Here is a 113,431-nt window from a genome sequence, read left to right as displayed (position 1 = left end):
GCGCTGGATCTTACGAGCGCGAGATACCAACTGCTTGTCGGTTTCCGACAGCTCGTCCATACCCAGGATCGCAATGATGTCCTTCAGCTCTTTGTAGCGCTGCAGCACGTACTGGACGCCGCGAGCGGTGTCGTAGTGCTCCTGGCCGATCACGTTCGGGTCCAGCTGGCGCGAAGTCGAGTCGAGTGGATCGACCGCTGGGTAGATACCCAGGGAAGCGATGTCACGGGACAGTACGACGGTGGCGTCCAAGTGGGCGAAGGTGGTCGCTGGCGACGGGTCGGTCAAGTCATCCGCAGGTACGTATACCGCTTGGATCGAAGTGATCGAACCTTCCTTGGTCGAAGTGATACGTTCTTGCAGAACGCCCATCTCTTCAGCCAGGGTCGGCTGGTAACCTACTGCCGAAGGCATACGGCCCAGCAGTGCGGATACTTCAGTACCGGCCAGGGTGTAACGGTAGATGTTGTCGACGAACAGCAGAACGTCGTTACCTTCGTCACGGAACTTCTCGGCCATGGTCAGGCCGGTCAAGGCTACGCGCAGACGGTTTCCCGGCGGCTCGTTCATCTGACCGTAGACCAGTGCTACTTTGTCCAGAACGTTGGAATCCTTCATCTCGTGGTAGAAGTCGTTACCCTCACGAGTACGCTCACCCACACCGGCGAACACGGAATAACCGCTGTGCTCGATGGCGATGTTACGGATCAGTTCCATCATGTTTACGGTCTTGCCTACACCGGCACCACCGAACAGACCGACTTTACCGCCCTTGGCGAACGGGCAAACCAGGTCAATAACCTTGATGCCGGTTTCCAGCAGGTCGTTGCCGCCTGCCTGTTCAGCGAAGGATGGCGCAGGACGGTGAATGCCCCAGCGCTCGTCGGTATCGATCGGGCCAGCTTCGTCGATCGGATTGCCCAGTACGTCCATGATCCGGCCCAGGGTCGCTTTACCGACCGGTACGGAGATGGCAGCGCCAGAGTCGATAACGTCCAGACCGCGCTTCAAGCCTTCGGTGGAGCCCATCGCAATGGTACGAACCACGCCGTCGCCCAGCTGCTGCTGAACTTCCAGGGTGGTTTCCGCGCCTTGTACTTTCAGCGCGTTGTAGATGCTCGGTACGCTGTCGCGTGGGAATTCCACGTCGATAACGGCGCCGATGATTTGAACGATACGTCCGCTACTCATAGCTGGATCCTCTGAATATTTGAACCGTTAAACCGCGGCAGCGCCGCCGACGATTTCCGAGATCTCTTGGGTGATCGCAGCCTGACGCGCCTTGTTGTAGATCAGCTGCAAATCGCTGATCAAATCACCGGCGTTGTCGGTAGCGTTTTTCATCGCGATCATCCGCGCCGCTTGTTCAGCTGCGTTGTTCTCGACCACCGCCTGGTACACCTGCGACTCCACGTAGCGGACCATCAAGCCGTCAAGCAGCTCCTTGGCATCGGGTTCGTAGAGGTAGTCCCAGTGGTGCTTGAGTTCCTGTTCCGGGGTCGCCACCAGTGGGATCAATTGCTCCACGGTTGGCTGTTGCGTCATGGTATTGATGAACTTGTTGGATACCACGGACAGGCGGTCAATCCGGCCTTCCAGGTAAGCATCCAGCATCACCTTGACGCTGCCGATCAGGTCATTGATCGACGGCTCTTCACCCAGGTGGCTGATAGCGGCGACGACGTTACCGCCGAAGTTGCGGAAGAATGCCGCACCCTTGCTACCAATCACGCACAGATCGATCTCGACGCCTTGTTCGCGGTTTACCGCCATGTCCTTGACCAGGGCCTTGAACAGGTTGGTGTTCAAGCCACCGCACAGACCACGGTCACTGCTCACCACAACGTAACCGACGCGCTTGACGGCGCGGTCGATCATGAACGGGTGGCGATATTCCGGGTTGGCGTTGGCCAGATGACCAATCACCTGGCGGATGCGCTCCGCGTAAGGACGGCTAGCAGCCATGCGCATTTGTGCCTTGCGCATTTTACTGACCGCCACTTTTTCCATGGCGCTGGTAATCTTTTGCGTGCTTTTGATGCTCGCAATCTTACTGCGAATCTCTTTTGCGCCTGCCATGTAACACCTATCAGGTTAGCAAGCGGGAGCCTTGCGACTCCCGCTGCGGCTTACCAGGTTTGGGTGGCCTTGAACTTCTCGATGCCGGCTTTCATGCCAGCGTCGATTTCGTCATTGAAGTCACCCTTCACGTTGATCTTCGCCATCAAATCGGCGTGATCTCGGTTGAAGTAAGCAATCAGCGCTTGTTCAAAGCTGCCGACCTTGGCGATTTCGACGTCAGTCAGGAACCCACGTTCAGCGGCATACAGCGACAACGCCATGTCAGCGATCGACATAGGAGCGTATTGCTTCTGCTTCATCAGCTCGGTAACGCGCTGACCATGCTCAAGTTGCTTACGGGTCGCTTCGTCCAGGTCAGAAGCGAACTGGGCGAATGCTGCCAGTTCACGGTACTGAGCCAGAGCGGTACGGATACCACCGGAGAGCTTCTTGATAATCTTGGTCTGAGCGGCACCACCCACACGGGATACCGAAACACCGGCGTTCACAGCAGGACGGATGCCCGAGTTGAACATGGCCGATTCCAGGAAGATCTGACCGTCGGTGATGGAGATCACGTTGGTCGGAACGAACGCGGAAACGTCGCCAGCCTGGGTTTCGATGATCGGCAGTGCGGTCAGGGAACCGGTCTTGCCAGTCACTGCGCCGTTGGTGAACTTCTCTACGTAGTCTTCCGAGACGCGGGATGCGCGCTCCAACAGACGGGAGTGGAGATAGAACACGTCGCCTGGGTAGGCTTCACGGCCTGGTGGACGGCGCAGCAGCAGGGAAATCTGGCGGTAAGCCACTGCTTGCTTGGACAGATCGTCATAAACGATCAGCGCGTCTTCACCGCGGTCGCGGAAGTACTCGCCCATGGTGCAACCGGAGTACGGAGCCAGGAACTGCAGCGCAGGAGATTCCGAAGCACTGGCCGCCACGATGATCGTGTTGGCCAGGGCGCCGTTTTCTTCCAGCTTGCGAACCACGTTGGCGATGGTCGATTGCTTCTGACCGATGGCGACGTAGACGCAGAAAATGCCGCTGTTCTTCTGGTTGATGATCGCGTCGATCGCCAGAGCGGTTTTACCGATCTGACGGTCACCGATGATCAGCTCACGCTGGCCACGGCCGACAGGGATCATGGCATCGACAGCCTTGTAGCCAGTCTGTACAGGCTGGTCTACCGACTTACGCCAGATCACGCCTGGAGCAACTTTCTCGACCGCATCGGTCTCGGTGTTGTTCAGCGGACCTTTGCCGTCAACAGGATTACCCAGTGCGTCGACTACGCGACCCAGCAGTTCCTTACCGACTGGAACCTCGAGGATGCGGCCGGTGCACTTGGCGCTCATGCCTTCAGCCAGCGTCGTGTAAGCGCCCAATACCACGGCACCTACAGAGTCTTGCTCCAGGTTGAGGGCCATACCGTAGACGCCGCCCGGAAACTCGATCATCTCGCCGTACATGACGTCGGCCAGACCGTGAATCCGCACGATGCCGTCAGATACGCTGACGACAGTGCCTTCGTTACGGGCTTGGGAGGTCACATCGAGCTTGTCGATGCGGCCCTTGATAATTTCACTTATTTCGGAAGGATTGAGTTGCTGCATTGCTCTGCTGCCCCTTCAAACTCAAGATTTCAATGCTTCGGCAAGTTTCGCGATTTTGCCGCGAATCGAGCCATCGATAACCAGGTCGCCGGCGCGGATGACAACGCCCCCTATCAGGGATTTGTCTTCCTCGACTTGCAGGCGCACTTCCCGGTTGAGTCGTGCACTGAGAACCTTGGCGAGTTTGTCTTGCTGTTCTTGGTTCAATGCAAAAGCACTGGTCACTTCCACGTCTACCGATTTCTCTTGCTCGGCCTTGTACAGGTCGAAAAGAGCGGCGATCTCCGGCAGAAGCGGGAGACGGTCGTTTTCGGCTACAACGTGAATGAAATTCTGTGCCTTGGCATCGAACTTGTCGCCGCACACGTCAATGAACGTGGCGGCCTTTTCTGCGCTCGTCAGTCGCGGGGCCTTGAGCACGCGCTGCATGGTGTCGTCTTGCGACACCGCTGCTGCCAGGCCGAGCATGGCTGACCAATTGGCCAGTTGCTGGTGGGCCTGAGCGTGCTCGAAGGCCGCCTTAGCGTAAGGTCGGGCCAACGTGGTCAGTTCTGCCATGATCGCCCTCGCTTAGATTTCAGCAGCCAGTTTGTTTACCAGCTCTGCGTGCGCGTTTTGATCGATTGTGGCACCCAGGATCTTCGAAGCACCGCCAACGGCCAGGGCACCCACTTGGGCACGCAGCGCGTCTTTGACACTGTTGAGTTCCTGTTCGATCTCGGCTTGAGCCTGAGCCTTCACACGGTCAGCTTCGACGCGAGCCTGTTCACGGGCTTCGTCGACAATCTGCGTACCGCGTTTCTTGGCTTGCTCGATGATTTCAGCTGCCTGAGCTTTCGCTTCGCGCAGTTGCTGACCCACTTTCTCATGGGCCAACTCCAGGTCGCGAGCTGCTCGGCTGGCAGCGTCCAGACCATCAGCGATCTTCTTTTGACGTTCGTGCAATGCCGCAATGACCGGAGGCCATACGAACTTCATGCAGAACAGTACAAAAATCAGGAACGCAACGGACTGGCCAATCAGGGTCGCATTAATGTTCACGCCAACACCTCGCAGTTACGTTGTCCATCACACCAGATTACTCGGAAGATCCGAATAATCAGCCAGCGATCTGACCAACGAACGGGTTCGCAAAGGTGAAGAACAGAGCGATACCAACACCGATCATGGTTACGGCGTCGAGCAGACCGGCAACGATGAACATCTTCACTTGCAGCATTGGAACCATTTCCGGTTGACGCGCAGCGCCTTCCAGGAATTTGCCGCCCAGCAGGCCGAAACCAATTGCGGTACCCAGTGCGCCCAGGCCGATCAACAGTGCAACAGCGATAGCGGTTAGACCAACTACAGTTTCCATCTTTCCTCCCGACTTTTACGTCGTATGGTTTAGGTTTTTTAGATTAAAGCGGTAAAACAAATCGTTTCATCAAGCCCGTTCGGGCCCCTTCCCGTTTGACCGGGAAGGACATCAGACTAGTCGAGACTGGCCTTAATGGTTTTCTTCGTGCGCCATCGACAGGTAGACGATGGTCAGCATCATGAAGATGAACGCCTGCAAGGTGATGATCAGGATGTGGAACACTGCCCACGCCCATTGCAGCACCACGCCCAGGCCGCTGAGCCAGAGCAGGCCGCTGCCGAACATCACAGCGATCAGGATGAACACCAGCTCGCCGGCATACATGTTGCCGAACAGACGCAGGGCCAGAGAGATTGGCTTGGCGATCAGGGTCACGAATTCCAGAAGGAAGTTCACCGGGATCAGCAGTGCCTGAACAAGGATGTTCTTGCTGCCGAACGGGTGCAGGGTCAGTTCGCCGATGAAACCGCCGATGCCCTTGACCTTGATGCTGTAGAAAATGATCAGTGCGAACACCGAGAACGCCATGCCCAGGGTCGCGTTCGGGTCGGTGGTCGACACGGCGCGGAACGGGATATGGGCATCGCCAGAGATCAGGATGGCCAGTTGAGGAATCCAGTCGACCGGTACCAGGTCGATGGCGTTCATCAGGAACACCCAGACGAAGATGGTCAGTGCCAGCGGTGCGATCACCGGGCTACGGCCATGGAAGCTGTCTTTCACGCTGCCATCGACGAATTCTACCAGTACTTCAACGAAGTTCTGCAGTGCACCAGGCTGACCGGAAGTCGCTTTCTTTGCCGCCATGCGGAAAAGAAGAACGAAGATCAGACCCAACGCGACCGACCAGCCGAGGGTATCGACGTGGAAGGCCCAGAAGCCCATTTCTTTAGCTTCTGCTGCAGTGTGAGCAAAGCCCCAGCTGCCATTGGGTAGCTGACCGAAGGTCAGGTTCTGCAAGTGGTGCTGGATATAGCCCGAAGCGGTTGTCTCTGCCATGGTTGCCTCAAACGCCCTAAGGTCTCGAAAGTCTTGTTCTCATTAGCAGGGGAGCGAACCAGCTGACCATCTGGGTCAGCAGGAACACGCCGAATACAGCCAGCGGCGCCAATGGCTTCACACCTGCGAACGTCAGTGCAAACAGCACTGCCGTCAAAATCAGTTTCCCCGCCTCGCCGGCATAAAAAGACCGGACGATGGCTTGGGCTGCTCGGGCGCCGGAAAACCGAAATGCCCTGTGAGCGAAGTAAATATTGGGAAGCAAGGCTATCAGGCCTCCGCAAAGACCCGAGTATCCGGCGACGACTCCTTTCCATTGCCAGAGCGCCAACGCGGCGATCAGTACAACGACGAACTGGGTCAATAACACCGGGAAAACAGCCAGACGATGGAACGGCAAGCGGTTTGGCGTGCGTGTTTCCATCGCTTTTGCTCTCCAATGGTCGGCTGCCGGAATTCAATAACTTGGCATAATTTGTGCCGACAAAATGCGCGCAGAGTATAGGGGCGGTTCTGCCCCTATTCAACCTCAAGGTAGTGATTTCCGACTGCGCGCTACAAGGGCAATTGTTTCAGCGGATGTGCGCAAGAACACCTTGCAGCTCATCGAGGGAGTTATAACCGATCACCAGTTGCCCTTTGCCCTTCTTTCCGTGGCGAATCTGCACCGCAGAGCCCAGGCGCTCGGCCAGGCGCTGCTCCAGGCGAGCGATGTCCGGATCGGGTTTTGGTGCTTCGACAGGGGCGGGTTTGCCGCTCAGCCATTGACGAACCAGTGCCTCGGTTTGGCGCACGGTCAGGCCGCGTGCGACAACATGTCGCGCCCCTTCAACTTGTTGATTTTCCGGCAAACCGAGCAAAGCCCGGGCATGGCCCATCTCCAGGTCGCCGTGGGACAGCATGGTCTTGATGACTTCCGGCAAGGCGATCAAACGCAGCAGGTTGGCCACGGTCACCCGGGACTTGCCCACCGCTTCGGCGACCTGTTGCTGAGTCAGCTGGAACTCCTGCTGCAAGCGCTGCAAGGCCACCGCTTCTTCGATCGGATTGAGGTCCTCGCGCTGGATGTTCTCGATCAGCGCCATGGCGATCGCGGTTTCATCCGGTACGTCGCGGACCATCGCCGGGATGGTTTCCTGGCCGGCTTGCTGGCTCGCGCGCCAGCGGCGTTCGCCGGCGATGATCTCGAACCGCCCATTGGCAATCGGCCGGACCACTATCGGCTGCATCACGCCTTGGGTCTTGATCGACTGGGCCAGTTCTTCCAGCGCTTGCGGGTCCATGTCCCGACGCGGCTGGTATTTGCCACGCTGGATCAGGTCCAGCGGCAAATGCTGCAATTCGCGCTGATCGACCTGGACTGCCTGTTCTTCAAGCGAACTGACAGTCGGACCGCTGAGCAGCGCATCCAGTCCACGTCCGAGACCTCGTTTCTTGACGGCCATGGGGTTTCCTTAAGTTGGCTGGGCTGCAGCGATGCGTGGCTGGCGGCGTTGACGGCGAACCATCTCGCCCGCCAGGGCCAGGTAGGCCAGCGCGCCACGCGATTGTTTGTCATAGGCCAGGGCCGGCATGCCATAGCTCGGCGCTTCGGCCAGGCGGATGTTCCGCGGAATCACCGTGTCGTAGAGCTGCTCGCCGAAATGCTCCTTGAGCTGGGCCGACACGTCGTTCATCAGGCTCAGGCGCGGGTCGTACATCGTGCGCAACAGGCCTTCGACTTTCAGCTCTGGATTCAACAGCTCAGCGATACGCTTGATGTTATCCACAAGGTCGCTCAACCCCTCGAGGGCGAAGTATTCACACTGCATGGGGATAATCACCCCATCGGCGGCAACCAACGCATTGAGGGTCAGCATCGACAGTGACGGTGGGCAGTCGATCAGGATGTAGTCGTAATTTTCACGAACCGGCGCCAACGCGCTGCGCAGGCGGCTCTCCTTCATCTGCATTTCCAGCAGCACCACTTCTGCCGCCGTCAGGTCACGGTTGGCCGGCAGCAGTTGATAACCACCATGCTCGGAGAAATGCATGGCCTGGCCCAGGTCGCACTCACCGATGAGTACATCGTAGATGGAGTTTTCCAGGCCATGTTTATCCACACCGCTGCCCATGGTGGCGTTGCCCTGTGGATCGAGATCGATCAACAGCACCCGGCGCTTGGTCGCGACCAGGGATGCTGCGAGGTTGATGCAGGTGGTGGTCTTGCCCACACCACCTTTCTGGTTCGCTATCGCGAATACCTTAGCCATTCTTGCTTGTGTTCCCAATCATGCCGTGCGGCGCAGTATCAGCAGATGGCGTTGACCTTGGCAACCGGGTACGGCCAAGGCGTGTTCGCTATCGAGGTGGAAGTCTGCCGGCAATGCTACCAGCTCATCGGCCGGATGAACGCCCTTCATTGCCAGCCAGCGTGTATCGCCGTCGCCCAGGTGGCGCGTCCAGTTGCTGAAGTTCTCCATACTGCTGAAGGCCCGGGAGATGATTCCGTTGAAAGGCTCTGCAGGCTGGAACGCTTCGACGCGGCTGTGGATAACTTGCAGGTTATCCAGTTTCAGTTCGAGTTTGACCTGGGTCAGGAAGCGGGTTTTCTTGCCGTTGCTGTCCAGACAGGTCACTTGCGAACCCGGAAACAGGATCGCCAGCGGAATACCAGGCATACCACCGCCGCTACCGACGTCGAGCCAGCGACCGTCTTCGATGAAAGACATCACGCTGAGACTGTCGAGCAAGTGTCGCGAGACCATTTCATCCGGATCGCGCACGGCGGTCAGGTTGTAGGCCTTGTTCCATTTGATCAACAACGCCAGGTAACCCAGCAACTGCGCGTGCTGGGCTTCGGTGAGGCTGACGCCGAGCTGACGGGCACCTGTGGATAATTCTTCAGCGTGTTGCGAGGTGACCATCGAACTCAAGCGCTTTGCTCCAACTGGCGGCCCGCGCCGCGTTTTTTCAAATGAATCATCAACAGCGAAATCGCCGCCGGGGTCACGCCGGGGATGCGCGACGCCTGGCCGAGGGTCTCGGGACGCGTTGCACCGAGCTTGCTCTGGATTTCTTTCGAGAGACCCGAAATGTTCGTGTAGTCGATATCCACAGGCAGCCTGGTGTCTTCACTGGCGCGCAGACGGGCAATTTCGTCCTGTTGACGATCGATGTAACCGGCGTATTTGGTCTTGATCTCGACCTGTTCGGCTACCTGCGGATCTTCCGCGCCCTGGCCAGTGACCTCCACCAGCCCGACGTAATCGATTTCCGGCCGGCTCAACAGGTTGAGCAGATTGTATTCGTGCGTCAGCGGAGTGCCGAATTTCGCCGCGATGGCATCGCCCTGCTCCGTACCGGGACGAACCCAGGTGCTCTTCAGGCGCTGCTCTTCCAGCTCGATACTCTCGCGTTTCTTGCAGAACGCAGCCCAACGCACGTCATCCACCAGCCCCAGCTCGCGACCTTTCTCGGTCAGGCGCAGGTCGGCGTTGTCCTCACGCAGGATCAGGCGATATTCGGCGCGGGACGTGAACATCCGATACGGTTCCTGGGTACCCAGCGTAATCAGGTCGTCCACCAGCACACCGATATACGCCTCATCGCGACGCGGGCACCAGCTGTCTTTGCCCTGGGCGCGCAATGCCGCGTTGGCTCCGGCCAACAATCCTTGGGCACCCGCCTCTTCGTAACCGGTGGTGCCGTTGATCTGCCCGGCGAAGAACAGACCGCCGATAACCTTGGTTTCCAGGCTGTACTTCAGATCGCGCGGATCGAAGTAGTCGTACTCGATCGCATAACCCGGACGCACGATGTGAGCGTTCTCCATGCCACGGATCGATTGGACGATCTGCAACTGCACATCGAACGGCAGCGAGGTGGAGATCCCGTTCGGATACAGCTCATGGGTCGTCAGGCCTTCGGGCTCGATGAAGACCTGATGGCTTTCCTTGTCGGCAAAGCGATGGATCTTGTCTTCGATCGACGGGCAATAGCGCGGGCCGACACCTTCGATTTCACCGGCAGCGGAATACATCGGCGAACGATCGAGGTTCGCTGCAATGATTTCGTGGGTGCGGGCATTGGTGTGGGTGATCCAGCAACTGACTTGCCGTGGATGCTGTTCCTTGTTGCCCATGAACGACATCACCGGGATCGGCGTATCGCCAGGCTGCTCGGTCATGACCGAGAAGTCCACGGACTTGCCGTCGATACGCGGTGGCGTACCGGTTTTCAGCCGACCAACGCGCAGCGGCAATTCACGCAGGCGTTGAGCCAGGGCGATTGAGGGCGGGTCACCAGCGCGACCGCCGGAAAAGTTCTGCAAACCGATGTGGATAAGTCCGCCGAGGAAGGTACCGGTGGTCAGTACCACGGAATCGGCGAAGAACCGCAGGCCCATTTGCGTGATGACACCGCGTACCTGGTCCTGCTCGACAATCAGATCGTCAGCTGCTTGCTGAAATATCCACAGGTTCGGCTGGTTTTCCAGAATTTCGCGGACAGCAGCCTTGTACAGGATTCGGTCTGCCTGGGCGCGAGTGGCACGCACCGCTGGACCTTTGCGGCTGTTCAACACGCGAAACTGGATACCACCTTTGTCAGTGGCCATGGCCATCGCGCCGCCGAGGGCATCGATTTCCTTGACCAGGTGGCTTTTGCCGATGCCACCAATGGCCGGGTTGCAGCTCATGGCGCCGAGGGTCTCCACGTTATGCGTCAGCAACAGGGTTTTTGCCCCCATGCGTGCTGATGCAAGTGCTGCCTCGGTACCGGCATGACCGCCGCCGATGACGATCACTTCAAAACGGGAAGGGAAATCCACCACGCACCTCGTGCCTGCTTAATTCAGGTAATTCGGAAATAGGTTTTGAGTCTGGCCCTGGGCGTTTTTCGAGCCAGGTCGGCAAGTATAGGGACTTCGTCCTTTCTAAAGAACCCTTTGCACAAAATTTAACCAGCTGTGGAGAACTCGCGGTTAAAAAAATAAAAAAGAAAGAAATTTATAGAATCTTTGTTTTTATGTTTATTCTTACTGAGCAACAGTTCTGTGGATAAGGTCCTGTAAGCCTTTATATTAAAGCTGTACAGAGAATCAAAACCCTGTGCTCATCTGGCCATGACGCCGTTGGATAACCGGTGTAAGCCTGTGGATGAATGGGTCGGTTATCCACAGGGGCGGTTATATCCAGTTTTCAGGGCTGCTTATCAACCGACCTCAGTGGCAGTTATTCACAGGGCTTAATCCACAGGCGATCGCTCACGGCCAAGCCGCCGCAGGGGCAATCGTATTGAGAAGGAAGAGGGGGAACCGGGCTTGATTGGCTGTCAGCAGCAGCCCGGTTGGACGGGATTGGCGTTATTTGCCGATGCAGAAGCTGGAGAAGATCCGCCCCAGCAAGTCATCGGAACTGAAGGCTCCGGTGATTTCACCCAGGGAATGCTGCGCTTGGCGCAGGTCTTCGGCCAGCAACTCACCGGCGCCTGCCAGGGTCAGCTGCGCACGACCGTGCTCCAGGGCAGCGCTGGCGTGACGCAACGCTTCAAGATGCCGGCGGCGAGCGCTGAAGCTGCTTTCCGATGTCTGCTCGTAGCCCATGCAGGCCTTGAGATGATCGCGCAGTAATTCCAGGCCTTCACCGGCCGCCTTCGCGCTCAGGCTGATAGTGACGTGGCCATCGTCGCTCACTTCGAGGGCTATCGCTTCGCCCGTCAGGTCTGCCTTGTTGCGAATCAAGGTGACTTTTGCCGGATCCGGACGAACCTCCAGGAATTCAGGCCACAGAGCGAAAGGATCGCCTGCTTCCGGCGCAGTGGCATCCACCACCAACAATATGCGATCAGCCTCGCCAATAGCCTTGAGGGCCCGCTCCACGCCGATTTTCTCGACCTGGTCATTGGTATCGCGCAAGCCAGCGGTGTCCACGACGTGCAGCGGCATGCCGTCGATGTGGATATGTTCACGCAGGATGTCCCGGGTGGTGCCGGCAATCTCGGTGACGATGGCAGCCTCGCGCCCGGCCAGGGCGTTCAAGAGGCTGGACTTACCAGCGTTGGGGCGGCCGGCAATGACCACAGTCATACCGTCGCGCAACAAAGCCCCCTGCCCAGCCTCTCTCAAGACTGTGGATAATTCATCGCGCACCTTGTCGAGCATGCTCAACACGTGGCCGTCGGCGAGAAAATCGATTTCCTCCTCGGGGAAATCGATGGCCGCCTCTACGTAGATCCGCAGACCGATCAGTTGCTCGGTAAGGTTATGCACACGCTGTGAAAACGCGCCCTGTAATGACCGTAACGCATTGCGTGCAGCCTGCGCAGAACTGGCTTCGATCAGATCGGCGATCGCCTCGGCCTGGGCCAGGTCGAGTTTGTCATTAAGAAAGGCCCGCTCGCTGAACTCACCCGGCCGGGCCAGGCGGCAACCCAACTCGAGGCAACGCTGGAGCAGCATGTCCAGGACGATGGGGCCGCCATGCCCCTGCAGCTCCAGCACATCCTCGCCGGTGAATGAGTTCGGCTCAGGGAAATACAAGGCCAGGCCTTCATCGAGGACATGTTTGTCAGCGTCTAGAAAAGGTCCGTAGTGAGCGAAGCGCGGTTTCAGGTCGCGGCCGCTGATAGCCTTGGCCGCAACGCCAGCCAAAGGCCCCGAAATACGGACGATGCCGACCCCGCCGCGACCTTGGGCGGTGGCGACGGCGGCGATGGTTTCACGCGGTGCGCTCATAAACCGGTATCCAGACAAAAATGGCAGATAGCAAAACGCCCCACTAGGGGGCGTTTTGTGTGGTTATCCACAGGGCAAGTTACGCCTCGGCTTTTTTCGTGGCCGCTTCGATCTTACGCGTGATGTACCACTGCTGAGTGATGGACAACACGTTGTTCACAACCCAGTACAGCACAAGACCGGCCGGGAACCACAGGAAGAAGAAGGTGAAGATGATCGGCATCATTTTCATGACCTTCGCCTGCATCGGGTCCGGAGGTGTCGGGTTCAGCTGCTGCTGGATGAACATGGTGGCGCCCATGATGATCGGCAGGATGAAGAACGGATCCTTGATCGACAGGTCGGTGATCCACAGCATGAACGGTGCCTGGCGCATCTCCACGCTTTCCAGCAGAACCCAGTAAAGCGCGAGGAACACCGGCATCTGTACAAGAATCGGCAAGCAACCACCCAGCGGGTTGATCTTCTCTTTCTTGTACAGCTCCATCATGGCCTGGGACATTTTCTGCCGGTCATCGCCATGCTGTTCTTTCAGGGCAGCCAGTTTCGGTGCCACTGCACGCATGCGCGCCATGGATTTGTAGCTGGCCGCCGACAATGGGAAGAAAATACCCTTGATCAGCATGGTGAGGAAGATGATCGACCAGCCCCAGTTGCCGACGATGCTGTGGATATGTTGCAGCAACCAGAAGATTGGCTGGGCAATGAACCACAGGAAACCGTAGTCGACGGTCAATTCCAGGCCAGGGGACAACTGCTTCAGCACGGCTTGGCTTTTCGGACCGGCATACAGAATGGCGCTGGTCTCGACTTTTGCACCTGGCGCTGCAGTCAATGCAGGGCCGGTATAGCCGACGATGTAGTTGCCTTTACTGTCCTTGCGCGTCTGGACGACATTGTTTTCGCCCTTCTGCGGAATCCATGCCGTTACGAAGTAGTGTTGCAACCAGGCAACCCAGCCACCCTGAACGGTTTCTTTCAGCTGAGCCTTGTCCATGTCCTTCATGGACACTTTTTTGTACGGCTCCGAACTTGTCCACAGGGCAGCGCCCAGGTAAGTCGCGGTACCGGTGGCGGTGCTGGACGAAGGATCATCACTGGCGTCGCGCTTCAACTGCGCGAACATCGCACCCGACCAGGGCTGAGCGCTCTGGTTGTCTACCAGATAGGAAACAGTCACGTCATACAGGCCGCGTTTCAGGGTGAAACGCTTGATGTAATTGACGCCGTCCTTGCTGAACTTCAGGTCGACGACCAGTTGGTCCTGGCCGTCAGCCAGCTGATAGACCTTCTTCTCGGCGGAATAAACCGGACGACCGGCCGGATTGGCATCCGGGCCATTGGCACCAATCAGGCCACTTTGAGCCAGATAGGTCCGCTCGTTACCGTTGTCGAACAACTGGAACGGGATTTCCGGGTGATCCTGGCGACGCGGATACAGCGGCAGCTTCAATTGAGCGACATCACCACCTTGTGGATCGATTGCCAGCTCGAGCACATCCGTCTTGATCTGAATCAGGTCCTTGCTGGCCGCCACAGGGGCTTCGGCTGGGGCGCTGGTGTCGCTTGCCGCGCGCGGGACATCGTCATTGCTGGCGGTGTTATTGCCAGTTGTTGTATCCGGCAGACTCGGTGCGGTATTGCTGGCTGCAACATTCTGAGTCGGCAGGGCAGCCTGGCCATAGTCCTGGTTCCATTTAAGGACCATGACATAGGACACGATTGCCAGGGCGACGATCAGGATCGTGCGTTTGATATCCATGATTACTCGGCCATCGAAGAAGAACGGGAGGTAGGGATAGGCGGAACCGGGTCATAACCGCCGGGATTCCACGGATGACAGCGACCTAAACGACGAAAGGTCAGCCAGCCACCGCGCAGAAGACCATGATTTTCTATGGCTTCATACGCGTAGCAGGAACAACTGGGGTAGAAACGACAGTGGCTGGCCATCAGGGGACTAATGGCATAGCGATAAAACTGGATCGGAACGAGTGCCAGTTTACGCATCGGTGCTGTCTACCCCTACAGTCTCGGTGTTGGCTACCGGTGCTGGCTTGTTACGAGCCAGGCGTTTCCAGAGCTTGCCGAAATGCTGAATCAATTCGGGGTTTTCTACGTCACCCAAACCTTTGCGCGCGACGATAACAATGTCCCAGCCGACCAGTGAATCCTGGTTCAGGCGAAACGATTCGCGCATCAGACGTTTGAGGCGATTGCGCTGAACAGAGAGCTTGACGCTCTTTTTCCCGATAACCAGCCCAAGGCGGGGGTGATCGAGATCGTTGCTGCGCGCAAGGAGCAGGAGATTTTTCCCCGGAACCTTGCCGGTAGGGGAGTCAAAGACTGCCTTGAAATGCCGGGGTGTAAGCAGACGCTTTTCCCGACTGAAGTCCTGACTCACCTCCAGTGCCGGATTATCAAACTGCCAGACGCGCACGACCTTTGGCGCGACGACGCGACAGGACGGCACGACCGTTCTTGGTAGCCATGCGAGCACGGAAACCGTGGGTACGAGCGCGTTTGATAGTGCTTGGTTGGAAAGTACGTTTCATGTCGTGTTACCTGGTTCGTCCACAACGGGCCGGAATGGCCCCCGTTTTAAGAGACCGGGGATTCTAGAGAAAGCAAGCCTCTAGGTCAATTTCCAACCAGCGTTTCCTTTAAATAGATATCCAGCCCTCCTTTGCTGATTCGACGCAGACCGCTAGATATAGAAATAAAGAAGGGAATTATTTAAAGCTTTTCTGTAAAGCTTATAAAAGCTAGCAAGCCACCTGCCTGTGGATAACCGTATCAAGGCCTTACAAACCGCTGTGTACAGAGAATGACAACTACACTGGAAAGCGGTGACAACCCTGTGCTGCGCTGTCGGATAAGCTGTGGGTGGAACGGGTAGTTATCCACAGACAGGTTATCCACTGAGTTTGCCCCCCAGTTGTACAACGAGCTCAGGGTTGGTTATCCACATGGCTTATCCACTGACCGTCCGTCGTCTTTCGTTCCGTTAAGGCATTGATAAATCATGGGCGATGCGCAACCTGCATGTGGATAAGTGAGCGGCTGATCGCTACAATGGCCGCTTGTTTTTGCCTCACCGGCTTTCAACTCAGGGGATATCCGTGTCAGTGGAACTTTGGCAGCAGTGCGTTGAGCTTTTGCGCGATGAGTTGCCTGCCCAACAATTCAACACTTGGATCCGTCCACTACAGGTCGAAGCCGAAGGCGACGAGTTGCGCGTCTATGCGCCGAACCGTTTCGTTCTCGACTGGGTCAACGAAAAGTACCTTGGCCGGGTCATGGAACTGCTCGATGAGCATGGCAATGGCATGGCGCCTGCGCTGTCCCTGTTAATAGGCAGCAAGCGCAGCTCGGCACCGCGCGCGGCACCCAATGCGCCGCTGGCCGCTGCTGCGTCACAGGCGCAACAGGCCACTACGCCACCGACCAACAACCATGCCGCACCGACGCCCGCGCCTGCCCCGGGCAAACGCAACGCTCAGAAGGTCGCCGAAGTCAGCGAGGAGCCCTCCCGGGACAGCTTCGACCCAATGGCCGGTGCGAGCTCCCAGCAGGCACCGGTGCGCGCTGAACAACGGACGGTCCAGGTCGAAGGTGCGCTCAAGCACACCAGCTACCTGAACCGGACCTTTACCTTCGAGAACTTCGTCGAAGGCAAGTCCAACCAACTGGCCCGGGCTGCAGCTTGGCAGGTGGCGGACAATCCCAAGCACGGCTACAACCCGCTCTTCCTTTATGGCGGCGTCGGCCTGGGTAAGACCCACCTGATGCACGCGGTGGGCAACCATCTATTAAAGAAGAATCCGAATGCCAAGGTCGTCTACCTGCATTCCGAGCGTTTCGTGGCTGACATGGTCAAGGCGTTGCAACTGAACGCCATCAACGAGTTCAAGCGTTTCTACCGTTCGGTGGACGCCTTGCTGATCGACGACATCCAATTTTTCGCTCGCAAGGAACGGTCTCAGGAAGAGTTTTTCCACACCTTCAACGCATTGCTTGAAGGTGGGCAGCAGGTCATTCTTACCAGCGACCGCTACCCGAAAGAGATCGAAGGCCTCGAAGAACGCCTCAAGTCACGTTTCGGTTGGGGCCTGACGGTGGCCGTAGAGCCGCCGGAACTGGAAACCCGCGTCGCGATCCTGATGAAGAAGGCCGACCAGGCCAAGGTCGAGCTGCCTCACGATGCAGCGTTCTTCATTGCCCAGCGTATTCGCTCGAACGTGCGTGAGCTGGAAGGTGCACTGAAGCGGGTGATTGCCCACTCTCACTTCATGGGTCGCGATATCACCATCGAGCTGATCCGCGAATCCTTGAAGGACTTGCTGGCGCTGCAGGACAAGCTTGTCTCTGTGGATAACATTCAGCGCACCGTTGCTGAATACTACAAAATCAAGATTTCCGATCTGCTTTCCAAACGCCGTTCGCGTTCGGTGGCACGACCGCGCCAGGTGGCCATGGCCTTGTCCAAGGAGCTGACCAACCACAGCCTGCCGGAAATCGGCGATGTGTTTGGCGGACGCGACCATACCACCGTGTTGCACGCCTGCCGCAAGATCAACGAACTTAAGGAATCCGACGCGGACATCCGCGAGGACTACAAGAACCTGCTGCGTACACTGACCACTTGATGACCACCAGCGCAGCTTATTAAGGCAAGGGACTAGACCATGCATTTCACCATTCAACGCGAAGCCCTGTTGAAACCCCTGCAACTGGTCGCGGGCGTCGTCGAACGCCGCCAGACCTTGCCGGTACTTTCCAACGTGCTGCTGGTTGTCGAAGGCCAGCAATTGTCGCTGACCGGTACCGACCTGGAAGTCGAGCTGGTCGGTCGTGTCCAACTTGAAGAGCCGGCCGATCCGGGTTCCATCACCGTGCCGGCGCGCAAGCTGATGGACATCTGCAAGAGCCTGCCAAACGACGCGCTGATCGACATCAAGGTCGATGAGCAGAAGCTCGTGGTCAAGGCCGGTCGTAGCCGCTTCACCTTGTCGACCCTGCCAGCCAACGATTTCCCGACGGTGGAAGAAGGCCCGGGCTCGCTGACCTGCAGCCTGGAACAAAGCAAGCTGCGTCGCCTGATCGAGCGGACCAGTTTCGCCATGGCCCAGCAGGACGTGCGTTATTACCTCAACGGCATGCTGCTGGAGGTCTCGGCCGGCATCATCCGCGCCGTGGCCACTGATGGTCACCGCCTGGCGATGTGCTCCATGCAAGCCGATATCGGCCAGCCGGATCGTCACCAGGTCATCGTGCCGCGCAAAGGCATCCTGGAACTGGCGCGCCTGCTGACCGAGCCGGATGGCAACGTCAGCATCGTCCTGGGCCAGCATCACATTCGCGCGACCACCGGCGAGTTCACCTTCACTTCGAAACTGGTGGACGGCAAATTCCCTGACTACGAGCGCGTCCTGCCCAAAGGTGGCGACAAGCTGGTACTTGGCGATCGTCAGGCGCTGCGCGAAGCCTTCAGCCGCACCGCGATCCTGTCCAACGAGAAGTATCGCGGCATTCGTCTGCAACTGGCCAACGGTCAGCTGAAGATCCAGGCGAACAACCCGGAGCAGGAAGAAGCGGAAGAAGAAGTAGGCGTGGAGTACAACGGTAGCTCCCTGGAAATCGGCTTCAACGTCAGCTATCTGCTGGACGTATTGGGTGTGATGACCACCGAGCAGGTACGTCTGATCCTGTCCGACTCCAACAGCAGTGCACTGGTGCAGGAATCCGACAACGACGATTCGGCTTACGTTGTCATGCCGATGCGTCTGTAATCAGAATCAGCTAGATGTCCTTAAGTCGCGTCTCGGTCACCGCGGTGCGCAATCTGCACCCGGTGACCTTCTCCCCCTCCCCCCGCATCAATATCCTTTACGGCGCCAACGGCAGCGGCAAGACCAGCGTCCTCGAAGCCGTGCATCTGCTTGGGCTTGCCCGTTCGTTTCGCAGCACCCGCCTATTGCCGGTCATTCAGTACGACCAACTGGCATGCACGGTGTTTGGCCAGGTTGAACTGGCTGAAGGTGGTCACAGCGCATTGGGGATTTCACGGGACCGGCAGGGCGAGTTCCAGATTCGCATCGACGGGCAAAACGCCCGTAGCGCAGCACAACTGGCGGAAATCCTCCCGTTGCAGCTGATCAATCCGGACAGCTTTCGGTTGTTGGAAGGGGCGCCGAAGATTCGCCGGCAGTTTCTCGACTGGGGTGTGTTCCACGTGGAACCACGTTTCATGGCCACGTGGCAGCGCTTGCAGAAGGCGCTGCGCCAGCGAAACTCTTGGCTGCGACATGGTACACTTGACGCCGTTTCGCAGGCGGTTTGGGACAGAGAGCTGTGCCAAGCCAGCGCCGAAATCGATGAATACCGCCGCGCTTATATAAAAGCCTTGAAACCGGTCTTCGAACAGACCTTGAGCGAACTGGTTGAGCTTGAGGGACTGACGCTCAGCTATTACCGAGGCTGGGACAAGGACCGGGAGTTGAGCGCCGTGCTGGCTGGGTCACTGCAGCGTGATCAGCAGATGGGACATACCCAGGCCGGACCACAACGTGCTGACTTGCGTCTCAGACTGGGCGCGCACAATGCAGCGGACATATTGTCCCGCGGTCAGCAGAAGTTGGTGGTGTGCGCCTTGCGTATCGCCCAAGGTCATTTGGTCAGCCAGGCCCGTCGCGGTCAGTGTATTTATCTGGTGGATGACTTGCCGTCCGAACTGGACGAGACCCACCGCCGTGCGCTTTGCCGCTTGCTGGAAGACTTACGCTGCCAGGTGTTCATCACCTGTGTAGACCACGAATTATTGAGGGAAGGCTGGCAGACGGAAACGCCAGTCGCTCTGTTCCACGTGGAACAGGGCCGTATCACCCAGACCCACGACCATCGGGAGTGAAGGCATTGAGCGAAGAAAACACGTACGACTCAACGAGCATTAAAGTGCTTAAAGGCCTGGATGCCGTACGCAAACGTCCCGGTATGTACATTGGTGACACCGACGATGGCAGCGGTCTGCACCACATGGTGTTCGAGGTGGTCGACAACTCCATCGACGAAGCCCTTGCCGGTCATTGCGACGACATCAGCATCATTATCCACCCGGATGAGTCCATCACCGTTCGCGACAACGGCCGTGGCATCCCGGTAGACGTACACAAAGAAGAAGGCGTTTCCGCGGCTGAGGTCATCATGACCGTATTGCACGCCGGCGGTAAGTTCGACGACAACTCCTACAAAGTATCCGGCGGTCTGCACGGTGTAGGTGTGTCGGTTGTGAACGCGCTGTCCGAGAAGCTTGTTCTCACTGTTCGCCGCAGCGGCAAGATCTGGGAACAGACCTACGTCCACGGCGTGCCTCAAGCGCCGATGGCAATCGTTGGCGACAGTGAGTCCACGGGGACCCAGATTCACTTCAAGGCCTCCAGCGAAACCTTCAAGAACATCCACTTCAGCTGGGATATCCTGGCCAAGCGGATTCGTGAGCTGTCCTTCCTGAACTCCGGTGTCGGCATCGTCCTCAAGGACGAGCGCAGCGGCAAGGAAGAGCTGTTCAAGTACGAAGGCGGCCTGCGGGCATTCGTCGAGTACCTGAACACCAACAAGACCCCGGTCAACCAGGTGTTCCACTTCAACGTCCAGCGTGAAGACGGCATCGGCGTGGAAATCGCCCTGCAGTGGAACGACAGCTTCAACGAGAACCTGTTGTGCTTTACCAACAACATTCCGCAGCGCGATGGTGGTACTCACCTGGTGGGCTTCCGTTCAGCGCTGACGCGTAACCTGAACAACTACATCGAACAGGAAGGCCTGGCGAAGAAGCACAAGGTCGCCACCACCGGTGACGACGCCCGCGAAGGTCTGACCGCGATCATCTCGGTGAAGGTGCCGGATCCGAAGTTCAGTTCCCAGACCAAGGACAAGCTGGTGTCTTCCGAAGTGAAGACCGCCGTCGAACAGGAGATGGGCAAGTACTTCTCCGACTTCCTGCTCGAGAACCCGAACGAAGCCAAGCTGGTGGTCGGCAAGATGATCGACGCCGCCCGTGCCCGTGAAGCGGCGCGCAAGGCCCGCGAGATGACTCGCCGCAAAGGCGCGCTGGACATCGCCGGCCTGCCAGGAAAACTGGCCGACTGCCAGGAGAAGGACCCTGCCCTGTCCGAGCTGTACCTGGTGGAAGGTGACTCTGCTGGCGGTTCCGCCAAGCAGGGCCGCAACCGTCGTACCCAGGCGATCCTGCCGCTCAAAGGCAAGATCCTCAACGTCGAAAAGGCGCGCTTCGACAAGATGATCTCTTCCCAGGAGGTCGGTACGCTGATCACCGCGCTGGGCTGTGGCATCGGCCGCGAAGAGTACAACATCGACAAGCTGCGCTATCACAACATCATCATCATGACCGACGCCGACGTCGACGGTTCGCACATCCGCACCTTGCTGCTGACGTTCTTCTTCCGTCAGTTGCCGGAGCTGATCGAGCGCGGCTACATCTATATCGCCCAGCCGCCTTTGTACAAGGTCAAGAAAGGCAAGCAAGAGCAATACATCAAAGACGACGACGCCATGGAAGAGTACATGACGCAGTCGGCCCTGGAAGACGCGAGCCTGCACCTGAACGAAGATGCCCCAGGCATTTCCGGTGAAGCCCTTGAGCGCCTGGTGAATGACTTCCGCCTGGTGATGAAGACCCTCAAGCGCCTGTCGCGCCTGTACCCACAGGAACTGACCGAGCACTTCATCTACCTGCCGGCCGTCAGCCTCGAGCAGCTGTCCGACCACGCAGCGATGCAGGATTGGCTGGCCCAGTACGAAGTACGCCTGCGTACCGTGGAAAAATCCGGCCTGGTCTACAAAGCCAGCCTGCGTGAAGACCGTGAGCGTAACGTCTGGCTGCCGGAGGTTGAACTGATCTCCCACGGTCTGTCGAACTACGTCACCTTCAACCGCGACTTCTTCGGCAGCAACGACTACAAGACCGTCGTATCCCTCGGCGCGCAACTGAGCACGCTGTTGGACGAAGGTGCGTACATCCAGCGTGGTGAGCGCAAGAAAGCCGTGACCGAGTTCAAGGAAGCCCTTGAATGGCTGATGGCCGAAAGCACCAAGCGCCACACCATCCAGCGATACAAAGGGCTGGGTGAGATGAACCCGGATCAGCTGTGGGAAACCACCATGGATCCGGGCTCGCGCCGCATGCTGAAAGTCACCATCGAAGACGCCATTGGCGCGGACCAGATCTTCAACACCCTGATGGGTGATGCGGTCGAGCCCCGTCGTGACTTCATCGAGAGCAACGCGTTGGCGGTGTCCAACCTGGATTTCTGATCCGGCTTGCCCTGCCCCAACGAAAAAGGCCAACGCTCATGCGTTGGCCTTTTTTATGCTAACTGGCTACCGAAGCCTCACTGCCTGCCGCTACACTCTCCAACCGATATCCATAACCGTAGATCGTCAACAACTGCCAGCCGCGATCAGCGGTTAGCCCGAGCTTGTTGCGCAGGCGATAGATATGGGTGTCGAGCGGGCGCGACGACGTCATTTCTTCATGGGTCCAGAAGCGCTCATAAAAATATTCCCGTGACAGCGGCCGGCCCAGGTTGGCGAACAGGCAGCGGGCCAGGCGGTACTCCCTTTCAGTCAGGCTGATGGGGATACCGGCGCGGGTGACGGTCAATTCGGCATCGTCGAATTCGAGGTCATTGAACACCAGCACTTCAGTGGTCGGGGTGCGTTGCAGGTTGTGACGCCTTAGCACCGCGGTGACCCGGGCCTTGAGCTCGTTGGGACGGAAAGGTTTGCTGACATAGTCATCGGCACCGGCGTTGAGCGCTTGGACGATGTCATGCTCGCCGTCGCGGCTGGTGAGCATGATGGCTGCGGGTGGCGAATCCATGTGCTCGCGTGTCCAGCGCAGCAAGGACAAGCCACTGATGTCAGGTAATTGCCAGTCCAGGATCAACAGGTCAAACGTTTCCCTGCGCAGTTGTCGCAGCAGGTCTTCACCCCGTTCGAAACTGTGCAGTGTCCAGGCGGGCTCTCCCCTGCCGGGAATTTGCTGCAGTGTCTGTTCCACCCGGCGCAACTCCGCCGGTTCATCGTCCAGTATGGCGACACGCATGGAATGCGATTCCTTGGTTCCAAGAATAACGGACATTCTCAGCTGGCAATCAAAAGCAGCCGGTGGCTGGTTCGTCGTCGTTGAGCTGTCACTGGCTGCGACAATACCGGCTCGCGATGCGAAGTGAAAGGCAGCCGCATTGCCATCATCAAGTCCGTTATAGTCATGGCCGCAGCTGTGAGCTAGAGGCTGCGCGGCATGTACAACCATCCCGATCTTCCGCCAAGGTACTTATGAGCCATCCGCGTCGCCGTGAAAGCCGTGAACCGACCCAGGTGCAGCGATTGTTTCGACAATTGATGCGCGAAGGGTTGTGGATAAGCCTGGTGCTGCTCCCGCTGACCGCGCTGGTCTCGTTCAGCCTGCAATCGGCGCGCAACGGCCCAGCGGCTGCATTGTTGTCGGTGTGCCTGGTTGGCTGTGTAATGGGTTTGTTGCTGTTGCGTCCGCACTTCGCATTGGGAGCGACGTTGGGCGGGATGGGTCTGGCCCTGCTACTCAGCGCACTGCTGGGCGCGCAGTGTTGGGGGTGGTCGCCGGTGGCCAGCCTGTTGGGCATGCTGCTGGGTTATCTGATCTGGAACTGGCGGCGCCTGAGCGTGGTGCTGGCTTATTTCGGTTGGGAGCTGGCGCGCCTGGATGCTGAGCCCAAGGTCTTCCCGGAGCGCCGTCGAGCCTCCTACACCGGCAGTGATCGCTTGCAAGGCCAGATTATGGCCTTGGAACAAGCCATGAGCCGAACCCGGGACACGCGCCGATTTATTGCCGACGGCCTGGAGTACCTGCCGGTAGCAACGATGATCAGTGATCCACAGGGCAACCTGTTGCTGGGTAATCGCAAGGCTCGCGAGTTGTTCGGTCACGCTTTGGCGGGCAGTGATGTGCTGGAGGAATTGGCGCGGTTGGGTTATCCGGCATTGGTCCACTCCCCTGCACATCGCTTGTCCACGTTACCACTGGTTGAATTTCGCGATACCCGCGAGCGCAGCTTGCGACTGGAACGTGCCGCGCTGTTGCCGGTGGACGGTGATGTGCCCATTGGCTGGCTGCTCAGCCTGACTGATCTGAGCGCTGAACGGGAAGCCGAAGAGCAGCGCAGCGTCATGCTTCGTTTTCTCTCCCACGATCTGCGCGCGCCCCATTCGGCGATCCTGGCTCTGCTCGATGTGCAGCGGCATCAGGCCGGTGCCGACAAGCCGCTATTCGACCAGATCGAGCGCCAGGTGCGCCGCGCCCTGGAACTGACCGATGGGTTTGTGCAGTTGGCCAAGGCCGAGTCCGAGGCCTACCAGTTCCAACCGAGCCTGTTCGCCATGCTGGTGCTGGACGTGATCGACCAGGCATTGCCTGTTGCCCAGGCCAGGAGTATTCGGTTGGAACACCAACTCGACGATGAGGAAGCGCTGATCAGCGCTGATCAGCCCCTGCTGACCCGCGCCCTGTTCAACTTGTTGGAGAACGCCATCAAGTACAGTGCGCCCGACACGTGTATAGCGTTGCAGGTCCGTTGTGCCCAGGGCTGGTTGACGTGTGACGTCGTTGATCAGGGCAAAGGCATCGGCGCGCAGGAACTGCCGGATCTGTTCGTCCAGTACCGACGGTTTTCGTCGGCCCATGGCGTGGATGGCATCGGTTTGGGGCTGTCGATGGTCAAGGCGGTCGTGGACCGTCATGGTGGGCAAATCGATTGCCGTAGCGTGGTAGGCGAAGGCACTACGTTCAGCCTGCGCTTTCCGTTGTTGGAGGAATAAAAAAAGATCGCGGCCTTGGTCAGGCAGCGACCTTTTTCAGTGCGCTATAAAAACTTATGCACCTCGTACAAGGTTTTAGGTGTTTAAGAAATATGTATTAAAAACAGCGAGTTAAACGTTAAAACTGACGAAATCCGAAAAAACGGTACACAGCTTATCCACAATTCTCATACAGCCAACTTGTCCGTCGCAGCCGGCGCAGCAGGGGCCGGAGGAAGCGAGCCCAATTCCCGTTGCGTCTGTTCATTCCAAGCCTGTACACGGTCGTTCAGCTCGGCAATCGCGCGCGGCCCACTGCCCTCTGCATACATGGGGGCGCCGATGACCACGGTGATAACGCCTGGCGTTCTGACCCAGCCGGCCTTGGGCCAGAATTTGCCCGCATTGTGTGCAATCGGTAGTACTGGCAGGCCGGCGTTTACCGCCAATGCGGAGCCACTGCGGGAAAACTTGCCGATGGTCCCGTAAGGTACGCGGGTGCCCTCGGGAAAGATTAGTACCCAAACGTTGTCCTTGAGCAGCACATCGCCTTTTTGCGCTACCTGCTTGAGGGCAACCTTCGGGTTGTCACGGTCGATGGCAATCGGGCGCAGCATCGCCATGGCCCAGCCGAAGAACGGTACAAACAGCAGCTCGCGCTTGAGCACTTGGCTCAACGGTTCGAAATAAGCCGAGAGAAAGAAGGTCTCCCAGGTGCTCTGGTGGTTGGACTGGATGACACAAGGGCGCTCAGGCACATTCTCGGCACCTTTCACTTCGTAGCGGATGCCCAGAAACACCTTGCTCAGCCAGAGTGCGCAACGGCACCAGTAAACATTGATGAAGCGGTAGCGCGTCCTGAACGACATGAACGGCGCGACAAAAAAACTCAACGTGCACCACAACAAGGAACTGGTGCCCAGCAGCAGGTAAAAGAGGAAGCTTCTGATGGCCTGCAATATCGACATAGCGGCGTTTACCATTGCGGGCAATGCCCGCCTGTTCAAGCGCTTCCCGAACAATCCTTGATCAGGATGTCTTGGGAGCTCTAATTGTGGATAAGTTCAGCGGCAACCGCCGCCAGGTCGTCAAAAATCAAGGTGCCCACCGGTAGGGTCTTGCCCAGGGTCTTTTCGCCTTTTCCGGTCTTGACCAAAACTGGCTGACAATCGACGGCCTTCGCCGCCTCCAGGTCACCGAGGCTGTCGCCGACAAACCACACGCCCGACAGCGCAACGTCATAGTGAGCGGCGATGGTTTTCAGCATGCCGGGCTTGGGCTTGCGGCAATCGCAGCCTTCGTCCGGCCCATGTGGGCAATAAACGATCAGCCCGATGTCACCGCCCTGCCCGGCCACCAGCTGACGCAAGCGTTCATGCATGGCGTCGAGGACGGCGAGTTCGTAGTAACCGCGGGCAATGCCCGACTGGTTGGTGGCGACCGCCACCGTCCAGCCGGCCTTGCTCAATTGTGCGACGGCCTCGATGGAACCGGGAATCGGCAACCACTCCTCCACCGACTTGATGTAGGCGTCGGAGTCGTGATTGATCACTCCGTCCCGATCGAGAATCAGCAGTTTCAAGACTTACCCCAGCAGCGAAATATCGGCAACACCGAGGAACAACCCACGCAGACGCGCCAGCAGCGCATAGCGGTTGGCTCGCACATTGGCGTCTTCGGCATTGACCATCACCGCTTCGAAAAACGCATCCACCGGTTCACGCAATGCTGCCAGGCGCGCCAGGGTTTCGCTGTACTGACGCGCCGCTGCCATCGGCTGGACTGCCTGGTCCGCCTGCTGGATCGCCGAGTACAGGGAGAACTCATTGGCGTTGTCGAAGTACTTGGCTTCAACGACGGCCGCAATGTTGCCTTCGGCCTTGCTCAGCAGGTTCGACACGCGCTTGTTCACCGCCGCCAGCGCTGCCGCTTCCGGCAGTTTGCGGAACGCCTGCACTGCCTGTACGCGTTGGTCGAAGTCCAGGGCAGAGCCCGGTTTCAGGGCTCGCACCGACAGGTAGGTCGCGACGTCGACACCTTCGTCTTCATAACGCGCACGCAGGCGGTCGAAAATGAATTCCAGCACCGCGTCGGCCAGGCCGGCAGCCTTGACCTTGCTGCCGAACGCATTCACGGCGAAGGCCACGGCGTCGTTCAGGTCCAGGTCCAGCTGCTTGTCGATGAGAATGCGCAGCACGCCCAGCGCTGCGCGACGCAGTGCGTACGGGTCCTTGCTGCCGGTGGGCAGCATGCCGATACCGAAGATGCCGACCAGGGTGTCGAGCTTGTCCGCGATCGCCACGGCCGCACCGGTCAGGGTGGTCGGCAATTCAGCGCCGGCGCCACGCGGCATGTACTGTTCGTTCAGCGCCAGGGCAACATCCTGCGGCTCGCCGTCGTTGAGGGCGTAGTAGTAACCGGCGATACCTTGCATCTCCGGGAACTCACCGACCATCTCGGTGGACAGGTCGCACTTGGACAGGATGCCGGCACGTGCAGCGCGCTGGGCATCGCCGCCGATGCGTGGAGCGATGAATGCTGCCAGTTTCGATACGCGCTCGGCCTTGTCGTAGACACTGCCGAGTTTTTCCTGGAACACCACGTTGCGCAGGCGCTCGTTGAAGCTTTCCAGGGGCTGCTTCTTGTCTTGCTTGAAGAAGAACTCGGCATCGGTCAGACGCGGGCGTACGACTTTTTCGTTACCGGCGATGATCTGCTGCGGGTCCTTGCTTTCGATGTTGGCCACCGTGATGAAGCGCGGCAGCAACTTGCCTTCGGCGTCCAGCAGGCAGAAATATTTCTGGTTGTCCTGCATGGTGGTGATCAGCGCTTCCTGGGGCACTTCAAGGAAGCGTTCCTCGAACGAGCACACCAGTGGCACCGGCCATTCCACCAGCGCGGTCACTTCGTCCAGCAGGTTGGCCGGCACGATAGCCGTACCTTCCTGGGCGGTCGCCAGTTCTTCGGTGCGTTTGCTGATCAGCTCGCGGCGCTCGTTGGAATCGGCCAATACATAGGCAGCGCGAAGGTCGGCCAGGTAATTGGCCGGCGACGTGATACGCACGCTCTGCGGATGATGGAAACGGTGACCGCGAGAATCACGACCGGCCTTTTGGGCGAGGATCGTGCAATCGATGACCTGGTCACCGAGCAGCATCACCAGCCATTGGGTCGGACGCACGAACTCTTCCTTGCGCGCAGCCCAGCGCATGCGCTTGGGAATCGGCAAGTCATTGAGGGAGTCTTCGACGATGGTCGGCAACAGGCTGGCGGTCGGCTTGCCCTTGATGCTCTGGCTATAGCGCAGCTTCGGGCCGCTCTGGTCGATTTCGCTCAGATCGACGCCGCACTTCTTGGCGAAGCCCAGGGCGGCCTGGGTCGGGTTGCCGTCGGCATCGAACGCGGCTTGCACGGGCGGGCCGTCGAGGTTGATGCTGCGGTCCGGCTGTTGCGTTGCCAGGGCGGTGATCAGCACGGCCAGGCGGCGCGGCGCGGCGTAGACATGCTTGGTTTCGAAGTTCAGGCCAGCGGCTTGCAGGCCTTTCTCGATGCCGGCCAGGAATGCATCGGCCAGGGTGTTCAGGGCTTTGGGTGGCAGTTCTTCGGTGCCCAGTTCAACCAGAAAATCTTGAGCACTCATTGTGCAGCCTCCAGCTTAGCCAACACTTCATCACGCAGGTCCGGGGTCGCCATCGGGAAGCCCAGCTTGGCACGGGCCAGCAGGTAGGCTTGCGCGACGGAACGCGCCAGGGTGCGCACACGCAGGATGTATTGCTGGCGCGCGGTCACGGAAATCGCCCGGCGTGCATCCAGCAGATTGAAGGTATGAGATGCCTTCAAGACCATTTCATAACTCGGCAGCGGCAGCGGCTGGTCCAGTTCGATCAGGCGCTTGGCTTCGCTTTCATAGAAATCGAACAACTCGAACAGCTTGTCGACGTTGGCGTGTTCGAAGTTGTAGGTCGATTGCTCCACTTCGTTCTGATGGAACACGTCGCCATACGTCACTTTGCCGAACGGACCGTCGGCCCATACCAGGTCGTAGACCGAATCCACGCCTTGCAGGTACATGGCCAGGCGTTCCAGGCCGTAGGTGATCTCACCAGTCACCGGGTAGCATTCGATGCCGCCCGCTTGCTGGAAGTAGGTGAATTGGGTCACTTCCATGCCGTTGAGCCAGACTTCCCAGCCCAGGCCCCAGGCGCCCAGGGTCGGTGATTCCCAGTTGTCTTCGACGAAACGAATGTCGTGCACCAGCGGGTCGAGGCCCACGTGTTTGAGGGAGCCCAGGTACAGCTCCTGGAAGTTTTCCGGGTTCGGCTTCAGCACGACCTGAAATTGATAGTAATGCTGCAGGCGGTTCGGGTTTTCGCCGTAGCGGCCGTCAGTCGGGCGGCGGCTTGGTTGCACATAAGCGGCGTTCCAGGTTTCCGGGCCGATGGCACGCAGAAACGTGGCAGTGTGGAAAGTGCCGGCGCCTACTTCCATATCGTAGGGCTGAAGTACCACGCAACCTTGCTCGGCCCAGTATTGCTGGAGGGCGAGGATCAAGTCTTGGAAGGTACGCACGGCTGGCGTAGGCTGGCTCACGAAATTCACCTGTTTCTTGGGCTGCGATTTAAAGAGCGGGAGTATACCCGATTCGTTCGTGCGCACGCCCCCTGGAGCCTTATGCCACGCTGCTTTTGGTGTTCCGAAGATCCGTTGTACATGGCTTATCACGATCAGGAGTGGGGGACGCCGCTGCGCGATGCGCAGGGTTTGTTCGAGTTGCTTCTGCTCGAAGGGTTCCAGGCCGGTCTGTCCTGGATCACCGTTTTGCGCAAACGCGAACGTTACCGGGAAGTGCTCTACGGCTTCGATGTGCAGCGGGTGGCGCAGATGAGCGACGCTGAAATCGATGAACTGATGCTCGACCCCGGCATTATCCGCAACCGCCTCAAGCTCAAGGCGGCGCGGCGCAATGCCCAGGCCTGGCTGGCGCTGGAAGACCCGGTGGCATTTCTCTGGTCGTTCGTAGGCAACCAACCGATCATCAACCATTTCAAGGACCGCACCGAAGTGCCGGCCATCACCCCCGAGGCGCTGGCAATGAGCAAAGGCCTGAAAAAAGCCGGGTTCACCTTCGTCGGCCCAACCATCTGCTACGCCTTGATGCAGGCCTCGGGCATGGTCATGGACCACACCCAGGACTGCGACCGCTACGCCGAGTTGGTAAACGGTGGTTAGAATAGCCGGCTCGCAACACGGCCCATGAATTCAGGAGTGACCTGTGGATAAGTTGAAAGGCGCCTTGCTGGTCGGCGCTCTGCGGTTGTTTGCGCTGCTCCCTTGGCGAGCGGTGCAGGCGGTGGGCTCGGCCATTGGCTGGCTCATGTGGAAATTACCCAACCGTTCCCGCGACGTGGTGCGGATCAACCTCGCCAAGTGTTTCCCCGAGATGGACCCGGCCGAGCGCGAGCGCCTGGTAGGCCAGAGCCTCAAGGACATTGGCAAATCCCTGACCGAAAGCGCCTGTGCCTGGATCTGGCCGGCCCAGCGCTCCATCGAACTGGTGCGCGAAGTCGAAGGCCTGGAGGTGTTGAAAGAAGCGCTGGCCTCGGGCAAAGGCGTGGTCGGCATCACCAGCCACCTGGGCAATTGGGAAGTGCTCAATCACTTCTATTGCAGCCAGTGCAAACCGATCATCTTCTACCGCCCGCCCAAGCTCAAGGCGGTGGATGAGTTGCTGCAGAAGCAACGCGTGCAACTGGGCAACAAGGTCGCGGCGTCTACCAAGGAAGGCATCCTCAGCGTCATCAAGGAAGTGCGCAAGGGCGGCCAGGTGGGGATCCCCGCCGATCCGGAGCCGTCCGAATCCGCCGGCATCTTCGTGCCCTTCTTCGCCACCCAGGCCCTGACCAGCAAGTTCGTGCCGAACATGCTCGCCGGCGGCAAGGCGGTCGGCGTCTTCCTCCACGCCCTGCGCCTGCCGGACGGCTCCGGCTACAAAGTCATCCTCGAAGCCGCCCCGGACGAGATGTACAGCACCGACACCGAAACCGCCTGCGCCGCCATGAGCAAAGTGGTCGAGCGTTATGTACGGGCCTATCCGAGCCAGTACATGTGGAGCATGAAACGCTTCAAGAAACGCCCGCCGGGCGAGGCGCGGTGGTACTGAAAACCTGTTCTGGATGGCGCACCGCGAACCCTGTGGGAGCGAGCTTGCTCGCGATAGCGCCCTGACAGTCGCCACATGACTGACTGTCCCCACCCTCCCCGTGGCGAGGGAGCTTGCTCCCGCTGGGCTGCGCAGCGGCCCTTCATCGATATGCACAACATCAACCGGTGGGAGCGAGCCTGCTCGCGAAAAGATATTCACCCATACATCACCATCGCGAACGAACTCCAACGCATCGGCGCCGCTCTCAATCATTAGCTGAGGACAGGCGCAAATCATCAATCGTGTCCATGATGAGTACCTGCGATATCCGGGGGGCCGGCGTATTGCCCGGCCAAAAATATCGCCTTGCCTCTTTGATCCATCAATGAAGGAGTCACGCTCATGAACATCGACTTCACCGGACGTAACGTATTGGTCACCGGTTCCACCAGCGGCATCGGTTTTGCGACCGCCAAAGGTTTTCTGGAAGCCGGTGCCCAGGTCGTCATCAACGGGCGCAGCGAAAGCAGCGTGGAGGACGCGTTGCAGCGCCTGGGCAATCTGGCTTCCAGGGCGACAGGCTTTGTTGGCGATCTCAGCAACGAACCTGGCTGCCAGGCGTTGATCGCCAGGCATCCAAGCTTCGATATTGTCATCAACAACCTGGGCATTTTCAAACAGGAAGACTTCTTCGAGACGCCGGACAGCGAATGGCAGCGTTTCTTCGAAACCAATGTGATGTCGGGTGTGCGTGTTTCCAGGGCCTACGCGCAGGGCATGGTCGAGCGTGGTTGGGGGCGGATCGTGTTTGTCTCGTCGGAGTCGGGCGTGAACATTCCGGCCGACATGATCCACTACGGCTTCACCAAGACCGCCCAGCTTTCAATCGCTCGCGGCCTGGCCAAACGCCTCGCGGGAACGGGCGTGACGGTGAACTCGGTATTGCCCGGGCCGACACTGTCCGAAGGCGTTGCCAAGATGCTCCAGGCGGACGTCGAGCGCAGCGGGGAAAGCCTGGAGAAGGTCGCGGCAGATTTCGTCAACGAGCACCGCAGCACCTCGATCATCCAGCGCGCGGCACGGGTAGAGGAAGTCGCCAACATGATTATCTACGCCAGCTCGGAACAGGCCTCGGCCACCACCGGAGCGGCGCTGCGAGTTGACGGCGGTGTGGTGGACAGCATCGTTTAGCTGCGTTGCCAAAAGCATGGCAAGTGTCCTTGCTCCGGTTCCCATGACGCCATACAAAAAAACGCCGCTTCCTCATCCGAGAGAAGCGGCGTTTTTTCTTTTGGAAGCGACATTGGTTGATTTGACCAACTTTCGGAACGTTGAAGGGATTGGTTCAGCCCACCCCTTTTTTGCAGTGGATCCGAGCCCCTTCGGCTAGCCGTTCTCGCCTAGGCGATCCGAGCCAACTTCGGCTACCCGTAACTCGATCAGACGATCGGAGCCACCTTCGGCTACGCGTTTCTCGATCAGACGATCGGAGCCGCCTTCGGCTATGCGTTTCTCGATAAGACGATCGGAGCCACCTTCGGCTATTCGTTTTTCGATCAGGCGATCCGAACCGCCCTCAGCGAATGTAGGTTGAACAAAAGAAGTCGCGAACGCATTGCCGAGCGACAGTGCCAGAAGCGAGCCAACGAGTGTTTTGCTGAAAGTGTTCATGTCCTGATCCTTATTTATTCGTAGATGAGTGAGTTAGACGGCGACGTGCAAACGGACGTCGACGTTGCCGCGGGTCGCGTTGGAGTACGGGCAAACCTGGTGAGCCGCGTCGACCAGCGCTTGAGCATCGGCTTGATCCAGACCTGGCAGGCTGATGTGCAGGTCGATGTCCAGACCGAAACCGCCAGGGATCTGGCCGATGCCGACGTGTGCCGTGATCGAGGCGTCAGCCGGAATGCTGCGTTTGCTTTGGCTGGCGACAAATTTCAACGCGCCGATGAAGCAGGCCGAGTAGCCGGCTGCGAACAACTGCTCAGGATTGGTGGCTTCACCACCGGCACCGCCCAGGGCTTTTGGCGTGGCCAGTTTCACGTCGAGGATCTTGTCGCTGGAAACAGCACGGCCATCACGGCCACCGGTGGAGGTTGCGACTGCGGTGTAGAGAACGTTCATGGGGTGCTTTCCTTTTTTCCTGATGGGTCTGATTGAGTTTGGTTTGCGCTAAATGTTTGTGCGCTAACCAGTGGTGCTAAAGTTAACGCCCAAATACTTAGCGCGCAAGATAAATTTTCGAGAATATTCTCAGATTTCTTTAAGCTATTGATAAATTAGAAAATTTATTTTTAAGCGACGCAGCGGTGCCAGCCCGCGCGAATTGAGGGGTGAGCCAAGAGAACAAAGGTGGCAGGGGTACTGGCCGAGCCAGCGCAATGGTGGGCCCTTGGAGAAAGGGAATTCACAAGCAGGATGACGGGGTTGAACGAACCACCCTAGTGAGCGACGGCAACCTGGTTACGCCCCAGCGCTTTCGCCCGATACAGCGCCTTATCAGCGTTATTCATCAAGCCATGCAGATCCTTGTGATTCGCCTCCGTCGACGCCACGCCAAGGCTGGCGGTGATGCGATGGACAGGCTCGATCATCAAGCCAGCGATACTCTGGATAAGTCCTTCTGCAATTTCTATAGCGACGTCAATGGACGTATCCGGAAGCAGAATGGCGAACTCTTCCCCACCGAGCCGACCGTGTATATCCGTGGCCCGAAACGACGAGCTGATGACCACGCCCATCTGGCGTAGGACCTGGTCCCCGACCTGATGGCCGTAGGTGTCGTTGATGTGCTTGAAGTGATCCATGTCCAACATGACGGCGCACAACCCCAACCGGTTGGTTCTGCATTCGTCGTAAAGCTGCTGGGCATGCTCGAAAAAAGCCCGTCGACTTTTCAGGCCGGTCAGTTCATCGGTTTGTGCGGCGCGGGTTGAAATGCTGTTCGCCTGTTCCATCTCGCGGGTGAGTCGAAAAGCGGTTTCCAGTGCCTGGGACATTTTGTGGGTGGCGCGGGCAGCAAATGCCGCGAACACCAGGATCGAAAGCGCCATGCCGACTTGAATCGGCGACGGTTGGAACAGCAGCCAGACCGTGCACGGAAACAGCACAAGGCCAATGGAGACCAGTGTCATGTCCCGGTAGGCGGAGTAACAGGAGACCGCGCTGACAGTCATCCCCACGGTAAAAAGCATGACGAGAGCTTGCGAGAGGAGATCATCTTGCGGCATCAAAACAAGCGCGCCGCCGCCCCAGATGCTCGCGGACAACACCAGCGAGACCCAGTATCTGCGCTCCCAGCGTTGAGGCGTGCGCTGAACCTCGTCGCTGCGAAAATAGGCAACGAACATCGCGATCCGCAGCAGCGTCGATCCGCTTAATATGGCCAGCCACCACACAACCGTGCTGTGCTCAAAGCGATCCCAACACAGCCAACACAACATGATGGCCGCGAGGTAACTACCAAACACCGCGGAAACGGATTGGCGAAACAGTTGCTGCAGTCGGTCAGTGCGCACTTGTCCGGCTATGCAAAAGTCCATGCCATTGCGAGATCTCGGGCCATCCATGTGATCCACCTGATCGTGAAGCCGCTAGAAAACGCGATTGTGGCACCCTGCCAGCAACGCAAACAACCGAATTACGCCTGCACTCACAAAGCTTTAAATCGTGGCGAGGGGATTCATCCCCGCTGGGTTGCGCAGCAACCCCATAATTCCCACCCCTACCCTGACTAAAACCGGCCCCCTGTGGCGAGGGAGCTTGCTCCCGCTGGGCTGCGCAGCGGCCCCAAACAGGTCGACGCTTTCCTACAGACAAACTCGTGATTCGGTTGCGACGGCTGCGCCGGAAGCGTCGGACCGGCCCAGCGGGAGCAAGGGATCGAGGTCAAAACAAAGCGCTGTTTATTCCCGCTCTGCCATCTTTCCATCAAGCTACACATCCTTGCGCCATTACCTACAACTACGCCAGAATCCGCCGGCTTGTGCGCCTTGCCCTCGGGTTCTATTGTCGTCCTGCCACTGCCCATCAGTGGTCGGGTTTAGTAGCTCGAGGTTGTGTCAGTAAGATGCACGAGTTCTCCATCGAGGTAGATTCCTACCTTGCACTTGATGGTGGCTGTGCGCAGGGCGCTTCGGCGCGCCGGCAATGCTGATCTCCCCGGTCTACTAACCTGCGTACAGCTGCCACCCTTCTTTTAGTAGGGAAGAGGTTGTGGCTTAACCTTGGAGTATCAGCTCATGTCGAAATCTACAACGAATCCGCCTGAGGCGGACCGCACCTCCTCGCCACCAGAACCGAAAGATGCTCTCCAATCCGCTCAACTCTTCACCGTCGTACAAGACACCGACAACGAATGCCTGCTCGCCAACCTCAGCGAAACCCTGGCTTCAGCCGACGCCATGGTCAGCAACCTCGCGTTCGATCTGGAAGGCTCACACCGCCACATCGCCCTCGGCGTCCAGCAACTGATCGAGCTGAGCTCATTACTGGCGAACCGAGTTCTGGACAACGTTGATCCAAGATAAACGTCACACTGCAACCCCGTGGCGAGGGAGCTTGCTCCCGCTGGCTGCGAAGCAGCCCATTGGATAACGCTGAGCCGCGATAGCGAGCGAACCCCACCAAAGAAAAACCCGACGCTTTACGTCGGGTTTTTGTGTGCGGGTTACTCGACTTGCGACAGTTTGGCGTCGTCGCAACCGGCAGCGCGGCACTCGCGCTCGACAGCCTTGAGTATGACGATACGCGCCTCGGTCTTCTCATTGGCACAGTCCAGGTAGAGCAGGCCGTCGTTGGAACAGGCGTTGTCACGAATCTTGATCCACTGGATCTGAGCGGCTTTCACCTTCTTCTTTTGATCCGGGTTCAGGGCACTCATCGTCTTCTTGTATTGCTCGTTGATTTCCTGGTCCGACTGAACCATTTTCAGCGACGCGCAATAGGTTCTGTCATAGGCGTTTCTAGGGTTATCGCAACTCATCGCAGACGCCGATGCTGATGCCATTGCCAGCAATGCCCCAACCAACAAAGACTTGATCACTCACTTTTCTCCCTGAATGCCCTCTATTGATTAGAGGTCGCGGCGGGGAATTTATCATGAGGGTCGTAGAACAATGAAGCGGATCCTAGGGTTCATTCGGCCCTGTGTATGACTTTTTTCGGGCCGAAACCAAGCTCCTGATTCTTCCGCTGGCGTAATCCTTGCGGCAAGCTACACATCCTTGCTCCTTGGCCTACAACTACGTCGGAATCCGCCGACTTGAAAGCCTCGTCTATGGCTTCTATTGTTCGTCTACGCTTACATTGGCCTGAAAGTTGGAATGTTTTAATCTTTAATTGGACCAAATCACGAGGTCTAGAGTGGATAATTTCTATGCAAATTGAATACGCCATGGGCGCGTTGGGATTTTTTGCTTTTTGCGGGGGGATGATCGATGCTGCTGTAGGGGGCGGAGGTTTGGTTCAGGTACCCGCTCTACTTCATGCATTACCTCAGCACTCGCTGAGCACAGTTTTTGGAACTAATAAGCTCGCTGTACTTGCAGGAAATGTTTCTTCTATATTTAGTTACGTTAAAAGAATAAAGATCGTCTGGAAGCTGATGCTTCCAACCATGCTCTCGGCTTTTTTATTTTCGTTTTTGGGTGCTTTTTCCGTCTCGCTCGTTCCGAAGGCGATCATGGAATATTTTGTGTTTTTTGTATTGGTGGTAATGGCTGTTTATACATTTGCAAAAAAGGATCTGGGGCTTGTTCACTCGGACGCTCAATGCGGATCCAAAGAAGTGCTCCTTGGGGTTTTTTTTGGCGGCATAATTGGATTTTATGACGGAGTTTTTGGACCCGGCAGTGGTAGTTTTTTGTTATTTGTTTTCGTTAAATATTTTGGCTACGATTTTCTGAATGCATCCGCTTCAGCAAAACTGGTTAATCTGGGAACGTTTAGCGCGGCGCTGCTATTTTTCATTCCTTCAGGTCATGTGCTGTGGGTAATTGGTGGACTGGTCGCGGTGTGTAATATGGCGGGTGCGCTGACAGGCACTTTTTTGGCTTTGCGCTATGGGAGTGGATTAATTCGTATCTTGTTTCTCTTTTTATTGGTTTTCCTTATTGGCCGAATGGGATTGTCCATATGGCTGTGACAGGTTGCGCGCAATGCCTTCAGATAAAAAAACGGGACCTCGCTTTCACGCAGTCCCGTCTTTCACACCCGATCAGCTCAAAACGCCGGTAAAACCGCGCCTTTGTATTTCTCCAGAATAAACGCCTTAACTTCCGGCGTATGCAGCGCTGCAACCAGCTTCTTCATGGCCTCGCTGTCCTTGTCGTCCGGACGGGCTACCAGAATATTCACATAAGGCGAGTCGTTGCCTTCGATCACCAGCGCATCCTTGGAAGGGTCAAGCTTGGCCTCCAACGCATAGTTGGTATTGATCAATGCCAGATCCACTTGAGTCAGCACGCGCGGAATGGTTGCCGCTTCCAGCTCACGGAACTTCAGATCCTTCGAATTCTCGGTGATGTCTTTGGTAGTCGACAGGATGTTGTTCGAGTCCTTGAGCTTGATCAGCCCTGCTTTGGCCAGCAATAACAGCGCACGGCCGCCATTGGTAGCATCGTTCGGGATCACGACATTGGCGCCGCCTGGCAGTTCTGTAAGTGCCTTGTACTTGCTGGAGTACGCGCCCAGGGGTTCCAGGTGCACACCGGTTACGCTCACCAGATTCGTGCCCTTGGCCTTGTTGAACTCATCCAGGTACGGCTGGTGCTGGAAGAAGTTGGCGTCCAGGCGCTTTTCGGCGACTTGTACGTTGGGCTGGACGTAGTCGGTGAAGACCTTGACCTTGAGGTCCACGCCTTCCTTCGCCAATGCCGGTTTGACGAACTCGAGGATTTCCGCGTGAGGAACCGGCGTGGCCGCGACGGTCAGGGTGTCGGCGTGTGCGGAGAACGCTGCGGCGGCAGCGAAGGCGACCAGTAGTTTTTTCATTCAGCTAACTCCTTTTGAGGCGCCTGCTCTTGGCGCCTGCCAGCGAATGGCCGGCTCATGGTTTATTGGCGCGAGGCCTTATTTTCTAGAGAAATGCACAACCAGTTTGTCGCCCACGGTTTGCAGGACCTGGACCAGCACCAGCAGCAACACCACCGTGACCACCATCACGTCGGTCTGGAAACGCTGGTAGCCGAAGCGGATCGCCAGGTCGCCCAGGCCACCAGCGCCGACCACACCGGCCATGGCCGTGTAGGACACCAAAGTAATCGCTGTCACCGTAATCGCTGCGAAAATGCCCGGACGGGCTTCCGGCAGCAATGCGTTGACGATGATCTGTCGCGTGGTAGCGCCCATGGCCTGGGTCGCTTCGATGATGCCGCGATCGACTTCGCGCAGGGCGGTTTCCACCAAGCGGGCGAAGAACGGCGTCGCACCGACCACCAGTGGCGGGATCGCGCCGGCCACGCCCAACGACGTGCCGGTGATCAACACCGTGAACGGGATCATCACGATCAACAGGATGATGAATGGCAGCGAACGCAGGATGTTCACCATCAGCGACAGCAGCGCGTAGAGGCCCCGGGCTTCAAGCAATTGGCGCGGGCTGCAGAGAAACAGCAACACGCCCAGCGGCAGGCCGAGCAGTACGGTGAACAGCAGCGAACCGAACAGCATCAGGAAGGTGTCGCCGGTTGCCAGCCAGATTTCCAGCCAGTCGATGTTTGCAAAAAATTCCATCAGCGCAGCACCTCCATGTGGACATCGGCCGCGGTGAAGCGGGCGAAGGCCGCTTCCATGTCACCGCCGGTGATGGCGAGGGTCAGTTGCCCGTAGGGGGTGTCTTTGATGCGGTCGATACGACCGGCCAGGATGCTGTAGTCCACACCGGTTTCGCGGGCGACGGTTCCAAGTAACGGCGCGTAGGTCGCTTCGCCCTGGAATGTCAGACGCACGATGCGCCCTGGGACGTGAGCGAAGTCGTCGCGCTGTTCGCTTTCGTCGATCTGCTCGTCTTCCTGGACGAAACGCTTGGTGGTCGGATGCTTGGGGTGCAGGAACACCTCGGCCACCGGGCCTTGCTCGACGATCACCCCGGCGTCCATCACCGCGACCTCATCGCAGACACGCCGGATCACATCCATTTCATGGGTGATCAGCACGATGGTCAGCTTCAGCTCACGGTTGATCTCCGCCAGCAGTTGCAGCACCGAGGCGGTGGTCTGTGGGTCGAGCGCGCTGGTGGCTTCGTCGCACAACAGGATCTTCGGCTTGGTTGCCAGGGCGCGGGCGATGCCGACGCGCTGCTTCTGGCCGCCGGACAACTGCGCCGGGTATTTGCGGGCGTGGTCGGACAGCCCTACCCGCGCCAGCAATTCGGCGACGCGGCGGTCGATATCGCTGCGGGACAGTTCGCCCGCCAGCGTCAGTGGCATGGCCACGTTGTCGGCCACGGTCTTGGACGCGAGCAGATTGAAGTGCTGGAAAATCATCCCGACCTGCTGGCGAAAACGGCGCAGGCCGTTGGCGTCCAGGGCGGTGACTTCTTCGCCGTCGACGATGATCTTGCCGCCGCTGGAATCTTCCAGGCGATTGATCAGGCGCAGCAGGGTACTTTTTCCCGCACCGGAATGACCGATCAGGCCGAAGACCTGACCGTTCTGGATGGTCAGACTGGTCGGGTGCAGCGCGGGGATATCCCTACCGGCAACCCGGTAGGTTTTATGGACGTTTTGAAACTCGATCACGTAGCGAACCTTGTGGGGCGCGGTGGAAAAGGATCAGCGGTAAGCCGGGCGCGCATTTTAGCCTGTCCGTATAGAGGTTCTTAGCATTTATTTGAGATTGAACCAGCGATTTGGCAATAAGGCGATCAAAGGACATAAAAAAGGAACACAGCGAAACGGTATCGGTCACTCATTAGGCACCTCCACATATGCCCAGGTACCGTGCCTGGCGCATCGAACTCACGGGTCCTGGCCACGGCGGGGATCGCAACGAGGAGTCATGCCTGATGAGCACTAAAAAACCTGCCGCCCCCAGCCAGATGGCCGGGACCGACACGCTGGATCGCAGCAATACCAACGCCAAGCTGGAGAGCCTCGAGCAGTTTCGCTCCGATGCCACCGAACAGGCCTTGCGCACCAACCAGGGCGTGAAGATCGCCGATAACCAGAACACCCTCCGCGTCGGGCCGCGTGGGCCGTCGTTGCTGGAAGACTTCATCATGCGTGAGAAAATCACGCATTTTGACCATGAACGTATTCCCGAGCGCATCGTTCACGCCCGAGGGACCGGTGCCCATGGCTATTTTCAGGCCTACGAATCGCATGCGGCCTTGACCAAGGCCGGTTTCCTGCAGGACCCAGGTAAAAAGACGCCAGTGTTTGTACGTTTTTCCACCGTGCAGGGCCCACGGGGTTCCGGTGACACGGTGCGGGACGTGCGCGGCTTTGCAGTGAAATTCTTCACCGACGAAGGCAACTTCGATCTGGTGGGCAACAACATGCCGGTGTTCTTCATCCAGGATGCGGTGAAGTTTCCGGATTTCGTCCATGCGGTGAAACCCGAGCCCCATAACGAAATCCCCACCGGCGGATCGGCCCACGACACCTTCTGGGACTTTGTCTCGCTGGTACCGGAGTCGGCTCATATGGTGATCTGGGCGATGTCCGACCGGGCAATTCCGAAAAGCCTGCGCTCCATGCAGGGTTTCGGCGTGCACAGCTTCCGCATGATCAACGCCGAAGGCCGCAGCAGCTTCGTCAAGTTCCACTGGCGGCCCAAGGCCGGGACGTGTTCCCTGGTATGGGACGAAGCCCAGAAGCTCGCGGGCAAGGACACTGATTACCACCGTCGCGATCTCTGGGAGTCGATCGAGATGGGCGACTACCCCGAATGGGAATTTGGCGTACAGATCGTCGCCGAGGAGGACGAGCACAAGTTCGACTTCGACCTGCTCGACCCGACCAAGATCATCCCCGAAGAGCTGGTGCCCATCACGCCGCTGGGCAAGATGGTGTTGAACCGCAACCCGGACAACTTCTTCGCCGAAGTCGAGCAGGTTGCCTTCTGCCCCGGACATATCGTGCCGGGCATTGATTTCAGTAACGACCCGTTGCTGCAAGGCCGGCTGTTTTCCTACACCGATACGCAGATCAGCCGACTTGGTGGGCCGAACTTTCACGAGTTGCCGATCAACCGCGCCATCACCCCGGTGCACAACGGCCAGCGTGATGCCATGCACCGCACCACTATCGACAAGGGGCGCGCGTCCTACGAGCCGAACTCCATCGATGGCGGCTGGCCGAAGGAAACCCCGCCCGGTCCGCAGGATGGTGGTTTCGAAAGTTATCCGGAGCGCATCGACGCCCACAAGATCCGCCAGCGCAGCGATTCGTTCGGCGATCATTTCTCCCAGGCGCGGTTGTTCTACAAGAGCATGAGCCCCCACGAGCAAGAGCACATCATCGCGGCGTACAGCTTCGAACTGGGCAAAGTGGAACGCGAGTTCATCAGGGCGCGGCAGGTGAACGAGATTCTCGCCAACATCGATCTGGAACTGGCCGGGCGAGTTGCGAAGAACCTCGGCTTGCCGGCTCCCACTGCCGGTACGGTCGATGTTCCGACGCCTTCCCTGGAGCAGTCCCCGGCGTTGAGCCAGGCCAATCTGCTGTCCGGCGACATCAAGACCCGCAAGGTCGCGGTGTTGGTGGCCAATGGCGTCGAGGGGACAATCATTGATGCGCTCAAGCAGGCACTGGAAGCCGAAGGGGCCCACGCGAAAATCCTCGGCCCAACCTCCGCGCCGGTGACCACCGCTGCTGGGCAAACGCTGCCGGTGGATGCGTCCATGGAAGGCTTGCCGTCGATTGCCTTTGACGCGGTGTTCGTGCCGGGCGGGGTGGAGTCGATCAAGGCGCTGAGCGCCGATGGCGTGGCGTTGCATTACCTGTTGGAGGCCTACAAGCACCTGAAGGCCATCGCGCTGCATGGCGAAGCGCGACAGTTGCTGGTGTTGTTGAAGCTGGAGGCGGATGCGGGGCTGATTCCGGACGCTGATGCGGGCAAGTTCCAGGCGTTTTTTGACGCGATTGCCCAGCATCGGGTTTGGGCGCGGGAGCCTAAGGCCAAGGCTATTCCAGCCTGAAGAGATTTGTTGTTTGGTAGGACGCCTTCGCGAGCAGGCTCGCTCCCACAGGGATATGTGTCGATCACAACACCCATTTGGGAGCGAGCCTGCTCGCGAAGCTTTCAGAGCTTACGCGGAGTCAGAACCACTTGCGCCGGCACGCTACGCAAGATCTGCTTCTGCAGTTTCAGATCAAACCCGGGATCGAGTTTCTTGACCCGCTTGGTCAGCAATGTCGCCAACCAAGGGTAATCATCGGTGCGCGGGGCCTGGATGCTGACGTCGCACTGGTAATTCACCACATCGGCGGCGATAGCGTCCAATTGATGACGCATTTTCTGGATATCGCCGATATTCAGCGCAACCGTGGTGCTCTGCGCACTCGGGTCGATCACCTTTGCAACTGGCTTGGCTTCGGCGGCCTGGAGGGCGGCTTCGGCTTTTTCCAGCTCGGCCTTGCGGGCCTGGGCGATCGCACTGTTCACTTCGCCGGTAAGTGCCGGCGCTTTTGGCATCAGCGCGCGAGCCCGGCTCAGGGCGGTGGCGGCCGCGTTTACATCGCCCTTTTGCAGGTCGATCTGGCTGCGGCGCAAGTACGCCTCGGCCAGTTGCCGCTGGTAAGGCTCCAGCGACGGATCTTCAGGCGTCTGGGCTTGCAACGCGGCCAGCTGACCTTCTGCGGTGGCCAGTTCATTGCTGGCCAGGCTCTGTTCGAGCTGCGCGATGGCCGGGCCCCGGGTGTCCGGGGTTTCGACGGTCGGCGGCGTGCTCTGGCAGGCGCCCAGCAGCAGGGAAAACGCGACAAGGAGCAGATAACGGGAGGCGAACGGCTTCATTCCTGCGACTCTCTAATTGCGCAAAAAGCGAGCAAGTCTACACCCCTCGACGGGGCAGGACAAAACTCAGCAGAAACAACGCCGCCGCGCTGACCACGATCGACGGTCCGGCCGGAGTGTCCTTGAACCACGACAACGCCAGCCCGCCACACACCGCGAGCATGCCCAGCAGGCTTGCGCCCAAGGCCATCTGCTCCGGTGAGCGGGCGTGACGCTGTGCCGCAGCCGCCGGAATGATCAGCAATGAAGTAATCAGCAATACACCGACGATCTTCATCGCCACGGCAATCACCACTGCGATCAACAGCATCAGCGCCAATCGCAGGCCCACCACGGGCAGGCCCTCGACCCGTGCCAGTTCCTCATGGACGGTAACCGCCAGCAACGGACGCCACAGCGCCACGAGCAACAGCAATACCGCCGCGCTACCGCCGAGGATCCAGGCCAGGTCCATCGGACTGATCGCCAGCAGATCGCCGAACAGATAGGCCATCAGATCGATCCGCACGTCGCGCATGAAGCTGAGCACCACCAGCCCGAGGGACAGCGTGCTGGGAGCCAGGATGCCCAGCAGGGTGTCGGACGCCAGCGGCTGGCGCTGTTGCAAGGTCACCAGCACCACTGCGAGCAGCAGGCAACCCACGGTCACCGCGATGGCGGGGCTGACGTCCAGCAGAAACCCCATGGCCACGCCGAGCAGCGCCGCGTGGGACAAGGTGTCGCCGAAATAGGCCATGCGCCGCCAGACCACGAACGAGCCCAAGGGGCCGGCCACCAGCGCCAGCGCCAAACCTGCAAGCAGGGCGTACAACAGAAAATCAGCCATGCTTGCAGCCGTCTCCATGAACATGATTGGAAGCAGAAGGAGCGTTGACCACCGAACCGTGCAGGTCATGGGAATGGTCATGATGGTGGTGATAAATCGCCAGGCTTTGTGCGTTTTTTCCGAACAATTCGACAAAGGCCGGATCGCCACTGACTTGCTCGGGATGCCCGGAGCAGCAGACGTGACGGTTGAGACAGACCACCTGGTCGGTGGTGCTCATCACCAGGTGAAGGTCGTGCGACACCATCAATACCCCGCAGCCGTGGCGGTCGCGCAGGCGGGTGATCAAGCTGTAAAGCTCGGCCTGTCCCGCCACATCGACGCCTTGCACGGGCTCGTCGAGCACCAGCAGCTCGGGCTCGCGCAAGAGGGCGCGAGCGAGCAATACACGCTGCATCTCGCCGCCGGACACACTCTGCACCGGGCTGTCGATCACTTGCTCGGCGCCGACTTCCTTCAGCGCCGCCAAGGCTCGCTCGCGGTCGACGCCCGGCACCAGGCGCAGAAAGCGCAGCACGGACAGCGGCAAGGTCGGGTCGACGTGGAGTTTCTGCGGCATGTAGCCGACACGCAGCCGGGGCTTGCGCCAGACGCTGCCGCTGTCCGGCTTGAGCAGGCCCAGCACGGCGCGCACGAGGGTGGTCTTGCCGGCGCCGTTGGGGCCGATCAGGGTGACGATCTGCCCCGGTTCGACGCTCAGGTGAATGTTGTCCAGCACGCTCTGCCCGGCGAACGTCACGGCCACCTGTTCGAGGCGGATCAACGCGTTGCTCATCAGGCCCCCTGGCAACCGGAGCACAGGCCGACCACTTCGACGGTCTGGGTGTCGACAACGAAGCCGACGTCCTTGGCGCTGGCGACGATCGCGTCGCTGATGGACTTCTGTTCCAGCTCGATGGCCGCATGACATTCGCGGCAGATCAGGAACTGGCCTTGGTGGGCGTGCTCCGGATGGTTGCAGCCAACGAAGGCGTTCAGCGAAGAAATGCGATGTACCAGGCCGTTTTCCAGCAGGAAATCCAGCGCCCGGTAGACTGTCGGCGGCGCGGCACGGCGGCCGTCCTGCTCGCTGAGTACCGCGAGGATGTCGTAGGCACCCAGCGGCTTGTGGCTTTGCCAGACCAGCTCCAGCACTCGCCGACGCAAGGCGGTCAGCCGCAGGCCCTGGCGCGCGCAAATGGCGTCGGCCTCGGACAGCGCGCTGTGCACGCAATGGGAGTGATCATGGGGACGACTGGCAAGGGGGGTAATGGGCATGGGCAGCGACGAGTTTAGTGAGAGACGTTATTATGTTACCCGTTCTCGCCTCTTCGAGTGGTCATCGTGTCCCGAATTTTTTCGCTCTTTGTCGCTTTTGTCGCAACATTTCTGCTGATTGGCCCGGCCCGGGCCGACGTCAAGGTGCTAACCAGCATCAAGCCGCTGCAACTGATTGCCGCCGCGGTGCAGGACGGCGTGGCCGTTCCGGAAGTGCTGTTGCCCCCTGGTGCCTCGCCTCACCACTATGCGCTGCGTCCATCCGACGTACGGAAGGTGCAATCGGTGGACCTGCTTTACTGGATCGGCCCAGACATGGAAGGTTTCCTGCCGCGTGTGTTGAATGGTCGTACGCAGCCTTCCGTCGCCGTGCAGGATCTGCCGGGGCTCAAGTTGCGTCATTTCGCCCAGGACAGCGCGTCCCACGAGGACGAGGACGAGAAGCATGCCGACGAACATGACCACGACCATCGTCCCGGCACCGTGGATGCCCACTTGTGGCTGTCGCCGCTGAACGCCCGGGTGATCGCCGCCAGAATGGCTGCCGACCTGAGCGCGGCGGATCCGGCGAACGCGGCCCGCTATGACAGCAACCTCAAGGCTTTCAACCAGCGCCTCGATGCATTGGACGTACGCCTCAAGGCGCGTCTGGCCGGGGTCGCAGGCAAGCCGTATTTTGTGTTCCACGAAGCGTTCGACTATTTCGAGGACAACTACGGCCTCAAGCATGCCGGGGTTTTCGCCGTGGCCGCCGAGGTCCAGCCCGGTGCCCAGCACGTGGCGGCGATGCGCACGCGCTTGCAGGCGGTGGGCAAGACCTGCGTTTTCAGCGAACCGCCGCTGCGTCCGCGCCTGGCCGAGACGCTGGTGGCCGGGCTGCCGGTGAAGCTGGCCGAACTGGATGCGCTGGGCGGCTACACCCCGGCAACGGCACAAGGGTATGAGCAATTGCTGGAAAAGTTGGGGAATGATCTGGCGGGGTGCCTGGAGTCGTTGTAACACCCATCGCCGAGCGCCGAACCTGTGGCGAGGGGATTTATCCCCGCTGGGGCGCGAAGCGGCCCCCAAAAAATATCAGCCGCCACGGTCCGTCAATAGAAAGCAAGGGGCTGCTGCGCAGCCCAGCGGGGATAAATCCCCTCGCCACAAGAGCAGTCAGCTTCGCGCCAGCTTGCTGTTACAGGGCGAACGGCAACAGCGTGCTGACCTTCTGCCGCTGCGCCAGCCGCCGCTGAAATTCCTTCGGATCATGAATCAACACATCCTGCCCGGCGAACGATTCGGCGGCAATCAGCCGCGACAGCCAGAACCGCACGCACGCCACGCGCAGCATGGTCGGCCATAGTTGCGCCTCGGCGGATGTGAACGGCCGCAGCGCCGCATAAGCGCCAAGCAACGCTCGCGCCCGCGGGCCATCGAGCATGCCTTCGTCATCCGAACACCAGTCATTCAGTGCAATGGCGACGTCATACAGCATCGGCCCGGAACAGGCGTTGTAGAAGTCGATCAACCCGGTCAGGTGGGTGCCTTCGAACATCGCGTTGTCGCGGAACAGGTCGGCATGGATGTTGGCGCGGGGCAGCGCGAGGATGCCGATTTTCTGCACGGTGATTTCGTCCAGTGCCGCCTCCAGCAACTGACGGGCATCGGCGTCGAGGTGTGACAACAGCGTGGCGCCCTCCTCCTGCATCCAGTCCAGGCCACGGTCGGTCTTGCGCTTGATCATGTTGTCGCGGGTCGCCAGGTGCAGGTGCGCAAGTAATTCACCAACCTGGGCGCAATGCTGGGCGTTGGCCTGCTTGACGTGCTTGCCGGCCAGGCGCGGTTGCAGCAGCGCCGGTTTGCCGGCCAGTTCCCTCAGTGCGACCCCCTCGGTGGTGCGCAAGGCGTAAGGCACCGGCAAATTGGCGCCGTGCAGCACGTCCAGCAGTTCGATGAAGAACGGCATCTCCTGCACCGGGCCGCGCTCGACCAGCGTCAGGACGAACTCGCCCTGTTCCAGGCTGATGAAAAAATTGGTGTTTTCGCTGCCGGCGGCGATCCCCTGGAAATCAAGCAGGCGGCCGAGCCCGTAAGGGGCAAGAAAGGTTTCCAGCTCGGGCCGAGCCAGGGGCGTGAACACAGACATGGTTAGAACTGCCAGTACGGGCGCCCTTCAGCGGGCGCCGGTTGAAGTCGCGAGCGGTATCACCACTCAAAAATTTTCCACGAAGGGATCAGCATATCCGGCTGGTCCGAACGAATGAAATTTGCATCAGTGCCGTCGGCGCGTACCAGGAAATAAGGCTTGCCGTTCTTGGGCGTGACCTTGATCGCATACAAAAAGCCGTTTTGCCGATATTCCTGAATGGTTCTGTCGCCTTCGGTGCGGATGGTGACATCCGGGTCCGCCGAAGGAGCGTCATCCGCCGCCATGACGGCCAACGGTGTGAATGCAAACAAGCCAGCCAGTAACAGGCGATTTAGTGTACGCATGATAACCTTGTCCCTTTGTCGTCAACGGTCCCGCTATTCTAGCCCCGGACCCGCCGAAAAGGTTGATCCTGCTCATGAGCCAAGCCCCCCTCGTCCTGGTGGACGGTTCTTCTTATCTGTACCGCGCCTTTCACGCGCTGCCACCGCTGACCACGTCCAAAGGCCTGCCGACCGGTGCGGTAAAGGGCGTGCTGAACATGCTCAAGAGCCTGCGCAAGCAGTATCCGGACAGCCCGTTCGCGGTGGTCTTCGACGCGAAGGGTGGGACGTTTCGCGATGCGTTGTACGCCGAATACAAGGCCAATCGCCCGAGCATGCCCGACGACATGCGCGTGCAGATCGAGCCGCTGCACGCCAGCGTAAAGGCCCTGGGCTTCCCCTTGTTGTGCGTGGACAACGTCGAAGCCGACGACGTGATCGGCACCCTGGCCCGCAGCAGCGCCGCGGCCGACCGCCCGGTGGTGATTTCCACCGGCGACAAGGACATGGCGCAGCTGGTCGATGGGCACATTACCTTGGTCAACACGATGACCGGTAGCTCACTGGACGTGGCTGGCGTGAAGGAGAAGTTTGGCGTCGCTCCGGAGCAGATCATCGATTATCTGGCATTGATGGGCGATTCGTCCGACAACATCCCGGGCGTTCCGGGCATCGGGCCGAAGACCGCATCCGGCCTGCTGGTGGGCGTCAACGGTGGCCTGACCGAGCTGTATGCGCAACTGGACATCGTTGCCACGCTGCCGATTCGCGGTGCCAAGACCTTGGCCGCCAAGCTGGAAGAGCACAAGGAAATGGCGTTTCTTTCCTACGAGCTGGCGACAATCAAGACCGACGTCCCCCTGGATATCGGCCTCGACGACTTGCAGATGGGCACGCCGGATCACGAAAAGCTCGCCGAGCTGTACACCCTGCTGGAATTCAAGAGCTGGTTCGAAGAAAACCAGCGCGACGCCAAGCGTGCCGGGCAGGAAATCGTTGAAATCGCTGATGAGCCGGCGGCGGGCGTCGAGAAGCGGTATGACCTTATCCTCGACCAGGCGAGCTTCGACGCCTGGCTGGCCAAGCTTGAAAAGGCGCCGCTGTTTTCCCTGGTCACGCAAACCAACGGTGGCGACGCCCAGCACTCGCAACTGGTGGGGTTGTCATTCGCGGTTGCGCCGTTTGAAGCGGCTTACGTGCCGCTGACGCATTCCTACATGGGCGTGCCGGAGCAACTGGACCGCGACACCGTGCTCAAGGCGCTCAAGCCATTGCTGGAAAACCCGGACAAGCTCAAGGTCGGCCAGCATGCCAAATTTGAAATCAACATCCTGGCCAATTGCGCTATCGGTGGTGATCAGAACAACGGCATCCTGGTGCAGGGCATCGCTTTCGACACCATGCTTGAATCCTATGTGCTCGATTCCACGGCAACTCGTCACGACATGGACAGCCTGGCGCTGAAATACCTTGGGCAAAGCAAGACCGATATCCAGGATATTGCCGGCAAAGGCGTCAAGCAGCTGAGTTTCGATCAGATCTCCCTCGAACTTGCCGGCCCATACGCCGCTGAGGATGCTGACGTGACCTTCCGCCTGCACCAGGCCTTGCAGGAAAAACTCGCCGTCACGCCAAGCCTGGGCAAGGTGCTCAACGAGATCGAAATGCCGTTGATGCCGGTCCTGGCGCGTATCGAGCGCCAAGGGGCGTTGGTCGATGCCAACCTGCTGGGCGTCCAGAGTGTCGAGCTGGGCGAGAAGCTGGTTGCACTGGAGCGTGAGGCATTTGCCATCGCCGGTGAGGAATTCAACCTCGGCTCACCGAAGCAACTGGGCGTGATCCTTTACGAAAAACTCGGTTTGCCGGTGCTCAGCAAAACCGCCAAGGGCCAGGCATCGACTGCCGAAGCGGTGCTCGCCGAACTGGCCGAGCAGGATTATCCGCTGCCCAAGGTGCTGATGCAGTACCGCTCGCTGAGCAAGCTCAAGAGCACTTACACCGATCGCCTGCCGGAGCAGATCAACAGCCGCACCGGGCGCATTCATACGTCTTATCAACAGGCTGTGGCCGCCACCGGACGTCTTTCATCCATTGACCCGAACCTGCAGAACATCCCGATCCGCACCGCCGAAGGGCGGCGGATTCGCCAGGCATTCGTCGCGCCGAAAGGCTACAAGCTGCTGGCGGCGGACTACTCGCAGATCGAATTGCGGATCATGGCCCACCTGGCCAAGGACGCAGGGCTGCTCCATGCGTTTCGCAACGACCTGGACGTGCACCGCGCCACCGCTGCCGAGGTATTCGGGGTCGAGCTGGACGCCGTCAGCCATGACCAGCGCCGTAGCGCCAAGGCGATCAACTTCGGCTTGATCTATGGCATGAGCGCGTTCGGCCTCGCCAAGCAGATCGGCGTCGATCGCAAGCAGTCCCAGGCTTACATCGACCGCTACTTCGCGCGCTACCCGGGGGTACTGGAATACATGGAGCGCACCCGCGCCCAGGCCGCCGAGCAAGGCTTCGTCGAGACCATCTTCGGGCGCCGGTTGTATCTGCCGGACATCAATGCGAAAAACCCTGCCCTGCGCAAAGGCGCCGAGCGCACCGCGATCAACGCGCCGATGCAGGGTACGGCCGCCGACATCATCAAGAAAGCCATGGTGGCCGTCGATGGCTGGCTGGCGACGTCAGGGCTCGATGCGAAAGTCATCCTGCAGGTGCACGACGAATTGGTGCTGGAGGTTCGTGAGGACCTGGTCGACCAGGTGAGCGCGGAAATCCGCCAGCACATGAGCGCCGCCGCCACGTTGGACGTGCCGCTGCTGGTGGAGGTTGGCGTGGGCAATAACTGGGACGAGGCGCACTGATCCGAAGCCCCGTGGACGGCCTTTGTGGTGAGGAGCTTGCTCCCCTCACCTCAGGGTTGGGTGTCGGTTGACCTGTTTGCAATTAATGGGAGATTGCCATCGCGAGCAAGCTCGCTCCCACACGGGTTTGGATTGAGCCGGATACCCTAGCCCGACACCGACCCACTGTGGGAGCGAGCTTGCTCGCGATGGCGTCAGCCCAGCCAATACATGCCACGTTGAGGCGCTGCAAACCCAGGTACGGCATCGTCAGTTCTGAGAATGCCAACGATTATTACCAAAAATAATCTGAACTAAACCCGTGAATTGCTACTCAGAGATTCTGAATGGCTGGTGAAGCCCTTCAATGCTCCTATGTTGTGTTAAGTGTTGGCAGATATCTGGACCCCGCCCTAGCGGTCCGGAACTTGGACCCCGAACTTCCCCCTCCCCATACGAAGTCCGGGGTTTTTTTTGCCTGCGATTTGGCTTACTCGGCCGCTTCGCTGCCCTTGTCCGCTAATTCCATCCAGTCCGCCAACACCGTGTAGGCCTCTTCAAGGCCCATGCGCTTGGGCGCGGAGAACAGCTGGATGGTGATCGTGTCGCCCCAGCCCTTGCGAATTTCCGACTGCACTTTGAGCAGGGTGTTTTTCGCTGCGCCGTAGGTGAGCTTGTCGGCCTTGGTCAACAGGATGTGCATCGGCATGCCGCTGGCAACGGCCCAATCGAGCATCAGCAGGTCGAAGTCGGTCATTGGATGGCGGATGTCCATCATCAGGATCAGACCTTTCAAACTCTCGCGGCTGCCCAGGTAGGCTTCCAGGTGACGCTGCCAATGTTGCTTGAGCGGGATCGGCACTTTGGCGTAGCCATAACCGGGCAGGTCGACCAAACGGCGTTCATCGTCTAGCTTGAAGAAGTTCAAGAGTTGCGTGCGGCCCGGGGTTTTCGAGGTGCGTGCCAGGCTCGCATGGGTCAGGGTGTTCAGCGCGCTGGATTTACCGGCATTGGAACGCCCGGCAAAGGCCACTTCGAAGCCTTCGTCGTCAGGGCATTGATCGACTTTGGCGGCGCTGAGCATGAAGGTGGACTGTTGGCACAGGCCGAGGATGGGGTTTTTCAGTTGCATGGGATTTCCGATGTGGGCGGCGTCGGGAATGGACGCGGCAAGCTGTGTCGTTTCCGTTTCAGTGACGCCAGTATATAATGCCGCAGATTTTGTGTGCGCTTTGTCCCAGCGTAGGATGAAGTTCACGGGAGCGACCGACCGAAATTGCGCACTAGAACGCAGCTCGCTCTCAACCCTGAAAAGGTCGTTTTATGACGAAATGGCTGCTAGCTGCCGGTGTCTTGATGCCGCTTTACAGCGCTCAGGCTACACAGGATCCGGAAGCTGTGTACAACCGTGTTTGTGGTGCCTGTCATTCCGGCCAACTACCCACGGCGCCCCGCAAGGGTGACCGCGAAGCCTGGACGCCGAGGTTGGCGAAAGGCATGGGGACGCTGGTGCAACACGTGACCCAGGGTTTCAAGGCGATGCCGCCGCGTGGTTTGTGCATGGACTGCAGTGCCGAGGATTACCAAGCCATCATCCAGTGGATGAGCGAGTAAGCCCGGTCCATAACTCTTAACCCTTAGCCGTAGTTGGATTAGCTGATGAACAAACTGATCGTGAGTCTGCTGTTGACCTTGGGGATATCCGGTGTAGCCCACGCCGCAGGCGATGCTGCCGCAGGCCAGGCGAAAGCCGCCGTGTGCGGAGCCTGCCACGGTCCGGATGGCAACAGCATGGCGCCCAACTTTCCGAAACTGGCCGGCCAGGGTGAGCGTTACCTGGTCAAGCAGTTGAAGGAAATCAAGGACGGCAAGCGTGTCGTGCTGGAAATGACCGGCCTGCTGAACAACCTGAGCGATCAAGACCTGGCGGACATCGCGGCCTACTTCGCCAGCCAGAAAGGCAGCGTCGGCGCCGCTGATCCAAAACTCGTGGCACGGGGTGAGGCGCTGTTCCGTGGCGGCAACCTGGCCAAGGGCCTGCCAGCCTGCACGGGCTGCCATTCGCCTGACGGCAAGGGCAACGCCGCCGCCGGCTTCCCGCATCTGGGTGGCCAGCACGCCCAGTACATCACCAAGCAGTTGACCGATTTCCGCAAGGAAGAAGGCGGTCGTGCCAACGACGGCGACGCGATGACCATGCGCACCATCGCCCGCAAGCTGAGCGACGAAGATATCGCGGCAGTCTCGAGCTACATCCAGGGCCTGCATTGAGGCAGCTGCAAGGGGGAAACCTCTTGCAACGTTAACGCCCGATTAATCCGTCGGTGCAAACATCAAAAGGGTGGCTTTGGCCGCCCTTTTTTGTGGCCGCTGCCGTTACACTAGCGAAACTGAACCCGTGGCGGCCTGTCTGAAAAACACGCCCCGCGAGGCCACCTCATTGTCCAGGAGTAAAGCATGCGTAATCTGATCATCAGCGCCGCGCTCGTCGCCGCCAGCCTGTTCGGCGTGACTGCCCAAGCGGCTGAAAAGCCCGCTGCCCCTTATGTCGAATTGACCAACCCCGTTCCGGTGGCGGTGCCTGGCAAGATCGAGGTCGTGGAGCTGTTCTGGTACGGTTGCCCGCATTGCTATGCCTTTGAGCCGGTCATCAACCCATGGGTTGATAAGCTGCCTTCGGACGTGAATTTCGTGCGCATCCCAGCCATGTTCGGTGGCCCATGGGACGCCCACGGCCAGATGTTCCTGACTCTTGAAGCCATGGGCGTCGAGCATCAGGTTCACGCGGCGGTATTCAACGCGATTCAGAAAGAACACAAAAAACTGACCGACAAGAACGACATGGCCGACTTCCTCGCCACCCAAGGCGTCGACAAGGACAAGTTCCTGGCGACTTTCGACTCCTTCGCTATCAAAGGCCAGATCACCAAGGCCCGCGAATTGGCAAAGAAATACGAGATCACCGGCGTACCGACCATGGTCGTCAACGGCAAATACCGCTTTGACATCGGCTCCGCTGGCGGCGCGAACGAAGCGCTGCAACTGGCCGACCAGCTGATCGCCAAAGAGCGGGCGGCCACCAAGGCTGCTGCCAACTAAGCGCGGCCACGTCCATGGCCCGCTGGAGTACCGAACGCATCGTTGGCCTGCATGAACCGCGGGTCAACGAGCATCACGTCACGTCCACGGGCCTGCCCGCCGACAATCGCCTGCGGTTGCTCAGCTTCAACATCCAAGTGGGCATCAGCACCGAGCGCTACCGGCACTATCTGACCCGGGGCTGGCAACACCTGCTGCCCCACACCGGGCGAGCCGGCAACCTGCAGAAGATCGGCGACCTGCTGAAGGATTTCGACCTGGTCGCATTGCAGGAAGCCGACGGCGGCAGCCTGCGCTCCGGCTACGTCAATCAGGTCGAACACCTCGCCCAACTGGGCGCGTTTCCTTATTGGTACCAGCAACTCAATCGCAACCTCGGTCGTCTCGGCCAGCACAGCAATGGCGTGCTGAGTCGTCTGCGGCCCTGGGCGATCGAGGATCACCCGTTGCCGGGCCCCAAGGGGCGCGGAGCGATCCTGGCGCGTTTCGGCGAAGGTCCGGAGGCGCTGATAGTGGTGATGATGCACCTGGCTCTCGGGGCTCGGACCCGAACCATGCAACTGGCCTACATTCGTGAGTTGATTGGCGGCTACAAGCATCAAATCCTGATGGGCGACATGAATACCCATGCCAATGACCTGTTGCAGACCTCACCGCTGCGCGACCTTGGCCTGCTCGCCCCACAATTGGAAGCCACGTTTCCCAGCTGGCGCCCCCAGCGCTGCCTGGACCATATCCTGCTGAGCCCTACCTTGGCCCTCGAACGGTTCGAAGTGTTGGCCCAGCCCATTTCCGATCACCTGCCGGTAGCGGTCGAAATACGTTTGCCGGGTTCGCTCACGGCCGATGCATTTCCCGCGCTGAGTCCTACCCCTCGCGGATCCGATGAATGAGCGACGACGCCGAACGCTGGAGAGAGAAATACCTCAAGAGCATCGAGCAACAGGAAAAGCTCGAGCGTCGCTGGGACGCCCGGCTCGACCTGCTGCGTCGTGGCCTGGTGCGCAGCACCCTGGCCGCCGAAGGCACTGATCGCGCGGTAGACCAGTGCATGAAAGAGATGCGCGAAGTGGTGCGCACCGATGACATGGACGCCGCCCTCGCCGCCCTGCTGCCGCGCCTGGAAAAAGCCGTACTCGATTCCGAGCAGCGCCGCGAGACCCGGGTAGAACAGATGAGCGCCGCGCTGACCGCCCTGGTCGTCCAGTTGCAAAAGCTGCCGCTGCCGAAGGACGTCAGCCGGCCCTTGAAGAAATTTTCCAAGCAACTGGAGACCCGGGTTGGCCAGGCCCGGGAAATCCCGTTGCTGCTCAGCGAGCTGAGCAGCCTGCAGGGCAAGGCGCTGGGTGCGCTGGACGCGCCCGACGAGCCGAGCCGTCCGGGCCTGCTGCAACGATTGTTCGGCGGCCATGGCCATGAAGAGCCGCTACCGTCGCCCGAGCCTGCCCAACCCGGCGCTACGCCTGAGCCGAAGGCGGTTATTTCGGCTCCTACCGAGCCGACCGCCGAAGCGCCCTCCGCCGCACCTGAACCTGCGCCTGCACCTGAACTTCAACCTGAACCTGAACCTGAACCGCTGGTGGAGCACGCCCTCACACCGGATGCGTCGCCAGCGCCGGTTGAGTCCCATGCTCCGGTCGACGAGCCTGCCCCGGCGTCCGTGCCAGCATCGGTTGCCTCTGTTGCCCAGCCGACCGCCGAGCCGGCACCGATCGACCCTGAGCCCGCAGAACCGGTACCGGCGCTGGACAATCCCGACGAACTGACGCCGGGTGAACCGCCGCTCGACGAGGCACCGATCGCCCCTGCGGAACCCGCCGAACCTGTGGCGCCTGAGGCATCCGCTGACCCCGATGAGACCCACTACGCCCTGCCCGACTCCCCGGAACCGTCCTACAGTTCGGTCGCCAGGCATATCGAAGACACCTTGCTCGGCCTGCTGGGCGACCTGACGCTGCCCGAGCGCCACCGCCCGCAAGCCGAGGCCATGCGCGAGCGCCTGCGAAATGGCTTGAATTGGTACGAGTTACTGCCGATCCTCGACGATCTGGCGGTCCTCATGCTGGCGATCACTGACAGTGGCCAGCATGAATTCGAAGCGTATCTGCAGCGACTCAACGATCGACTGGAATCTTTCCAGAGCACGTTGCAGGCCGCCAGCGAGGACCACGCCGATAACCTGTCCGCCTCCAGGGAAATGAACAACCAGATTCGCGAGCAGGTGGACGGCTTGCAGAGCAGCGTGCAGCAAGCCGACGACCTGGAAGGCCTCAAGCAGGTATTGGAGAATCATCTCGAAGGCCTGATCGGCACGATGGATCAGCATCAGAAGCAGCGTGACCAGCGTGAGAAGGAAGTTTCAGCCCGTCTGAAGAGCCTCGCCGAGCGCGTTGCACTGATGGAACAGGACGCCCTGATTGTCCGGGAGAATCTGGAAGAGCAACGGCAAAAAGCGCTCATCGATCCGCTCACCGGGCTGCCCAACCGCGCGGCCTGGACCGAGCGTCTCGAACATGAGGTCGAGCAGTGGCAGCGGCACGGCAACAGTCTTTTGATCGCCATGCTCGACCTCGATCATTTCAAGCGGATCAACGACAACTACGGTCATCTGGCCGGTGACCGAGTGCTCAAGCTGATTGCCTCGGTACTCCGCAAGCGCGTGCGCGGCAGTGATTTCATCGCCCGTTTTGGTGGTGAGGAGTTTGTCCTGCTGGTGCCCGACACGTCGCTGGCCGCAGGCGCCAAGCTGGCCGAGGCCTTGCGCGCCGCCATCGAAGCCTGTCCGTTCCACTTCAAGGGCGAGCCGGTCACGGTCACGGTATCCATGGGCATGACGGCGTTCAAGCCGGGCGAGCACAGCGATCTGGTGTTGAAAAGAGCCGATCAGGCGCTATATCGGGCTAAAAGCGCGGGACGCAACCGCGTGGAGTTGGGCTAAGGCGCAACTTCCTTTTTGTAATATCCAATTACCGGTCGGATCATTATTGGGCGATACGTTACACTGTTGCATTATTTTCTTCGGGCATGTCCTCGCCATGAAATTTTTCCCGATCATTCTTTCGTTGATTGCCCTGGCCGGATGCGCCAGCGGCCCTCGGCTCGATACCAGCCATCCTTCCGTCAACCACGACAGCCGCATCCAGTTTGTCGTGGTTCATTACACCTCCGCCTCCCTGGAGCGCTCCCTGGCCCTGCTGACCCATGGCGAAGTCAGCGCCCATTACCTGATCGGCGACGATAAGGACGCCACCATCTACCAACTGGTGGATGAAAGCCGGCGCGCCTGGCATGCCGGGGAAAGCGAATGGCAGGGCCGAACCTGGCTCAACTCCAGCTCCATCGGCATCGAAATCGTCAATCAGGGCTATGTCGACACGCCTGAAGGACGGCGCTGGTACCCCTACAGCGAAGCCCAGGTGCAATCGTTGATTGTTCTGCTCAAGGACATCACCCGCCGTAACGGGATCAACCCGGTCAATATCATTGGCCACAGCGACATTGCCCCCATGCGTAAGCTGGATCCCGGGCCGCTGTTTCCCTGGAAACGCCTGGCGCAAGCGGGCCTGGGTGTCTGGCCGGACGAAGGGGCTGTCGCGCGTCAGCAGACGGCTTATGCGGGACAACTGCCCAGCGCCAGCTGGTTCCAGGCGGAACTGGCCCGCCTTGGCTACCCGACGCCACGGACCGGTGAGTGGGACGTCGCCACCCATCAGGTATTGGCCGCCTTCCAGATGCGCTACCGGCCAAGCCGTTTCGACGGCGCGCCGGACGCCCAAAGTGCGGCAATTTTGCAGGTGCTTAACCAGACAAAATAATGACGCTCGTCCGACTGATCGGGCCGAATCCAAAACAGCAGCTATAACTCATTGGTAACTTTCGGATTACCGATGATGACGGCTGCACGCGAAACCCTGCAGAGTTGGCTCCATCGCCCTATTCTTCTGGCGATGATGGCGGCTGCCCTGAGTACGGTGCTGCTGTTGGCCGGGAGCCTGTTTGTAGTGATGCAGCAGATCCAGCAGCGTGAAAGCGAGCAGATGAATGCCCAGGGCGAGCGTTTCCTGCAGCGGCTGGAACAGCTTTTCGGGCAGTTGCGCGAGAGTCTCGACGATTTGCAGGCGCAACCGCTGCGCGGCTGCAACGACGACATGATCGCCACGTTGCAGCAGGTGAGCTTCAGCTACCGCTTTGTCTATGAGGCGGCTTATCTCGATGCCAACGGTGTCTGCTCGAATCGACCGCGTCAGAGCGGTATGTCGTTGGTTCGTCCGCCCGATCTGCGCGGCCCGGCCTACAGCTACTGGCTCAACACCACCACCGAGCCCGACGAAAATCGCGCGGCGTTGATGTTGGGGCGCGGCAATTTTCGCGTCGCTACGTCCCGCGGGCACCTGACCGATGTGGTCGACTTGCCGCCCGGCAGCAGCCTGCTGGTGGTCCTGGACCATGGCGAGCGGGCGATTCCGGTGCTGGGCAGCGCGCAGCGTTGGCCTCCGACAGAGCCTTGGCCACTGAAAAGCCAACAGTCTCTGCAAGTGACCCAGACCCGGCTGATCTATCGGATGCCGACCGACAATCCGGAGTACCAATTGGTGCTCATTGCACCGCGCAACGGTCTGCGCATTCCGGCCAATGCCTGGTGGATGTTGCCCATCAGCCTGATGCTAGGGCTGGGGATCGGCTTCCAGGTCTTCCTGCTGGTGCGCCAGCGCCAGTCCATGGATGCCGAGTTGCACGGGGCTATCCGGCGGGGTGAGTTGCAGGTCTTGTACCAGCCGATCTTCGATCTGCACAGCCGCAACTGCGTCGGTGCCGAAGCGCTGCTGCGCTGGCGGCGGCCGGACGGCACGCTGACCAGTCCGGACCTGTTCATCCCGATGGCGGAAAATACCGGGCAGATACGCCAGATCACCGATTTCGTCCTGCAGCGGCTGTTCGACCAGTTGGGCCAGCTGTTACGGGCCAACCCGCACCTGTATATCTCGGTGAACCTGGCGGCGTGTGACGTGATGGTGCCTCGCATCGGCGAGGTGATTGCCCGCTTGTTGGCGCTGCATCGGGTGTCGGCGCGCCAGATAGCCTTTGAAGTGACCGAGCGCGGGCTGGTTGATGTGCTGGTTGCGAGGGATAATTTGCAATCGCTGCGCGATGTCGGGCATCAGGTGCTGATCGATGACTTCGGCACCGGCTATTGCAGCCTCGCCTATCTGCAAACGCTGCCGGTTGATTGCCTGAAAATCGACAAGGCCTTTATCGATGCGCTGGGTCATGACGCCGCCAGCAGTGGCGTGGCCCCGCACATCATCCGCATGGCCCACGCCCTGGAACTCAAGGTGATCGCCGAAGGCATCGAGCATGAGGCCCAGGCGTCCTACCTGAGCAGTGAAGGCGTGAAGTTCGGCCAGGGCTGGTTGTTCGCCCATGCGCTCAGCGCGGTGCAGCTTATCGAATTGATTACACGCGGGCGGCGCCTGCTTGGACGGCGCCTGGACGACGAAGCCTGATGGCTCCTCAGACGGTCAGGGCCATGTAGAACTGAGTGCCCTGCCCTGGCCTGGAATAAACGCCCATGCGTCCGCCATGGAGCTGGACGATTTCCTTGCACAGCGCCAGACCGAGGCCGGCGCCGCCCTTTTTGCGCCCGACCTGGACGAAGGGTTCGAAGATCCGTCCTTGCTGGCCGTAGGCAATGCCCTCGCCATTATCTTCAACGCTGATGATCACCCGCTCGCCGTGGCGCCGGGCCTGCAGGCGGATCTGGCCGTCGCCGTTGGTGTGGCGCATCGCGTTGTCGATCAGATTGTCCAGGACCCGGTCCAGTTGCGCGGCATCGGCGTGCAGGCGCGGCAAGGGGCCCTGGATCTCCACGAGCAGCTCGATGCCCTTCTCTTGCGCCTGCTTGGCAAAGCGCATCCTGGCCGTTTCCAGCAGGTCTTCGATGGAGCAAGGCGCCAGGGTGAGCTTTTGCAGGCCATTCTGGTAGCGAGAAAAATTCAGCAGGTCGTTGATCAGCTGCATCAGCCGCTGCATTTCTTCGTTGACGGTGTTGAGCAGGTCCGCCTCGCGTGAATCTTCGGGAAAGTGCATGCGTTCCTGCAGTAGCCCGAACGCCATGTGCATGCCTGTCACCGGTGTGCGCAACTCGTGGGACGCACGCAAGACAAACTCGCTGCGTACCCGTTCGAAGGCGCGTTGTTCAGTGACATCGTGCAGGATCATCACCGCGCCGAGAATCTGGCCCTGGGTATGGATGACGGGCGTGAGGCTGTAAGTCAGCACCCGGGACTCTCCATCCACTTCGATGCTCAAGTCGTCCGGTGCGCGCTCCTGGGTGCCACCGCGCAGTACCAGTTGCAGCTCTTCATCCAGCTCGACGCGTCCAAGGGCCTCGCCCAAACCCTGGCCCAGGCGCTCCTCGTCCCAGCCCAGTTGACGCTGGGCCACCGGGTTGAGGTGTTCCAGGCGGCCCTGGCGGTCGATCATCAGCAAGCCGTCGTCGATGCTGTCGAGGACCGCTTGCAGGCGCTGCTGGCCGGCAAGCAATTCGTCCACATTGGTGGCCTGATGTTCCCGTAATGCCTGGGCCATGATGCCGAAGCGACGCGTCAGCAGGTTCAGTTCAGCCGCCGAGGAAACCGGCAAGGTCACTTCGAAATTGCCTTGGCCGATATCATCCGCCGCCGCGGCCAGGGCTTCGATCGGCGCACCGAAACGTCGGGCGATGCCGTGGGCGGTAATGAAACCGATGATCAGCACAGCCAATCCCACCAACCCCAGCAGGCCGGAAATCAGCAACGCCCGGGCGCGAGCGCGGTCCTGCGTTTCGCTGATCTTGTTCAGGGCATGACGGTAGCCTTCGATCAACCCTCCGCGCAGCACGTTGAATTTTTGCGTCAGGTCCTGGATGCCAGTCAGTTGTGTCGGTTGCCGACGAGAGGCCTCGAAGGCCTCGAGGAAACTGAGGTAGTCGGCTTTCGCGCGACTGAAGCTGGTGGTCGATTCAGCCAGTTGCTCCTCATGGGCAATGCCTTCATCCAACAACTCGAAATACTGCCGTTTGGATTGTTCCAGCACTGTCAGGTCGGGCTTTTCCTCCAGCATGATCATTAATTGATCACCGAGTGTCTGGCGCAGCTTGAGGCCCAGGTCCAGCAGGAAGAAGTTGTCACGCACCGATTGTTCCTGGGTATTGGCCATCTGCATGACGCTGACCAGGCCGAGCAGCAGCCCCAGCAACGCCACGGTAATCAGTGCCGAGATACTGAGAAACAGCCGTGTGCGCAGCTTCATCGCCAGTTTCATAAGATGGCGCTCATAAGTTGTATTGCTTGCGTTTGCGATACAACGTGGAGGCGTCGATACCCAGGGTCTTTGCCGCCTGGTCCAGCGTGTCGGCGGTGGCCAGCACTGCGCCGATGTGGGCTTTCTCCAACTCGTCGAGGCTCAGCGCCGCGCCGATCCGCGGGGCGTTGTTGACCGGTTGTTCAGCCATGCCCAAATGGCTGATCTCGACTTTTTCCTGTGGGCAGATGATGCTGGCGCGCTCGACCACGTTGCGCAGTTCCCGGATGTTACCGGGCCAGCGATAGCCCAGCAGCGCTTCGCGGGCCTCATCGCTGAAACCCCGGGCCGGGCGTGCGTATTCCTTGACGAAGCGCGCCAGGAAGCGATCGGCAAGGGTCAGGATATCTTCGGCCCGCTCGCGCAATGGCGGCAGGTGCAGGGTAATCACGTTCAGGCGATACAGCAGGTCCTCGCGAAAACGCCCGTCGCGGACCATGTCCTCGAGGTTGAGGTTGGTCGCCGCGAGAATCCGCACATCGGCACGGCGAGTGACCGGGTCACCCACTCGCTCGTATTCCTTGTCCTGAATGAAGCGCAGCAACTTGGGCTGCAGTGCGAGGGGAAAGTCGCCGATCTCGTCGAGAAACAGCGTCCCGCCATCGGCCTGGTTGACGCGCCCCAGGGTACTTTCGCTGGCGCCGGTAAATGCGCCACGGCTGTGGCCGAACAGTTCGCTCTCCATCAGCTCGGTGGTCAGCGATGGGCAGTTGATGGTGACGCAGGATTTTTTCGCGCGTTTGCTCCAGCCATGAATGGCCCGCGCCAACTCGCTTTTACCAGTGCCGGACTCGCCAAGAATAAGGATGTTGGCATCAGTGCTGGCGACCTGGCGGGCGGTTTCCAGCACCACTTTCATTGCCGGGCTGTGGGAGTCGAGTCCGTCCTTGGGCTTGCGCACCTCGCCTTCGAGGGCTTCGAGCCGGGCGGACAGCTGGCGCACTTCCAACTGCTTGGCCGTTGCCAGGCGCAGTTGGTCAGGGCTGCACGGCTTGACCAGATAATCGGCGGCACCGGCCTGAATCGCGTCGACGGCGGTGTCCACCGCGGAATGCGCGGTAACGATGACGACGCGCATCCATGGCGCCTGGATGCGCATCTGCGCCAACACATCGAGGCCATTGTCCTCACCCAGGCGCAGATCCAGAAAACACAGGTCGAACACCTGGCGCTGCAGCAGGGCATCGGCCTGGGCTGCGCTGTTGGCGGTAGCGACGGTATAGCCTTCGTCTTCCAGGCAATAACGGAAGGTACGCAGGATGGCGGACTCATCGTCTACCAGCAGAATGCGGCCTTGATGCTCAGTGGCGGATTCCATTTTTCCTACGCTCCTTAAAGAATGATGATGATTAGTGTCAGAAAAATCGGGCAAGTTGCATGGTCGATTCTGACTGAATATTACCCATCGAGCGTACGTCTGTGGACCATCGGTTCACAACAAACTGATTTTAAAGCGGTTTTCCCCCGCCTCCGGGCTTCATACGTTTCGGCTCGCTCATTCCGACATCCATTTCCGACTTTCAATTCAAAAAGAATCTTACGCCTCTTCTGTAGGTAGTCGTGCAGAACGCACGACACTTGGCTGGGCCATCGTGCAGGATGCGCCCCGGCTAGTTTTTATTATGTTCATAACCTGTTGATTTTAAAGGTTTTAATGTGCGCTTTATTTCTGGCACGGCGGCTGCAATGTCCTAGTCAACGTGGCGTTTGAGCGCCTCAACCAGATCACCGCTAGGGTGGGGAGGAATTCCAGGATGAATCGTCAACGTGCCGCCCAATTTCGCATCAGCCCCCTGCATATCCAGCAGGGCCTGTGGGCTGTCGTCGCCCTGTTGATTACTCTCGTGGCGGGTCAGCAATTAATGCTCTGGCACGAAAGCCAACAGCCGGAAGCGCCGCTGGTATCGGTTCAACGAGCTCCCCAGACCCATTTCACTTCCGTCAGCAACCTCGCCGATGCAGCCGCTTCGATGCGCATGATGGAAGTTGACCAGGCGCAGACCGCCAACGACATGCCCCGTGAAGAACGCTGGGTCTTCTGACCCGCCGAACCGGCTGTCCGTTGTGTCGGAACCATTACCGCCAGACCCTAACTAAATAGAAAAGTGTAAGGAGAATCATCATGTTGAGCTGGGCAATTACCTTCCTGATCATTGCCATCATTGCTGCCGTACTGGGCTTCGGTGGCATCGCGGGCACCGCCACGGGCATCGCCAAGATTCTCTTTGTCGTGTTCCTGGTCATGTTCATCGCTTCGTTCTTCTTTGGCCGTCGCGGCCGAGGCTGACCATGAATCGGTCATTAAAAGGACTGGCCGCCGCCCTGCTTCTGGGCGGCAGCGCCATGGCAATGGCTGCCAATGATGGACAGATGCGGGTCAACCAAGTGCTTCAGGCGGATCCGCAGTACCGTGAGACCTGGCAGCAAGTGGTCAAAAAGGAGGAGCGTCTGCCGGAGTGGGTCATGAACCTGACCGGTGTTTCCGAGCAGATGAACGCGGTCGAGGAGGACGGCGATAAATATCTGGTCGGACCCTTGTGCGAAACCCAGGATACCTGCCGCAGCAAGCGCCTGTTCGTTGCCTTCAGCTTCGACAAGGACGAGGCCTACGCATTGTTGGTAGAGGTCCCCGCCGGACTGCCGGCCGACAAGTCGCCAACCCGCCATGCGGACTACCGCTTTCTCGGCAACCCCGACGAAGGTATGCAGGAAATGTTGATGGAACAGCTCAAGAAAGATCCGAATTGGTACTGACTTGAAAACAAGGAAGATAGCCATGTCTTTCTTTCTGCGAGGCCCGAGGAGGGCCGTCGCATGACCAGGGGGCTGGGACGTTCTGACCATTGAAGGTCGGAGTGACCTACGGGCACAAGGGGTGCCTGCGAAAGGGCCGGGTCAGGTAAAAAGCTGCGACGCAAGTTCGCAAAGCCACCTTGGCTTTAGCGAACTTGCGGAGAGCTTTAGCTGCTGAGGCTTGTGCCAGAGCGGTTGCCTCCTTGCCGCGAGAGTCCTCGCATGTGTTGCGGCGTATTGCCTCGCCAAATTCCTTCCTCACTGATACCTGACCGTATATCGGAGAGCGCCCATGGCGTTTTCATGATCAAGGCAGGCTCGAGGCGCTGTCCTTTCATCGCCTTCCGCGCAAGCCAGGTTGAGCCCGGCTACGCTGAAATGGCCGGTCCACGGCAGTTATACCCGCATAAATGGCGTCTTCGAACCGATTGGGACGCGCGTTTCATTCGCGTAATCTCATGCCGATTCGGCATAGGGTAGGCGTTTACGGCATTAGACGATCCCCCCTTGCATCGCAATAGTTGCGCCTTTTTTCGCCTGCCAGTGAGCCGTCGTGGCCGCTCGGGGCGACCTTATACGGGGGCAGAGGACACGAATTGCGATCGTCTACGCTGATCGGTTCATGTCACTGCCCGAGTCAAACTGAAGTAAGGGTAATGATATGAAGAAGGCACGACTAAGCCTCGCCTGGCAGATCCTCATCGGTCTGGTGCTCGGGATTGCAATCGGTGCGCTGCTCAACCACTTCAGTGCCGAGAAGGCCTGGTGGATCAGCAACGTGCTGCAACCGGCGGGCGATATCTTTATCCGTCTGATCAAGATGATCGTGATACCGATCGTGATCTCTTCGCTGATCGTCGGTATTGCTGGCGTGGGTGACGCCAAGAAACTGGGGCGCATCGGCTTCAAGACGATCATCTACTTCGAAATCGTCACCACCATCGCCATCGTCGTCGGCCTGTTGCTGGCCAACTTCTTCCAGCCGGGCAGTGGCATCGACATGAGCACCCTGGGCACGGTGGATATTTCCAAGTACCAGGCCACCGCCGCCGAAGTCCAGCATGAACATGCGTTCATCGAGACCATCCTCAACCTGATTCCGTCAAACATCTTCGCGGCGGTTGCCCGCGGCGAGATGCTGCCGATCATTTTCTTCTCCGTCCTGTTCGGCCTCGGTTTGTCGAGCTTGCAAGCGGATCTGCGCGACCCGCTGGTGAAGATGTTCCAGGGCGTGTCGGAGAGCATGTTCAAGGTCACTCACATGATCATGAATTACGCCCCGATAGGCGTGTTCGCGCTGATCGCGGTGACTGTCGCCAACTTCGGTTTCGCCTCTCTGCTGCCATTGGCGAAACTGGTGATCCTGGTTTATGTCGCCATCGCCTTCTTCGCTTTTGTGGTGCTGGGCCTGATCGCGCGCTTGTTCGGCTTTTCGGTGATCAAGCTGATGCGCATCTTCAAGGATGAGCTGGTGCTGGCTTATTCCACCGCCAGTTCCGAAACCGTGCTGCCGCGCGTGATCGAGAAGATGGAAGCGTACGGCGCGCCGAAAGCCATCTGCAGCTTCGTGGTTCCTACCGGTTACTCGTTCAACCTCGATGGCTCGACGTTGTACCAGAGCATCGCGGCGATTTTCATCGCGCAGTTGTATGGCATCGACCTGTCGATCAGCCAGCAGTTGCTGCTGGTGCTGACCCTGATGGTCACCTCCAAAGGCATCGCCGGCGTGCCGGGCGTCTCCTTCGTGGTTCTGCTGGCGACACTTGGCAGCGTGGGTATTCCGCTGGAAGGCCTGGCGTTCATTGCCGGTGTCGACCGCATCATGGACATGGCCCGTACCGCGCTGAACGTCATCGGCAACGCCTTGGCCGTGCTGGTCATCTCCCGCTGGGAGGGCATGTACGACGATGCCAAGGGCCAGCGCTACTGGAATTCCCTGCCGCACTGGCGCAGCAAGGAGCCGCTGCCGGCGGGGGAAACTTCCAGCCGTTGAAAACGCCTTCGCGAGCAGGCTCGCTCCCACAGGTGGTTGGGGTTGTTGCAGATATCTCAGCCAGCACAGGTCCAATGTGGGAGCGAGCCTGCTCGCGAAGATCGCGGTACTTGATGATGCCAACCAGACCCCGGAGAAATCCGGGGTTTGTCGTTTCTGCCGGCCCCGCTATCATTCGCCGCATCTTCCGGGGGACTTACCGATGCTCAATGGCCTGTGGCTTGGCTTCTTTATCGTGGCAGCCGTGTCGGCGCTGGTGCAGTGGCTGGTCGGCGGCAACGCCGGCATTTTCGCGGCGATGGTGGAAAGCATTTTTGCCATGGCCAAGCTGTCGGTGGAGGTGATGGTCCTGCTGTTCGGCACCTTGACGCTGTGGCTGGGCTTCCTGCGCATCGCGGAAAAAGCCGGCATTGTCGATTGGCTGGCCAAAGCCCTCGGCCCGCTGTTCCTGCGCCTGATGCCGGAAGTCCCGGCTGGCCATCCGGCCATCGGCCTGATCACCCTCAACTTCGCGGCCAACGGCCTGGGGCTGGACAACGCGGCCACCCCGATCGGCTTGAAGGCCATGCGCGCCCTGCAAGACCTCAACCCCAGCCCGACCATCGCCAGCAACGCGCAGATCCTGTTCCTGGTGCTCAACGCATCGTCACTGACACTGCTGCCGGTAACGATTTTCATGTACCGCGCCCAGCAAGGCGCGCCGGACCCGACCCTGGTGTTCCTGCCGATCCTGCTCGCCACCAGCGCCTCGACCCTGGTGGGGCTGTTGTCCGTGGCGTTCATGCAACGGCTGCGCTTGTGGGATCCGGTGGTACTGGCCTATCTGATCCCGGGCGCGCTGGTGTTGGGTGGTTTCATGGCGTTGCTGGCGACGCTCTCGGCCACGGCGCTGGCGGGGCTCTCATCGATTCTCGGCAACTTGACGCTGTTTAGCCTGATCATCCTGTTCCTGGTGGTGGGTGCGCTGCGCAAGGTCAAAGTGTATGAAGCCTTTGTCGAAGGCGCCAAAGAGGGATTCGACGTCGCCAAGACGCTGCTGCCGTATCTGGTGGCGATGCTCTGCGCTGTCGGTGTGCTGCGGGCATCGGGGGCGCTGGATTTCGGCCTGGACGGTATCCGCCATCTGGTGCAGTGGGCCGGCCTGGACACGCGTTTTGTCGATGCCTTGCCCACCGCCATGGTCAAGCCGTTCTCCGGCAGCGCCGCCCGGGCGATGCTGATTGAAACCATGAAGACCTCCGGGGTGGACAGCTTCCCGGCCCTGGTGGCGGCAACTATTCAGGGCAGCACCGAAACCACGTTCTACGTGCTGGCGGTGTATTTCGGCGCCGTGGGCATCCAGCGAGCCCGCCACGCGGTGGGTTGCGCCCTGCTGGCCGAGCTGGCCGGGGTGATAGCGGCCATCGGAGTCTGCTACTGGTTCTTTGGCTGATCTGTAGGAGCGAGCCTGCTCGCGATAAGGTCCGCAGGCCCTTCAGTCCTTCACCTCGAACCTCAACACACCAATCATCTGGCCATTTTCGGTGAGTATCCGCACTTGCCATTTTCCCGTCGGGTTGTCCGGGAAGTTCTGCTTGTGGGTCCAGGCGCGATAGCCTTCCTTGCGTCCGCCATGGATGTCCAGAGCGATGCGATCCACCTCTTTGCCGTTGAACTGCCAGACGTGGTAGATCCGCTCATCGAGCCCGCGCGGTGCGTTGATGGCGGTGTAGGCGTACAGGCCGTTACCACGGATCTGGGCCGCGCTGACTTCCTTGAGACTGGCGCCAGGCGTGCGGTCTTCCAGCTGGGTACTGATTGCCACTTCGGTCATCCAGAGCGTGGCGGGTGGCACCCAGGAGCGCAGCACCCAGCCGGCGGCGCCGATGCCCAGGGTGATGCACAGAATCGCCAGGGCGTTGCGCACGGTGCGGATCGGGAAGATCGAGGCCAGGCTCGGGAACGACAACAGCATGGCGGTGCCCAGTGCCAGCTTGAAGCTCTGGTCAGTGGTCAGGTGCAGGATCACCGGCAGCGCGGTGAGCAGGGCGGCGAACAGCGTCAGCGTGTGCAACGCCAGGAACGCCCAACGCCGGGGCGCCAGCCATTTGTAGTACAGCGGATCGATGATCGAGACCAGCGCCGACGCCGCCAGCAAGCCGGTAAAGAGCAGCTGGCTGCTGTTCCAGGTTGTCGTGATGAAAAAAAACGGCAAGACGAAGAACAGGCTTTCCTGGTGGATCATCTGCGTGGCGTAACGCAGCAGCGGCTGGGGTATTTCCCGTTTGAAAATCCGCGTGAACAGCCGCGTCAGGCTGTTCTCCAACATCAGCCAGAGCCAGCTCACCAGCATCATGATCGCGATCCAGGTCGCCAGACCCTGCTGGCGATCCACCAGCATGAAACTGCCGACCCCGGAAATGAAACCGCCGAGCGCGATGACCCCCGGATAGCGCTTCATCAGTTCGAGGATGCGCTGGATTAAATGAGTCAGGTTCGGCATCGGCGGTTTCACAGTAAGTCTTGGGAAATATCCCTGACAGAGTATCGCCAGGACGGTGACATGGCGAGGATCGCGACGCCTGCCGCGGTGATCTTTCGTGGCGAGGGAGCTTGCTCCCGCTGGCCTGCGCAGCGGGCCCGGCATTTTCCCCTGGTAAACCGCATCGCCCGGTTTGCGGCTGCTGCGCCCGAGACGTCGGACCGGCCGAGCGGGAGCAAGCTCCCTCGCCACGGGATTTGAGTTTGCCCATCGCGCACGAGGTGTATCAGTCTGGCTGCGGTCGCGCCCTGCGCTTCCATCGCCAGCCAATTCCCACCAGCAGCAACACCACCAACCCAGCCAACACCCAAACGAGTTCGTCATCACCAAGCAACGGCTTCTCGATCCGCAGGTAACCCGGATCCTTGAGAAGTTCGCGCAGGGCCTGGTTGGCCTGCTCCAGGCTGACGGCCTGCAAGCGGGCGGCCGGATTGGCGAAGCGGCCATCCTCATAGTCGCCCAAGGCGCCCCAGTAATAGTCGGCCAGCGCGCTGTTGCCTTGCACCGCCCAGGACTGATGGGCGATAGCGGCGCGTTTGATCCGCACGAAGCTCTCGGGGTCCAGGCCGTCCTTGAGCAGCGTGCCGCGCAATTGTTCCAGCACCTGCTCGGCTTTCGGCAGGTCTTCGCGCGCCAGGTCTGCGTTCAGGCTGAGAAAACCGACACCGCCAAAGACTTCCCGCTCCACCCAGGGGCCGTAGGACAGGCCGTTGGCCAGGCGCAACTGGCGATAAAGCGCCCAGTCCAGATAATCCTTGAGCAGGTCGAAGGTTTCGTCGTGCTGCTGTTCCAGCACCGGTTCCGGGAACAGCCAATGAAGCTTGGCGCCATCGCCGGCCAGGCCGCGAGTCAGGTTGCGTTTGGTGACCGCGCTGTAGCGGATCTGCGGCAGCGGCTCGTGGACGCTGGGCTCGACCGGTTCGAGCTCGCCGAAACTGCGTTCCAGGTAGGCCGGCAATAACCGGTCGAGATCGCCGACGACGATCAGCGTCATATTGTTGGAGGCATACCAGGCCTTGCGCACCTGCTCGACCCGGGCCAGGGTAAGGTGACCAACCTCGGCCCGTTCCGCGCACCGCAAGCCCAGTTCCACGGCCAATTGATTGCTGGCTTTATGGCCCAGGTCCTGTCGGTCGAGCCAGCGTTGCAGATGGGTGTAGTGACCGCCGTCCTCGCGCTCGACCACCCGTTTGGCCGCCTCCAGGGCTTTTTCGTCGATGCGGGTGCGGGTCAGCAGCGCCAGCAACAGGTCGAGGACCTTGCGCTGATTGCGCGCCGGTGCCTCGATGACAAACGTTGTATCGGCATTGCTGGTAAAGGCGTTCCACTCGCCGCCCAGGGCCTGCATGCGTTCCTCCAGGCCACCTTCGCCGCTGTCGTCGACCCCACTGAACAGAAGATGTTCGAGCAGATGCGGCAGCTCCTTGTCGGCGCAGCTGAAATCGTCGAGCCCCACGCCGACCACCAGCCGAATCGCCACGTGCCCGCGTTCGGTGCCGGGTTTGAGCAACAATTGCAGGCCGTTAGGCAACGTATAGCCTTCGACCTGAAAGCGATCCTGGGCAATGGCGGGGAGTGAGCCGAACAAAAGCAAGGCGAGCAGCAGACAACGCATAACGGGCTTCCTGGCGGCTGAGTGAAGATACATGGTGCCGGGTCAGCCTTCATCGCGAGCAGGCTCGCTCCCACTTCGCGGAGTTGTCTGGCTGGCGATGGGCTTGAGCCCCGGCCCCTTTTAATGACTGACCAGGACGCCAGTCGTTCACGGCGAATGGGTGATGTCGGAAATTTCATCGACGGAAAGGGCGCCGATCTCCGAGGTTTCCAGCACCACATAGGCGCTGCCGCAGAACAGCGAATTCAGGCGCCGCATGTCAGCGATCAGCTCAAGATGCAGGGAACTGGTCTCCAGGCTCTGCACGACCTTGCGTTGCAGACGGCTGACATGGGCATGGGCCATCCGCCGTTCCTGCGCGCGAAAGCGACGTTTCTCACGCAGCAACTGCCGTGCGCTTTCCCGATCGGCACTCAGGAACACCGTCAACCCCAGCCGCAGGTTGGCCAGCAGATGACTGTGCAGCCCCGCCAGTTCTTCCAGGCCCACATCGGAAAACGACCGGCGTTGCGAGGTCTTCTGCTGCTGGACCTTGCGCAGCATACGTTCGATGAGGTCGCTGGCCAGCTTGAGATTGATCGCCAGCTCGATGATTTCCGCCCAGCGGCGGCTGTCCTGTTCGCTGAGGTCCTCGCGGGGCATTTGCGCCATATACAGCTTGATGGCGCTGCACAGTGCTTCGACATCGTCGCTCATGGCGCGCACTTGCTGAGTAATCGCCGTCTGCTCGCCGCGCAGTACGCCGAGCATGGCTTCGAGCATGTTTTCGATCAGGTCGCCGATGCGCAAGGTTTCCCGGGCCGCGTTCGCCAGGGCCAGGCTCGGGGTCGCCAGGGCGGTGGGGTCGAGGTGCCGGGGCTTGGCCGTGCCGTTGGTGTCCGGGCGCTCCGGCAGCAGCCACGCGCAGAGCCGGCCCATCGGCCCGACGCTAGGCAGCAATACCAGGCAACGCACGGTGTTGTAGAGCAGATGAAAACCGATGACGGTTTCCTGGTGGCTGAAATCCAGGCTGTCCAGCCAGCCCACCAGCGGATCGAGTACCGGAATGATCAGCAACAGGCCAATCAGCTTGTACAGCAGGCTGCCGAGTGCCACCTGGCGTCCGGCGGCGTTCTGCATGCTGGTGCTGAGAAACGCCAGGATGCCGCTGCCGATATTGGCGCCGATCACCAGGCCGATAGCCACTGGCAAACTGATCACCGCCGCGCCGGCCAGTGTCGCGGTCAGCAGCACGGCGGCGAGGCTGGAATAGGAAATCATGGCGAACAGCGCGCCGACCAGCGCATCGAGCAGGATATCGCCGGTCAGTGAGGCGAAAATCACCTTCACGCCCTGGGCCTGGGTGATGGGCGCAGCGGCTTCGACGATCAGTTGCAGGGCCAGGATGATCAGGCCCAGGCCGATGGCGACCCGGCCCATCTGCCCGACGCGCGTCTGTTTGCGCGACAGGAAAAAAATCACCCCGAGGAAAATCAGCAACGGTGACAGCCACGACAGGTCGAGGGTCAGCACCCGTGCCATCAGCGCGGTGCCGACGTCGGCGCCAAGCATGGTCGCCAGGGCGGGCGTCAGCGACATCAGGCCCTGGCCGACAAAAGAGGTGACGAGCATGGCCGTGGCGTTGCTGCTCTGGACCATGGCGGTGACCATGATCCCGGCGATGAAAGCCAACCAGCGCCGGGACATGTTCTGGCTGATGACGTGACGCAGGTTCGAGCCATAGACCCGCAGAATGCCGGTACGGACGATGTGCGTGCCCCAGATCAGCAAGGCCACGGCGGAGAGCAGATTCAGCAGGGTCAGCATGAGAAGCCCCCTGTTAGCGTCCCAAAGGAACAAATTGACGATGCCACATCGTTCTACTGGTACTTAAGCTGTAGTTGGCGAATGGTTCGGACGCCAGCATTGCATAGCTGAAGATGGCTTTGAAACAAAACTGTCATGAAATACTTCCTCGAAAACACCCACACCCCTGTGGGAGCGAGCTTGCTCGCGATGAGGCCATAACATCCAACATTTTCTTCGACTGTCAGGCCGCTATCGCGAGCAAGCTCGCTCCCACAGGTATTGCATCCGGCTGCTTCCTGCAGACATGAAAAAAGGGGCTCTCAAGAGCCCCTTCGTTCATTGCCCTGCATCTTTACTGACCCGGAACATCCTTGCGCAGTTTCACCGGATCCTGCTGCTTGCGCTTGCGTGCCATCGCGGTACGCATCTTGATATTGATCGCTTCCACCGCCAGCGAGAACGCCATGGCGAAATAGACGTAGCCTTTAGGCACATGCACATCGAACGATTCGGCGATCAGTACGGTACCGACCACCAGCAGGAACGACAGCGCCAGCATCTTCAGCGACGGGTGCTTGTCGATGAACGTGCTGATGGTGCCCGAAGCCAGCATCATCACCAGTACGGCGACGATGATCGCGGCAACCATGACCGGTACATGGGAGACCATGCCGACCGCGGTGATGACCGAGTCCAGGGAGAACACGATGTCGATGATCGCGATCTGGATGATGGTGTAGATGAAGTTGCCGCCCTTGACCGAAGGCTCGTCGCTGTTTTCCTCTTCGCCTTCCAGCGCGTGGTACATCTCCTGAGAGCTTTTCCACAGCAGGAACAGGCCACCAAAGAACAGGATCAGGTCGCGGCCGGAGATGCCTTGGCCGAATACTTCGAACAGATCGGCGGTCAGGCGCATCACCCAGGTGATGGACAGCAACAACAGGATCCGCGTGATCATCGCCAGCGCCAGGCCGAAGATCCGGGTGCGTGCCTGCATGTGCTTGGGCATGCGGCTGACCAGGATCGAGATCATGATGATGTTATCGATACCCAGGACGATTTCCAGGGCGGTCAGGGTAAAGAAGGCAACCCATATTTCCGGGTTGGTCAGCCATTCCATGTGAGTTCCTTTGAGCGAGTGTTAGGCCGCGCCGCGCCTTCGGTTAACCGACAGGGGCGACGCGGCGGGCGTTGCTTTTATAGAGTGCTGAATAGCGGAAAAATCCCCATCAGCAAGGCGGCGAACATTATGCACAGGCAAACCAGTACTGCCCACTTCAAGGTGAAGCGTTGGTGATCGCCGAATTCGATCCCGGCCAGGGCCACCAGCAGATAAGTCGACGGAACCAGCGGGCTCAGCAGGTGAACGGGCTGGCCGACGATCGAGGCACGGGCCATTTCGACGCCAGTGATGCCGTAATGGCTGGCTGCTTCGGCCAAAACTGGTAACACCCCGTAATAAAATGCATCGTTCGACATGAAGAAAGTGAACGGCATGCTCACCAGCGCAGTGATGACCGCGAGGTAAGGACCGAGGAAGTCCGGGATCACTGCCAGCAGGCTCTTGGACATGGCATCGACCATACCTGTGCCCGACAGAATGCCAGTGAAGATACCCGCCGCGAAGATCAGCCCGACCACCGCCAACACGCTGCCGGCGTGAGCCGCGACGCGGTCTTTCTGTTGTTGCAGGCATGGATAGTTGACGATCATCGCGATACTGAAGGCCACCATGAACAGCACCGGCAACGGCAACAGGCCGGCAATCAGCGTGCACATCAGGGCCAGGGTCAGCGCGCCGTTGAACCAGATCAGCTTCGGACGGCGGGCGTCCGGGAACTGCGAGACGCTGATTTCGCTGTGGTCCATGTCGTCACCGGCCAGGTGCAGCTCACCCAGGCGCGCACGCTCGCGTTTGCCGTACATGTAGGCAATCGCCAGGATCGCCACGACGCCGGCCAGCATCGCCGGGATCATCGGGACGAAGATGTCCGACGGATCCACATGCAGCGCACTGGCCGCCCGAGCGGTTGGCCCGCCCCAAGGGGTCATGTTCATCACGCCGCCGGCGAGGATGATCAGGCCCGCCATGATCTGCGGGCTCATGCCGATACGGCTGTAGAGCGGCAGCATGGCGGCTACGCAGATCATATAAGTGGTCGCGCCGTCACCATCGAGGGAAACGACGAGCGCCAGAACGGCGGTGCCGACCGAAACTTTCAGGGGGTCGCCCTTGACCATCTTGAGGATCTTGCGCACGGCCGGGTCGAACAGGCCGGAGTCGATCATCAGGGCGAAATAGAGAATCGCAAACATCAGCATCACCCCGGTCGGGGCAAGCTTGGTGATGCCTTCGAGCATCATCGGGCCGATCTTCGGCGCAAAGCCACCGAACAGCGCGAACAGGATCGGAATAATGATCAGGGCGATCAGCGCAGACAGGCGCTTGGTCATGATCAGGAACATGAACGTGATGACCATGGCGAAGCCAAGGAAAGTCAGCATGGGAAATACTCCAGGCGTGGCGCGGCGGGCAAAGGCGAACCGGAACGGTCAGCGCAGGATGCAGGGCTCGGGACGGACGGATGGAGGGGATGCAACGGGACGGGTAGCAGCGGACATCAGAATCACCATTGTTGTTGTTAAAAAGGCCGCACGAGCATTCGAAAGCTCGTTTCTGGCCACCGGTCTTTTGCCGGTAGGTGAGGCGATCCTAATCGCGCAAGCTTTCAGCAGCCTTTCGCAAGCCGAGCGTATGACCAAACGCACGAAGTTACTTTGTGGCGAGGGGATTTATCCCCGCTGGGGCGCGGGAGCGACCCTAGAGTCCGTCATCGCGCAATGTCGGGAAAATGCGCTCTATCTTTTTGGGCCTGCTTCGCAGGCCAGCGGGGATAAATCCCCTCGCCACAAAAGGCAATCAGCTTGTTGATTCGAACGCCGAAAGATTCAACGGTCGTACCGCGCCCATCCAGATCGCATGATCGGTGTGATCGGCCAGATCATCACCAGTGTCCGGGTGCAGGAATATCACCAGCCCGTTGCGATTGAGCGCCAACCACGGCAGGACCACGCCGATGTACTGCGGATCGAATGCCAGCTGGCAGCTCCAGTCCGGGTGCGGGCCGACCGGCCGTTGGTGAACCCGGCCCATCTTCAGCGGGAACAGCTGCGCCGCTTGCTCACACAAGGCCCGCGCCTGATCGATGGTGCCGGCGTCGAAATAAACATGGGCGTGATAGCCCTTGATCCGTTGCATCTGTCACTCCTCGAAAGACCAGCCGAACCCTCGCGGTTAACCACGGGTCAGAGCCTTTACACGCGGGAAAAAAGGAATACCAGCCATGAGAAACGCCGAAACCCCGGTCATCAAAGTGGTGCTCTATGGTGCCATGAGCAGCCTCGGAAGTGCGTTGATGGCTGAGCTGTTGCGACGCCAGCACGAAGTCATCGCCATCCTCGATGATCTTACGGCCTTGGCGCCACGCCCGGGCCTGCGGACCAAGACCGGCGACCTGTTCGACCCCGAACGGGTCAAGCAGAGCGTTGCCGGCGCCACTGCCGTGGTGTGCCTGTTGAACGCACCGGGGCTGCCAATGAACAGCGAGCAAGTAGAGCGCACGCTCATTCCCGGCCCGGTGGAGCAGGTCCTGGCCGTGGATGCGCTGATTGCAGGCATGCAGGCGGTCAATATCCCCCGGCTGTTCCTGGTGGGCGATTTCGCTGCCCTCGATGAGCAGGAAGCCGAAGATGACTTGCAGCGCCATGCCGCCGAGGAAATCCTCGACGCCCTGAAAAACAGCGCCTTGCAGTGGACCCTGGTCAACGCGCCCTACGCCGCGCCGGGCTTGAGCATCGAGCATTTCAGCCAGGTCAGCACCAGCCTGGAGTCCGGAATGGCCGAGTCCCTGGAGCGCCTCAATCGGGTGGCCGTGGGCATTGTCGATGAACTGCGCTCGAACCTGCATGTGGGCGAGCATGTGAGTTTTGTGCCCGCCCTCTAAAGGCGTGCTCATCCCGTGGCGAGGGAGCTTGCTCCCGCTGGGCCGCGTAGCGGTCCCCGGAATTGCCTGGTTGATGGAGCACGAGCCTCAAACCGCAATCGAAGGCAGCGGCAACCCTGTAAGCGACTCCGCACTATTGGCCTGTTCTTCCATCAGCCAATCCACGAACAGCTTGATCAGCACACCCCGGCGCTTGCGTTGGGGCAAGACCACGTAATACCCCAACCGGGAAAGCACCGTTTCGGCGATCGGTCGGCACAGCAACCCTTGCGCCAGCAAGTTATCCACAAGGTGCCGCCAACCGATAGCGACGCCTTGGCCGCCAATCGCCGCCTGGATGAGCAGGGTGTAGTTGTCGAAGCGCAGTTGGCCCGGCGCCGGTGGCGAGGTGATGCCCAGTTCACGAAAAACGCCGCTCCAGTCGAACCAGGCGCTGCTGTTGCCGCCGCGCAAATGCAGCAGCGGGAATTCCGCGAGGGCGTGGGCGGGCAGGGGTTGGGGGCGGTCCTTGAGCAGCAGTGGGCTGCATACAGGAAAGACTTCTTCGCTGAAAAGCCAACGACTTTCGCCCTGTTTGAAGCGACCGTCGCCAAATAGCACCGCAACATCGATATCGGTGCGCAGCATGTTGTGGTTGCGCTCGCTGGTCACCAGGCTCACATCCACCTGCGGATTTGCCGCGTGGAACCGATGCAGTCGCGGCATCAGCCAATAGGCGGCGAAAGCGAAATCCGTCGCGACTTGTAGCACTTCATGCTGGTGCTGGGCCGTGATCGCGTTCAGCCCCGCATCGATGCTCTGCAAGCCGGCCTGGACCTGCTCGAACAGGATCGCGCCGGCCTCGGTCAATTCGATGCCGCGATAGATGCGATCAAACAGGCGCGTACCGAGCTGCTCTTCCAGCCGTTTGATCTGTTGGCTGATGGCGGGTTGGGTCGTGCCCAGTTCAATCGCTGCCGCAGTAAAACTTTGCTGGCGAGCCGCTGATTCGAAGGCGCGGAAGAGATCCAGGGACAGGTCACCCAAGGCGTCATACATAAGCTCAGCTTATCCTAGTCATTATCTTGCATGGGCTTTACCCCAACCAGCATGGGCTACATGCTCGTTCGCAGCAATATCGCATAACCGTTCACTATGGAATGCCGCGAATACATGAAGCGCAAGAACATTCTTTTCATCATGGCCGATCAGATGGCCGCGCCAATGTTGCCGATCTACGGTCCGTCGCCCATCAAGCTGCCCAACCTGTCACGCCTGGCCGACCACGGCGTGGTATTCGATGCCGCGTACTGCAACAGCCCGCTCTGTGCGCCGTCACGCTTTACGCTGGTGAGCGGTCAGTTGCCGAGCAAGATCGGCGCCTATGACAACGCGGCGGATTTTCCGGCGGACGTTCCAACTTATGCCCATTACCTGCGCCGTCTCGGCTATCGCACGGCGCTGTCCGGCAAGATGCATTTTTGCGGGCCGGACCAATTGCACGGTTACGAAGAGCGCCTGACCAGCGACATTTATCCAGCGGACTACGGCTGGGCCGTGAACTGGGACGAGCCGGATGTGCGGCCAAGCTGGTATCACAACATGTCGTCGGTGCTGCAGGCCGGACCGTGCGTGCGCACCAATCAGCTGGATTTTGATGAAGAGGTGGTGTTCAAGGCCCAGCAGTACCTGTTCGACCACATCCGCGAGGACGGCGACCAGCCGTTTTGCCTCACCGTATCCATGACACACCCACACGATCCGTACACGATTCCCAAGACATTCTGGGATCTGTATGACGACAAGGACATCCCGCTGCCCTACACCCCGGATCAGACAGAGCTTGATCCACATTCCCAACGCCTGTTGAAAGTCTATGATCTGTGGGGCAAGCCGCTGCCTGTGGATAAGATCCGTGATGCTCGCCGCGCCTACTTCGGCGCGTGCAGCTACATCGACAGCAATGTCGGCAAGTTGCTGCAGACCTTGGAAGACACCGGGTTGCTCGACGACACCATCATCGTGTTCTCTGGCGATCATGGAGACATGCTCGGCGAAAAAGGCCTCTGGTACAAAATGCACTGGTTTGAAATGGCCGCTCGCGTGCCGCTGCTGATCAGCGCCCCAGGCCAGTTTGCCAGCGGCCGCGTCGGCGCGGCGGTGTCCACCGCCGACCTGCTGCCGACCCTGGTCGAACTGGCCGGCGGCACCCTGGAACCAGGCTTGCCGCTGGATGGGCGTTCGCTGGTTCCGCATCTGCAAGGGCAGGGCGGGCACGATGAAGTCTTCGGTGAATACATGGCCGAAGGCACCGTCAGCCCGTTGATGATGATCCGTCGCGGCCCGTGGAAATTCATCTACAGCGAAGATGACCCGTGCCTGTTGTTCGACCTGCGTAATGATCCTCAGGAGGTGGCGGATCTCAGTCAGTCGCCTGAGCATCAGGCGCTGTTCAACGATTTTCTCGCCGAAGCGCGGGCCAAATGGGATATTCCAGCCATTCACCAACAGGTGCTCGCCAGCCAGCGACGCCGTCGTTTCGTTGCCCAGGCGTTGACCCTGGGCAAACTCAAGAGCTGGGATCACCAGCCGCTGGTCGATGCCAGCCAGCAATACATGCGCAACCACATCGACCTCGACGATCTGGAGCGCAAGGCCCGTTATCCACAACCCTGCCAATAGACCAATAACGTAAGGGGAAGCGCATGCAAAAGTTATCCACAGTACTGACCGCCGGGCTGTTGGCGTTGAGCAGTGTTTCGGCGTGGGCCGAGCAGAGTTGCGAGACCGTGAAGATGGCCGATCCGGGCTGGAGCGATATCGCCGCGACCAACGCCGTCGCCGGTTTCCTGCTTGAGGGCATGGGTTACAAGGCCAAGGTCGACACCTTGGCGGTACCGATCACGTTCGGTGGCCTGAAGGATGGCCAGGTTGATGTTTTCCTGGGTAACTGGATGCCGGCGCAGCAAGGGTTCTATGACAAGTTCGTCGCCAATGGCGATGTCACGCAGTTGGCGAAGAACCTGGACGGCACCGAATTCACCCTGGCGGTGCCGGACTACGTCTGGGATGCCGGTGTGCATAACTTCGCCGACCTGAACAAGTTCGCCGACAAGTTCGACAAGAAGATCTACGGCATCGGTTCCGGCGCCCCGGCCAACCTTTCGCTGAAAGAAATCATCAAGACCAACGATTTCGGCATGGGCGAATGGAAACTGGTGGAGTCCAGCGAGCAGGCAATGCTGGCGGAAGTCTCCCGGGCCGTGAAGAAGCAGAAATTCGTGACGTTCCTCGGCTGGACCCCACACCCGATGAACGTGCAACTGAAAATGCATTACCTCAAGGGCGGCGAGAAGTACTTTGGCGATACTGGCAGCGTTTATACGCTGACGCGCAAGGGTTATGCACAGGCCTGCCCGAACGTCGGGAAGCTGCTGACCAACCTGAGCTTCACCCAGGAAATGGAAAACAGCATCATGGCCGAAGTGGTGAACAAGAAGGTCAGCAACGCCGAAGCGGCCAAGGCCTGGATCAAGGCCAACCCGGCGGTGCTGGACAAATGGCTGGACGGCGTGAAGACCATGGATGGCAAGGACGCGTTGGCGGCGGTCAAGGCCAAACTCTAGGCATAATGGTGTGGGAGCGGCTCTTGTGGCGAGGGGATTTATCCCCGCTGGGTTGCGAAGCGACCCCCATGTATCGCCTCGGTGTGTCAGGACAATGGTGTTGAACTGTCCGGGGTCGCTCCGCAACCCAGCGGGGATAAATCCCCTCGCCACAGGGAGAACGGTGCCTTGTCCTGATACCCTTGCTTCCAAACCCATCCTTTGAGGCTCCATGGCAATCCCCACGCGCCATTCGCTGTTTCCGTTCCTCAGTTGGCTGCCCCGGCAGACCCGCGCCAGCGTCGGCCGTGACCTGATCGTCGGCCTCAGCGGCGCGATTCTCGCGTTACCGCAGTCCATTGCCTACGCACTGATTGCCGGCCTGCCGCCGGAATACGGCTTGTACGCGGCAATCGTGCCGGTGCTGATCGCCTGCCTATGGGGGTCGTCCTGGCATTTGATCTGTGGTCCTACGGCGGCAATCTCCATTGTCCTCTACGCCACTGTCAGCCCATTGGCGGTGCCTGCCACCCAGGACTACATCACGCTCATCCTCTTGCTGACGGTGCTGGCAGGTATTTTCCAGTGGCTGCTCGGGCTGTTGCGTTTCGGTGCGCTGGTCAATTTCGTCTCCCACTCGGTGGTGCTGGGTTTCACCTTGGGCGCAGCGGTGGTTATTGCCCTCGGGCAATTGCCGAACCTGCTGGGCCTGGACCTGCCGAACGAAGCCACGGCATTGAAGAGTTTGCTTATGCTTGCCAGCCATATCGGGGCTGTGGATAAACCTTCGCTGCTGCTGGGTTTGGGGACGCTGGCGGTGGGGATCGTCCTCAAACGATTGCTGCCGCGCTGGCCAACCTTATTGATTACGCTGGCCCTTGGCAGCCTGTTGGTCTGGGCGTGGCCCGCGATGTTCGGGCATGTGGCGTTGGTCAGCGCCTTTGTCGGACGCCTGCCGCCGTTCACGCCGCTGTCGCTGGACCTTGAGTTGATCCTAAGGCTGCTGCCCGGTGCCGTTGCGGTGGGCATGCTCGGGCTGGTGACCAGCCTGTCCATCGCCCGCTCGTTGTCGGTCCGTTCCGGGCAACTGCTCGATGCGAATCAGGAAGTCAGGGCGCAGGGGCTTTCCAATATCGTCGGAGGATTTTTCGCCGGATCGCTGTCAGCCGGCTCCTTTACCCGTTCCGGTCTCAGCTATGAAGCGGGTGCCTGTTCGCCCCTGGCCGGAGTGTTTTCGGCGTTGTGGGTGGCGCTGTTCGCGGTTGCCGGCGCGACACTGATCGCGCACATTCCCATTCCCGCCATGGCCGGCAGTATTCTGCTGATCGCCTGGGGCCTGGTGGACCATCGGGGTATCCGGGCGCTGTACCGTGTGAGTCGTTCCGAATTCCTGGTGATGGGGCTCACCTGCCTGGCCACGCTGCTGCTTGAACTGCAAGCGGCTATCTACGCTGGCGTGTTGGCTTCGCTGTTTTTCTATCTCAAGCGCACTTCGCAACCGCGGGTGCAGCATTTCCGGGAAGGTGAGGCGGACGTCTTGCGGGTGGGCGGCTCGATCTTTTTCGGCGCCAGCCATTATTTGCAAGTGCGCCTGCAACGCATGCCCGCCCAGCAGGTGATCATCGACGCCCAGCAGATCAACTTCATCGATTACTCCGGCGTCGAAATGCTCCACCAGGAAGCCCGGCGCCTGCGCAGCCAGGGGCGCAGCCTGACTTTGCGTGGGGCAAGGCCGCCGGTGGTGGAGGAGTTGTTGAAGCTGGAAGGACCGGAGAAATGCCCGATCCTCTTCAGGGATTGACCGCAGCGAGTTGACGGCGCAACTCCGCCAGCACCGGGGCGGTGTCCGGACGTACGCCACGCCACAGGAAAAACGCTTCGCCCGCCTGTTCGGCGAGCATGCCCAGGCCATCCATCACCACCGCCGCGCCGTGTTCTTCGGCCCAGCGGCAGAACGACGTCGGCTCCTTGCCATACATCATGTCGTAGCAGAATGTCTTGCCTGGCTCGATCAGACTTCCGGCAATCGGCGGTACTTCGCCTGACAGGCTGGCGGATGTGGCATTGATGATCAGGTCCACCGGCTCGCGCAACCAGTCGAAACCGCTGGCCGAGACCGGACCCAGGTCGGCGAACAGCTCAGCCAGCAATTCAGCTTTTTCCACCGTGCGATTGGCAATGATCACCGACGACGGCGCTTCCGCCAGCAACGGCTCCAAGGCGCCCCGTACCGCGCCGCCGGCGCCCAGCAGCAGGATGCGCTTGCCCTTGAGGCTGAAACCGGCGTTGACGGTCAGGTCCCGAACGAGCCCGGCGCCGTCGGTGTTGTCGCCCAGCAGGCGGCCGTCGGCCTGTTTGCTCAAGGTGTTGACCGCCCCGGCCCGTTGCGCCCGTTCGGTCAGGCTGTCAGCCAGGCGAAAGGCGTCCTCCTTGAACGGCACGGTGACATTTGCCCCACGCCCCTCACGGAAAAATTCCCGGGCGCAAGCGGCGAAGTCCTCCAGTGGCGCCAGCAGCGTGGTGTAGTCCAACGCTTGCCCGGTCTGCTCAGCGAACAGGCGATGGATCAACGGCGACTTGCTGTGGCCGATCGGGTTACCCATTACAACGTAGTGATCCATGGACTTTCCCCGTTCAGGCCGTAGCCAGCCAATCGCGATCCTGCAGGAAATAATCGGTCAGCCGCGCCTCTTCGCTGCCCGGCTCGGCTTTCCAGTCGTAGCTCCAGCGGACCTGCGGTGGCAGCGACATCAGGATCGACTCGGTACGCCCGCCCGATTGCAGGCCGAACAGGGTGCCACGGTCATAGACCAGGTTGAATTCCACGTAGCGCCCACGGCGGAACTCCTGGAATTGTCGTTGCGCGGCGGTAAACGGGTCGTGCTTGCGGCGTCGCACGATAGGCAGGTAGGCATCGATGTAGGCATCGCCGATGGCGCGCATGAAGGCGAAGCTGGTATCGAAGTCCCATTCGTTCAGGTCATCAAAAAACAGACCGCCGATGCCGCGCGGTTCGTTGCGATGCTTGATGTGGAAATAGCTGTCGCACCAGGCCTTGTAGCGCGAATAGACCTCCGGGCCGAAGGGCTCGCAGGCTTGCTGGGCGACGCGGTGCCAATGCACGCAATCTTCTTCCACGCCGTAGTAAGGGGTCAGGTCGAAACCGCCGCCAAACCACCAGACCGGCTCTTCGCCTTCTTTTTCGGCGATGAAAAAGCGTACGTTGGCGTGGGACGTAGGCACGTGGGGATTGTGCGGGTGGATCACCAGCGACACACCCAGGGCCTCGAAGCCGCGCCCGGCCAGCTCCGGCCGGTGGGCGCTGGCCGAGGGTGGGAGACCGCTGCCAAAGACGTGGGAAAAGTTGACGCCGCCCTTCTCGATGACCGTACCGTTTTCAATCACTCGGGTGCGCCCGCCACCGCCGGCAGGTCGGGTCCAGGCGTCCTCGACGAAGCGAGTGCCACCGTCCTCGGTTTCCAGGGCGGCGCAGATGCGGTCTTGCAGGTCGAGCAGATAGGCTTTCACGGCCTCGGTGCGAGTAGTCATGACATCACCTTGATCAGGGCTACGCTGCGCGGCGTACAAGGGCCGCCGGCAAATGGGCGCACAGGATAACACCGCATCCGCCCACGCCACAGTTGACGGAGATCAAGCTTAGGAGTCCGATAGCAGGCTTGGTAAAAAGTCCCACGATAAGGAGAGAGCGAAGATGGCCAAACGTATCCAGTTCAGCGCCCACGGCGGCCCGGACGTGCTTGAGTACGTCGAATACCAGCCGGCCGAGCCCGGTCCGCAGCAGGTTCGCGTCAGCAACAAGGCGATCGGCCTGAACTTCATCGACACCTATTATCGCAGCGGGCTTTACCCGCCACCGGCGCTGCCATCGGGACTCGGTGCTGAGGGTGCCGGCGTGGTCGAGGCCGTCGGCGCGGACGTCACGCGCTTCAAGGTCGGTGACCGCGTGGCCTATGGCAGCGGTCCGCTGGGGGCCTACAGCGATGTGCATGTGTTGCCCGAGGCCAATCTGGTCCACTTGCCCGAATCCATCAGTTTCGAACAGGCCGCCGGGGTGATGCTCAAGGGCCTGACCGTGCAATACCTGCTGCGCCAGTCCTACGAGCTCAAGGGCGGCGAAACCATCCTGTTCCATGCCGCCGCCGGTGGCGTGGGCTCGCTGGCCTGCCAATGGGCCAAGGCCCTGGGCGTGAAGCTGATCGGCACCGTCAGCTCAGCGGAAAAAGCCGCTATCGCAAAAGCCCACGGCGCCTGGGAAGTGATCGACTACAGCAAGGAAAACGTCGTACAGCGTGTACTGGAATTGACTGACGGCAAGAAGGTCCCGGTGGTGTACGACGGCGTCGGCAAGGACACCTGGCTGACCTCCCTGGATTGCACGGCTCCCCGTGGCCTGGTGGTGAGCTTCGGCAATGCCTCCGGCGCGGTGGAGGGCGTGAACCTGGGGATTCTCTCGGCCAAGGGCTCGCTGTACGTCACCCGCCCGACTCTGGCGACCTACGCCAACAACGCCGAAAACCTCCAACACATGGCCGATGAGCTATTCGCCATGATCGCCAGCGGCAAGCTTACCGTGGATATCAACCAGCGTTATCCGCTGGCGGAAGCGGCCAAGGCCCATACCGAGTTGTCGGCGCGGCGCACGACGGGGTCGACCATTCTGCTGCCCTGAGATTGATACCCAAGGGTTCGCGCAAAACCTGTGGGAGCGAGCTTGCTCGCGATAGCGGTGGATCAGCCAACATCATTGCCAGCTGACCTGACGCCATCGCGAGCAAGCTCGCTCCCACAGTGGTTTTACGCAAGGCGCAGAATGTGTGGGCGGAATCAGTCCGGCCGCACCACCTTGCCGGTCGCCAGGTCACGGATCACGCTCGGGTTCCGACGCCCGCCCAGGTTGCCGCCGAGCACCAGGTCGATCTGCCCGCGGAAATACTGCTCCACGCGGATCCGCGTGCGTGCCGCCGGGCGCCCCTGGGGGTTGGCCGAGGTGGAGACAAGCGGGCCGACCAGCGAACACAGGTCGCGCACGATCGGATGATCGCTGACCCGTAGCGCGACGGTGTCGTGCACGCCGGTAATCCATTCCGGCAACAGGTTCTGGTGCGGGACCAGCCAGGTGTTCGGCCCAGGCCAAGTGCTGGCCATGCGATCCATCCAGGTCTCGGGGAAATCCTCGAACAGGAAATCGAACTGGTGGATGTTGTCGGCCACCAGTATCAGGCCCTTGTCGGGCAGTCGGGACTTGATCGCCAACAGACGCTCCACCGCATCTTCGTTCCACGGGTCGCAACCCAGGCCCCAGACCGCTTCGGTTGGATAGGCAATCACCGCCCCGGCGCGAATTTCTCGCGCGGCTTGTTGCACACGCCAACTGTTGACCATGAAAGATTCTCCGCAACGCAAATAAGGCTGTGCGCAGTTTACCGATCTTCCTCATAAAACCTAGCGAGCAAACCAGCGTCCATACTCGCACGCAGCCCTTCCGTCCATTTCCAGGTCGGTCAGTGCCGCCAGGACCTTGGACAAGCCCCAGCCGCTGGCGTCGGCCAGTGCTTCGCTGGTCTGCGGCGCGGCGTGCAGCAGGCGCAACAGCGGATGCGTCACGGGGACAGGTTCGGCGGCGAAGGGTAAGCGTTGCCAACCGCGTAGCGCTTCGAGGATGTGCTCCACGGTTTCCACCAGCGCCGCGCCGTCACGGATCAGTTGATGGCAGCCCCGGGCGCCGGGATGGTGAATCGACCCCGGAATGGCATACACCTCACGACCCTGTTCCGCCGCCAGGCGCGCGGTGATCAGCGAGCCACTGGCGACGCTGGCCTCGACCACCAGCACGCCAAGGGACAAACCGCTGATAATCCGATTGCGGCGCGGGAAGTTGCTGGCGTGGGGTGGCGCGTCCAGGGGGAACTCCGACAGCACCGCGCTGCCCTGGGCGATCATCGCTTCCGCCAGCCGCCGATTGCGCTGTGGATAAAAATTTTCCAGGCCCGTGCCCAGCACACCGATTGTCTGCCCGCCGACATCCAGCGCAGCTTGATGCGCGGCCGCATCGATACCCAAGGCCAGACCGCTGGTGATGACAAATCCAGCTCCGGCCAGGCTCCGGGAAAATGCCGCCGCGGTGTCCATGCCGGGACGCGAGGCGCGACGACTGCCGACCATCGCCAATTGCGGTTTCTCCAGAATCGAGGTGTCGCCGGCAACGAACAGAAGCGGCGGCGCGTCGCAGATCTGCGCCAGCAACGCCGGGTAGTCGGGCTGGTCCCACATCAATAGACAGTGGGCCGGACCCTCTAGCCAGGCTAATGCACGGGCCGCGCCATCACGTATTTCCGGCGCGCGTCGGGCCTCGGCGCACTGCGCCGGCAACCCCAGCGCTCGCCATGCGCTGGGCGGGGCGCTGATGGCTTTGGAGGCCGAGCCGAAGGCTTCCATGAGGGTCATGAAACGTTTGGGTCCCAGTTCCGGCAAGCGATGCAAGCGCAGACGGGCCTCTAGTTCCGCGGGCGGAACCGAAGCGGATTCAGGCAATGGCATGTGATCAATCCTTGATCGTCATAAGCCCCGTAGAAACGGGAACAAGTTGTGGATAACTCTGTTGGTAACTTGTGAGACCCGTTACGGATTGCGCACCTTGTCGAGGATTGCCAGCGAGCGCGAGGCGTACAGCACCAGGCCATAACTGAGCTTGTCGTAGGTGCGGAACACCATCAGCAGGCCGGCGCGTTCGTCGGGAATCTTCACCGGGGCGCCGGTGATGCGGTCGCGCACTGTTTCACCGGTCTTCATGACCGCCAGAACGTTGCCTTCGGCCAATCCGTCACGGCGCCCCTTGTTCAGGGTGACCACGTCCATCGCGCCGATCTGGGTCACGCCCCGGGGCACATCGAGGATCAACCCGTTGATGTCCGATTTTGGCGCGCTGGGCATGAAGGTCGAATTGATCGAGCGTTCTTCACCGCTGAACAGCCGATCGCCGAGGCGCACCTCCTGCGTGGTGCGCTGCAGGGCCAGGGTGGTGACGTCGCCTTCGGTGGCGACGATCTCGCCGCTGCCGATGTCGTCGGCGTTGATCCCGAGAAATTCCTTGGTCTCGGGGTCGGTGTAGACCTTGCCCTGGCGGAAGATGCCGTAGGCCGACTGGCTCGCATCGAAGGTGCCGCGGGCGAAGATCCGGTCGCCGGTGCCGCTGAGCACTCGTTCGGCATCGCCTGCGACGACGTAGGGCGCCTTGTTGAAATCCTCCGCCGTGTCGACGATGCGGTTGCTCAGCAGGAAGCTGTTGATGGCCTGGAGCGGGATGCTCGGAATGGCGTCTGCCACCGGCGAGCTGCGGATTCGCGGCGACAGCTTGATGGTGCCGCGCGAGGCCCCGCGATTGAGGGTCAGCCGCGGCTGGCCGTTGACGTAGATCAGCGACAGGGTGTCGCCGGGGTAGATCAGGTGCGGGTTTTCGATCTGCGGGTTGGCCTGCCACAGCTCGGGCCATTTCCAGGGTTCGCGCAGGTATTTACCGGAAATGTCCCACAGCGTATCCCCTGGAACCACTGTGTATTGCTGCGGAAAACCTTCCCGAAGTTGCACTTGCCCGTGCGCGATACCGGCCGAGGCCAGGAGCAGCAGGGCGAGTAGTGATTTCCTCATGCGGTGAATCCCTTTATTATGTGCGTTCGCGTAAAACGCCAGAGCCCCCGTGGCTCGCTCCGATTCAAGGAGCAACGTTTTACAACGGTAGCCTGCATTCCAAGACACGCCAGGCCAGCCACCCGACCTTACTTCACACGTGCATTTATCAAGCTTATGGCCATTTTGAACATTCTCGAATTTCCGGACCCGCGCCTGCGCACCATCGCCAAACCGGTGGCCGTAGTGGACGACGAAGTGCGCCAGTTGGTCGATGACATGTTTGAAACAATGTATGAGGCGCCCGGCATCGGCCTCGCCGCGACCCAGGTCAACGTGCACAAGCGCATCGTTGTAATGGACCTCTCCGAAGACCGCAGCGAGCCGCGGGTGTTCATCAACCCCGAGTTCGAAACCCTGACCGACGAGATGGAGCAGTACCAGGAAGGCTGCCTTTCGGTGCCGGGCTTCTACGAAAACGTCGACCGTCCGCAGAAGGTCAGGATCAAGGCCCTGGACCGCGACGGCAAGCCTTACGAGCTGATCGCCGAAGGCCTGCTGGCGGTGTGTATCCAGCACGAATGCGACCACCTCAACGGCAAGCTGTTCGTCGATTACCTGTCTAATCTCAAGCGTGACCGGATCAAGAAAAAACTGGAAAAGATTCATCGCCAGAACGCTTGATGCCCTTCTTCAAAGGCTTGCCGCGGCAAGCCTTTTTCTTTTTGCGATTGCTTTGTAATTGAGAGCTTCCCATGACTGAGCCACTGCGCATCGTCTTTGCCGGCACCCCCGAATTTGCCGCTGAACACCTCAAGGCCCTGCTGGCCAGCCCTCATGAAATCGTCGCGGTCTATACCCAGCCGGATCGCCCTGCCGGTCGTGGACAGAAACTGATGCCCAGCCCGGTCAAGCAACTGGCTCTAGAGAATGGCCTGCAAGTGTTGCAGCCGCCGACTCTGCGCGATGCGCAAGCCCAGGCCGAACTGGCCGCGCTGAAGCCAGACTTGATGGTAGTGGTCGCCTACGGCTTGATCCTGCCGCAAGTGGTGCTGGATATCCCGCGTCTGGGCTGCATCAACAGCCACGCGTCGCTGTTGCCGCGCTGGCGCGGTGCGGCGCCGATCCAGCGCGCCGTGCAGGCCGGCGATGCCGAGAGCGGCGTGACCGTGATGCGCATGGAGGCCGGCCTGGACACGGGGCCGATGCTGCTCAAGGTGAGCACGCCTATCGGCGCTGAAGACACGGGTGGCAGCCTGCATGATCGCCTCGCGCTGATCGGCCCGCCGGCCGTGGTCGAGGCCATCGCGGGCCTGGCCGCCGGCACGCTGCAAGGCGAAGTGCAGGACGACAGCCTCGCCACCTACGCGCACAAATTGAACAAAGACGAAGCCCGCATCGACTGGAGCCGCCCGGCCGTGGAACTGGAACGCCTGGTGCGCGCCTTCAACCCTTGGCCGGTCTGCCACAGCACGTTGAACGGCGAAGCCGTGAAAGTCCTGGCCGCCAGCTGCGCCGAGGGGAAGGGCGCGCCGGGAGAAATCCTCGGCGCCAGCAAGGACGGCCTCATCGTCGCCTGTGGCGATCAGGCGCTGTGCCTGACCCGACTGCAATTGCCCGGCGGCAAGGCACTGGGCTTCAGCGATCTGTTCAATAGCCGCCGTGAGAAATTCGCCGTCGGCACTGTCCTCGGCCAAGCGGCGGACGCTTCATGAATCCGCGTCTGGCCGCCGCCAAGGCACTGGCCGCCGTCCTCGGCGGCAAGGCTTCGCTCAACAGTTCCCTGCCGACTCAACTGGACAAGGTCGAAGACCGTGATCGCGGTTTCACCCAGGACCTGGCGTTCGGCACCGCCCGCTGGCAACCACGGTTGTCGACCCTGGCGGCCAAGCTGCTGCAGAAGCCGTTCAAGGCGGCCGATGCCGACGTCGAGGCGTTGCTGCTGGTGGGGCTCTACCAATTGCTCTACACCCGCGTTCCGGCCCACGCCGCCATCGGCGAAACCGTGGGTTGCGCCGACAAACTGAAAAAACCGTGGGCCAAGGCGCTGCTCAATGCCGTGCTGCGCCGCGCGCAACGGGAAAGCGAAACCCTGCTGGCGGAACTGGAGCATGACCCGGTGGTGCGCACTGCTCATCCGCGCTGGCTGCAGAAATCCCTGAAAGCCTTCTGGCCTGATCAGTGGGAAGCCATCTGCGCGGCCAACAATGCCCATCCGCCGATGATCCTGCGGGTCAATCGCCGTCATCACAGCCGTGATGCGTATCTGGCCTTGCTGGGTGAAGCCGGCATCCCGGCCGTCCCGTGCCAATACAGCCGCGACGGCATCATCCTGGAAACCCCGGGCGACGTCCGTGCCCTGCCAGGTTTCGCTGACGGCTGGATCAGCGTCCAGGACGAAGCGGCGCAGTTGGCCGCCGACCTGCTGGAACTGGCGCCGGGCCAACGGGTGCTGGACGCCTGCTGCGCGCCGGGCGGCAAGACCTGCCACATCCTTGAGGCCGAGCCGAAACTGGCCGGTGTGGTGGCGGTGGACCTGGAAGCCAAGCGCCTGGTGCGGGTGAAGGAAAACCTCGCGCGCCTGGGCCTGGATGCCGAGCTGTTCGCCGCCGATGGCCGCGACACCGCCGCCTGGTGGGACGGCAAGCCATTCCAGCGCATCCTGCTGGACGCGCCTTGCTCGGCCACTGGCGTCATCCGCCGTCATCCGGACATCAAGCTCACCCGTCAGGCGGACGACATCGCCCCATTGGCGCAACTGCAAGGGGAACTGCTCGACGCCCTGTGGCTGACCCTCGAAGTCGGCGGCATGCTGCTGTACGCCACATGCTCGACCTTGCCGACCGAGAACACCGAAGTGATCGAAGCATTCCTCGCCCGCACGCCGGGTGCACGGGAGTTGGACATCGCCACCCAGGCCGGTATCAAGCAGCCCCATGGCCGCCAGTTGCTGGCCCAGGAGGGCGGGCATGACGGGTTCTATTACGCCAAGTTGATCAAGATCGCCGCCGCACGCGGTTAAACCGATTCGATAGGAGTGGCTGGATGAAGATCATCATCCTCGGTGCAGGGCAAGTCGGCGGTTCGCTGGCGGAACATCTGGCCAGCGAGGCCAACGACATCACCGTGGTCGACACCGACGGCGAGCGCCTGCGCGACCTCGGCGACCGTCTCGACATCCGCACCGTGCAAGGGCGTGGCTCCTTGCCGACGGTGCTGCGCCAGGCCGGTGCCGACGACGCCGACATGCTGGTGGCCGTGACCAACAGCGACGAAACCAACATGGTCGCCTGCCAGGTCGCCCACACGCTGTTCCACACCCCGACCAAAATCGCCCGGGTGCGTGAAGCAGCCTACCTGACCCGCGCCGACCTGTTCGACAACGAAGCGATTCCGGTGGACGTGCTGATCAGCCCCGAGCAGGTGGTGACCAACTACATCAAGCGCCTGATCGAGCATCCCGGCGCGTTGCAGGTAATCGACTTCGCCGAGGGCAAGGCGCAACTGGTGGCGGTCAAGGCCTACTACGGCGGGCCGCTGGTGGGCCAGCAACTGCGTCAGTTGCGCGAACACATGCCGAATGTGGAGACCCGGGTCGCGGCGATTTTCCGCCGTGACCGACCGATCCTGCCCCAGGGCGACACGGTGATCGAAGCGGACGACGAGGTATTTTTCATCGCCGCCAAGGCGAATATTCGCGCAGTCATGAGCGAAATGCGCCGTCTCGACGAGAACTACAAACGCATCGTCATCGCCGGCGGCGGGCAGATCGGCGAACGTCTGGCCGAAGCCATCGAAAGCCGTTACCAAGTCAAGATCATCGAGATGAACCCGGCGCGCTGCCGCTACCTCTCGGACACCCTCGACAGCACCGTGGTGCTGCAAGGCAGTGCCTCGGACCGCGACCTGCTGCTGGAAGAAAACATCGCCGATGCCGACATCTTCCTCGCCCTGACCAACGACGACGAAGCCAACATCATGTCCTCGTTGCTGGCCAAACGCCTGGGTGCGAAGAAGGTCATGACCATCATCAACAACCCGGCCTACGTCGACCTGATCCAGGGCGGCGACATCGACATCGCCATCAGCCCGCAACTGGCAACCATCGGCACCTTGCTCGCCCACGTGCGCCGCGGCGACATCGTCAGCGTGCACTCCCTGCGCCGCGGCGCGGCAGAGGCCATCGAGGCGATCGCCCATGGCGATGCCAAGTCGAGCAAAGTGATCGGCAAAGCCATCCGCGACATCGGCCTGCCGCCCGGCACCACCATCGGCGCAATCATCCGCGACGAACAGGTGCTGATCGCCCACGACGTCACCACCATCCAGACCGGCGACCATGTAATCCTGTTCCTCGTGGACAAGAAGCACATCCGTGATGTCGAGAAGCTGTTCCATGTGGGGTTGAGTTTCTTCTGATCCAGGTTTGCGGTGGCTGTAATGGCCTCATCGCGAGCAAGCTCGCTCCCACAGGGGGCCATGTCGTTCACAACGTCTGTGAACGCTGGATATCCTCTGTGGGAGCGAGCCTGCTCGCGAAAGCTATCCAGCAGCCAACCGCTCAACCCCTGACCCAACCGATAAGGACGCCCCCATGCTCGACTCCCTCGAAAAAATGCTCGCCAAGGGCGTGGACAACTCCCTACTCCGCTTCGGCCTCGGCAAAGGCTACCTCGACCTAGGCGAATTCCCCCGCGCCGCCGAACACCTCCAACGCTGCGTCGAATTCGACCCCAAGTATTCGGCGGCCTGGAAACTGCTGGGCAAGGCCCCCCAAGGCCAAGGCGATGCTGCTGCGGCCCGTCGGGCCTGGGAGCAAGGCCTGGAAGCCGCCCGGGCTCATGGTGACAAGCAGGCGGAGAAGGAAATGACCGTGTTCCTCAAGAAACTGAATCGCCATTCCTGAATTCACCGCTTTCGTGGCGAGGGAGCTTGCTCCCGCTTGACCGGGCTGGCGCTCCAGTGCGCAGCACTCACAAAAAAGCCCATCGTATTCCCAATGCCAGCCCGCCAAGCAGCCCAAATAAAAAACCGCCTGGCCAGGTATTCAGCCTGGATGGAATACCAGTGGCAGGTTGGATCCATGAGTAGTAGCGTTGCGCCTCTACGGCCCCAATCGGGTGAACGTGTAACGGAGCAGGCAAATGGACTTTGTAGAACGCTTGAGCGCAATGTCAGCGAAGGTTAATCAGCTAGCGTCGACGATACAAACCGAGGAAGCAACGAAGACTGCTTTTGTCATGCCGTTCATTCATACCGTGCTGGGCTACGATGTGTTCGACCCCTCTGAAGTCGTTCCTGAATATGTGTGCGATGTCGGCACTAAGAAAGGGGAAAAGATTGATTACGCGATCTTGAAGGGCGGCCAAATCCAGATATTGATCGAAACAAAAAAAATCGGCGAGCCGCTGAATATCAACCATGCGAGTCAGCTCTTTAGATATTTCCACGTCACTACTGCACGAATCTCCATCCTTACAAATGGCAGGTTCTATCGGTTTTACACTGATCTTGATGCCCCCAACAAAATGGATGAGAAGCCATTTTTAGAGATCGATCTGCTTAATATTGATGAACACGTCATTCCTGAGCTTCAAAAGCTTACGAAATCCGCTTTCGATGTTGATTCAATCATCAATGCCGCAGGCGAACTGAAGTACGTGGGAAACATAAAAAAGGAAATAGCTAAGCAGCTCACTCAGCCTGACGATGATTTCGTTCGTTTCTTCGCATCGCGAGTCTACGAAGGGGTTATCACCCAAAAAATTCGAGATCAGTTCACTCAGCTCACAAGGAAGGCCGCTTCCCAGTACCTCAGTGACCAAATAAACGACAGGTTGAAGTCAGCGATGAGCAAAGCCACGTTTCCTACGCTCGCTGAATCGGTCGTTGCTGAAAATCAGGCTGAAACCCAAGAAGAGCCTGAAGACCGCATTCTTACTACGATGGAGGAGCTGGAAGGTTTTCATATTATCAAGGCGATTGTCCGGACAGTCGTAGACGCAAAGCGCATAGCTAGCAGAGACACGCAGAGCTACTTCGGCATCCTCCTAGACGACAACAACCGAAAACCTATCGCAAGGCTTCACTTCAATCGTAGTCAAAAATATCTTGGGATTTTCGACAAGGATAAAGTCGAAACGCGCCATCCTATCAACTCGCTGGATGAGATCTATGAGTTTTCAGCCCCGCTGAAAGAGACGATCTCTTTTTACCAAGAAGCCTAGGCAAGGATTCAAGCCCAAGGGCTGGGATTGCGCTTATTTTAGTGCGTTTATGACGTTGTAGTTCAGGTCATAAACGGCGAGTGCCCTGGAACCAAAACCCCGACGTATGACGTCGGGGTTTTTCGATTGGGAAGATCCTACCGCCGCGGCTCCACGTTATCCAAAACCCTATCCGCCAGCAACGAACTCAACTCAATCAACTGCTGAATCCCCAGCGCCACATGACGCCGTGTCCCATCCAGATCAAACGCCAGATCACTCACCATCGCATCAGCCGAAGCCAACGTCTCGCTGAGGTTGGCAAGCAGGCATTCGTTATCGAGGCCTTCCACGACGGTGTATAGCTGCCCCGGTTTGAGGTCGTCTTGAGATTCTTCCGGTTTCGGTTCGGTGGTTTCGTCTTGTTGCTTGGCTTTGGATTTTGCGGAGGTAGAGGTGGAACCAGCCTCTGGCTGGTTCGGAGTTTCTTTGAACATGCTCACGTTTCCTTTGTTAGTAGCCGCTACCGTCTCGCTACTAAACGAAAGGGAGGCAACTGTGCGCAAGTTAGTAGACCGGTAGGAAAACGGAAAACCCGGCGCGCCCGAAGGCGCCATGCGCACAGCCACCATCGAGTGCAGGCAATGCCCGACTGATGAGACTCATGCGACCGTATCCTTAACCGGGCTACTAAACCCGACCACTGATGGGCAGTGGCAGGACGACAATAGAACCCAGGAACAAGGCGCACAAGCCGGCGGATTCTGGCGTAGTTGTAGGCAAAGGCGCAAGGATGCGTGGCTTGATGGACGTTGTAGGCGGGGGCTGTATCGCGGGATCGTCTTCAACGTCTCGCAGATCACCCTCACCGACAGCGAACGTGGACGCTTGCGCGAGCTGCATTTTGGCGAGGCAAAACACGCTCACTATGTAGTCAACAGCAAGGTCGTCGAGGTATACGACAAGATGCAGGCCAGGGGCCTGCCTTGCGTGATGATGATCGGCATCTCCAGGCCGCTGACCCGACAACAGGGCGATGCCCTCAACGTCCAGCGCACCACGATCGCCACCCTTGCAGCCGCAGCCTTCGCTTCCGCCGCCAAGGCTGTGGCCCCTCCTTACGTGGCGGCATCCGTAGGGGCCGGTGTGCGCATGTATGCCAATGAAATCCTGCCCATCTACCATGCGGGCGACGTACTGGTCAGCATCGAGGCGCAGGTCAACGGCGGCATCGGCCCGCAACGCACCCTCTCGACATTGATCATCAAGGCCTGACCGGAGACGTACATGTCCGAAATTACTCAATTGGTCATTGCCTTGGTGGTGTCCTTTCTTCTTGATCGATTCCTCAAGCCCTATCTGCTACGTAAGTGGCTAGGCGTGGTGTTGATGGCGGCGGGTGTGGTTGGCTGCTTTGTGGCAGGTCAGAACCGCTTGTTGGGGTTTGATCTGGGGTTGCTGTCGGTTTTTGCCGTGGTGATAGGGATGGGGTTGTTCATGAAGCGGCGGCGGTTTGAGGAGGTTGGTGTAGGGAAGAAAGGGGCTGATTGAATCCGCAATTCAGTTGAGCCGGGTTCTACCCTGTCAGCGTAGATGCCCGAGAATCGGCTACGAGAGCGATGAACTCCCGCACCCATCTGAAGCCGGCGTGCCCGTCAGACCGCTCATGCCAGAACATGCCAATCGCAAAACCTTCCACCGGCAATGGGGGGGCTACGCACAGCAGTTGCTCGCCACGACCTTCTACGAGACGACGTGGAACCAGGGCCACACAATCCGACTCCGCGACCAACTCCGGTACTGGAAGGAAAGACGATGCTGACAAAACTACGTTACGCCGCTGCCCCCGCGCTACCAAGGCGTTATCCACCGAGGTAGAGAATCCTCCGCCGCGTAGTGACACCACGACATGTTCCAGTTGCGCGAACTCATCCACAGTCAGGTCGGCGTGCAGGCTTGGATGCCCACGGCGCCCGATCAGCACGTAACTCTCGTCATAGAGGTGTTGGGAGAGCAGTGTGGGCGGCGCGCCGTTCATGTTTATCACGGCCAGGTCCACATCGCCGCGGGTCATCTGCTGCTCCAGTTGTGGTACGTCCAGGATGCGCAGTGCGATACGGACACCCGGCGCTTTGCGTCGCATGGCGACAACGAGATGTTTGATCAAGGCCGCTTGCACGTAATCCGTGCAGGCGATGGATACCGTTAAGCTCGCCGTCGCGGGCTCGAAGTTCAGGTGAGTAGTGACGGTGGCTCTTACCTGGTCAAGTGCCTGGCGAAGCGGGACCAGCAGCTCCAAAGCTTTGACAGTGGGGGTCATTCCACGCTGCGCGGGGATTAGAAGAGGGTCGTTGAAGACATCGCGCAGGCGGCCCAATTGTGCACTGACCGCTGGCTGGCTCAAATGCAGACGGGCGGCTGCCCTAGTCACGTTCTGCTCGATGAGAAGGGCCTCCAATGTCACCAGCAGATTGAGATCAAGGCGTCTGGTATCCATCGAACTTATGCTAGCAGGAAAATTTTGCGATTTCACATATTGTCCGGGCGCCGCGACACTTCATCGACATCACAGCCGAGCCGCCATTCATGTCAAAAAAAATACTGATCATCTATGCCCATCCCGAGCCTTCGTCGCTGACGCGGCAGCTGGTGGATGTGTCTGTTGAATGCTTGACTGCGCAAGGGCACGAGGTCCTGCAATCCGATCTATACGCCATGGGCTGGAAAGCAACGTTCGACGAGCACGACTTTCCTGATCGGGCCAACCTTCAGCGGCTGTCGTTCGGCGCAGAGTCCGCTCACGCCTATCGTAATCGCAGCCAAAGCCCTGACGTGGCGGCTGAGCAAGACAAGGTTTTGGCGGCAGATACTGTCATCTTCCAGTTCCCACTTTGGTGGTACGGCATGCCCGCCATCATGAAGGGATGGATAGATCGCGTATGGGCAGCCGGACTCGCCCACGGCTACAAGGACGCTGGCAATGCCTACCGCTATGGTGACGGGGCCTTCAAGGGAAAGCGGGCCATGTTGTCAGTCGCTGTCGGCGGACCCGCAGAAGACTACTCGCCGCGCGGTATCAACGGACCACTTGAGCAATTGCTGTTCCCGATCACGCACGGCTCGCTCTACTTTCCCGGGTTCGATGTGCTGCCTACGTTCGCCATATACGGCACTGGCAACTTGACCGCCGCGGATGCAACCGCAGCCAAAGAGGTTTGGCGCACCCGTCTTGAGGGTTTGTTCACAGACGCGCCAATACCTTTCCGGCCTCAAAACGGTGGGGACTACACACCCCAACACGAGCTTAAACGGCATGTGGCCGTCGGCCAGACCGGCATAATGGCGCACATTGCTTGTAGCGAAACAGCACAGCCGCAGCCGCTTGAAACGCAGGGGGTGTTATGAAAACTTTGGTGATTCTGACTCGCCGCGCTGATGGCAAGGCAGAGGACTTCAAGCGACTAGCGAAACCGGAGGTATTACACGTTTGGCAGGGCTTCGCACAGGGTGTTGTCCGCGCAGTACATGGACTGGCCGCCGGTCCCGGAGCAGCGTTTGAGCTGGAGTCCGCCACCTTTGAAGAGGCGCGTGAATACATTGAAGCGCTGCCTTACGTCAAAGAGGATCTGCTACACGTGCAGTACTGTGCGCTCAAGCCATTCTCTGACTACGAGAGACTCGGCGGTGAGCTTGACCAACTGCCCACCCAGCACATCCCATAAGCAGTGGCCGCTTTTGGCCGTTTGCAGCCTGCCGCCAGGAAGGACAGCCGTGGGTTACGCAGCGTGAAAGCTTGAAAATAGGTCGAGCTTATTTGTCCGCTATTCACGGACAAAGAAAAACCAAAACCCGGCGTATGACGCCGGGTTTTTTATGAGCATGCCTTTACCTACTGCCGCAGCTCCACGTTATCCAACACCGAATTATCGATACAATCGCCACTGTTTTTGCTTGGCTCTGGCTTGATTCAGGGCTGGATAAGCTGAACGCACGGTGCGTCGCCAACCGGCAACACGGCATCGTCACACTGCGCAATCGATGCGCGCATTTCGGAGAGCAGGGCATGGAACATGTCGATCACGTATTGATCGTGGATGATGATCGGGAAATCAGGGAGCTGGTCGGCAACTACCTGGTGAAGAATGGCCTGCGCACCACCGTGGTCGCGGATGGTCGCCAGATGCGGGCCTTTCTCGAAGCCAACCAGGTCGACCTGATCGTGCTCGACATCATGATGCCGGGGGACGACGGGCTGCTGCTGTGCCGCGAATTGCGCGCCGGCAAGCATAAGGCGACACCGGTGCTGATGCTGACGGCGCGCAGCGACGAGACCGATCGCATCATTGGCCTGGAAATGGGCGCCGACGACTATCTGGCCAAACCCTTCGCGGCCCGGGAACTGCTTGCGCGCATCAACGCGGTGCTGCGGCGCACTCGCATGCTGCCGCCGAACTTTGTCGTGACCGAAAGCGGCCGGATGCTCAAGTTCGGCCGCTGGCGCCTCGACACCACTGCCCGCCATCTGCTCGATGAAGACGACACGCTGGTCTCGCTGAGCGGCGCCGAGTACCGGCTGCTGCGGGTTTTTCTCGATCATCCGCAGCGGGTGTTGAGCCGCGACCAGTTGCTCAACCTGACGCAGGGCCGTGACGCGGACATCTTCGACCGTTCCATTGACCTGCTGGTCAGCCGCGTGCGCCAGCGCTTGTTGGATGACGCTCGCGAGCCGCTCTACTTGAAGACGGTGCGCAACGAAGGGTACGTCTTTACCTTTGCGGTGGAAATGCTTGAGGAGCAGGCATGAAACTCGCGTTGCAATGGCCCCGCACGCTGGCCTCGCGGCTGTGGCTGGTGTTCCTTGTCGGCTTGATACTGGCCCAGGCCCTGACATTCGCAGCCCAGTACTACGAACGTTACGAAAGCACCAAGACGGCGATGTTGGGCAATTTCGAGCACGACACGGCGACCTCCATCGCCATCCTCGAGCGTCTGCCGGCCGCCGAACGCCTGGAATGGACCAAACGTCTGCAGCGTCGCAACTATGACTATTTGCTGCGCGAACATGATCCCGGCATTCCGCTCACTTCGAACGATCTCGCGGCGACGGCGGCGCAATCCCTTCAAGTCTCGCTGGGCCGCAACTATGACCTGACCATTGTCGAGATCCCTGGTCCACGCCAGCATTTCCAAGCCCAGGTGCGATTGGCTGACGGCAGCCCGGTGACCATCGATGTGCGTCCCTCGGTCAGGCCGTTGTCGCCCTGGTTGCCCTTTGCCCTGGTCGGTCAGTTGCTGTTGATGATCGGCTGCACCTGGCTTGCCGTGCGGATCGCGATACGCCCGCTCAGTCGACTGGCCGAGGCGGTCGAGAACCTCGACCCGAATGCCCATCCCGTGCCGTTGGACGAAACCGGTCCACGGGAAGTGGCCTACGCCGCCCGGGCCTTCAACAGCATGCAGGCGCGCATTGCCGCTTACCTGAAAGAGCGCATGCATTTGCTTGCGGCGATTTCCCACGACTTGCAGACGCCCATCACGCGCATGAAGCTGCGCGCGGAGTTCATGGACGACTCGGTGGAGAAAGACAAACTGGGCAACGACCTGAACGAAATCGAGCACCTGGTGCGCGAGGGTGTCGCTTATGCGCGCAGTGTCCATGGTGCGACTGAGACCAGTTGCCGCATCAGCCTGGATTCTTTTCTCGACAGCCTGGTGTGCGACTACCAGGACACCGGCCGCGAGGTCAGCCTGCGCGGCCAGAACGGCGCGATCATCGAGACAAGGCCCCATGCGTTGCGGCGTATTCTGGTGAACCTGGTGGATAACGCGCTGAAGTACGCCGGCACCGCCGAGGTGGAAATCGGCGGCAATGCGAGCACCGGCGTTTCCATCAGTGTGCTTGACCGAGGGCCGGGCATTCCCGAGGAAATCCTGGCAGAGGTGGTGAAGCCGTTCTATCGGGTGGAAAGCTCTCGCAACCGCAGCTCTGGCGGCACCGGCCTGGGGCTTGCCATCGCTCAACAGTTGACCGTCGCGATTGGTGGCTCACTGAGCCTGCGCAACCGCGACGGCGGCGGTCTTTGCGTGACCCTCGACTTCGGCGTCGATCAGTAGGCCGAGCTGGCTGCACGTCACATGCAGCCGTTACTGCCGGATCATCGGCATGCATTTGTAAGCCACTGTATCCAGCGCATCTACATACGCAAAAAAACGCATAACGGCCGGGTGTCGAACATTTCCGGTATACATGCCGCTGCAAGAATTCTCCCCATCAACTCGCCATCGGATCCCCCGAATGGCGAGCCCTGACCTAAGGAGATCTTGCGATGAATACCCAGTCCCAACGCGCTCAAGCAGCCAACCCAGCCCAGGCCGGCAGCTATATCACCACCCAGGACGGCGTACAGCTGTATTACAAGGACTGGGGTCCGAAAGATGGGCCAGTCGTCACCTTCAGCCATGGCTGGCCGCTGAATTCGGATAGCTGGGAATCGCAGATGCTGTTCCTGGCGGACCAAGGCTATCGGGTAATCGCCCACGACCGCCGCGGCCATGGCCGTTCCAGCCAGTCGTGGGAAGGCAACGACATGGATCACTATGCCGATGACCTGGCCGCTGTGATCAACGCCCTGGACCTTAACGACGTGACCCTGGTGGGTTTCTCGACCGGTGGTGGCGAAATCACCCGCTACATCGGCCGCCACGGCACCGACCGGGTGAAGAAGGCCGCCCTGATCAGCGCCGTTCCGCCGATGATGCTCCAGACCGAAGACTACCCAGGCGGCTTGCCGATCGAGGTGTTCGACGGCCTGCGCAGGGCCTCGCTGGACAACCGCTCACAGCTGTATCGCGACATTGCGTCTGGGCCGTTCTTCGGCTTCAACCGCGACGGGGCGAAAGTCTCCCAAGGGCTGATCGATTCGTTCTGGGTGCAGGGCATGCAAGCGGGCCACAAAAACACCTATGACTGCATCGCAGCGTTCTCGGCGACAGACTTCCGCGCCGACCTGGCCAGGTTCGACGTGCCGACACTGATCGTGCATGGCGACGATGACCAGATCGTCCCGATTGACGCCTCCGCCCATGCCGCCGCCGAGCTGGTGCAGAACGCCGAGTTGATCGTCTATCCGGGTGCGCCGCACGGCCTGACCGACACCCACAAGGACCGCCTAAACCAGGATCTGTTGGACTTCCTGGCCAAGTGAACCCATCGCTGCGGCGTCACCCCTCTAATCAATGAAAAAAGGAATGATCATGCTCACTATCAAATCGCTGTTGGCCGTCACCATCACCGCTGCGCTGGCACTCACATCCGTCCAAAGCGCAACCGCCGCGCAATCCGACGCCGCCAAGCCCACCATCGTGCTGGTGCATGGCGCATTCGCCGAATCGTCCAGCTGGAATGGCGTTGCCGCCCAGTTGCTGACCCAGGGTTTTTCGGTCGTTGCAGCGGCCAACCCGCTGCGCGGCTTGAAGCAGGACGCCGATTACGTCGCCGATATCGTCGAGCAAACCGCCGGCCCGGTGATCCTGGTGGGTCACTCCTACGGCGGCGCCGTGATCACTAACGCCGTGCACAACAACCCCAAGGTCAAGGCCCTTGTCTACGTCGCGGCCTTCGCGCCGGACAAAGGCGAAACCGCCATCGAACTGTCCGGTCGCTACCCTGGCGGCACCCTCGGCCCGACCTTGGCTGCTCCGGTGCAGTTGGACGACGGCAATAAGGATCTCTACATCCAGCAGGACAAATTCGGCCAGCAGTTTGCCGCCGACGTCGCAGCGGCTGATTCCGCCCTGATGGCCGCGACACAACGCCCAATCAGCGAGGCTGCATTGAAGGAAGCGTCTGGCGACCCGGCCTGGAAAAAACTGCCGTCCTGGTTCATCTACGGCTCGGCGGACAAGAACATCCCCGAGGCCGCCCTGAAGTTCATGGCCGAACGCGCGGGCTCGAAAAAGACCGTCACCGTTCAAGGGGCGTCCCATGTGGTGATGACGTCCAATCCGGAGAAAGTTGCGGAGCTGATCGTTGAGGCGGCGCAGGCCAGTTCCAGAGGGTGATCACCTAAAGCGGGCCTTCGAGAAGAACCGAAAACCCGGCGCAAAACGTCGGGTTTTTTTCGTTGGGGAAATCCAGGCAAACCGCATTGTCCGGGTTTTGCGGCCGCTGCGCCCGAGACGTCGGACCGGCCAAGCGGGAGCAAGCTCCCTTGCCACGGAGGTGACGCTGACCAAACGGCTTTCCCTACGGTTATGGCGACGTGTCCATCGGTTATAGATAATCCATCTGCGAATCATTAGCATTAGTGGCATCGGATTCCCGTTTCCCCGCAGGTACTCACCCCATGCTGTTCCCATCTCGCCTTACATTGCTCGCCGCGTGCTGCTCAGTCAGTTTTCTTGTCCAGGCCGCAGAACCTATTGAATTGGGAGTGACCGATGTTACTGCCGATGGGATCAAAGCCAATTCCAACACGCTGCCAGCGCCCTTTGCGGGCGGTCAGGTGGCGAGGGGAGGCCAGATGGGGGTGTTGGGAAATCAGGACAATATGGATGTCCCGTTCGTGATGACGAGTTACACCTCGCAGCTGATTGAAGATCAACAAGCCGAAGACGTCGGTGATGTGCTGCTCAATGATCCGTCGGTGCGTCAGTCCTATGGGTTTGGTAACCAGTCCCAAGTGTTTGTGATTCGAGGCTTGCCGCTTAGCGGCGACGACATTTCCTACAACGGGCTGTATGGCGTTTTACCGCGCCAGATTCTGTCGACGGATGCGATCGAGCGTGTCGAGGTGTTCAAGGGCCCCAACGCGTTTATCAACGGTGTCAGTCCGACGGGCTCGGGACTTGGCGGCGGCGTCAACTTGCAGCCCAAACGTGCGGAGGATGTCCCGACTCGTCGTTATACGCAGGACATCAGCACCGATGGCCGCGTTGGCGAGCATTTGGATATCGGGCAGCGATTCGGCGAGGATAACCGCTTTGGCGCCAGGTTGAACCTGAGCCAGCGCGAAGGTGAAACAGCGATCGACGACCAGGATCAGCGCACCAAGTTGTTCGTTGCGGGCTTGGACTATCGGGGTGATGACTTCCGCGTTTCCACCGACTTCGGCTATCAGAAACAGCGTATCAATGGACTGCGCAATTCGGTGAACATCGGCAACGCCACCCACATTCCCACGGCTCCGCACGCTAGCCACAATTATGGGCAGGACTGGACTTACTCCGAAACCGAAGACACCTTCGGCATGGTCCGTGGCGATTGGGATCTGAACGAAAACTGGACCGCCTACCTGGCTGGCGGTGTAAAACACACCCGAGAAACCGGGGTCTACGCCACACCGACATTGGTCGGCAATAACGGCGTAGCGACGATCGGTGGCTCGGAAATTCCGCACAACGAAGACAATACCTCGTTCAGTGGCGGGTTGAACGGGCGCTTTGACACGGGCCCTGTTTCCCATCAGGTGGCGATCGGCGGCTCGACGATCTGGACCGAGCAGGAAAACGCCTACACGTTCTATCGTCCTGTTACCGGCAACAGCAATCTCTACGACACCCCGAAGCTTCCCAAACCGACGGCGGTGTCCAGCACCGGCGGTGAAATGGGTGATCCCGGGGTGACTGGCAAAACCCGCAACCGTAGCCTGGCGATTTCCGACACGTTGGGCTTGTTCGATGACAAATTGCTGGTCACTTATGGTGTCCGTCGTCAGCAGTTGCGTGTCGAAAACTACAAGTACGATGGCACCACCTCAAACGGTGCCGCCAACGCAGCAAACGATGGCAGCCGTAGCTCGCTCTACGATGAAGCCGTTACCACGCCTGTCTACGGCATCGTCTACAAGCCTGTGGAAAGCGTGTCGCTCTACGCCAACCGAATCGAAGGCCTTGCAAAAGGGCCGGTGGCGTCCGGTACAGGCATCACCAACCTGGGCCAAGCCTTCCCTCCTGGCCGCACCAAACAGTTGGAAGCGGGCATCAAGCTGGACATGCAAACCTTCGGTGCCAACGTGGGGGTTTTCCGCATCGAGAAACCTTCCGATGGTTACGTCGACAACGCGCAGAACCTCTATGTGCGTGATGGTGAGCAGGTCAACAAGGGGCTGGAAATCAGCGTTTTCGGCGAGCCTATCGAAGGCCTCCGCTTGATGGCCGGCGGCACCCGCATGACGTCCGAACTCAAGAAAACCGCGGGTGGTCGCAACGATGGCAATCACCCCATTGGCGTGCCTACGTTCCAGCTCAATGCCAGCGTGGATTGGGATGTCCCGGGTATCGAAGGCGCCGCGCTCAGCGCCAGGATGCTGCGCACTGGCGGGCAATACGCGGATCAGGCCAACAACCTGAGCTTGCCCACCTGGAACCGTTTCGACGCTGGCGCACGTTATAAAATGAAGGTCGCGGAGAAAGACCTGACGTTGCGCGTCAATGTGGAAAACATTACCGACAAGAACTACTGGGCTTCGGCAAACGGCGGCTACCTCTCGCAGGGTGATCCGCGGTTGGTGAAGTTCTCGGGAACTATCGATTTCTAGTTTTGCAAAGGGGGACTGCAACTTGCGTCCCCTTATTGCTATAAAATCGCGAGCAAGCTTTGCTCCCACAGGTTTGGGATTTAACTGACCGGCATTCACCGCTCCCCCTTCAGCAAGACGAAATGATTTGAATCCAATCCGCCCGTTGTAGAGAATCGCCACCTTTTCCCCTACTCCTGCTTTGCCAGCAGAAAGACCTTGAGGTGTTGAATCACCTGCTCTGGTTGGTCTTCATGAACATACAACTTGGCCTTGTCGATGCTGATAAAGCCGGTAAGGTTGGCAAAGCTCCGGCTCATCTCAATGGCATACGGCTCAGGGAAGGTATCGTCCTGCCGCCCCCAGATCAGCAAGGTCTGTGCCTCGATCTGGCCATGAAGGCGGCTCAAGGCATCGAGCTGCGGCCAATCAAGCACTGCGATAAAGGCGCACCGGGCTTGCTCCATGCTCTGCGCGGACTGGATCAGCGGCGCGATAAAGCGCCGATGAAAGCTGCCGAGCAAGTGCTGGTGATCGTAGAGCGTTCCGCCAAACCCCCGCTTCGAACACAGATAGGCAGCACTTCTTAGCTGGATGCGAGCAAGCGCGCCGTATCCCGGTAACCAACGCGCCAGTTGTTTGTACAGACGCTGGTTGGGTGCGCGATGCCCAGGTATTTCGCTATTGAGCAGAATCAACTTGGCCACGCGGCCGGCGTCCCAAAGTGCAAGGTAGCGGGCGGCGATACCGCCGCTGTCATTACCCAACAGGCTATAGCCCTGCGCAATGCCCAAGGCCGCAAGTAAACCCTGGAGCAAACGCGCCTGGCCGGCGGGGCTCAGATCATGTTCTGTTGACCAGGCTGTCATGCCTGCGCCAGGGAGATCCGGCACAATGCAACGAAAGCCTGAGGCAAGCGCATCGACCAACGGCGCAAAGGTATCGCCATTAAGTGGCCAGCCGTGCAGCATCAGCAGTACCGGACCTGTTCCATAGTCGCGATAACCAAAACGCAGCCCTTCGATACTGATGAATTGATGCGGCGCGGCAAGAAAGCCGCTGGCGTATGCATTCATTGTGCTGCCTCAAGTGCTGTGGAGTTTCGGCCAATGTAGTGGCAGACAGGGCGAGCGACTTGTAAGAACCAACTGACTTGAGGACGCCGTGCAGAGTTTTTTGATCCTGGGCAATCAGCTCACCCTGTATGTCGGGCCGCTACCCGACATCAGCCTCCATCGACATAGCGCCAGCGCTCTATGCCTCGGGTTACAGGCGCCGATTCAGGCACGGGGCACCGACGCAAGCCCATGGCAGCGTTACGATCAGTTATTCGTGCCAGCAGGTGTCGCGCATGCTTTGGCGTTTGCCGGGCAACCTGTGGCGGTGTTGTTCTTTGAGAAACAGAGCCGCCTCTACCAGCAGTTGCTGCTGCGTTACAACCTATCTACCGAGCACTTGAGCGATCCCGGGCCGAGCGCTGGCAACTGGCTGACGGAACTCAAAGGGTTGACGGGCCGCGATGTGCAGGAAGGCGAAGCCCTTCTCGGGCAAATCGCCATGCGCTTGCTGCCCGATACGGGCGAGTCGAACCACGCAGACCCACGGGTACTCAAGGTGCTGGATGCGATGCAGGCGCAGCCCCAGCGCAATTTCACCACCCAGGAACTGTCGGCCCTCGTTTGTCTGTCGCCAAGCCGCCTTTCTGCACTGTTCAACCAGGCCATGGGGCTGCCGCTGAGGCGCTACCGGGTGTGGCTGCGTCTGCGCGCGCTGGTCAGTTTTGTCAGCCAGGGGCTATCGCTCACCGAAGCCGCGCAGATGGCGGGGTTCAGCGACTCAGCCCACTTCAGCAACAGTTGCCGCAAGCTACTGGGGGTCAAGCCGACCGACGTGCTTGCTGGCGATGATCTACGCATCCTCTTTTCCAATCGCCTGTGAACAGCCTTTATGATCCTCGCTACACATTGCGTCGATCTCAAAGCCACCATCAAGAACAGAGTCAGGGCGACCTGGCGCAGAGCAGCTTTTGTGGCGAGGGAGCTTGCTCCCGCTGGCCTGCGCAGCAGGCCCCTGCATTTCTTCAGGCAAACCGTATCGTCCGGTCTTGCGGCTGCTGCGCAACCGAGCGGGAGCAAGCTCCCTCGCCACAGGTCTTGCATCGTTTATTTGTGTTTCAGCATCTCCGGCAACTGCGCCACCAACTTCTGATTATTCAACGGCGCACGAATAAACCCGCGTTGGGTGCCGTCCGGGCCGATGACGGCGAGATTGCCGCTGTGGTCGACGGTGTAGTTGGGCTTGCTGGTGTCCGCCGGGATGAACGGGATGCTTACCGCGTTGGCGAGTTTTTGCAGGTCTTGTACCGAGGCGGCGGTCAGGCCGATGAACTGCGGGTCGAAGTAACCCAGGTATTGCTTGAGTTGCTTGGGCGTGTCGCGGTTCGGGTCGACGCTCACCAGCACGATCTGCAACTTGGCCACCGCCTCGGGCGGCAGCTCGCTCTTGATCTGGCGCAGCTGGGCGAGGGTGGTCGGGCAGATGTCCGGGCAGAAGGTGTAGCCGAAGAACAGCAGGCTCCATTTGTCTTTCAGCTCGTTCATCGTCAATGGTTGGCCGTCCTGGTCGGTCATTTTCACGTCCGGCAGGTTGCGGCTTTGCGGCAGCAGGATGATGCCAGCGTCAATCAGTGCGGTCGGGTCGCCCTGGCCTTTGCCGGACAGCACTTTATTGATGGTCAGGCCGAGAATCAGTGCGATCACGGCCACGAGGATGAAGACGGTTTTCTGGGTTCGGGTCATAGGCTCAACAGTAAGTAGTGATCTACAAGCAGGGCGATGAACAGCAGGAACAAGTACCAGATAGAGTACTTGAACGTGTTGATCGCCGCGTGCGGCCGACTGCCACGGTACAGCACCACGGCCCATTGCAGGAACCTGGCGCCCAGTACAAGCGCGCACGCCAGGTACAGCAATCCGCTCATCTGGATCACGAACGGCATCAGGCTGACCGCCAGCAGCACCAGGGTGTACAGCAGGATATGGATCTTGGTGTAGTGCTCGCCGTGGGTCACCGGCAGCATCGGGATATCAGCCTTGGCGTATTCCTCCTTGCGATGGATCGCCAGGGCCCAGAAATGCGGTGGGGTCCAGGCGAAGATGATCAACACCAGCAGCAACGGTTCGGCGCTGACGTGACCGGTGGCCGCGACCCAGCCCAGCAACGGTGGCGCCGCGCCGGCGAGGCCGCCAATGACGATATTCTGAGGTGTGGCGCGCTTGAGAAACCCGGTGTAGATCACCGCGTAGCCGAGCAGCGAGGCCAGGGTCAGCCAGGCGGTCAGCGGATTGGTGAACACCAGCAGCAGTGCCTGACCGGCCAGCGCCAGTGCCAGGGCGAACGTCAGCGCGGCGGCCGGCGAGACCCGGCCCTCGGCCAATGGCCGCTTGTGAGTGCGCGCCATCACTGCGTCGATACGCCGATCCACCACGTGGTTGACCGCCGCCGCGCCACCGGCGCACAGCGCAATCCCCAGATTGCCGAACACCAGCACCGTCCAGGGCACTCCGGCACGGGTCGCGAGGAACATGCCGACCAGCGAGGTGATCAGCATCAATACCACCACCTTGGGTTTGGTCAGCTCCAGGTAATCGCGCCAGATCGCCTGGCTGTGGCGTGTACCGGTCAGGGTTGCCATGGCATCTCTCCTTTGATCGTGATGGGGCCGACGCCGTGTTCAGGCGGATTGAAGCGCCAGCGCAGCGGGACCTGATGCCGTACCCGGACCAGGCTGGTCCGGGCGTGGTAGTTGACCAGCACCAGGCTCAGCAACAGCGCGGCGCCCCCAGCGTTATGGGCCACCGCCACCGGCAGCGGCAGATGAAACACGACGTTGCTTATACCCAGGGTAATTTGCGCTGCGAGTGCGGCGAGGACCAGTCCCGCCAGTCGGGTCATGCCCACAGTCTTGAGCTGCCAGGCCAGCCCCAGCAGCACCACCGTCACCAGCAAGGCGCCGATGCGGTGGGTTACATGGATGGCGGTGCGGGCGTCGCTGTCCAGTTGCCCACCGAGGTAATTCGGGCCGATGTGCTGGGTCAGGTGGAAGCCATTGGCGAAATCGGCGGGCGGCATCCATTGGCCGTGGCAGGTAGGAAAGTCGATACAGGCCACCGCGGCGTAATTGGAGCTGACCCAACCGCCCAGGGCGATCTGGCCGATCACCAGCAACAGCCCAGCCGTGGCCCAGTGTTGCAGGCGCTTGGGCACGGTCAGCGCCGGCAACACGCCGGACAATCTCAACGTGAGCAAAAACAGCAGGCTCAACGTCGCGAACCCGCCCAGCAAATGCCCGGTGACCACCTGCGGCCAGAGCTTGAGCGTGACGGTCCACATGCCGAACGCCGCTTGGGCGAACACCACCGCCAGCAGGAACAGCGGCAGTTTTAATGGCAGGCCGGGGTGGCGGCGGTTCGTCCAGGCGCGGGCGGCCAGCGCGGCAATCATCAGTGCCAACGCACCGGCGAAATAGCGATGGACCATTTCGTTCCAGCCTTTATGGGCTTCCACCGGGGTGTCGGGAAAATGCAACTCGGCATGGGCCAGTTGGGCTTCGCCCTTGGGCACGCTGATGAAACCGTAGCAACCGGGCCAATCGGGGCAACCGAGGCCGGCGTGAGTCAGGCGGGTGTAGGCGCCCAACAGTACGACAATCAATGCCAGCAACGTGGCAAACAGCGCGAGGCGAAATCCAGGCTTGGCCATGTCGATGCCCTTATCCGATGTTGGACAATTTCAGCAGGTGGCGCAGGTCGTTGAGCAGGTCTTTGCCCTTGACCCGGGCGTCGTAGCGCAGCACCAGGTTGCTGTGGGGGTCGATGATCCACAACTGGGCGCCGCCGGAGCCCTGGGCGCCTTTCTGATAGGCCGGCAGGTCCAGCGGATAACGTTGTAGTTGCGGATATTCGCGCTGCAGTTGGGCGTCGTATTCCGCCTCCAGCGGTTGCGCTATCGCCAGGGCATGGCTGGCGCGGCCGGCCTCGCGGCCCAGGCCGATCTGCACCTGCCGGGCCAGGTACACCAATTGCCGGCAATCCACCGAACACTCCTGCGGCGCCGTTACCAGGATCTGCCAGCGCTGCTCATCGGCCTGCACGCCGATGTCCGCGCGGGACTGGCCGTTGCCGATCAACTCGCCGTGATAGCTGCGACTGTCCGGAACCCAGAACTGGAACTTGTACATGCCGGTGGCGAGGATCATCGGGCCGACCACGCCCAGCACAATCAACAGCAATTGCACGCGTCCCTTGCGCCGGCTGCGTGCGTCGGGCGCGTCAGACATGTTGGTTGGATTCATGGTGCTTCCCATGGTGTCTCCCTGCGTTGTGCCATCCGAGATAAAGGAAAAGGCCGAACAGCGCCGCCGCCATGGCGAACCACTGCACGGCATAACCAAGGTGTTTTTCCGGGCCCATGGCAACCACCGGCCAATCGGTCCGGTAGGCGCCAGGGCCGCTTTGTTGTCTCAATTCGTAGGCGAAGCCGCCGCGGCCCAGTTCGGCCCAGAGCTTCTGCGGTTCGATAGCGGTGACCAGCCGCGGCCACGGGGCGCTGGCCGGGTCGGCGTGCAGTTGGAACGTGGCGCCGGGCGCGACGTAGACCCAGGCTTGCAGGTCGATGGGTTGCTCCGGCGTGCTGAAGACTGGCGAAGTACGGCGATCAGGCCAGGGCAGCCAGCCGCGATTGACCAGCAGCCACAGCCCGCTGGCGTGGTCGAGGAACGGTTGCAGCAGTTCGACGCCGACCTTGCCGTCGTGCTGGCGGTTATCCAGCAGCAGGCTGTGTTCGGCGTCGAACTGGCCGTGCAGGCTGACGAGACGAAAGGCCGGATCCGCTGTTTGCGAAAGCTCCACGCTGTCCATCGGCTTGGCCACGCGACGCTCGGCGTAGGTGTCCATGAGCAGGCTTTTCTGCTCGCCCCGGCTCAATTGCCAGAACCCCAGGCACACCATCACCGGCACCAGCACGGCCACCACCAGCGACGGCACGAGGCCCGGCCGGAAGCCTTTCATGGCGCCGGCCGAAAGCTGTAGAACGGGATAGCTATACTCACGTGCATCGCGTTCCCCCGGAGTGTTCCTGATGCTAAAAGCAGCCATCGTCCTGATGCTGATCGCCACGATTGCCAGCCTGTTCAGCGGCTTGTTTTTTCTGGTCAAGGACGACAGCAATTCCAATCGCCTGGTCATCGCCCTGGCGATTCGCGTCAGCCTGGCCGTCGTCACCGTCGGCTTGATCGCCTGGGGTTTCTTCAGCGGCCAGTTGGTGTCCCATGCTCCTTGGTAAAGAGCCGCCCTGGTAACGGTTGCCTCAAAGTATGTAGACGAAGAAGAACAAGCCGATCCACACCACATCGACGAAGTGCCAATACCAGCTCGCGGCCTCGAAGCCGAACTGATGCTCGTTGTCGAAATGCCCGCGCATGATGCGCATCAGCATCACGAACAGAATGATCGTGCCGATGGTGACGTGGGCGCCGTGGAAGCCGGTGAGCATGAAGAACGTCGCGCCATAGATCCCCGAGCCCAGGGTCAGGCCCAGTTCCTTGTAGGCGTGGATGTATTCCTCGGCCTGGAAACCCAGGAAGGCGCAACCCAGCAGCACGGTGATCGCCAGCCAGATTTTCAGCGCGCCGCGATGACCTTTCTTCAGGGCATGGTGGGCGATGGTGACGGTGACGCTGGAGCTGACCAGCAGGATCGTGTTGAGCAGCGGCAAGCCCCACGGGCTGATGACGTCCTTGGGCGCCGGAAAGAGTTTCGGATCGGGGTTGTTCAGCAATGGCCAGACGTATTCGAAATTTGGCCAGAGCATTTCCGACAGGCCCTTGCTGCCTTCGCCGGCCAAGCCGGGCGCCGACACCACGCGCACATAGAACAGCGCGCCGAAGAAGGCGACGAAGAACATCACCTCGGAAAAAATGAACCAGCTCATGCCCCAGCGGAATGAGCGATCGAGCTGCGCACTGTATAGCCCGGCGCGGCTTTCCTTGATGACCGCGCCAAACCAGCCGAACAGCATGTAGGCCAGCAGCAGGCCACCGACGAAAAAGATCAGCGGGCCGTGGGAATCCGGACGCGCCGCTTTCAGGTCGTTGAACCAGGTCGCCAGGCCATACACCGTGACGAACATCCCGACCGTGGCGATGATCGGCCATTTGCTCTGGGCCGGAACGTAATAGTGCTCATGAGTTGCCATTTATTGTTCTCCTTATCGGGCACGCTATCGGTCAGTGTTTACAGCCACCGGTGGATGACGAGCGGTGATATCGAACAGCGTGTAGGACAGCGTCAGGTGCTTCACTTCCTTGGGCATGTCCCGGTCGACGATGAAGCGCATGGGCATTTCGATGCGTTCGCCGGGTTGCAGCACTTGCTGGGTAAAACAGAAACATTCGGTCTTGTGGAAATACGCCGCGGCGTTGCTCGGCGAAATGCTCGGCACCGCCTGGGCGCTCATCGGCCGATCGGTGGGGTTATGGGCAATGAACACCATCTCGTTGACCGCTCCTGGCTTGACCACCAATTGATCGCCCTTGGGGTAGAAGTCCCAGACCATGTCCACCGAGTTGGTCGACAAGAACTGCACCCGGACCTGCCGCGACTCATCAACGGTTTGCTCGCCCGTGTACTGCCCGCCGGTTTTGCCGTTGATGCCGAACGCCTTGCACATCACGTCGTAGATCGGCACCAGGGCAAACCCGAAGGCAAACATGGCCACCACCACCAGCAACAGGCGGGTGACCAGTTTTTTCAGCGAGATCGAGTCAGCCATGGCTTGGAGCCCTCACACATGACCCTGTGGGAGCGAGCTTGCTCGCGATGGCAGCGACTCGGTGTATCAGACACACCGCTATCGCGAGCAAGCTCGCTCCCACATTGGCCCTCGGTGTCATCTATTTCACTTCCGGCGGCGTGGTGAAGGTGTGATATGGCGCCGGCGACGGCACGCTCCATTCCAGCCCTTCGGCGCCATCCCACGGCTTGGCCGGTGCCGGCTCACCGCCACGGATGGTCTTGATCACGATGAACAGGAAGAAAATCTGCGTGGTGCCGAACATGAACGCGCCGATGGACGAGACCATGTTGAAATCGGCGAACTGCAGGTTGTAGTCGGGAATCCGCCGGGGCATGCCCGCCAGGCCGACGAAGTGCATCGGGAAGAACGCCATGTTCATGCCGATGAACGAGAGCCAGAAGTGCAGCTTGCCGAGGGTTTCGTCGTACATGTGGCCGGTCCATTTCGGCAGCCAGTAGTAGGCCGAGGCGAAAATCCCGAAGATCGCACCCGGCACCAGCACGTAGTGGAAATGCGCGACCACGAAGTAGGTGTCCTGGTACTGGAAGTCCGCCGGCGCGATAGCCAGCATCAGCCCGGAGAAACCGCCGATGGAAAACAGGATCACGAACGCCACGGCAAACAGCATCGGTGTCTCGAAGGTCAGCGAGCCTTGCCACATGGTGCTCGCCCAGTTGAACACCTTCACCCCGGTGGGCACGGCGATCAGCAGGGTGGCGTACATGAAGAACAGTTCGCCCACCAGCGGGATGCCGACCACGAACATGTGGTGCGCCCAGACGATGAACGAGAGGAAGGCAATGGCCGCCGTGGCGTAGACCATCGAGGTGTAGCCGAACAGCGGCTTGCGCGAGAATGCCGGGATGATCGAGCTGACGGCACCGAAGGCCGGCAGGATCATGATGTACACCTCAGGGTGGCCGAAGAACCAGAACACATGCTGGAACAGCACCGGGTCACCGCCACCGGCGGCGTTGAAGAAGCTGGTGCCGAAGTGGATGTCCATCAGCATCATCGTCACGCAGCCGGCCAGCACCGGCATCACCGCAATCAGCAGGAAAGCGGTGATCAGCCAGGTCCAGACGAACAGCGGCATCTTCATCAGCGTCATGCCGGGGGCGCGCAGGTTGAGGATGGTGGCGACCACGTTGATCGCGCCCATGATCGAGCTGATGCCCATCAGGTGGATGGCAAAGATGAAGAACGTCACGCTTTCCGGCGCATAGGTGGTGGACAGCGGCGCGTAGAAGGTCCAGCCGAAGTTCGGCCCGCCGCCCGGTGTGAACAGGGTGGAGACCAGCATCAGGAACGCCGCCGGCAACAGCCAGAAACTGAAGTTGTTCATCCGCGGCAGGGCCATGTCCGGCGCGCCGATCATCAGCGGGACCATCCAGTTGGCGAGGCCGACGAAGGCCGGCATCACCGCGCCGAAGACCATCACCAGGCCATGCATGGTGGTCATCTGGTTGAAAAATTCCGGCTGCACGATCTGCAGGCCGGGCTGGAACAGCTCGGCGCGGATCACCATGGCGAACGAGCCGCCCAGCAGGAACATGGAGAACGCGAACCACAGGTACAGCGTGCCGATGTCCTTGTGGTTGGTGGTCAGTACCCAGCGCATCAGGCCCTTGGCGGGGCCGTGGGCGTGGTCGGCGCCGGCATGACCGTGGTCATCGATCACAGCACTCATGTCCTGTCTCCTTCGAACGAATGGGCTGGTCGGCGCGGGGCAACGAGCCCCGACCGGTTGCGGGAACAGACGTCAGGGCGGCTCATTGGCTTTCTGCCTGTTTGAGTTCCAGCACTTCTTTAGGCGTAACCATGTCGCCCTTGTTGTTGCCCCAGGCGTTACGCTCATAGGTCACGACCGCGGCGATATCGACTTCCGATAGCTGTTTGCCGAACGCGGCCATGGAGGTGCCGGGCTTGCCGTGGAAGACAATGTTCAAGTGATCCTTGATTGGCCCGGTGGCGATTTTCGAACCCTTGAGCGCCGGGAACATCGGCGGCAGGCCCTGGCCTTCGGCCTGGTGACAGGCCACGCAAGTGGTGTGGTAGACCTTGTCGCCGCGTTCCTTCAGTTCTTCCAGGGTCCATTCCTTGCTGGTCAGCTCTTTGAGCTGGGCGGCTTCGGCCTTGCGTTCGCCCAGCCATTTTTCGTAGTCGGGCTTGCTCTTGACCTCGACCACGATCGGCATGAAACCATGGTCCTTGCCGCACAGCTCGGCGCACTGGCCGCGATAAATGCCGGGCTTGTCGACGCGGGTCCAGGCTTCGTTGACGAACCCCGGAATGGCGTCGCGTTTGACGGCGAAGGCCGGCACCCACCACGAGTGGATCACGTCGGCGGAGGTCACCAGGAAGCGCACCTTGGCGTCGACCGGC

At 60.1% G+C, this 113,431-nt stretch carries 110 protein-coding genes (2 of these 110 cut by a window edge); 48 read left to right on the top strand and 62 right to left on the bottom strand.

Features of this window, described 5'->3' with window-relative positions; all coding sequences use genetic code 11:
- From atpD to rpmH, 17 genes are all read right to left on the bottom strand, one after another.
- Positions 1-1,191 carry the 5' portion of a F0F1 ATP synthase subunit beta gene (atpD, locus tag J3P86_RS26850; RefSeq protein WP_186611300.1) on the bottom strand. 186 nt of this gene lie to the left of the window's left edge, so 1,191 of the gene's 1,377 nt are visible here — the first part of the coding sequence; it begins with the start codon at positions 1,189-1,191; its stop codon lies beyond the left edge, outside the window.
- A gap of 27 nt (positions 1,192-1,218) precedes the next feature.
- Positions 1,219-2,079 (bottom strand): F0F1 ATP synthase subunit gamma, encoded by an 861-nt coding sequence (gene atpG / locus J3P86_RS26845; RefSeq protein ID WP_186611299.1) that lies wholly within the window; start codon positions 2,077-2,079, stop codon positions 1,219-1,221.
- A 50-nt stretch (positions 2,080-2,129) separates the two neighbouring features.
- Positions 2,130-3,674, bottom strand: a complete 1,545-nt coding sequence (atpA, locus tag J3P86_RS26840; protein WP_434570698.1) for a F0F1 ATP synthase subunit alpha — start codon at positions 3,672-3,674, stop codon at positions 2,130-2,132.
- Positions 3,675-3,695: 21 nt separating this feature from the next.
- Positions 3,696-4,232 carry a F0F1 ATP synthase subunit delta gene (locus J3P86_RS26835; protein ID WP_003187192.1) on the bottom strand — a complete coding sequence of 179 codons (537 nt, stop codon included), beginning with the start codon at positions 4,230-4,232 and terminating at the stop codon, positions 3,696-3,698.
- Between the two features lie 12 nt (positions 4,233-4,244).
- Complete coding sequence (locus J3P86_RS26830) at positions 4,245-4,715, bottom strand: F0F1 ATP synthase subunit B (RefSeq protein ID WP_047230097.1); 471 nt, start codon at positions 4,713-4,715, stop codon at positions 4,245-4,247.
- Positions 4,716-4,773: 58 nt separating this feature from the next.
- Positions 4,774-5,031, bottom strand: a complete 258-nt coding sequence (atpE, locus tag J3P86_RS26825) for a F0F1 ATP synthase subunit C (RefSeq protein ID WP_003097235.1) — start codon at positions 5,029-5,031, stop codon at positions 4,774-4,776.
- Positions 5,032-5,163: 132 nt separating this feature from the next.
- Entirely contained in the window at positions 5,164-6,033 is an 870-nt protein-coding gene (atpB, locus tag J3P86_RS26820) for a F0F1 ATP synthase subunit A (protein WP_434602344.1), read from the bottom strand.
- 16 nt (positions 6,034-6,049) lie between these two features.
- A complete protein-coding gene (locus J3P86_RS26815) occupies positions 6,050-6,457 on the bottom strand; it encodes a F0F1 ATP synthase subunit I (protein WP_305497745.1) in 408 nt (135 codons plus the stop codon).
- 148 nt (positions 6,458-6,605) lie between these two features.
- The gene (locus J3P86_RS26810) at positions 6,606-7,478 is read right to left on the bottom strand and encodes a ParB/RepB/Spo0J family partition protein (RefSeq protein ID WP_305497746.1); all 873 of its coding nucleotides are present in this window, start codon (positions 7,476-7,478) and stop codon (positions 6,606-6,608) included.
- 9 nt (positions 7,479-7,487) lie between these two features.
- Positions 7,488-8,285, bottom strand: coding sequence for a ParA family protein (locus J3P86_RS26805; protein ID WP_030139029.1), 798 nt, complete (start codon positions 8,283-8,285; stop codon positions 7,488-7,490).
- An 18-nt stretch (positions 8,286-8,303) separates the two neighbouring features.
- Positions 8,304-8,939 carry a 16S rRNA (guanine(527)-N(7))-methyltransferase RsmG gene (gene rsmG / locus J3P86_RS26800; RefSeq protein WP_434700688.1) on the bottom strand — a complete coding sequence of 212 codons (636 nt, stop codon included), beginning with the start codon at positions 8,937-8,939 and terminating at the stop codon, positions 8,304-8,306.
- 5 nt (positions 8,940-8,944) lie between these two features.
- Entirely contained in the window at positions 8,945-10,843 is a 1,899-nt protein-coding gene (gene mnmG, locus J3P86_RS26795) for a tRNA uridine-5-carboxymethylaminomethyl(34) synthesis enzyme MnmG (RefSeq protein ID WP_434626889.1), read from the bottom strand.
- A gap of 534 nt (positions 10,844-11,377) precedes the next feature.
- On the bottom strand, positions 11,378-12,748 hold the full coding sequence (gene mnmE / locus J3P86_RS26790) for a tRNA uridine-5-carboxymethylaminomethyl(34) synthesis GTPase MnmE (protein WP_434626891.1): 1,371 nt from the start codon (positions 12,746-12,748) through the stop codon (positions 11,378-11,380).
- A gap of 79 nt (positions 12,749-12,827) precedes the next feature.
- The gene (gene yidC / locus J3P86_RS26785) at positions 12,828-14,510 is read right to left on the bottom strand and encodes a membrane protein insertase YidC (RefSeq protein WP_434602341.1); all 1,683 of its coding nucleotides are present in this window, start codon (positions 14,508-14,510) and stop codon (positions 12,828-12,830) included.
- A gap of 2 nt (positions 14,511-14,512) precedes the next feature.
- Entirely contained in the window at positions 14,513-14,758 is a 246-nt protein-coding gene (yidD, locus tag J3P86_RS26780) for a membrane protein insertion efficiency factor YidD (protein ID WP_010465488.1), read from the bottom strand.
- Positions 14,751-15,152 (bottom strand): ribonuclease P protein component, encoded by a 402-nt coding sequence (gene rnpA, locus J3P86_RS26775; RefSeq protein WP_305501422.1) that lies wholly within the window; start codon positions 15,150-15,152, stop codon positions 14,751-14,753. Before rnpA ends, yidD begins: the two co-directional genes overlap by 8 nt.
- A gap of 16 nt (positions 15,153-15,168) precedes the next feature.
- Entirely contained in the window at positions 15,169-15,303 is a 135-nt protein-coding gene (gene rpmH, locus J3P86_RS26770) for a 50S ribosomal protein L34 (RefSeq protein WP_003213577.1), read from the bottom strand.
- A gap of 567 nt (positions 15,304-15,870) precedes the next feature.
- Between rpmH and dnaA the strand changes: the two genes are divergently transcribed.
- The 4 genes from dnaA to gyrB are packed head-to-tail and all read left to right on the top strand — an operon-like array spanning position 15,871 to position 22,081.
- Positions 15,871-17,397 carry a chromosomal replication initiator protein DnaA gene (gene dnaA, locus J3P86_RS26765; protein ID WP_434626894.1) on the top strand — a complete coding sequence of 509 codons (1,527 nt, stop codon included), beginning with the start codon at positions 15,871-15,873 and terminating at the stop codon, positions 17,395-17,397.
- A 39-nt stretch (positions 17,398-17,436) separates the two neighbouring features.
- Entirely contained in the window at positions 17,437-18,540 is a 1,104-nt protein-coding gene (gene dnaN / locus J3P86_RS26760; RefSeq protein WP_434626896.1) for a DNA polymerase III subunit beta, read from the top strand.
- A 14-nt stretch (positions 18,541-18,554) separates the two neighbouring features.
- The gene (gene recF / locus J3P86_RS26755; protein WP_305497751.1) at positions 18,555-19,658 is read left to right on the top strand and encodes a DNA replication/repair protein RecF; all 1,104 of its coding nucleotides are present in this window, start codon (positions 18,555-18,557) and stop codon (positions 19,656-19,658) included.
- 5 nt (positions 19,659-19,663) lie between these two features.
- Positions 19,664-22,081: a DNA topoisomerase (ATP-hydrolyzing) subunit B gene (gene gyrB / locus J3P86_RS26750; protein WP_305497752.1), complete on the top strand. Its 2,418-nt coding sequence runs from the start codon at positions 19,664-19,666 to the stop codon at positions 22,079-22,081.
- A gap of 58 nt (positions 22,082-22,139) precedes the next feature.
- Here gyrB and J3P86_RS26745 read toward each other — a convergent pair whose 3' ends face one another.
- Positions 22,140-22,874, bottom strand: a complete 735-nt coding sequence (locus J3P86_RS26745; RefSeq protein ID WP_434626899.1) for a response regulator transcription factor — start codon at positions 22,872-22,874, stop codon at positions 22,140-22,142.
- Positions 22,875-23,107: 233 nt separating this feature from the next.
- On the opposite strand from J3P86_RS26745, the gene J3P86_RS26740 reads away from it, so the two are divergent.
- Positions 23,108-24,625 carry an ATP-binding protein gene (locus tag J3P86_RS26740; protein WP_434699174.1) on the top strand — a complete coding sequence of 506 codons (1,518 nt, stop codon included), beginning with the start codon at positions 23,108-23,110 and terminating at the stop codon, positions 24,623-24,625.
- A 167-nt stretch (positions 24,626-24,792) separates the two neighbouring features.
- Here J3P86_RS26740 and J3P86_RS26735 read toward each other — a convergent pair whose 3' ends face one another.
- The 4 genes from J3P86_RS26735 to glyQ form a co-directional block, all read right to left on the bottom strand.
- Entirely contained in the window at positions 24,793-25,572 is a 780-nt protein-coding gene (locus J3P86_RS26735; protein WP_305497755.1) for a lysophospholipid acyltransferase family protein, read from the bottom strand.
- Positions 25,573-25,652: 80 nt separating this feature from the next.
- Complete coding sequence (gene gmhB, locus J3P86_RS26730; protein WP_434699173.1) at positions 25,653-26,186, bottom strand: D-glycero-beta-D-manno-heptose 1,7-bisphosphate 7-phosphatase; 534 nt, start codon at positions 26,184-26,186, stop codon at positions 25,653-25,655.
- Between the two features lie 3 nt (positions 26,187-26,189).
- A complete protein-coding gene (gene glyS / locus J3P86_RS26725; RefSeq protein ID WP_434626906.1) occupies positions 26,190-28,244 on the bottom strand; it encodes a glycine--tRNA ligase subunit beta in 2,055 nt (684 codons plus the stop codon).
- Positions 28,241-29,194, bottom strand: a complete 954-nt coding sequence (glyQ, locus tag J3P86_RS26720) for a glycine--tRNA ligase subunit alpha (RefSeq protein ID WP_022641565.1) — start codon at positions 29,192-29,194, stop codon at positions 28,241-28,243. The genes glyS and glyQ overlap by 4 nt, the downstream gene beginning before the upstream one ends.
- Positions 29,195-29,275: 81 nt before the next feature.
- Between glyQ and J3P86_RS26715 the strand changes: the two genes are divergently transcribed.
- The 3 genes from J3P86_RS26715 to J3P86_RS26705 all read left to right on the top strand — a co-directional run bounded on the left by J3P86_RS26715 (position 29,276) and on the right by J3P86_RS26705 (position 31,937).
- A complete protein-coding gene (locus J3P86_RS26715; protein ID WP_305497757.1) occupies positions 29,276-29,833 on the top strand; it encodes a DNA-3-methyladenine glycosylase I in 558 nt (185 codons plus the stop codon).
- A 43-nt stretch (positions 29,834-29,876) separates the two neighbouring features.
- Positions 29,877-30,764 (top strand): lysophospholipid acyltransferase, encoded by an 888-nt coding sequence (locus J3P86_RS26710; RefSeq protein ID WP_198796133.1) that lies wholly within the window; start codon positions 29,877-29,879, stop codon positions 30,762-30,764.
- Positions 30,765-31,148: 384 nt separating this feature from the next.
- Positions 31,149-31,937 carry an SDR family NAD(P)-dependent oxidoreductase gene (locus tag J3P86_RS26705; RefSeq protein WP_434654527.1) on the top strand — a complete coding sequence of 263 codons (789 nt, stop codon included), beginning with the start codon at positions 31,149-31,151 and terminating at the stop codon, positions 31,935-31,937.
- Positions 31,938-32,132: 195 nt separating this feature from the next.
- Here the strand turns inward: J3P86_RS26705 and J3P86_RS26700 are convergent, their stop codons facing one another.
- From J3P86_RS26700 to J3P86_RS26690, 3 genes are all read right to left on the bottom strand, one after another.
- Positions 32,133-32,417, bottom strand: a complete 285-nt coding sequence (locus tag J3P86_RS26700; protein WP_434699172.1) for a hypothetical protein — start codon at positions 32,415-32,417, stop codon at positions 32,133-32,135.
- Positions 32,418-32,450: 33 nt separating this feature from the next.
- Positions 32,451-32,870, bottom strand: a complete 420-nt coding sequence (locus J3P86_RS26695; protein WP_434559736.1) for an organic hydroperoxide resistance protein — start codon at positions 32,868-32,870, stop codon at positions 32,451-32,453.
- Between the two features lie 317 nt (positions 32,871-33,187).
- A complete protein-coding gene (locus tag J3P86_RS26690) occupies positions 33,188-34,315 on the bottom strand; it encodes a diguanylate cyclase (protein WP_434626910.1) in 1,128 nt (375 codons plus the stop codon).
- Between the two features lie 672 nt (positions 34,316-34,987).
- On the opposite strand from J3P86_RS26690, the gene J3P86_RS26685 reads away from it, so the two are divergent.
- The gene (locus tag J3P86_RS26685; RefSeq protein ID WP_434626912.1) at positions 34,988-35,275 is read left to right on the top strand and encodes a DUF6124 family protein; all 288 of its coding nucleotides are present in this window, start codon (positions 34,988-34,990) and stop codon (positions 35,273-35,275) included.
- Between the two features lie 140 nt (positions 35,276-35,415).
- Here J3P86_RS26685 and J3P86_RS26680 read toward each other — a convergent pair whose 3' ends face one another.
- Positions 35,416-35,790 carry a lysozyme inhibitor LprI family protein gene (locus J3P86_RS26680; protein ID WP_305497763.1) on the bottom strand — a complete coding sequence of 125 codons (375 nt, stop codon included), beginning with the start codon at positions 35,788-35,790 and terminating at the stop codon, positions 35,416-35,418.
- Positions 35,791-36,123: 333 nt separating this feature from the next.
- On the opposite strand from J3P86_RS26680, the gene J3P86_RS26675 reads away from it, so the two are divergent.
- Positions 36,124-36,891, top strand: coding sequence for a sulfite exporter TauE/SafE family protein (locus J3P86_RS26675; RefSeq protein ID WP_434699171.1), 768 nt, complete (start codon positions 36,124-36,126; stop codon positions 36,889-36,891).
- Positions 36,892-36,968: 77 nt separating this feature from the next.
- On the opposite strand, the gene J3P86_RS26670 is transcribed toward J3P86_RS26675, so the two are convergent.
- From J3P86_RS26670 to J3P86_RS26660, 3 genes are all read right to left on the bottom strand, one after another.
- A complete protein-coding gene (locus J3P86_RS26670) occupies positions 36,969-37,739 on the bottom strand; it encodes a MetQ/NlpA family ABC transporter substrate-binding protein (RefSeq protein ID WP_434699170.1) in 771 nt (256 codons plus the stop codon).
- A 78-nt stretch (positions 37,740-37,817) separates the two neighbouring features.
- Entirely contained in the window at positions 37,818-38,480 is a 663-nt protein-coding gene (locus tag J3P86_RS26665; protein ID WP_434654541.1) for a methionine ABC transporter permease, read from the bottom strand.
- On the bottom strand, positions 38,480-39,487 hold the full coding sequence (locus tag J3P86_RS26660) for a methionine ABC transporter ATP-binding protein (RefSeq protein WP_434570734.1): 1,008 nt from the start codon (positions 39,485-39,487) through the stop codon (positions 38,480-38,482). The genes J3P86_RS26665 and J3P86_RS26660 overlap by 1 nt, the downstream gene beginning before the upstream one ends.
- Positions 39,488-39,753: 266 nt before the next feature.
- Here J3P86_RS26660 and katE point away from each other — a divergent pair, with 266 nt between their 5' ends.
- A complete protein-coding gene (gene katE, locus J3P86_RS26655; RefSeq protein WP_434699169.1) occupies positions 39,754-41,889 on the top strand; it encodes a catalase HPII in 2,136 nt (711 codons plus the stop codon).
- Between the two features lie 104 nt (positions 41,890-41,993).
- Here katE and J3P86_RS26650 read toward each other — a convergent pair whose 3' ends face one another.
- Genes J3P86_RS26650 through zur form a run of 4 tightly spaced genes read right to left on the bottom strand, consistent with a single transcriptional unit; the run spans position 41,994 to position 44,790 of the window.
- Entirely contained in the window at positions 41,994-42,707 is a 714-nt protein-coding gene (locus J3P86_RS26650; RefSeq protein WP_434626921.1) for a PA5502 family lipoprotein, read from the bottom strand.
- A gap of 37 nt (positions 42,708-42,744) precedes the next feature.
- Positions 42,745-43,533 carry a zinc ABC transporter permease subunit ZnuB gene (gene znuB / locus J3P86_RS26645; RefSeq protein WP_249876777.1) on the bottom strand — a complete coding sequence of 263 codons (789 nt, stop codon included), beginning with the start codon at positions 43,531-43,533 and terminating at the stop codon, positions 42,745-42,747.
- On the bottom strand, positions 43,526-44,308 hold the full coding sequence (znuC, locus tag J3P86_RS26640) for a zinc ABC transporter ATP-binding protein ZnuC (RefSeq protein WP_434699168.1): 783 nt from the start codon (positions 44,306-44,308) through the stop codon (positions 43,526-43,528). Before znuC ends, znuB begins: the two co-directional genes overlap by 8 nt.
- Positions 44,308-44,790, bottom strand: a complete 483-nt coding sequence (gene zur, locus J3P86_RS26635) for a zinc uptake transcriptional repressor Zur (RefSeq protein WP_053126886.1) — start codon at positions 44,788-44,790, stop codon at positions 44,308-44,310. Before zur ends, znuC begins: the two co-directional genes overlap by 1 nt.
- A 66-nt stretch (positions 44,791-44,856) precedes the next feature.
- Between zur and znuA the strand changes: the two genes are divergently transcribed.
- Positions 44,857-45,789 (top strand): zinc ABC transporter substrate-binding protein ZnuA, encoded by a 933-nt coding sequence (gene znuA, locus J3P86_RS26630; RefSeq protein ID WP_434626927.1) that lies wholly within the window; start codon positions 44,857-44,859, stop codon positions 45,787-45,789.
- Positions 45,790-45,967: 178 nt separating this feature from the next.
- On the opposite strand, the gene J3P86_RS26625 is transcribed toward znuA, so the two are convergent.
- Positions 45,968-46,918 (bottom strand): homoserine kinase, encoded by a 951-nt coding sequence (locus J3P86_RS26625; RefSeq protein ID WP_434626929.1) that lies wholly within the window; start codon positions 46,916-46,918, stop codon positions 45,968-45,970.
- Positions 46,919-46,977: 59 nt separating this feature from the next.
- On the bottom strand, positions 46,978-47,265 hold the full coding sequence (locus J3P86_RS26620; RefSeq protein ID WP_122567709.1) for a DUF2782 domain-containing protein: 288 nt from the start codon (positions 47,263-47,265) through the stop codon (positions 46,978-46,980).
- A gap of 74 nt (positions 47,266-47,339) precedes the next feature.
- Between J3P86_RS26620 and polA the strand changes: the two genes are divergently transcribed.
- The gene (gene polA, locus J3P86_RS26615; RefSeq protein ID WP_434699167.1) at positions 47,340-50,108 is read left to right on the top strand and encodes a DNA polymerase I; all 2,769 of its coding nucleotides are present in this window, start codon (positions 47,340-47,342) and stop codon (positions 50,106-50,108) included.
- A 469-nt stretch (positions 50,109-50,577) separates the two neighbouring features.
- Here polA and yihA read toward each other — a convergent pair whose 3' ends face one another.
- Positions 50,578-51,219 (bottom strand): ribosome biogenesis GTP-binding protein YihA/YsxC, encoded by a 642-nt coding sequence (yihA, locus tag J3P86_RS26610; protein ID WP_025211089.1) that lies wholly within the window; start codon positions 51,217-51,219, stop codon positions 50,578-50,580.
- A gap of 191 nt (positions 51,220-51,410) precedes the next feature.
- On the opposite strand from yihA, the gene J3P86_RS26605 reads away from it, so the two are divergent.
- The 7 genes from J3P86_RS26605 (at position 51,411) to J3P86_RS26575 (ending at position 58,690) form a co-directional block, all read left to right on the top strand.
- Positions 51,411-51,701 (top strand): c-type cytochrome, encoded by a 291-nt coding sequence (locus tag J3P86_RS26605; protein WP_030138991.1) that lies wholly within the window; start codon positions 51,411-51,413, stop codon positions 51,699-51,701.
- A 45-nt stretch (positions 51,702-51,746) separates the two neighbouring features.
- Positions 51,747-52,358: a c-type cytochrome gene (locus J3P86_RS26600; protein WP_305497775.1), complete on the top strand. Its 612-nt coding sequence runs from the start codon at positions 51,747-51,749 to the stop codon at positions 52,356-52,358.
- 186 nt (positions 52,359-52,544) lie between these two features.
- Entirely contained in the window at positions 52,545-53,186 is a 642-nt protein-coding gene (locus J3P86_RS26595; RefSeq protein WP_434626934.1) for a thiol:disulfide interchange protein DsbA/DsbL, read from the top strand.
- Positions 53,187-53,200: 14 nt separating this feature from the next.
- Complete coding sequence (locus J3P86_RS26590) at positions 53,201-54,079, top strand: endonuclease/exonuclease/phosphatase family protein (RefSeq protein WP_434699166.1); 879 nt, start codon at positions 53,201-53,203, stop codon at positions 54,077-54,079.
- Positions 54,076-56,124, top strand: coding sequence for a diguanylate cyclase (locus J3P86_RS26585; protein WP_434699165.1), 2,049 nt, complete (start codon positions 54,076-54,078; stop codon positions 56,122-56,124). Before J3P86_RS26590 ends, J3P86_RS26585 begins: the two co-directional genes overlap by 4 nt.
- Before the next feature lie 97 nt (positions 56,125-56,221).
- Positions 56,222-57,001, top strand: coding sequence for an N-acetylmuramoyl-L-alanine amidase (locus J3P86_RS26580; protein WP_434696361.1), 780 nt, complete (start codon positions 56,222-56,224; stop codon positions 56,999-57,001).
- A gap of 75 nt (positions 57,002-57,076) precedes the next feature.
- Positions 57,077-58,690, top strand: coding sequence for an EAL domain-containing protein (locus J3P86_RS26575; RefSeq protein ID WP_434700687.1), 1,614 nt, complete (start codon positions 57,077-57,079; stop codon positions 58,688-58,690).
- Between the two features lie 7 nt (positions 58,691-58,697).
- Here the strand turns inward: J3P86_RS26575 and J3P86_RS26570 are convergent, their stop codons facing one another.
- Positions 58,698-60,488: an ATP-binding protein gene (locus J3P86_RS26570; protein ID WP_434696362.1), complete on the bottom strand. Its 1,791-nt coding sequence runs from the start codon at positions 60,486-60,488 to the stop codon at positions 58,698-58,700.
- Positions 60,489-60,498: 10 nt separating this feature from the next.
- The gene (algB, locus tag J3P86_RS26565; protein ID WP_434699164.1) at positions 60,499-61,845 is read right to left on the bottom strand and encodes a sigma-54-dependent response regulator transcription factor AlgB; all 1,347 of its coding nucleotides are present in this window, start codon (positions 61,843-61,845) and stop codon (positions 60,499-60,501) included.
- A 436-nt stretch (positions 61,846-62,281) separates the two neighbouring features.
- Between algB and J3P86_RS26560 the strand changes: the two genes are divergently transcribed.
- From J3P86_RS26560 to J3P86_RS26540, 5 genes are all read left to right on the top strand, one after another.
- The gene (locus tag J3P86_RS26560; protein WP_434654572.1) at positions 62,282-62,569 is read left to right on the top strand and encodes a hypothetical protein; all 288 of its coding nucleotides are present in this window, start codon (positions 62,282-62,284) and stop codon (positions 62,567-62,569) included.
- Between the two features lie 80 nt (positions 62,570-62,649).
- Positions 62,650-62,814, top strand: a complete 165-nt coding sequence (locus J3P86_RS26555; protein WP_003177151.1) for a DUF1328 domain-containing protein — start codon at positions 62,650-62,652, stop codon at positions 62,812-62,814.
- 2 nt (positions 62,815-62,816) lie between these two features.
- Positions 62,817-63,281: an inhibitor of vertebrate lysozyme family protein gene (locus tag J3P86_RS26550; RefSeq protein ID WP_434602322.1), complete on the top strand. Its 465-nt coding sequence runs from the start codon at positions 62,817-62,819 to the stop codon at positions 63,279-63,281.
- 700 nt (positions 63,282-63,981) lie between these two features.
- Positions 63,982-65,313 (top strand): glutamate/aspartate:proton symporter GltP, encoded by a 1,332-nt coding sequence (gene gltP, locus J3P86_RS26545; protein ID WP_434626948.1) that lies wholly within the window; start codon positions 63,982-63,984, stop codon positions 65,311-65,313.
- Positions 65,314-65,515: 202 nt separating this feature from the next.
- Positions 65,516-66,745 (top strand): nucleoside recognition domain-containing protein, encoded by a 1,230-nt coding sequence (locus tag J3P86_RS26540; RefSeq protein ID WP_305497786.1) that lies wholly within the window; start codon positions 65,516-65,518, stop codon positions 66,743-66,745.
- A gap of 42 nt (positions 66,746-66,787) precedes the next feature.
- On the opposite strand, the gene J3P86_RS26535 is transcribed toward J3P86_RS26540, so the two are convergent.
- The 5 genes from J3P86_RS26535 to J3P86_RS26515 form a co-directional block, all read right to left on the bottom strand.
- A complete protein-coding gene (locus J3P86_RS26535; RefSeq protein WP_434626952.1) occupies positions 66,788-67,795 on the bottom strand; it encodes a DUF5924 family protein in 1,008 nt (335 codons plus the stop codon).
- Positions 67,796-68,060: 265 nt separating this feature from the next.
- Entirely contained in the window at positions 68,061-69,449 is a 1,389-nt protein-coding gene (locus J3P86_RS26530) for a M16 family metallopeptidase (RefSeq protein ID WP_434699163.1), read from the bottom strand.
- Between the two features lie 147 nt (positions 69,450-69,596).
- Positions 69,597-71,255, bottom strand: coding sequence for a Na/Pi cotransporter family protein (locus J3P86_RS26525; RefSeq protein ID WP_434626956.1), 1,659 nt, complete (start codon positions 71,253-71,255; stop codon positions 69,597-69,599).
- Positions 71,256-71,589: 334 nt separating this feature from the next.
- Positions 71,590-72,357, bottom strand: coding sequence for a TerC family protein (locus tag J3P86_RS26520; RefSeq protein ID WP_305497790.1), 768 nt, complete (start codon positions 72,355-72,357; stop codon positions 71,590-71,592).
- A gap of 77 nt (positions 72,358-72,434) precedes the next feature.
- Complete coding sequence (locus J3P86_RS26515; RefSeq protein ID WP_305497791.1) at positions 72,435-73,742, bottom strand: CitMHS family transporter; 1,308 nt, start codon at positions 73,740-73,742, stop codon at positions 72,435-72,437.
- On the opposite strand from J3P86_RS26515, the gene J3P86_RS26510 reads away from it, so the two are divergent.
- On the top strand, positions 73,702-74,169 hold the full coding sequence (locus J3P86_RS26510) for a hypothetical protein (RefSeq protein ID WP_434699162.1): 468 nt from the start codon (positions 73,702-73,704) through the stop codon (positions 74,167-74,169). The two genes, J3P86_RS26515 and J3P86_RS26510, sit on opposite strands and share 41 nt — an antisense overlap.
- On the opposite strand, the gene J3P86_RS26505 is transcribed toward J3P86_RS26510, so the two are convergent.
- Positions 74,158-74,496, bottom strand: coding sequence for a DOPA 4,5-dioxygenase family protein (locus tag J3P86_RS26505; protein ID WP_434699161.1), 339 nt, complete (start codon positions 74,494-74,496; stop codon positions 74,158-74,160). The genes J3P86_RS26510 and J3P86_RS26505 overlap by 12 nt on opposite strands.
- Before the next feature lie 85 nt (positions 74,497-74,581).
- Here J3P86_RS26505 and J3P86_RS26500 point away from each other — a divergent pair, with 85 nt between their 5' ends.
- The gene (locus tag J3P86_RS26500; RefSeq protein ID WP_434626963.1) at positions 74,582-75,241 is read left to right on the top strand and encodes an NAD(P)-dependent oxidoreductase; all 660 of its coding nucleotides are present in this window, start codon (positions 74,582-74,584) and stop codon (positions 75,239-75,241) included.
- An 87-nt stretch (positions 75,242-75,328) separates the two neighbouring features.
- On the opposite strand, the gene J3P86_RS26495 is transcribed toward J3P86_RS26500, so the two are convergent.
- Positions 75,329-76,279 carry a choline sulfate utilization transcriptional regulator gene (locus J3P86_RS26495; protein WP_434570780.1) on the bottom strand — a complete coding sequence of 317 codons (951 nt, stop codon included), beginning with the start codon at positions 76,277-76,279 and terminating at the stop codon, positions 75,329-75,331.
- 114 nt (positions 76,280-76,393) lie between these two features.
- On the opposite strand from J3P86_RS26495, the gene betC reads away from it, so the two are divergent.
- The 3 genes from betC to J3P86_RS26480 all read left to right on the top strand — a co-directional run bounded on the left by betC (position 76,394) and on the right by J3P86_RS26480 (position 80,626).
- Positions 76,394-77,902, top strand: a complete 1,509-nt coding sequence (gene betC / locus J3P86_RS26490; protein WP_434699160.1) for a choline-sulfatase — start codon at positions 76,394-76,396, stop codon at positions 77,900-77,902.
- A 23-nt stretch (positions 77,903-77,925) separates the two neighbouring features.
- The gene (choX, locus tag J3P86_RS26485; protein WP_434699159.1) at positions 77,926-78,846 is read left to right on the top strand and encodes a choline ABC transporter substrate-binding protein; all 921 of its coding nucleotides are present in this window, start codon (positions 77,926-77,928) and stop codon (positions 78,844-78,846) included.
- A 211-nt stretch (positions 78,847-79,057) separates the two neighbouring features.
- Positions 79,058-80,626: a SulP family inorganic anion transporter gene (locus J3P86_RS26480; RefSeq protein WP_434699158.1), complete on the top strand. Its 1,569-nt coding sequence runs from the start codon at positions 79,058-79,060 to the stop codon at positions 80,624-80,626.
- Here J3P86_RS26480 and aroE read toward each other — a convergent pair.
- On the bottom strand, positions 80,616-81,446 hold the full coding sequence (aroE, locus tag J3P86_RS26475; RefSeq protein ID WP_434699157.1) for a shikimate dehydrogenase: 831 nt from the start codon (positions 81,444-81,446) through the stop codon (positions 80,616-80,618). The two genes, J3P86_RS26480 and aroE, sit on opposite strands and share 11 nt — an antisense overlap.
- A gap of 13 nt (positions 81,447-81,459) precedes the next feature.
- Positions 81,460-82,374 (bottom strand): oxygen-dependent coproporphyrinogen oxidase, encoded by a 915-nt coding sequence (hemF, locus tag J3P86_RS26470; RefSeq protein WP_434570789.1) that lies wholly within the window; start codon positions 82,372-82,374, stop codon positions 81,460-81,462.
- 163 nt (positions 82,375-82,537) lie between these two features.
- On the opposite strand from hemF, the gene J3P86_RS26465 reads away from it, so the two are divergent.
- Entirely contained in the window at positions 82,538-83,515 is a 978-nt protein-coding gene (locus tag J3P86_RS26465) for an NADPH:quinone reductase (RefSeq protein WP_434699156.1), read from the top strand.
- Positions 83,516-83,670: 155 nt separating this feature from the next.
- On the opposite strand, the gene J3P86_RS26460 is transcribed toward J3P86_RS26465, so the two are convergent.
- The 3 genes from J3P86_RS26460 to J3P86_RS26450 form a co-directional block, all read right to left on the bottom strand.
- A complete protein-coding gene (locus tag J3P86_RS26460) occupies positions 83,671-84,228 on the bottom strand; it encodes an L-threonylcarbamoyladenylate synthase (protein ID WP_305497800.1) in 558 nt (185 codons plus the stop codon).
- A 60-nt stretch (positions 84,229-84,288) separates the two neighbouring features.
- The gene (gene dprA, locus J3P86_RS26455; RefSeq protein ID WP_434699155.1) at positions 84,289-85,383 is read right to left on the bottom strand and encodes a DNA-processing protein DprA; all 1,095 of its coding nucleotides are present in this window, start codon (positions 85,381-85,383) and stop codon (positions 84,289-84,291) included.
- Between the two features lie 81 nt (positions 85,384-85,464).
- Positions 85,465-86,490, bottom strand: a complete 1,026-nt coding sequence (locus J3P86_RS26450) for a LysM peptidoglycan-binding domain-containing protein (RefSeq protein WP_434699154.1) — start codon at positions 86,488-86,490, stop codon at positions 85,465-85,467.
- 156 nt (positions 86,491-86,646) lie between these two features.
- Between J3P86_RS26450 and def the strand changes: the two genes are divergently transcribed.
- The 6 genes from def (at position 86,647) to J3P86_RS26420 (ending at position 92,696) form a co-directional block, all read left to right on the top strand.
- Positions 86,647-87,153 carry a peptide deformylase gene (gene def / locus J3P86_RS26445; protein WP_305497802.1) on the top strand — a complete coding sequence of 169 codons (507 nt, stop codon included), beginning with the start codon at positions 86,647-86,649 and terminating at the stop codon, positions 87,151-87,153.
- A gap of 71 nt (positions 87,154-87,224) precedes the next feature.
- Positions 87,225-88,184 (top strand): methionyl-tRNA formyltransferase, encoded by a 960-nt coding sequence (gene fmt, locus J3P86_RS26440; RefSeq protein ID WP_434699153.1) that lies wholly within the window; start codon positions 87,225-87,227, stop codon positions 88,182-88,184.
- Positions 88,181-89,491: a 16S rRNA (cytosine(967)-C(5))-methyltransferase RsmB gene (gene rsmB / locus J3P86_RS26435; RefSeq protein ID WP_434699152.1), complete on the top strand. Its 1,311-nt coding sequence runs from the start codon at positions 88,181-88,183 to the stop codon at positions 89,489-89,491. Before fmt ends, rsmB begins: the two co-directional genes overlap by 4 nt.
- Positions 89,492-89,514: 23 nt before the next feature.
- Positions 89,515-90,888 carry a Trk system potassium transporter TrkA gene (gene trkA / locus J3P86_RS26430; RefSeq protein WP_305497805.1) on the top strand — a complete coding sequence of 458 codons (1,374 nt, stop codon included), beginning with the start codon at positions 89,515-89,517 and terminating at the stop codon, positions 90,886-90,888.
- A 175-nt stretch (positions 90,889-91,063) separates the two neighbouring features.
- Positions 91,064-91,375 carry a tetratricopeptide repeat protein gene (locus J3P86_RS26425; RefSeq protein ID WP_434699151.1) on the top strand — a complete coding sequence of 104 codons (312 nt, stop codon included), beginning with the start codon at positions 91,064-91,066 and terminating at the stop codon, positions 91,373-91,375.
- A gap of 238 nt (positions 91,376-91,613) precedes the next feature.
- Positions 91,614-92,696 carry a type I restriction endonuclease gene (locus J3P86_RS26420; protein ID WP_434699150.1) on the top strand — a complete coding sequence of 361 codons (1,083 nt, stop codon included), beginning with the start codon at positions 91,614-91,616 and terminating at the stop codon, positions 92,694-92,696.
- 137 nt (positions 92,697-92,833) lie between these two features.
- Here the strand turns inward: J3P86_RS26420 and J3P86_RS26415 are convergent, their stop codons facing one another.
- Complete coding sequence (locus tag J3P86_RS26415) at positions 92,834-93,172, bottom strand: DUF6124 family protein (RefSeq protein WP_434699149.1); 339 nt, start codon at positions 93,170-93,172, stop codon at positions 92,834-92,836.
- Between the two features lie 391 nt (positions 93,173-93,563).
- On the opposite strand from J3P86_RS26415, the gene J3P86_RS26410 reads away from it, so the two are divergent.
- Positions 93,564-93,950 carry a hypothetical protein gene (locus J3P86_RS26410; protein ID WP_434699148.1) on the top strand — a complete coding sequence of 129 codons (387 nt, stop codon included), beginning with the start codon at positions 93,564-93,566 and terminating at the stop codon, positions 93,948-93,950.
- 12 nt (positions 93,951-93,962) lie between these two features.
- Entirely contained in the window at positions 93,963-94,226 is a 264-nt protein-coding gene (locus tag J3P86_RS26405; protein WP_434654612.1) for a hypothetical protein, read from the top strand.
- 25 nt (positions 94,227-94,251) lie between these two features.
- On the opposite strand, the gene J3P86_RS26400 is transcribed toward J3P86_RS26405, so the two are convergent.
- Positions 94,252-95,172, bottom strand: coding sequence for a LysR family transcriptional regulator (locus tag J3P86_RS26400; RefSeq protein WP_434699147.1), 921 nt, complete (start codon positions 95,170-95,172; stop codon positions 94,252-94,254).
- 89 nt (positions 95,173-95,261) lie between these two features.
- On the opposite strand from J3P86_RS26400, the gene J3P86_RS26395 reads away from it, so the two are divergent.
- The 7 genes from J3P86_RS26395 (at position 95,262) to J3P86_RS26365 (ending at position 103,213) form a co-directional block, all read left to right on the top strand.
- Entirely contained in the window at positions 95,262-96,080 is an 819-nt protein-coding gene (locus tag J3P86_RS26395) for an NAD(P)H-dependent oxidoreductase (protein WP_434699146.1), read from the top strand.
- Entirely contained in the window at positions 96,077-96,397 is a 321-nt protein-coding gene (locus J3P86_RS26390) for a hypothetical protein (protein ID WP_434699145.1), read from the top strand. The genes J3P86_RS26395 and J3P86_RS26390 overlap by 4 nt, the downstream gene beginning before the upstream one ends.
- A 341-nt stretch (positions 96,398-96,738) precedes the next feature.
- A complete protein-coding gene (locus J3P86_RS26385) occupies positions 96,739-97,479 on the top strand; it encodes a response regulator (protein ID WP_186710633.1) in 741 nt (246 codons plus the stop codon).
- Positions 97,476-98,789, top strand: a complete 1,314-nt coding sequence (locus tag J3P86_RS26380; protein ID WP_434699144.1) for an ATP-binding protein — start codon at positions 97,476-97,478, stop codon at positions 98,787-98,789. The genes J3P86_RS26385 and J3P86_RS26380 overlap by 4 nt, the downstream gene beginning before the upstream one ends.
- Before the next feature lie 212 nt (positions 98,790-99,001).
- On the top strand, positions 99,002-99,880 hold the full coding sequence (locus J3P86_RS26375; RefSeq protein ID WP_434699143.1) for an alpha/beta fold hydrolase: 879 nt from the start codon (positions 99,002-99,004) through the stop codon (positions 99,878-99,880).
- 43 nt (positions 99,881-99,923) lie between these two features.
- A complete protein-coding gene (locus J3P86_RS26370; RefSeq protein ID WP_434699142.1) occupies positions 99,924-100,736 on the top strand; it encodes an alpha/beta fold hydrolase in 813 nt (270 codons plus the stop codon).
- Positions 100,737-101,020: 284 nt separating this feature from the next.
- Positions 101,021-103,213 (top strand): TonB-dependent receptor, encoded by a 2,193-nt coding sequence (locus J3P86_RS26365; RefSeq protein WP_434699141.1) that lies wholly within the window; start codon positions 101,021-101,023, stop codon positions 103,211-103,213.
- Positions 103,214-103,383: 170 nt separating this feature from the next.
- Here J3P86_RS26365 and J3P86_RS26360 read toward each other — a convergent pair whose 3' ends face one another.
- A complete protein-coding gene (locus tag J3P86_RS26360) occupies positions 103,384-104,268 on the bottom strand; it encodes an alpha/beta fold hydrolase (protein ID WP_434699140.1) in 885 nt (294 codons plus the stop codon).
- 88 nt (positions 104,269-104,356) lie between these two features.
- On the opposite strand from J3P86_RS26360, the gene J3P86_RS26355 reads away from it, so the two are divergent.
- Positions 104,357-105,130 (top strand): helix-turn-helix domain-containing protein, encoded by a 774-nt coding sequence (locus J3P86_RS26355; protein WP_434699139.1) that lies wholly within the window; start codon positions 104,357-104,359, stop codon positions 105,128-105,130.
- A gap of 224 nt (positions 105,131-105,354) precedes the next feature.
- Here the strand turns inward: J3P86_RS26355 and J3P86_RS26350 are convergent, their stop codons facing one another.
- From J3P86_RS26350 to J3P86_RS26330, 5 genes are read right to left on the bottom strand one after another with little or no spacing between them, the layout of a single operon-like run.
- Complete coding sequence (locus J3P86_RS26350) at positions 105,355-105,990, bottom strand: SCO family protein (RefSeq protein WP_434699138.1); 636 nt, start codon at positions 105,988-105,990, stop codon at positions 105,355-105,357.
- Positions 105,987-106,886 (bottom strand): heme o synthase, encoded by a 900-nt coding sequence (cyoE, locus tag J3P86_RS26345; protein ID WP_434654640.1) that lies wholly within the window; start codon positions 106,884-106,886, stop codon positions 105,987-105,989. The genes J3P86_RS26350 and cyoE overlap by 4 nt, the downstream gene beginning before the upstream one ends.
- Positions 106,874-107,953 carry a COX15/CtaA family protein gene (locus J3P86_RS26340; RefSeq protein ID WP_434627022.1) on the bottom strand — a complete coding sequence of 360 codons (1,080 nt, stop codon included), beginning with the start codon at positions 107,951-107,953 and terminating at the stop codon, positions 106,874-106,876. Before J3P86_RS26340 ends, cyoE begins: the two co-directional genes overlap by 13 nt.
- Before the next feature lie 10 nt (positions 107,954-107,963).
- Complete coding sequence (locus J3P86_RS26335) at positions 107,964-108,557, bottom strand: hypothetical protein (RefSeq protein ID WP_434570817.1); 594 nt, start codon at positions 108,555-108,557, stop codon at positions 107,964-107,966.
- Positions 108,523-109,260 (bottom strand): SURF1 family protein, encoded by a 738-nt coding sequence (locus J3P86_RS26330; protein WP_434699137.1) that lies wholly within the window; start codon positions 109,258-109,260, stop codon positions 108,523-108,525. Before J3P86_RS26330 ends, J3P86_RS26335 begins: the two co-directional genes overlap by 35 nt.
- Positions 109,261-109,330: 70 nt before the next feature.
- Here J3P86_RS26330 and J3P86_RS26325 point away from each other — a divergent pair, with 70 nt between their 5' ends.
- The gene (locus J3P86_RS26325) at positions 109,331-109,534 is read left to right on the top strand and encodes a twin transmembrane helix small protein (protein WP_305497823.1); all 204 of its coding nucleotides are present in this window, start codon (positions 109,331-109,333) and stop codon (positions 109,532-109,534) included.
- A 24-nt stretch (positions 109,535-109,558) separates the two neighbouring features.
- Here J3P86_RS26325 and J3P86_RS26320 read toward each other — a convergent pair whose 3' ends face one another.
- The 4 genes from J3P86_RS26320 to coxB all read right to left on the bottom strand — a co-directional run.
- Positions 109,559-110,446, bottom strand: coding sequence for a cytochrome c oxidase subunit 3 (locus J3P86_RS26320; protein WP_305497825.1), 888 nt, complete (start codon positions 110,444-110,446; stop codon positions 109,559-109,561).
- A gap of 24 nt (positions 110,447-110,470) precedes the next feature.
- Positions 110,471-111,022, bottom strand: a complete 552-nt coding sequence (locus J3P86_RS26315) for a cytochrome c oxidase assembly protein (RefSeq protein WP_434673134.1) — start codon at positions 111,020-111,022, stop codon at positions 110,471-110,473.
- 121 nt (positions 111,023-111,143) lie between these two features.
- Complete coding sequence (gene ctaD, locus J3P86_RS26310; protein ID WP_305497829.1) at positions 111,144-112,736, bottom strand: cytochrome c oxidase subunit I; 1,593 nt, start codon at positions 112,734-112,736, stop codon at positions 111,144-111,146.
- Positions 112,737-112,818: 82 nt separating this feature from the next.
- Positions 112,819-113,431 carry the 3' portion of a cytochrome c oxidase subunit II gene (gene coxB, locus J3P86_RS26305; protein ID WP_305497831.1) on the bottom strand. 515 nt of this gene lie beyond the right edge of the window, so 613 of the gene's 1,128 nt are visible here — the last part of the coding sequence; its start codon lies off the right edge, out of view — the gene reads right to left on this strand; the stop codon is at positions 112,819-112,821.

The sequence above is a fragment of the Pseudomonas sp. D1-1 genome (genome assembly GCF_051132225.1).
Lineage (GTDB): Bacteria > Pseudomonadota > Gammaproteobacteria > Pseudomonadales > Pseudomonadaceae > Aquipseudomonas.
The sequence above is the reverse complement of the archived record's forward strand: the minus strand, read 5'-3'. Positions and strand labels throughout refer to the sequence as shown.

Coding starts and splice junctions, on each gene's coding strand:
- atpG (WP_186611299.1), bottom strand. CDS start 2,079: ATGGCAGGCGCAAAAGAGATTCGCAGTAAGATTGCGAGCATCAAAAGC.
- atpA (WP_434570698.1), bottom strand. CDS start 3,674: ATGCAGCAACTCAATCCTTCCGAAATAAGTGAAATTATCAAGGGCCGC.
- J3P86_RS26835 (WP_003187192.1), bottom strand. CDS start 4,232: ATGGCAGAACTGACCACGTTGGCCCGACCTTACGCTAAGGCGGCCTTC.
- atpE (WP_003097235.1), bottom strand. CDS start 5,031: ATGGAAACTGTAGTTGGTCTAACCGCTATCGCTGTTGCACTGTTGATC.
- atpB (WP_434602344.1), bottom strand. CDS start 6,033: ATGGCAGAGACAACCGCTTCGGGCTATATCCAGCACCACTTGCAGAAC.
- J3P86_RS26815 (WP_305497745.1), bottom strand. CDS start 6,457: ATGGAAACACGCACGCCAAACCGCTTGCCGTTCCATCGTCTGGCTGTT.
- J3P86_RS26810 (WP_305497746.1), bottom strand. CDS start 7,478: ATGGCCGTCAAGAAACGAGGTCTCGGACGTGGACTGGATGCGCTGCTC.
- J3P86_RS26805 (WP_030139029.1), bottom strand. CDS start 8,285: ATGGCTAAGGTATTCGCGATAGCGAACCAGAAAGGTGGTGTGGGCAAG.
- rsmG (WP_434700688.1), bottom strand. CDS start 8,939: ATGGTCACCTCGCAACACGCTGAAGAATTATCCACAGGTGCCCGTCAG.
- mnmE (WP_434626891.1), bottom strand. CDS start 12,748: ATGAGCGCACCGCGTGAAACCATCGCCGCCGTCGCCACCGCCCAAGGT.
- yidC (WP_434602341.1), bottom strand. CDS start 14,510: ATGGATATCAAACGCACGATCCTGATCGTCGCCCTGGCAATCGTGTCC.
- yidD (WP_010465488.1), bottom strand. CDS start 14,758: ATGCGTAAACTGGCACTCGTTCCGATCCAGTTTTATCGCTATGCCATT.
- rpmH (WP_003213577.1), bottom strand. CDS start 15,303: ATGAAACGTACTTTCCAACCAAGCACTATCAAACGCGCTCGTACCCAC.
- dnaN (WP_434626896.1), top strand. CDS start 17,437: ATGCATTTCACCATTCAACGCGAAGCCCTGTTGAAACCCCTGCAACTG.
- recF (WP_305497751.1), top strand. CDS start 18,555: ATGTCCTTAAGTCGCGTCTCGGTCACCGCGGTGCGCAATCTGCACCCG.
- J3P86_RS26745 (WP_434626899.1), bottom strand. CDS start 22,874: ATGCGTGTCGCCATACTGGACGATGAACCGGCGGAGTTGCGCCGGGTG.
- J3P86_RS26740 (WP_434699174.1), top strand. CDS start 23,108: ATGAGCCATCCGCGTCGCCGTGAAAGCCGTGAACCGACCCAGGTGCAG.
- J3P86_RS26735 (WP_305497755.1), bottom strand. CDS start 25,572: ATGTCGATATTGCAGGCCATCAGAAGCTTCCTCTTTTACCTGCTGCTG.
- glyS (WP_434626906.1), bottom strand. CDS start 28,244: ATGAGTGCTCAAGATTTTCTGGTTGAACTGGGCACCGAAGAACTGCCA.
- J3P86_RS26715 (WP_305497757.1), top strand. CDS start 29,276: ATGCCACGCTGCTTTTGGTGTTCCGAAGATCCGTTGTACATGGCTTAT.
- J3P86_RS26705 (WP_434654527.1), top strand. CDS start 31,149: ATGAACATCGACTTCACCGGACGTAACGTATTGGTCACCGGTTCCACC.
- J3P86_RS26700 (WP_434699172.1), bottom strand. CDS start 32,417: ATGAACACTTTCAGCAAAACACTCGTTGGCTCGCTTCTGGCACTGTCG.
- J3P86_RS26695 (WP_434559736.1), bottom strand. CDS start 32,870: ATGAACGTTCTCTACACCGCAGTCGCAACCTCCACCGGTGGCCGTGAT.
- J3P86_RS26690 (WP_434626910.1), bottom strand. CDS start 34,315: ATGGATGGCCCGAGATCTCGCAATGGCATGGACTTTTGCATAGCCGGA.
- J3P86_RS26685 (WP_434626912.1), top strand. CDS start 34,988: ATGTCGAAATCTACAACGAATCCGCCTGAGGCGGACCGCACCTCCTCG.
- J3P86_RS26675 (WP_434699171.1), top strand. CDS start 36,124: ATGCAAATTGAATACGCCATGGGCGCGTTGGGATTTTTTGCTTTTTGC.
- J3P86_RS26670 (WP_434699170.1), bottom strand. CDS start 37,739: ATGAAAAAACTACTGGTCGCCTTCGCTGCCGCCGCAGCGTTCTCCGCA.
- J3P86_RS26665 (WP_434654541.1), bottom strand. CDS start 38,480: ATGGAATTTTTTGCAAACATCGACTGGCTGGAAATCTGGCTGGCAACC.
- katE (WP_434699169.1), top strand. CDS start 39,754: ATGAGCACTAAAAAACCTGCCGCCCCCAGCCAGATGGCCGGGACCGAC.
- J3P86_RS26650 (WP_434626921.1), bottom strand. CDS start 42,707: ATGAAGCCGTTCGCCTCCCGTTATCTGCTCCTTGTCGCGTTTTCCCTG.
- znuB (WP_249876777.1), bottom strand. CDS start 43,533: ATGGCTGATTTTCTGTTGTACGCCCTGCTTGCAGGTTTGGCGCTGGCG.
- znuC (WP_434699168.1), bottom strand. CDS start 44,308: ATGAGCAACGCGTTGATCCGCCTCGAACAGGTGGCCGTGACGTTCGCC.
- zur (WP_053126886.1), bottom strand. CDS start 44,790: ATGCCCATTACCCCCCTTGCCAGTCGTCCCCATGATCACTCCCATTGC.
- J3P86_RS26625 (WP_434626929.1), bottom strand. CDS start 46,918: ATGTCTGTGTTCACGCCCCTGGCTCGGCCCGAGCTGGAAACCTTTCTT.
- J3P86_RS26620 (WP_122567709.1), bottom strand. CDS start 47,265: ATGCGTACACTAAATCGCCTGTTACTGGCTGGCTTGTTTGCATTCACA.
- polA (WP_434699167.1), top strand. CDS start 47,340: ATGAGCCAAGCCCCCCTCGTCCTGGTGGACGGTTCTTCTTATCTGTAC.
- yihA (WP_025211089.1), bottom strand. CDS start 51,219: ATGCAACTGAAAAACCCCATCCTCGGCCTGTGCCAACAGTCCACCTTC.
- J3P86_RS26605 (WP_030138991.1), top strand. CDS start 51,411: ATGACGAAATGGCTGCTAGCTGCCGGTGTCTTGATGCCGCTTTACAGC.
- J3P86_RS26600 (WP_305497775.1), top strand. CDS start 51,747: ATGAACAAACTGATCGTGAGTCTGCTGTTGACCTTGGGGATATCCGGT.
- J3P86_RS26595 (WP_434626934.1), top strand. CDS start 52,545: ATGCGTAATCTGATCATCAGCGCCGCGCTCGTCGCCGCCAGCCTGTTC.
- J3P86_RS26590 (WP_434699166.1), top strand. CDS start 53,201: ATGGCCCGCTGGAGTACCGAACGCATCGTTGGCCTGCATGAACCGCGG.
- J3P86_RS26585 (WP_434699165.1), top strand. CDS start 54,076: ATGAGCGACGACGCCGAACGCTGGAGAGAGAAATACCTCAAGAGCATC.
- J3P86_RS26580 (WP_434696361.1), top strand. CDS start 56,222: ATGAAATTTTTCCCGATCATTCTTTCGTTGATTGCCCTGGCCGGATGC.
- J3P86_RS26575 (WP_434700687.1), top strand. CDS start 57,077: ATGACGGCTGCACGCGAAACCCTGCAGAGTTGGCTCCATCGCCCTATT.
- J3P86_RS26570 (WP_434696362.1), bottom strand. CDS start 60,488: ATGAAACTGGCGATGAAGCTGCGCACACGGCTGTTTCTCAGTATCTCG.
- algB (WP_434699164.1), bottom strand. CDS start 61,845: ATGGAATCCGCCACTGAGCATCAAGGCCGCATTCTGCTGGTAGACGAT.
- J3P86_RS26560 (WP_434654572.1), top strand. CDS start 62,282: ATGAATCGTCAACGTGCCGCCCAATTTCGCATCAGCCCCCTGCATATC.
- J3P86_RS26555 (WP_003177151.1), top strand. CDS start 62,650: ATGTTGAGCTGGGCAATTACCTTCCTGATCATTGCCATCATTGCTGCC.
- J3P86_RS26550 (WP_434602322.1), top strand. CDS start 62,817: ATGAATCGGTCATTAAAAGGACTGGCCGCCGCCCTGCTTCTGGGCGGC.
- gltP (WP_434626948.1), top strand. CDS start 63,982: ATGAAGAAGGCACGACTAAGCCTCGCCTGGCAGATCCTCATCGGTCTG.
- J3P86_RS26540 (WP_305497786.1), top strand. CDS start 65,516: ATGCTCAATGGCCTGTGGCTTGGCTTCTTTATCGTGGCAGCCGTGTCG.
- J3P86_RS26535 (WP_434626952.1), bottom strand. CDS start 67,795: ATGCCGAACCTGACTCATTTAATCCAGCGCATCCTCGAACTGATGAAG.
- J3P86_RS26530 (WP_434699163.1), bottom strand. CDS start 69,449: ATGCGTTGTCTGCTGCTCGCCTTGCTTTTGTTCGGCTCACTCCCCGCC.
- J3P86_RS26525 (WP_434626956.1), bottom strand. CDS start 71,255: ATGCTGACCCTGCTGAATCTGCTCTCCGCCGTGGCCTTGCTGATCTGG.
- J3P86_RS26520 (WP_305497790.1), bottom strand. CDS start 72,357: ATGGAATGGCTGACCAACCCGGAAATATGGGTTGCCTTCTTTACCCTG.
- J3P86_RS26510 (WP_434699162.1), top strand. CDS start 73,702: ATGAACGTGATGACCATGGCGAAGCCAAGGAAAGTCAGCATGGGAAAT.
- J3P86_RS26515 (WP_305497791.1), bottom strand. CDS start 73,742: ATGCTGACTTTCCTTGGCTTCGCCATGGTCATCACGTTCATGTTCCTG.
- J3P86_RS26505 (WP_434699161.1), bottom strand. CDS start 74,496: ATGCAACGGATCAAGGGCTATCACGCCCATGTTTATTTCGACGCCGGC.
- J3P86_RS26500 (WP_434626963.1), top strand. CDS start 74,582: ATGAGAAACGCCGAAACCCCGGTCATCAAAGTGGTGCTCTATGGTGCC.
- J3P86_RS26495 (WP_434570780.1), bottom strand. CDS start 76,279: ATGTATGACGCCTTGGGTGACCTGTCCCTGGATCTCTTCCGCGCCTTC.
- betC (WP_434699160.1), top strand. CDS start 76,394: ATGAAGCGCAAGAACATTCTTTTCATCATGGCCGATCAGATGGCCGCG.
- choX (WP_434699159.1), top strand. CDS start 77,926: ATGCAAAAGTTATCCACAGTACTGACCGCCGGGCTGTTGGCGTTGAGC.
- J3P86_RS26480 (WP_434699158.1), top strand. CDS start 79,058: ATGGCAATCCCCACGCGCCATTCGCTGTTTCCGTTCCTCAGTTGGCTG.
- aroE (WP_434699157.1), bottom strand. CDS start 81,446: ATGGATCACTACGTTGTAATGGGTAACCCGATCGGCCACAGCAAGTCG.
- hemF (WP_434570789.1), bottom strand. CDS start 82,374: ATGACTACTCGCACCGAGGCCGTGAAAGCCTATCTGCTCGACCTGCAA.
- J3P86_RS26465 (WP_434699156.1), top strand. CDS start 82,538: ATGGCCAAACGTATCCAGTTCAGCGCCCACGGCGGCCCGGACGTGCTT.
- J3P86_RS26460 (WP_305497800.1), bottom strand. CDS start 84,228: ATGGTCAACAGTTGGCGTGTGCAACAAGCCGCGCGAGAAATTCGCGCC.
- dprA (WP_434699155.1), bottom strand. CDS start 85,383: ATGCCATTGCCTGAATCCGCTTCGGTTCCGCCCGCGGAACTAGAGGCC.
- J3P86_RS26450 (WP_434699154.1), bottom strand. CDS start 86,490: ATGAGGAAATCACTACTCGCCCTGCTGCTCCTGGCCTCGGCCGGTATC.
- def (WP_305497802.1), top strand. CDS start 86,647: ATGGCCATTTTGAACATTCTCGAATTTCCGGACCCGCGCCTGCGCACC.
- fmt (WP_434699153.1), top strand. CDS start 87,225: ATGACTGAGCCACTGCGCATCGTCTTTGCCGGCACCCCCGAATTTGCC.
- rsmB (WP_434699152.1), top strand. CDS start 88,181: ATGAATCCGCGTCTGGCCGCCGCCAAGGCACTGGCCGCCGTCCTCGGC.
- trkA (WP_305497805.1), top strand. CDS start 89,515: ATGAAGATCATCATCCTCGGTGCAGGGCAAGTCGGCGGTTCGCTGGCG.
- J3P86_RS26425 (WP_434699151.1), top strand. CDS start 91,064: ATGCTCGACTCCCTCGAAAAAATGCTCGCCAAGGGCGTGGACAACTCC.
- J3P86_RS26420 (WP_434699150.1), top strand. CDS start 91,614: ATGGACTTTGTAGAACGCTTGAGCGCAATGTCAGCGAAGGTTAATCAG.
- J3P86_RS26415 (WP_434699149.1), bottom strand. CDS start 93,172: ATGTTCAAAGAAACTCCGAACCAGCCAGAGGCTGGTTCCACCTCTACC.
- J3P86_RS26405 (WP_434654612.1), top strand. CDS start 93,963: ATGTCCGAAATTACTCAATTGGTCATTGCCTTGGTGGTGTCCTTTCTT.
- J3P86_RS26400 (WP_434699147.1), bottom strand. CDS start 95,172: ATGGATACCAGACGCCTTGATCTCAATCTGCTGGTGACATTGGAGGCC.
- J3P86_RS26395 (WP_434699146.1), top strand. CDS start 95,262: ATGTCAAAAAAAATACTGATCATCTATGCCCATCCCGAGCCTTCGTCG.
- J3P86_RS26390 (WP_434699145.1), top strand. CDS start 96,077: ATGAAAACTTTGGTGATTCTGACTCGCCGCGCTGATGGCAAGGCAGAG.
- J3P86_RS26385 (WP_186710633.1), top strand. CDS start 96,739: ATGGAACATGTCGATCACGTATTGATCGTGGATGATGATCGGGAAATC.
- J3P86_RS26380 (WP_434699144.1), top strand. CDS start 97,476: ATGAAACTCGCGTTGCAATGGCCCCGCACGCTGGCCTCGCGGCTGTGG.
- J3P86_RS26375 (WP_434699143.1), top strand. CDS start 99,002: ATGAATACCCAGTCCCAACGCGCTCAAGCAGCCAACCCAGCCCAGGCC.
- J3P86_RS26370 (WP_434699142.1), top strand. CDS start 99,924: ATGATCATGCTCACTATCAAATCGCTGTTGGCCGTCACCATCACCGCT.
- J3P86_RS26365 (WP_434699141.1), top strand. CDS start 101,021: ATGCTGTTCCCATCTCGCCTTACATTGCTCGCCGCGTGCTGCTCAGTC.
- J3P86_RS26360 (WP_434699140.1), bottom strand. CDS start 104,268: ATGAATGCATACGCCAGCGGCTTTCTTGCCGCGCCGCATCAATTCATC.
- J3P86_RS26350 (WP_434699138.1), bottom strand. CDS start 105,990: ATGACCCGAACCCAGAAAACCGTCTTCATCCTCGTGGCCGTGATCGCA.
- cyoE (WP_434654640.1), bottom strand. CDS start 106,886: ATGGCAACCCTGACCGGTACACGCCACAGCCAGGCGATCTGGCGCGAT.
- J3P86_RS26340 (WP_434627022.1), bottom strand. CDS start 107,953: ATGGCCAAGCCTGGATTTCGCCTCGCGCTGTTTGCCACGTTGCTGGCA.
- J3P86_RS26335 (WP_434570817.1), bottom strand. CDS start 108,557: ATGGGAAGCACCATGAATCCAACCAACATGTCTGACGCGCCCGACGCA.
- J3P86_RS26330 (WP_434699137.1), bottom strand. CDS start 109,260: ATGAAAGGCTTCCGGCCGGGCCTCGTGCCGTCGCTGGTGGTGGCCGTG.
- J3P86_RS26325 (WP_305497823.1), top strand. CDS start 109,331: ATGCTAAAAGCAGCCATCGTCCTGATGCTGATCGCCACGATTGCCAGC.
- J3P86_RS26320 (WP_305497825.1), bottom strand. CDS start 110,446: ATGGCAACTCATGAGCACTATTACGTTCCGGCCCAGAGCAAATGGCCG.
- J3P86_RS26315 (WP_434673134.1), bottom strand. CDS start 111,022: ATGGCTGACTCGATCTCGCTGAAAAAACTGGTCACCCGCCTGTTGCTG.
- ctaD (WP_305497829.1), bottom strand. CDS start 112,736: ATGAGTGCTGTGATCGATGACCACGGTCATGCCGGCGCCGACCACGCC.